98 protein-coding genes, 1 tRNA gene and 2 pseudogenes (2 of these 101 cut by a window edge) are annotated in these 113,771 nt (G+C 68.9%); 56 read left to right on the top strand and 45 right to left on the bottom strand.

Going from position 1 to position 113,771, the window contains the following annotated elements; translation table 11 throughout:
- On the bottom strand, positions 1–53 hold the start of the coding sequence (locus ACW5EG_RS05035; protein WP_457017654.1) for a hypothetical protein. It extends 292 nt beyond the left edge of the window; 53 of the gene's 345 nt are visible here — the first part of the coding sequence; it begins with the start codon at positions 51–53; its stop codon lies beyond the left edge, outside the window.
- Positions 54–143: 90 nt separating this feature from the next.
- Between ACW5EG_RS05035 and ACW5EG_RS05040 the strand changes: the two genes are divergently transcribed.
- From ACW5EG_RS05040 to ACW5EG_RS05090, 11 genes are all read left to right on the top strand, one after another.
- Positions 144–866, top strand: a complete 723-nt coding sequence (locus tag ACW5EG_RS05040; RefSeq protein ID WP_457017655.1) for a TorF family putative porin — start codon at positions 144–146, stop codon at positions 864–866.
- A gap of 10 nt (positions 867–876) precedes the next feature.
- The gene (locus ACW5EG_RS05045; RefSeq protein ID WP_457017656.1) at positions 877–969 is read left to right on the top strand and encodes a potassium-transporting ATPase subunit F; all 93 of its coding nucleotides are present in this window, start codon (positions 877–879) and stop codon (positions 967–969) included.
- Between the two features lie 47 nt (positions 970–1,016).
- Entirely contained in the window at positions 1,017–2,810 is a 1,794-nt protein-coding gene (kdpA, locus tag ACW5EG_RS05050) for a potassium-transporting ATPase subunit KdpA (RefSeq protein ID WP_457017657.1), read from the top strand.
- A gap of 11 nt (positions 2,811–2,821) precedes the next feature.
- Entirely contained in the window at positions 2,822–4,891 is a 2,070-nt protein-coding gene (gene kdpB, locus ACW5EG_RS05055) for a potassium-transporting ATPase subunit KdpB (protein ID WP_457017658.1), read from the top strand.
- Positions 4,892–4,971: 80 nt separating this feature from the next.
- Positions 4,972–5,559 (top strand): potassium-transporting ATPase subunit KdpC, encoded by a 588-nt coding sequence (gene kdpC / locus ACW5EG_RS05060; protein ID WP_457017659.1) that lies wholly within the window; start codon positions 4,972–4,974, stop codon positions 5,557–5,559.
- 42 nt (positions 5,560–5,601) lie between these two features.
- Complete coding sequence (locus tag ACW5EG_RS05065) at positions 5,602–8,271, top strand: ATP-binding protein (RefSeq protein WP_457017660.1); 2,670 nt, start codon at positions 5,602–5,604, stop codon at positions 8,269–8,271.
- Complete coding sequence (locus ACW5EG_RS05070; protein WP_457017661.1) at positions 8,268–9,002, top strand: response regulator; 735 nt, start codon at positions 8,268–8,270, stop codon at positions 9,000–9,002. Before ACW5EG_RS05065 ends, ACW5EG_RS05070 begins: the two co-directional genes overlap by 4 nt.
- A gap of 493 nt (positions 9,003–9,495) precedes the next feature.
- Entirely contained in the window at positions 9,496–11,634 is a 2,139-nt protein-coding gene (locus ACW5EG_RS05075) for a TonB-dependent siderophore receptor (RefSeq protein ID WP_457020985.1), read from the top strand.
- On the top strand, positions 11,622–11,957 hold the full coding sequence (locus tag ACW5EG_RS05080; protein WP_457020986.1) for an iron uptake protein: 336 nt from the start codon (positions 11,622–11,624) through the stop codon (positions 11,955–11,957). Before ACW5EG_RS05075 ends, ACW5EG_RS05080 begins: the two co-directional genes overlap by 13 nt.
- A gap of 14 nt (positions 11,958–11,971) precedes the next feature.
- The gene (locus tag ACW5EG_RS05085) at positions 11,972–13,639 is read left to right on the top strand and encodes a PepSY-associated TM helix domain-containing protein (RefSeq protein WP_457020987.1); all 1,668 of its coding nucleotides are present in this window, start codon (positions 11,972–11,974) and stop codon (positions 13,637–13,639) included.
- Complete coding sequence (locus tag ACW5EG_RS05090) at positions 13,632–13,976, top strand: DUF3325 domain-containing protein (protein ID WP_457020988.1); 345 nt, start codon at positions 13,632–13,634, stop codon at positions 13,974–13,976. The genes ACW5EG_RS05085 and ACW5EG_RS05090 overlap by 8 nt, the downstream gene beginning before the upstream one ends.
- 256 nt (positions 13,977–14,232) lie before the next feature.
- Here the strand turns inward: ACW5EG_RS05090 and ACW5EG_RS05095 are convergent, their stop codons facing one another.
- From ACW5EG_RS05095 to ACW5EG_RS05125, 7 genes are all read right to left on the bottom strand, one after another.
- Positions 14,233–14,793: a manganese efflux pump MntP gene (locus ACW5EG_RS05095; RefSeq protein WP_457020989.1), complete on the bottom strand. Its 561-nt coding sequence runs from the start codon at positions 14,791–14,793 to the stop codon at positions 14,233–14,235.
- Between the two features lie 271 nt (positions 14,794–15,064).
- Complete coding sequence (locus ACW5EG_RS05100; RefSeq protein WP_457020990.1) at positions 15,065–16,219, bottom strand: endo-1,4-beta-xylanase; 1,155 nt, start codon at positions 16,217–16,219, stop codon at positions 15,065–15,067.
- Between the two features lie 67 nt (positions 16,220–16,286).
- Complete coding sequence (locus ACW5EG_RS05105) at positions 16,287–17,171, bottom strand: ThuA domain-containing protein (protein WP_457020991.1); 885 nt, start codon at positions 17,169–17,171, stop codon at positions 16,287–16,289.
- Positions 17,172–17,193: 22 nt separating this feature from the next.
- Positions 17,194–19,866, bottom strand: a complete 2,673-nt coding sequence (galB, locus tag ACW5EG_RS05110; protein ID WP_457021403.1) for a beta-galactosidase GalB — start codon at positions 19,864–19,866, stop codon at positions 17,194–17,196.
- 80 nt (positions 19,867–19,946) lie between these two features.
- Positions 19,947–21,371 (bottom strand): glucuronate isomerase, encoded by a 1,425-nt coding sequence (uxaC, locus tag ACW5EG_RS05115; protein WP_457020992.1) that lies wholly within the window; start codon positions 21,369–21,371, stop codon positions 19,947–19,949.
- Between the two features lie 216 nt (positions 21,372–21,587).
- Complete coding sequence (locus ACW5EG_RS05120; protein WP_457020993.1) at positions 21,588–24,446, bottom strand: glycosyl hydrolase 115 family protein; 2,859 nt, start codon at positions 24,444–24,446, stop codon at positions 21,588–21,590.
- A 78-nt stretch (positions 24,447–24,524) separates the two neighbouring features.
- Positions 24,525–25,829, bottom strand: a complete 1,305-nt coding sequence (locus ACW5EG_RS05125; protein ID WP_457017672.1) for an MFS transporter — start codon at positions 25,827–25,829, stop codon at positions 24,525–24,527.
- 369 nt (positions 25,830–26,198) lie between these two features.
- Here ACW5EG_RS05125 and ACW5EG_RS05130 point away from each other — a divergent pair, with 369 nt between their 5' ends.
- The 4 genes from ACW5EG_RS05130 (at position 26,199) to ACW5EG_RS05145 (ending at position 32,668) form a co-directional block, all read left to right on the top strand.
- Positions 26,199–29,090, top strand: coding sequence for a TonB-dependent receptor (locus ACW5EG_RS05130; protein WP_457017673.1), 2,892 nt, complete (start codon positions 26,199–26,201; stop codon positions 29,088–29,090).
- 220 nt (positions 29,091–29,310) lie between these two features.
- On the top strand, positions 29,311–30,789 hold the full coding sequence (locus tag ACW5EG_RS05135; protein ID WP_457017674.1) for an MFS transporter: 1,479 nt from the start codon (positions 29,311–29,313) through the stop codon (positions 30,787–30,789).
- Positions 30,790–30,816: 27 nt separating this feature from the next.
- Positions 30,817–31,836, top strand: a complete 1,020-nt coding sequence (locus tag ACW5EG_RS05140; RefSeq protein WP_457017675.1) for a glycoside hydrolase family 43 protein — start codon at positions 30,817–30,819, stop codon at positions 31,834–31,836.
- Entirely contained in the window at positions 31,826–32,668 is an 843-nt protein-coding gene (locus tag ACW5EG_RS05145; protein WP_457017676.1) for an aldose epimerase family protein, read from the top strand. The genes ACW5EG_RS05140 and ACW5EG_RS05145 overlap by 11 nt, the downstream gene beginning before the upstream one ends.
- Positions 32,669–32,792: 124 nt before the next feature.
- On the opposite strand, the gene ACW5EG_RS05150 is transcribed toward ACW5EG_RS05145, so the two are convergent.
- Positions 32,793–33,290 (bottom strand): YciE/YciF ferroxidase family protein, encoded by a 498-nt coding sequence (locus ACW5EG_RS05150; protein ID WP_457017677.1) that lies wholly within the window; start codon positions 33,288–33,290, stop codon positions 32,793–32,795.
- Between the two features lie 302 nt (positions 33,291–33,592).
- On the opposite strand from ACW5EG_RS05150, the gene ACW5EG_RS05155 reads away from it, so the two are divergent.
- Positions 33,593–34,180 carry a GIY-YIG nuclease family protein gene (locus tag ACW5EG_RS05155; RefSeq protein ID WP_457017678.1) on the top strand — a complete coding sequence of 196 codons (588 nt, stop codon included), beginning with the start codon at positions 33,593–33,595 and terminating at the stop codon, positions 34,178–34,180.
- Positions 34,181–34,406: 226 nt separating this feature from the next.
- Here ACW5EG_RS05155 and ACW5EG_RS05160 read toward each other — a convergent pair.
- Positions 34,407–34,491, bottom strand: a tRNA-Leu gene (locus ACW5EG_RS05160).
- Between the two features lie 87 nt (positions 34,492–34,578).
- Between ACW5EG_RS05160 and rnr the strand changes: the two genes are divergently transcribed.
- The 4 genes from rnr (at position 34,579) to sugE (ending at position 38,552) form a co-directional block, all read left to right on the top strand.
- Positions 34,579–36,981: a ribonuclease R gene (rnr, locus tag ACW5EG_RS05165; RefSeq protein ID WP_457017679.1), complete on the top strand. Its 2,403-nt coding sequence runs from the start codon at positions 34,579–34,581 to the stop codon at positions 36,979–36,981.
- Positions 36,982–37,060: 79 nt separating this feature from the next.
- Entirely contained in the window at positions 37,061–37,822 is a 762-nt protein-coding gene (gene rlmB, locus ACW5EG_RS05170; protein ID WP_457017680.1) for a 23S rRNA (guanosine(2251)-2'-O)-methyltransferase RlmB, read from the top strand.
- Between the two features lie 37 nt (positions 37,823–37,859).
- The gene (locus ACW5EG_RS05175) at positions 37,860–38,111 is read left to right on the top strand and encodes a CBU_0592 family membrane protein (RefSeq protein WP_457017681.1); all 252 of its coding nucleotides are present in this window, start codon (positions 37,860–37,862) and stop codon (positions 38,109–38,111) included.
- 120 nt (positions 38,112–38,231) lie between these two features.
- Positions 38,232–38,552 (top strand): quaternary ammonium compound efflux SMR transporter SugE, encoded by a 321-nt coding sequence (gene sugE / locus ACW5EG_RS05180; protein WP_457017682.1) that lies wholly within the window; start codon positions 38,232–38,234, stop codon positions 38,550–38,552.
- Between the two features lie 22 nt (positions 38,553–38,574).
- On the opposite strand, the gene ACW5EG_RS05185 is transcribed toward sugE, so the two are convergent.
- The 11 genes from ACW5EG_RS05185 to pstS (ACW5EG_RS05235) all read right to left on the bottom strand — a co-directional run bounded on the left by ACW5EG_RS05185 (position 38,575) and on the right by pstS (ACW5EG_RS05235) (position 49,205).
- Positions 38,575–39,531, bottom strand: a complete 957-nt coding sequence (locus tag ACW5EG_RS05185) for a hypothetical protein (protein ID WP_457017683.1) — start codon at positions 39,529–39,531, stop codon at positions 38,575–38,577.
- A 97-nt stretch (positions 39,532–39,628) separates the two neighbouring features.
- On the bottom strand, positions 39,629–40,264 hold the full coding sequence (rnt, locus tag ACW5EG_RS05190; RefSeq protein ID WP_457017684.1) for a ribonuclease T: 636 nt from the start codon (positions 40,262–40,264) through the stop codon (positions 39,629–39,631).
- A 218-nt stretch (positions 40,265–40,482) separates the two neighbouring features.
- On the bottom strand, positions 40,483–41,268 hold the full coding sequence (locus ACW5EG_RS05195) for an HvfC family RiPP maturation protein (RefSeq protein ID WP_457020994.1): 786 nt from the start codon (positions 41,266–41,268) through the stop codon (positions 40,483–40,485).
- Entirely contained in the window at positions 41,261–42,133 is an 873-nt protein-coding gene (locus ACW5EG_RS05200) for an HvfB family MNIO-type RiPP peptide maturase (RefSeq protein WP_457017686.1), read from the bottom strand. Before ACW5EG_RS05200 ends, ACW5EG_RS05195 begins: the two co-directional genes overlap by 8 nt.
- 19 nt (positions 42,134–42,152) lie before the next feature.
- The gene (locus tag ACW5EG_RS05205; RefSeq protein WP_457017687.1) at positions 42,153–42,575 is read right to left on the bottom strand and encodes an HvfA family oxazolone/thioamide-modified RiPP metallophore; all 423 of its coding nucleotides are present in this window, start codon (positions 42,573–42,575) and stop codon (positions 42,153–42,155) included.
- Positions 42,576–42,851: 276 nt separating this feature from the next.
- Positions 42,852–43,556, bottom strand: a complete 705-nt coding sequence (gene phoU / locus ACW5EG_RS05210; protein ID WP_457017688.1) for a phosphate signaling complex protein PhoU — start codon at positions 43,554–43,556, stop codon at positions 42,852–42,854.
- Positions 43,557–43,682: 126 nt separating this feature from the next.
- Positions 43,683–44,513: a phosphate ABC transporter ATP-binding protein PstB gene (gene pstB, locus ACW5EG_RS05215; protein ID WP_457018408.1), complete on the bottom strand. Its 831-nt coding sequence runs from the start codon at positions 44,511–44,513 to the stop codon at positions 43,683–43,685.
- A gap of 19 nt (positions 44,514–44,532) precedes the next feature.
- Positions 44,533–45,417, bottom strand: a complete 885-nt coding sequence (gene pstA / locus ACW5EG_RS05220) for a phosphate ABC transporter permease PstA (protein WP_457020995.1) — start codon at positions 45,415–45,417, stop codon at positions 44,533–44,535.
- Positions 45,417–46,385: a phosphate ABC transporter permease subunit PstC gene (gene pstC, locus ACW5EG_RS05225; protein WP_457017690.1), complete on the bottom strand. Its 969-nt coding sequence runs from the start codon at positions 46,383–46,385 to the stop codon at positions 45,417–45,419. Before pstC ends, pstA begins: the two co-directional genes overlap by 1 nt.
- A 56-nt stretch (positions 46,386–46,441) precedes the next feature.
- Positions 46,442–47,530: a phosphate ABC transporter substrate-binding protein PstS gene (gene pstS, locus ACW5EG_RS05230; protein WP_457017691.1), complete on the bottom strand. Its 1,089-nt coding sequence runs from the start codon at positions 47,528–47,530 to the stop codon at positions 46,442–46,444.
- Positions 47,531–48,182: 652 nt separating this feature from the next.
- Positions 48,183–49,205, bottom strand: a complete 1,023-nt coding sequence (gene pstS, locus ACW5EG_RS05235) for a phosphate ABC transporter substrate-binding protein PstS (protein WP_457020996.1) — start codon at positions 49,203–49,205, stop codon at positions 48,183–48,185.
- A 288-nt stretch (positions 49,206–49,493) separates the two neighbouring features.
- Between pstS (ACW5EG_RS05235) and ACW5EG_RS05240 the strand changes: the two genes are divergently transcribed.
- Entirely contained in the window at positions 49,494–50,795 is a 1,302-nt protein-coding gene (locus ACW5EG_RS05240) for an OprO/OprP family phosphate-selective porin (RefSeq protein ID WP_457017693.1), read from the top strand.
- Positions 50,796–50,870: 75 nt separating this feature from the next.
- On the opposite strand, the gene ACW5EG_RS05245 is transcribed toward ACW5EG_RS05240, so the two are convergent.
- From ACW5EG_RS05245 to ACW5EG_RS05280, 8 genes are all read right to left on the bottom strand, one after another.
- Positions 50,871–51,902, bottom strand: coding sequence for a hypothetical protein (locus tag ACW5EG_RS05245; RefSeq protein ID WP_457017694.1), 1,032 nt, complete (start codon positions 51,900–51,902; stop codon positions 50,871–50,873).
- Positions 51,899–52,888, bottom strand: coding sequence for an NAD(+) synthase (gene nadE / locus ACW5EG_RS05250; protein ID WP_457017695.1), 990 nt, complete (start codon positions 52,886–52,888; stop codon positions 51,899–51,901). Before nadE ends, ACW5EG_RS05245 begins: the two co-directional genes overlap by 4 nt.
- On the bottom strand, positions 52,885–53,796 hold the full coding sequence (gene prmC / locus ACW5EG_RS05255) for a peptide chain release factor N(5)-glutamine methyltransferase (protein WP_457017696.1): 912 nt from the start codon (positions 53,794–53,796) through the stop codon (positions 52,885–52,887). The genes nadE and prmC overlap by 4 nt, the downstream gene beginning before the upstream one ends.
- Positions 53,793–54,050 (bottom strand): acyl carrier protein, encoded by a 258-nt coding sequence (locus tag ACW5EG_RS05260; protein WP_457017697.1) that lies wholly within the window; start codon positions 54,048–54,050, stop codon positions 53,793–53,795. The genes prmC and ACW5EG_RS05260 overlap by 4 nt, the downstream gene beginning before the upstream one ends.
- Before the next feature lie 3 nt (positions 54,051–54,053).
- Positions 54,054–56,024 carry an asparagine synthase (glutamine-hydrolyzing) gene (gene asnB / locus ACW5EG_RS05265; RefSeq protein ID WP_457020997.1) on the bottom strand — a complete coding sequence of 657 codons (1,971 nt, stop codon included), beginning with the start codon at positions 56,022–56,024 and terminating at the stop codon, positions 54,054–54,056.
- 247 nt (positions 56,025–56,271) lie between these two features.
- Positions 56,272–56,886: an endonuclease III gene (gene nth / locus ACW5EG_RS05270; RefSeq protein WP_457021404.1), complete on the bottom strand. Its 615-nt coding sequence runs from the start codon at positions 56,884–56,886 to the stop codon at positions 56,272–56,274.
- Between the two features lie 74 nt (positions 56,887–56,960).
- Entirely contained in the window at positions 56,961–57,332 is a 372-nt protein-coding gene (locus tag ACW5EG_RS05275) for a hypothetical protein (RefSeq protein ID WP_457020998.1), read from the bottom strand.
- Between the two features lie 9 nt (positions 57,333–57,341).
- A complete protein-coding gene (locus tag ACW5EG_RS05280; protein WP_457020999.1) occupies positions 57,342–58,124 on the bottom strand; it encodes an enoyl-CoA hydratase/isomerase family protein in 783 nt (260 codons plus the stop codon).
- A 198-nt stretch (positions 58,125–58,322) separates the two neighbouring features.
- Here ACW5EG_RS05280 and ACW5EG_RS05285 point away from each other — a divergent pair, with 198 nt between their 5' ends.
- The 3 genes and pseudogenes from ACW5EG_RS05285 to ACW5EG_RS05295 all read left to right on the top strand — a co-directional run bounded on the left by ACW5EG_RS05285 (position 58,323) and on the right by ACW5EG_RS05295 (position 60,891).
- Positions 58,323–59,036, top strand: a complete 714-nt coding sequence (locus ACW5EG_RS05285; protein WP_457021000.1) for an FKBP-type peptidyl-prolyl cis-trans isomerase N-terminal domain-containing protein — start codon at positions 58,323–58,325, stop codon at positions 59,034–59,036.
- A gap of 189 nt (positions 59,037–59,225) precedes the next feature.
- Positions 59,226–60,040 (top strand): annotated as a pseudogene (locus ACW5EG_RS05290) (NUDIX hydrolase).
- Positions 60,037–60,891, top strand: coding sequence for a sulfurtransferase (locus ACW5EG_RS05295; protein WP_457021001.1), 855 nt, complete (start codon positions 60,037–60,039; stop codon positions 60,889–60,891). Before ACW5EG_RS05290 ends, ACW5EG_RS05295 begins: the two are co-directional and overlap by 4 nt.
- Before the next feature lie 66 nt (positions 60,892–60,957).
- Here the strand turns inward: ACW5EG_RS05295 and ACW5EG_RS05300 are convergent, their stop codons facing one another.
- The gene (locus ACW5EG_RS05300) at positions 60,958–61,704 is read right to left on the bottom strand and encodes an enoyl-CoA hydratase/isomerase family protein (RefSeq protein ID WP_457021002.1); all 747 of its coding nucleotides are present in this window, start codon (positions 61,702–61,704) and stop codon (positions 60,958–60,960) included.
- Positions 61,705–61,746: 42 nt separating this feature from the next.
- Between ACW5EG_RS05300 and ACW5EG_RS05305 the strand changes: the two genes are divergently transcribed.
- From ACW5EG_RS05305 to ACW5EG_RS05335, 7 genes are all read left to right on the top strand, one after another.
- Positions 61,747–62,190: a copper chaperone PCu(A)C gene (locus ACW5EG_RS05305; protein WP_457017704.1), complete on the top strand. Its 444-nt coding sequence runs from the start codon at positions 61,747–61,749 to the stop codon at positions 62,188–62,190.
- A gap of 502 nt (positions 62,191–62,692) precedes the next feature.
- Positions 62,693–63,604 carry a hypothetical protein gene (locus ACW5EG_RS05310; protein WP_457017705.1) on the top strand — a complete coding sequence of 304 codons (912 nt, stop codon included), beginning with the start codon at positions 62,693–62,695 and terminating at the stop codon, positions 63,602–63,604.
- Positions 63,605–63,729: 125 nt separating this feature from the next.
- Positions 63,730–64,128 (top strand): hypothetical protein, encoded by a 399-nt coding sequence (locus tag ACW5EG_RS05315; protein ID WP_457017706.1) that lies wholly within the window; start codon positions 63,730–63,732, stop codon positions 64,126–64,128.
- Positions 64,129–64,130: 2 nt separating this feature from the next.
- On the top strand, positions 64,131–64,820 hold the full coding sequence (locus ACW5EG_RS05320) for a C39 family peptidase (RefSeq protein ID WP_457021003.1): 690 nt from the start codon (positions 64,131–64,133) through the stop codon (positions 64,818–64,820).
- Positions 64,820–65,311, top strand: a complete 492-nt coding sequence (locus ACW5EG_RS05325; protein ID WP_457021004.1) for a hypothetical protein — start codon at positions 64,820–64,822, stop codon at positions 65,309–65,311. The genes ACW5EG_RS05320 and ACW5EG_RS05325 overlap by 1 nt, the downstream gene beginning before the upstream one ends.
- Before the next feature lie 31 nt (positions 65,312–65,342).
- Positions 65,343–66,788 carry an acetate kinase gene (locus tag ACW5EG_RS05330; protein WP_457021005.1) on the top strand — a complete coding sequence of 482 codons (1,446 nt, stop codon included), beginning with the start codon at positions 65,343–65,345 and terminating at the stop codon, positions 66,786–66,788.
- Between the two features lie 183 nt (positions 66,789–66,971).
- On the top strand, positions 66,972–68,399 hold the full coding sequence (locus tag ACW5EG_RS05335) for a sigma 54-interacting transcriptional regulator (RefSeq protein WP_457021006.1): 1,428 nt from the start codon (positions 66,972–66,974) through the stop codon (positions 68,397–68,399).
- Between the two features lie 12 nt (positions 68,400–68,411).
- Here the strand turns inward: ACW5EG_RS05335 and ACW5EG_RS05340 are convergent, their stop codons facing one another.
- Positions 68,412–68,822, bottom strand: coding sequence for an acyl-CoA thioesterase (locus ACW5EG_RS05340; protein ID WP_457017711.1), 411 nt, complete (start codon positions 68,820–68,822; stop codon positions 68,412–68,414).
- A 46-nt stretch (positions 68,823–68,868) separates the two neighbouring features.
- Positions 68,869–71,748: pseudogene (uvrA, locus tag ACW5EG_RS05345) on the bottom strand (excinuclease ABC subunit UvrA); the annotation flags it as partial.
- Positions 71,749–72,157: 409 nt separating this feature from the next.
- Between uvrA and ACW5EG_RS05350 the strand changes: the two are divergent.
- From ACW5EG_RS05350 to ACW5EG_RS05360, 3 genes are all read left to right on the top strand, one after another.
- Positions 72,158–73,204, top strand: a complete 1,047-nt coding sequence (locus ACW5EG_RS05350; protein WP_457021007.1) for an OmpA family protein — start codon at positions 72,158–72,160, stop codon at positions 73,202–73,204.
- A 203-nt stretch (positions 73,205–73,407) separates the two neighbouring features.
- A complete protein-coding gene (locus tag ACW5EG_RS05355; protein WP_457021008.1) occupies positions 73,408–74,454 on the top strand; it encodes an OmpA family protein in 1,047 nt (348 codons plus the stop codon).
- A 38-nt stretch (positions 74,455–74,492) separates the two neighbouring features.
- Positions 74,493–75,080 (top strand): hypothetical protein, encoded by a 588-nt coding sequence (locus ACW5EG_RS05360; protein WP_457021009.1) that lies wholly within the window; start codon positions 74,493–74,495, stop codon positions 75,078–75,080.
- A gap of 93 nt (positions 75,081–75,173) precedes the next feature.
- Here the strand turns inward: ACW5EG_RS05360 and kbl are convergent, their stop codons facing one another.
- Both kbl and tdh read right to left on the bottom strand, forming a co-directional pair.
- A complete protein-coding gene (kbl, locus tag ACW5EG_RS05365) occupies positions 75,174–76,367 on the bottom strand; it encodes a glycine C-acetyltransferase (protein ID WP_457021010.1) in 1,194 nt (397 codons plus the stop codon).
- Positions 76,368–76,421: 54 nt separating this feature from the next.
- Positions 76,422–77,456 (bottom strand): L-threonine 3-dehydrogenase, encoded by a 1,035-nt coding sequence (gene tdh, locus ACW5EG_RS05370; RefSeq protein ID WP_457017716.1) that lies wholly within the window; start codon positions 77,454–77,456, stop codon positions 76,422–76,424.
- A gap of 126 nt (positions 77,457–77,582) precedes the next feature.
- Between tdh and ACW5EG_RS05375 the strand changes: the two genes are divergently transcribed.
- The 6 genes from ACW5EG_RS05375 (at position 77,583) to ACW5EG_RS05400 (ending at position 85,486) form a co-directional block, all read left to right on the top strand.
- Complete coding sequence (locus ACW5EG_RS05375) at positions 77,583–79,748, top strand: S46 family peptidase (RefSeq protein ID WP_457017717.1); 2,166 nt, start codon at positions 77,583–77,585, stop codon at positions 79,746–79,748.
- Positions 79,749–79,867: 119 nt separating this feature from the next.
- Positions 79,868–80,512: a histidine phosphatase family protein gene (locus ACW5EG_RS05380; protein WP_457017718.1), complete on the top strand. Its 645-nt coding sequence runs from the start codon at positions 79,868–79,870 to the stop codon at positions 80,510–80,512.
- Positions 80,513–80,730: 218 nt separating this feature from the next.
- Positions 80,731–82,026 carry a bifunctional tetrahydrofolate synthase/dihydrofolate synthase gene (gene folC / locus ACW5EG_RS05385; protein ID WP_457021011.1) on the top strand — a complete coding sequence of 432 codons (1,296 nt, stop codon included), beginning with the start codon at positions 80,731–80,733 and terminating at the stop codon, positions 82,024–82,026.
- 30 nt (positions 82,027–82,056) lie between these two features.
- Entirely contained in the window at positions 82,057–83,124 is a 1,068-nt protein-coding gene (locus tag ACW5EG_RS05390; protein ID WP_457017720.1) for an SPOR domain-containing protein, read from the top strand.
- A 57-nt stretch (positions 83,125–83,181) separates the two neighbouring features.
- Positions 83,182–84,654, top strand: coding sequence for an amidophosphoribosyltransferase (purF, locus tag ACW5EG_RS05395; protein WP_457017721.1), 1,473 nt, complete (start codon positions 83,182–83,184; stop codon positions 84,652–84,654).
- Positions 84,655–84,664: 10 nt separating this feature from the next.
- Complete coding sequence (locus tag ACW5EG_RS05400) at positions 84,665–85,486, top strand: ferritin-like domain-containing protein (RefSeq protein ID WP_457017722.1); 822 nt, start codon at positions 84,665–84,667, stop codon at positions 85,484–85,486.
- A 61-nt stretch (positions 85,487–85,547) separates the two neighbouring features.
- On the opposite strand, the gene lpxH is transcribed toward ACW5EG_RS05400, so the two are convergent.
- Genes lpxH through ACW5EG_RS05415 form a run of 3 tightly spaced genes read right to left on the bottom strand, consistent with a single transcriptional unit; the run spans position 85,548 to position 89,489 of the window.
- Positions 85,548–86,291, bottom strand: coding sequence for a UDP-2,3-diacylglucosamine diphosphatase (gene lpxH, locus ACW5EG_RS05405; RefSeq protein WP_457017723.1), 744 nt, complete (start codon positions 86,289–86,291; stop codon positions 85,548–85,550).
- Between the two features lie 25 nt (positions 86,292–86,316).
- Entirely contained in the window at positions 86,317–86,889 is a 573-nt protein-coding gene (locus ACW5EG_RS05410) for an ECF-type sigma factor (RefSeq protein WP_457017724.1), read from the bottom strand.
- Positions 86,886–89,489, bottom strand: a complete 2,604-nt coding sequence (locus ACW5EG_RS05415; protein WP_457021012.1) for a protein kinase domain-containing protein — start codon at positions 89,487–89,489, stop codon at positions 86,886–86,888. Before ACW5EG_RS05415 ends, ACW5EG_RS05410 begins: the two co-directional genes overlap by 4 nt.
- 180 nt (positions 89,490–89,669) lie before the next feature.
- Between ACW5EG_RS05415 and ACW5EG_RS05420 the strand changes: the two genes are divergently transcribed.
- The 10 genes from ACW5EG_RS05420 (at position 89,670) to ACW5EG_RS05465 (ending at position 100,949) form a co-directional block, all read left to right on the top strand.
- The gene (locus tag ACW5EG_RS05420; protein ID WP_457021013.1) at positions 89,670–91,547 is read left to right on the top strand and encodes an ATP-binding protein; all 1,878 of its coding nucleotides are present in this window, start codon (positions 89,670–89,672) and stop codon (positions 91,545–91,547) included.
- Complete coding sequence (locus ACW5EG_RS05425; protein WP_457017727.1) at positions 91,544–91,918, top strand: response regulator; 375 nt, start codon at positions 91,544–91,546, stop codon at positions 91,916–91,918. Before ACW5EG_RS05420 ends, ACW5EG_RS05425 begins: the two co-directional genes overlap by 4 nt.
- Complete coding sequence (locus tag ACW5EG_RS05430) at positions 91,915–92,385, top strand: ATP-binding protein (protein ID WP_457021014.1); 471 nt, start codon at positions 91,915–91,917, stop codon at positions 92,383–92,385. Before ACW5EG_RS05425 ends, ACW5EG_RS05430 begins: the two co-directional genes overlap by 4 nt.
- Entirely contained in the window at positions 92,382–92,720 is a 339-nt protein-coding gene (locus ACW5EG_RS05435; protein WP_457017730.1) for an STAS domain-containing protein, read from the top strand. The genes ACW5EG_RS05430 and ACW5EG_RS05435 overlap by 4 nt, the downstream gene beginning before the upstream one ends.
- Before the next feature lie 19 nt (positions 92,721–92,739).
- Positions 92,740–93,609, top strand: a complete 870-nt coding sequence (locus ACW5EG_RS05440; RefSeq protein ID WP_457021015.1) for a patatin-like phospholipase family protein — start codon at positions 92,740–92,742, stop codon at positions 93,607–93,609.
- A 10-nt stretch (positions 93,610–93,619) separates the two neighbouring features.
- On the top strand, positions 93,620–94,489 hold the full coding sequence (locus ACW5EG_RS05445) for a patatin-like phospholipase family protein (protein ID WP_457017732.1): 870 nt from the start codon (positions 93,620–93,622) through the stop codon (positions 94,487–94,489).
- Complete coding sequence (locus ACW5EG_RS05450) at positions 94,486–95,667, top strand: PP2C family protein-serine/threonine phosphatase (RefSeq protein WP_457017733.1); 1,182 nt, start codon at positions 94,486–94,488, stop codon at positions 95,665–95,667. Before ACW5EG_RS05445 ends, ACW5EG_RS05450 begins: the two co-directional genes overlap by 4 nt.
- Positions 95,668–95,871: 204 nt before the next feature.
- Positions 95,872–98,874, top strand: coding sequence for a hypothetical protein (locus ACW5EG_RS05455; RefSeq protein WP_457017734.1), 3,003 nt, complete (start codon positions 95,872–95,874; stop codon positions 98,872–98,874).
- 121 nt (positions 98,875–98,995) lie between these two features.
- Positions 98,996–100,405, top strand: coding sequence for a glutamate--tRNA ligase (gene gltX, locus ACW5EG_RS05460; RefSeq protein ID WP_457017735.1), 1,410 nt, complete (start codon positions 98,996–98,998; stop codon positions 100,403–100,405).
- 31 nt (positions 100,406–100,436) lie between these two features.
- Positions 100,437–100,949 (top strand): transcriptional repressor, encoded by a 513-nt coding sequence (locus ACW5EG_RS05465; protein ID WP_457017736.1) that lies wholly within the window; start codon positions 100,437–100,439, stop codon positions 100,947–100,949.
- Between the two features lie 99 nt (positions 100,950–101,048).
- Here ACW5EG_RS05465 and ACW5EG_RS05470 read toward each other — a convergent pair whose 3' ends face one another.
- On the bottom strand, positions 101,049–101,204 hold the full coding sequence (locus ACW5EG_RS05470) for a hypothetical protein (protein WP_457017737.1): 156 nt from the start codon (positions 101,202–101,204) through the stop codon (positions 101,049–101,051).
- Between the two features lie 149 nt (positions 101,205–101,353).
- Positions 101,354–103,540 carry a TonB-dependent receptor gene (locus ACW5EG_RS05475; RefSeq protein WP_457017739.1) on the bottom strand — a complete coding sequence of 729 codons (2,187 nt, stop codon included), beginning with the start codon at positions 103,538–103,540 and terminating at the stop codon, positions 101,354–101,356.
- A 79-nt stretch (positions 103,541–103,619) separates the two neighbouring features.
- On the opposite strand from ACW5EG_RS05475, the gene ACW5EG_RS05480 reads away from it, so the two are divergent.
- From ACW5EG_RS05480 to ACW5EG_RS05490, 3 genes are all read left to right on the top strand, one after another.
- On the top strand, positions 103,620–104,027 hold the full coding sequence (locus ACW5EG_RS05480) for a MerC domain-containing protein (protein ID WP_457017740.1): 408 nt from the start codon (positions 103,620–103,622) through the stop codon (positions 104,025–104,027).
- A gap of 110 nt (positions 104,028–104,137) precedes the next feature.
- Positions 104,138–104,323, top strand: coding sequence for a 30S ribosomal protein THX (locus ACW5EG_RS05485; RefSeq protein ID WP_457017741.1), 186 nt, complete (start codon positions 104,138–104,140; stop codon positions 104,321–104,323).
- A 344-nt stretch (positions 104,324–104,667) separates the two neighbouring features.
- Positions 104,668–105,651 (top strand): GNAT family N-acetyltransferase, encoded by a 984-nt coding sequence (locus tag ACW5EG_RS05490; RefSeq protein ID WP_457017742.1) that lies wholly within the window; start codon positions 104,668–104,670, stop codon positions 105,649–105,651.
- A gap of 27 nt (positions 105,652–105,678) precedes the next feature.
- On the opposite strand, the gene ACW5EG_RS05495 is transcribed toward ACW5EG_RS05490, so the two are convergent.
- The 3 genes from ACW5EG_RS05495 to ACW5EG_RS05505 all read right to left on the bottom strand — a co-directional run bounded on the left by ACW5EG_RS05495 (position 105,679) and on the right by ACW5EG_RS05505 (position 107,309).
- Positions 105,679–105,831 carry a membrane dipeptidase gene (locus tag ACW5EG_RS05495; protein WP_457018410.1) on the bottom strand — a complete coding sequence of 51 codons (153 nt, stop codon included), beginning with the start codon at positions 105,829–105,831 and terminating at the stop codon, positions 105,679–105,681.
- Between the two features lie 79 nt (positions 105,832–105,910).
- Positions 105,911–107,131, bottom strand: a complete 1,221-nt coding sequence (gene hutI, locus ACW5EG_RS05500; RefSeq protein ID WP_457017743.1) for an imidazolonepropionase — start codon at positions 107,129–107,131, stop codon at positions 105,911–105,913.
- Positions 107,124–107,309, bottom strand: coding sequence for a hypothetical protein (locus tag ACW5EG_RS05505; RefSeq protein WP_457017744.1), 186 nt, complete (start codon positions 107,307–107,309; stop codon positions 107,124–107,126). Before ACW5EG_RS05505 ends, hutI begins: the two co-directional genes overlap by 8 nt.
- A gap of 69 nt (positions 107,310–107,378) precedes the next feature.
- On the opposite strand from ACW5EG_RS05505, the gene ACW5EG_RS05510 reads away from it, so the two are divergent.
- Both ACW5EG_RS05510 and ubiM read left to right on the top strand, forming a co-directional pair.
- Positions 107,379–108,626 carry a formimidoylglutamate deiminase gene (locus ACW5EG_RS05510; RefSeq protein ID WP_457017745.1) on the top strand — a complete coding sequence of 416 codons (1,248 nt, stop codon included), beginning with the start codon at positions 107,379–107,381 and terminating at the stop codon, positions 108,624–108,626.
- 114 nt (positions 108,627–108,740) lie between these two features.
- Positions 108,741–109,910: a 5-demethoxyubiquinol-8 5-hydroxylase UbiM gene (gene ubiM / locus ACW5EG_RS05515; RefSeq protein WP_457017746.1), complete on the top strand. Its 1,170-nt coding sequence runs from the start codon at positions 108,741–108,743 to the stop codon at positions 109,908–109,910.
- Positions 109,911–109,932: 22 nt separating this feature from the next.
- On the opposite strand, the gene ACW5EG_RS05520 is transcribed toward ubiM, so the two are convergent.
- The 3 genes from ACW5EG_RS05520 to ACW5EG_RS05530 all read right to left on the bottom strand — a co-directional run bounded on the left by ACW5EG_RS05520 (position 109,933) and on the right by ACW5EG_RS05530 (position 113,412).
- On the bottom strand, positions 109,933–110,457 hold the full coding sequence (locus tag ACW5EG_RS05520) for a methylated-DNA--[protein]-cysteine S-methyltransferase (protein ID WP_457017747.1): 525 nt from the start codon (positions 110,455–110,457) through the stop codon (positions 109,933–109,935).
- A complete protein-coding gene (locus tag ACW5EG_RS05525) occupies positions 110,454–111,995 on the bottom strand; it encodes an AlkA N-terminal domain-containing protein (RefSeq protein ID WP_457021016.1) in 1,542 nt (513 codons plus the stop codon). The genes ACW5EG_RS05520 and ACW5EG_RS05525 overlap by 4 nt, the downstream gene beginning before the upstream one ends.
- Before the next feature lie 187 nt (positions 111,996–112,182).
- The gene (locus ACW5EG_RS05530) at positions 112,183–113,412 is read right to left on the bottom strand and encodes an alkaline phosphatase family protein (protein ID WP_457021017.1); all 1,230 of its coding nucleotides are present in this window, start codon (positions 113,410–113,412) and stop codon (positions 112,183–112,185) included.
- Between the two features lie 191 nt (positions 113,413–113,603).
- Here ACW5EG_RS05530 and ACW5EG_RS05535 point away from each other — a divergent pair, with 191 nt between their 5' ends.
- Positions 113,604–113,771, top strand: the 5' portion of a protein-coding gene (locus ACW5EG_RS05535; protein WP_457021018.1) for a hypothetical protein. Its footprint extends 144 nt past the window's final position; only the first 168 of its 312 coding nucleotides appear in the window; the start codon lies at positions 113,604–113,606; its stop codon lies beyond the right edge, outside the window.

Genomic DNA, 113,771 nt, shown 5'->3' on the forward strand with positions numbered 1-113,771 from the left:
GTCGGATCTTTGCCCGGCGGTAACAGTAGTGGCTTTACGCTGAATTTACGCATCAAAGCCTCCGCGGAATAGAGGCTTTACGCGGTGTCGTCCCAGACTGGCGCCGTGGCCAATTCGGCCTCGTCGCCAGTCCCGGAACCCGCATGTCCCTGCATCTGCTTCGCCAGCGTGAAGCGTCGCTTCCGCTGTTCCTCGCCGCGTGTGCCGGCATCTTCAGCGCCACCCAGGGTGCGTCTGCCCACGCCGCCGAGTTGACCGGCAGCGCGGCGCTCACCACCGACTACGTGTTCCGCGGCATCAGCCAGACGCAGGGCGATCCGGCGATGCAGGCGGGCGCCAGGCTCGCGGCCGCGTCCGGCCTGTACGGCGCGGTCTGGGGCTCCACGGTCGAGTTCGCCGGCGACACTGGCGCGTCCAGCGAGATCGACTACGTGCTCGGCTGGGGCGGCAGCCTCGCGGATGACTGGGCGCTCGACGTGAGCGTGACCTGGTTCGATTACCCGGGTTCGCGCGCCGAGCTCGACTATCCCGAGCTGGTCGGCACGCTCACGCTGCGCGATGCCTGGTGGCTGACGGTTGGGTTTTCGCCGGACGTGTTCGCCAGCGACGGTAACGGCGTCTATGCGCAGCTCGGCGGCAAGTTCCCGGTCAACGACGCGCTTCGCCTGGAGGCGGCAGTCGCGCACTACGACCTCGACGATGCCTACGGCGACAGCTATTCGCACGCCCAGCTCGGTGCGGTGTGGGCGTTCAAGGCGCCGTTGGAGCTGCGCGTGACCGCGCACGGTACCGACGCATCGGCAAAGACGTTGTTCCCCGGACTTGCAGGCACGCGCATCGAAGCGGCCCTGCAGGCCTCGTTCTAGGAGCAGGACGATGCACGGCTGGCTTGCCATGGTGTGCGGTGTCGCGGTGGTGCTTGCCGCCGCGTATCTGCTGTACGTGATCCTGCGCCCCGAAGACTTCTGAGCGGCTCGAACGACGAGCGCGCCTGACCGCCAAATGGATGTAACCCAATGATCGAGACACTGCTGGTCCTGGCACTGGCGATCGGCCTTGCCTGGCCGCTCGGACACTATCTTGCGCATGTGATGCGCGGCGCGCCGTCCAGGCTGGACGGCGTGTTCGTGCCGGTCGAGCGCGCCGTCTATCGCGCCCTGGGCACGCGACCGGAGCGCGCCATGTCATGGCGTGGCTATGCCAAGGCGTTCGGGTTGAGCAACCTGGTGCTCGGCCTGCTGGTGTGGGCGCTGTTCATGACCCAAGCCTGGCTGCCGTTCAACCCCGACGCCATCCCCAACATGCGTTGGGACACCGCGCTGCACACCATGGTGTCGTTCCTGACCAACACCAACCAGCAGCACTATTCGGGACAGGCGCAGCTGAGCTATCTGTCGCAGATGGTCGGCATCGTCGGCCTGCAGGTGGTGACGCCAATGATGGGGCTGGCGGTGGTGGTGGCGACGCTGCGCGGCCTGTTCGGCGGGCGCGAGGCGATGGCGGCGGCGTCGGCGACGCCTGCCGCGACGACGCAGGACGCATCGGCGCCGCTGCAGGGGACGGGCGTTTCGCCGGCCCCGATCGCCACCGCCAGCGCCGCATCGGCGACGGCCGAACGCGACCTCGGCAACTACTGGGTCGACGTCACCCGCGCCACCTTGCGCTTCATGCTGCCGCTCTGCCTGTTGTGGACCGTGTTGCTCGTGGCGCAGGGCGTGCCCGCGACCTTCGATGCCGGGCCCACCGCGACGCCGCTCGACCCGAGTGTCGAGATGAAGCAACAGAAGATCCCGCTCGGTCCGGTCGCACCGATGGTCGCAGCCAAGCAGCTGGGCTCCAACGGCGGCGGCTGGTACGGCCCCAACAGCACCGTCGCGTTGGAGAACCCGACCCCGTTCTCGAACCTGCTCGAGCTGCTCGCGATCCTGCTGATCCCGGTCTCGGTCGTTTTCATGGTCGGCGCGTTCACCGGCCGCAGGCGGCTCACCGGCATGGTGTTCGGCACGATGCTGCTGATGTCGGTGGTTTCGACCGGCGCGGCCCTCTGGTCCGAGGCGCACTCGGCGACGTCTGCGGACATCGCGCTGATGGAGGGCAAGGAGGTGCGCCTGGGCGCCCAGTCGTCCGCCCTGTGGTCCACCATCACCACGCAGGTCAACAACGGTTCGGTCAACGCCATGCATGACTCGCTGGCGCCGCTCACCGGCGGCGTTGCGATGGTCAACATGCTGGTCAACTCGATCTGGGGCGGTGTCGGCTGCGGCCTGCAGCAGTTCCTGGTGTACCTGCTGCTGGCGGTGTTCCTCGCCGGATTGATGACCGGGCGCTCGCCGGAACTGTTCGGTCGCAGGATCGAGGCGCCGGAGGTGCGGCTGCTGGCCCTGCTGATCCTGCTGCAGCCGCTGGTGGTGCTCGGCTTCACCGCGCTCACGCTGGCCTTGCCGCAGTTCACCGGCAACTCCAATCCAGGCTTCCACGGCATCAGCCAGGTGTTCTACGAGTACACCTCGGCATTCGCCAACAACGGCTCCGGCTTCGAGGGCCTGGGCGATGCCACGCATTGGTGGAACCTCACCTGCTCTGCCGCTCTCGCCCTTGGCCGGTTCCCCGCGCTGATCGTACCCCTCGCGGTGGCCGGCCTCATGGCCCGCAAGCGCGTCGCACCGCAAGGCAGCGGCACGCTGCAGGTCGAATCTCCGACCTTCGCATTGACCCTGGTGGCGGTGATCGTGGTGCTGACCATCCTGCAATTCATGCCCGCGCTGGTGCTCGGCCCGGTCGGCGACCACCTGACGCTCGTTGCGCGCTGAGGAAGACTGTAATGGACAAGACTGTGCCAATCCCCGCAACAACCCCGCGGCCCCGTCGCGATCGCGCCGCCGGTCTCGACGGCCCCGGCCTCCGCATCGCGATCCTCGAGGCCTTCCGCAAGCTCTCGCCGCGCCAGGCGATCCGCAGCCCGGTGATGGCCGTGGTGCTCCTCGGCACGGTGCTGGCCGCACTGATCACGGCAGCGGGGGCCGCACCGTTGGGCTTCGGTATCGCGGTGACCGCGATCCTGCTCACGACCGTGCTGTTCGGCAACTTCGCCGAGTCCGTGGCCGAGGCCCGTGGCCGCGGCCAGGCGGCATCGCTGCGGGCGGCACGCCGCGACCTGGTCGCGCGCAAGCTCGAGGACGGCACCGAGACCACGGTCACTGCCTCCGCGCTCCGGCGCGGCGACGAGGTCATCGTGTCGGCCGGCGAGCTCATCCCCGCCGATGGCGAGATCATCCGCGGCGTGGCCACCATCAACGAGTCGGCCGTCACCGGCGAATCCGCGCCGGTGCTGCGCGAGGCCGGTACCGACCGCTCGGGCGTGGTCGGTGGCACCACGGTGCTGTCCGACGAGATCGTGATCCGTGTCAGCGCCGAACCGGGCGGCAGCTTCCTCGACCGCATGATCGCCCTGGTCGAAGGCGCCAACCGGCAGAAGACGCCGAACGAGATCGCGCTGTCGATGCTGCTGGCGGCAATGACGCTGACGTTCCTGATCGTGGTCGCGACGCTGCCATTCCTGGCGGGCTTCGTCGGCGCCACGCTCGACCCGCTGCTGCTGATCGCGCTGCTGGTGTGCCTGATCCCGACCACGATCGGCGGCCTGCTGCCGGCGATCGGCATCGCCGGCATGAACCGCGCGCTGTCGGCGAACGTGCTGGCCAAGTCCGGCAAGGCGGTGGAGATCGCCGGCGACATCGACGTGCTCCTGCTCGACAAGACCGGCACGATCACCTTCGGCGACCGCCAGGCGACCGCATTCCACCCGATGGCCGGTGTCGACCGCGAGCGTTTGCGCGATGCCGCCATGCTCTCCTCGCTGGCCGACCCGACCCCCGAGGGCAAGTCGATCGTGCGCCTGGCCCTCGAGCAGCATGCGGTCCTCGTCGATCCGGAGCATGCCCGCTACCTGCAGTTCAGCGCACAGACGCGGATGTCCGGCGTCGACCTGCCCGGGGCGAACGGGCAACCGGACCGCGCGATCCGCAAGGGCGCCGGCGAGGCGATCGCCCGCCATGTCCGCGAACTCGGCGGCGACGTGCTGCCGGAGCTGACCGCGCGGGTCGACCAGGTGGCCCGCAGCGGCGCCACGCCGCTGGTGGTCGCCGACGGCCGCCACATCCTCGGCGTGGTCGAGCTGTCGGACGTGGTCAAGCGTGGCGTCAAGGAACGCTTCGCGAGGCTGCGCGCGATGGGCGTGCGCACGGTGATGATTACCGGCGACAACCCGCTCACCGCCGCGGCCATCGCCGCCGAAGCCGGCGTCGACGACTACATCGCCGAGGCCACGCCGGAGGACAAGCTCGCGCGCATCCGCGCCGAGCAGGCCGGCGGCAAGCTGGTGGCGATGGTCGGCGACGGCACCAACGACGCGCCCGCGCTGGCCCAGGCCGACGTCGGCCTGGCGATGAACTCCGGCACCCAGGCGGCGAAGGAAGCCGGCAACATGGTCGACCTGGATTCGGATCCTGCCAAACTGCTTGAAGTGGTCGAGGTCGGCAAGCAGCAGCTGATCACGCGCGGCGCGCTGACCACGTTCTCGCTGGCCAACGACGTCTCCAAGTACTTCGCGATCCTGCCTGCGCTGTTCGCCGCGGCGATCCCGTCGATGGCGGCGCTCGACGTGATGCAGCTGTCGAGCCCGCGCAACGCGGTGCTGGCGGCGCTCGTGTTCAACGCGCTGATCATCCCGGCACTGATCCCGTTGGCGCTGAAGGGCGTGCGCTTCAAGCCGGCCGGGGCGGCCGAGCTGCTGCGGCGGAACATGCTGGTCTACGGCCTCGGCGGCGTGCTGCTGCCGTTCGCGGCGATCAAGCTGATCGACCTGGCGCTGGCGGCGACGGTGGGCGTCTGACGGCCCGTCCGTCGCCCCGGTCACCCATCCCCATCAGCGTCTGCCGACGTTCGACCCCATCCTCTCGCGAGATCTGAACCATGAACTCCATCGCATCCATCGACGATCGCGTCTCCTTCCGTGCCGCATTCCTGTTTGCCGCCGTGGTGCTGCTCGGATTCGGCCTGCTCTACTCGCTGGCCGGCGCCGGCGCAGGCCGGATGCTGTTTCCGGCGCAGGCCACCGGCAGCCTGATCGAACGCGACGGCATCGTGGTCGGTTCGGTCTGGGTCGCCCAGCCGTTCGAGGGCGCAGGCTGGTTCCAGCCGCGCCCGTCGGCCGCCGGGTACGACCCGATGGCCGCGGCCGGCAGCAACCTGGCGCGCAGCAACCCCGACCTGCGCGTCCGCATCGACGCGACCATCGCGGCGGTGGCGCTGCGCGACGGCATCGCGCCGGCGGACGTGCCTGGAGATATGGCCACGCAGTCCGGCGGCGGCCTCGATCCGCACGTTTCGCCGCGCGGCGCGCAGGTACAGATCGCGCGGGTCGCGGCCGCGCGCGGACTCGATCCCGTCGAGGTGGGCGCACTGGTGGCCGCGCACACCGAAGCGGCGCAGTTCGGCGTCCTCGGCCAGCCACGCGTCAACGTATTGCGCCTGAACCTCGCGCTCGACGCGTTGCGATGATCGCGCTGGCGGCGTCGACGCTGTGAAGGCCACAATTGCTGCATGAGCGACAGCCGCCATACCCCAGACCGCGAGCACCAGGCCGATGCCCTGGTCGACGCGCTGCGCCGTGAGGGCGCGGGCCGGCTGACGGTCTTTCTCGGGGCGGCGCCTGGCGTCGGCAAGACCTACGCGATGCTCGCCCGTGGCCGCGAGCTGCAGCGGCGCGGCCTCGACATCGTGGTCGGACTGGTCGAGACCCATGGACGCAGCGAGACCCAGGCCCTGGTCGAGGGCCTCGAGTTGCTGCCACGCCGGCGTATCGCCCACCAGGGCCGCCACTTCGAGGAGCTCGACCTCGATGCCCTGATCGCGCGTCGGCCGGCGCTTGCGCTGGTCGACGAACTGGCTCACCGCAACGTGCCCGGCAGCCGCCACGAGCGCCGCTGGCAGGACGTGCTGGAACTCCTCGATGCCGGTATCGACGTCTATACCACGATCAACATCCAGCACCTGGAAAGCCTCAATGACGTCGTTCACCGCATCACCGGTGTGCGCGTCAGCGAGACAGTGCCAGACGTGGTGTTCGACCGCCTGCGCGACATCGTGCTGGTCGACTTGCCGTCGCGCGAACTGATCGAGCGCCTGCAGCAGGGCAAGGTCTACGTGCCAGAGCAGGCCGCACACGCGCTGCAGGCATTCTTCTCGCCGAGCAACCTGGCCGCGTTGCGCGAACTGGCGATGCAAACCGCCGCAGACCGCGTCGACAGTGACCTGCGCGAGACCCAGGCCGCGCGCGGCTTGCCGGGGGTGGCGCTGCGCCGCCGCGTGCTGGTAGCGATCGACGGCCGCGGGCAGTCCGAATACCTGGTGCGCGTTGCGCGCCGGCTGGCGGAGCGCCGCGACGCGCCATGGACGGTGGTGACGGTCCAGACGGGCGCGGTCGTCGACGAGGCACAGCAGCTCGAGCTCGATCGTGCGTTCGCCCTCACCCGGCGGCTCGGCGGCGAGGTGGAAGTCGTGCGCGGCGTGAACATCGTCGAATCGCTGCTCGACCACGCCAGTCGCAGCGGCGCGTCGGCGATCGTCGTCGGCCGCACCCGTGAGCGACCCTTCGCGCGGATCTTCAATCGCACGCTGACCCAACAGCTGATCCAGCGCGGCGCGCATTACGAACTCACCATCGTCAGCACGCCGGAGGCGCGCGCAAAGGCACGGCGATCCCTGCGTAGCATCACCGGACTGATGACCCGCAACGATGCCGGCCTCGCCTTCGCGGCGACGACCATGGCTGCGGCCCTGGGCTGGGTAGCCGAGCGTTGGATCGGGCTCGCCGATCTGTCACTGGTCTTCATCGTCGCCGTGGTGGTGGTCGCCTCACGCACGCGCATGGCCGCGGCGGTTCTGGCGGCGGGGCTGTGCTTTCTCGCCTACAACTTCTTCTTCATCGAGCCGCGCCTCACGTTTTTCATCGGCGCGCGCCAAGGTGTGGCGACGGTACTGCTGTTCCTCGTCGCGGCGCTGGTCGCCGGTCGCCTCGCGGCGAAGTTGCGCATGCAGGTCCTCGCATTGCGCGCATCCAATGCCCATGCGATGGCGTTGCAGACGCTCGGCCGGCAACTCGCCAGCGCGGCGGACCTGGGCCAGGTGGTGAAGGCCGGACGCGACGCGCTCAGGCGTTCGCTGGGAGCCGACGCCTTGGTCCACATTGGTGAAGAGGCGCTCGATCACGACAACAGCCTGGGTGTTGGCGACAAGGGCCGCGCCGCAGCCGACTGGGCGCGCAAGCACAGGCAACCGGCCGGGCGCTTCACGGACACGCTGTCGGGTTCGGCATGGTGGTTCTTGCCACTGGCAATCGACGGCGCGGGGGACGGCGTAGTCGGGTTGCGCTTTCCCCCTCACACCCCTCGTTTGGGTGCGGAGCAACTGCGCCTCGCCGAGGCGATGGCCGACGACATCGCCCAGGCCGTCGTGCGCACGCGACTGGTCGCAGACCTCGAGGACGCGCGTGTCAGCGGCGAGACCGAGCGGCTGCGGTCGGCACTGCTGTCGTCCGTCTCGCATGACCTGCGTTCGCCACTGGCCGCGATCATCGGTGCCGCCAGCAGCCTCGACCACTACGCAGAGGCGATGAGCCTCGACGATCGCCACGACCTGCTGGAGACGATCCGCCTGGAGGGCGAGCGGCTCGACCGCTATATCCAGAACCTGCTCGACATGACCCGCCTCGGCCACGGCAAGCTGGCCCTCAACCGCGACTGGATCGGCGTCGACGAGCTCATCGGCTCGGCGGTTGCGCGACTGCAACGCTACGAGCCCAGCGTGCGTTTCGAGGTCATGCTCGAACCCGGTCTGACGATCTGGGTGCACCCGGCGCTGCTCGAGCAGGCACTGTTCAATGTGATCGAGAACGCGGCCAGATTCTCGCCGCAAGGGGAGGCGATCGCGATCGATGCCCGTCGCATCGACGATGGCGCCTTGCAGATCGATGTGACCGACCGTGGTCCCGGTATTCCCGAGGAAGAGCGCAAGCGCATTTTCGACATGTTCTATAGCGTCGAGCGGGGCGATCGTGGTCGCCAGGGGGTTGGCCTGGGGCTGGCTATCTGCCAGGGCATGGTCGGCGCCCACGGCGGCAGCGTTGCGGCGTTGCCCGGCCCCGCTGCTCGCGGCACGACAATCCGCATTACCCTGCCGCGTATCGAGCCGCTGCCGAAACCCATTCCATGACCGACCCGGGAGTCGATGCAACCCCCTCCGCGCCGCCGCCGCGCGTGCTGGTCGTCGACGACGAACCACAGATCCGCAGGTTCCTCGACATCAGCCTGCGTGCGCAAGGCTACCGGGTTGAAACCGCGGCGACGGGGGCCGCCGGGCTCGAGGCTCTGGCCATGCACGGCGCCGATCTCGTGATCCTCGACCTCGGCCTGCCCGACCGCGACGGTCACGACGTGCTGCGCGAGCTGCGGGAGTGGTCGTCGGTGCCGGTCATCCTGTTGACCGTGCGCGCCGACGAGGCCGAGAAGGTGGCCGGGCTTGACGCCGGAGCCAACGATTACGTCACCAAGCCGTTCGGGGTGCAGGAGCTGATGGCGCGCGTGCGCGCATTGCTGCGTGCCCATGCGATGGCACCCGGTGAACTGGAGCCGGTGTTCGACGACGGCCGCCTGCATGTCGACCTCTCGCGGCGCGAGGTTTGGATCGAGGGTGAACCCGTCGCCTTGGCCCGAAAGGAGTACGCGCTGCTGGCACTGCTGGTCCAGCACGCCGGTCGCGTGGTCACCCAGCCGCAGCTGCTGCGTGAACTGTGGGGTCCAACCCATCAGCACGACACGCACTATCTGCGCATCCTGGTCGCGAAGCTGCGCCATAAGCTGGGCGACGATGCCGCTGCACCGCGCTATGTCGGCACCGAGCCGGGGGTGGGGCTGCGTTTCATCGGTCGGAGGGCAGACCCCTGAGTGTATGCATTGGCCGGAAGCAGACTCGGTAGGGAATCTGGCGAAGTTGCCGGGATAGGGAACGGCAGCTCCTGGACCAGGCCGGGTCTCGTCAGATTTTTGTCCAAGCCGTGCGCAAGCGCTCAGGTCAGCAGCCAGCCCGTCCACGCCGTGAATATCGCGTCGCAAGCGTCATCGTGCCGACGCCGCACTCCCATCGAGAAGTACAGCCAGGTGCGCGGCGGGTCGCGGCGCGTCATGTCCGCCTAGACATCGAGGGCGGGTCACCGGCGTCTCTTGTCAAATACGAATCATTCGTATTCAATACGCAGACCGGCGCATGTCCCGGTGCGCCCACCGGGAAACGGGCGCATCGCCCAGTTCCCTTGCAATGGCAATCCTGGTACTCCCGTCGACGAGACGGGCCTTCCTCCCATTGCCGTCTCCCCACATGCCCACTCTTTCGCCGTCTTCCTTCCGTGCGCGGCCTGCTGCCGCCCGTGATTCCCTGCTGGTGCCCGGCCGTCTTGCCGTGGCGCTGGCCCTTGCCTTCGCCTGGTTGCCGGGCGCCGCGCTGTCGGCACCGCAGGACGCGGAGGCAGGCGGGGACACCGCCACCGACCTCGATACGGTGCTGGTGGTCGCCCAGCGCGCCAGCCGCGTCAGCAATGGCGCCACCAACCTCGACCTGGCGATCAAGGACACGCCGCAGTCGATCAGCGTGGTGAGCAGCGAGCAGATGCGCCAGTTCGGCGCACGCAGCGTCAACGACGCGCTGCGCCTGGCCACCGGCGTGCAGGTGGACGAATGGGAGACCAACCGCACCAGCTACAGCGCCCGCGGCTTCGACATCCTCAACACCCAGATCGATGGCGTCGGCCTGCCCAACAGCTGGGGCGTCGCCACCGGGGCGAGCGATGCCTTCGGCTACGAGAAGGTCGAGGTGATCCGCGGCGCCAACGGCCTGCTCACCGGCGTGGGCAATGCCGCCGGCACCATCAACTACGTGCGCAAGCGGCCGACCAACGAGCGCGAGGGCGTGGCCGGCTTGAGCTACGGCTCGTGGAGCACGCTGCGTGCGGAGGTCGACTATTCGACCCCGTTCACCGCCGACGGCAGCTGGGCCGGACGCGTGGTCGCAGCGCACGAGGACGGCGATACCCACCTGCAGGCCAACCACAACCGTCGCGATTTCCTGTACGGCGTCGTGGACGGGCAGGTGGGCGAGAACGGCACGCTGACCTTCGGCTATTCCTGGCAGCGGGCCAAGTCCGACGGGATCATGTGGGGCGCGCTGACCTTCATGAACAGCGATGGCACGCAGCGCGAATGGGACGCCGACGCCTCGACCACGCAGGACTGGACCTACTGGAACACCACCAACCAGACCGCTTTTGCCGAATACGCGCATCGGCTGGGCGAGGACTGGCAGCTGAAGCTGGCCTACAACCATCGCCGCAGCAGCGGCGACGAGAAGATGTTCTATGCCTTCCTGCAGGACACCGATGGCGACGGCATTGCCGAGGGGCTGGATCCGGCCACCGGGCTGGGGCTGTACGGCTATCCCTGGGGTGGCATCGACGAGGCCACCAGCCATCTGGGATCGATCACGGTGAACGGCCACTTCCAGATGTTCGGCCGCGACCAGGAGGTGACGTTCGGTGCCAGCTTGGCGAAGAGCGAGACGGATGGCTGGGAGCAGGGCGTTCCCGACTTCTCGGACCCGGCCTGGGGCGCGCTGCCCGCGTTCCCGTATGCGACCGATGCGATTCCACAGCCCGACTGGAGCGATCCGTCGCTGTACTCGGTGCTTGACCAACGCCTCGGGCGCGCGTTCGGCGCGGCACGGATCGCGCTCAGCGACCGCCTCACCGTCATCGCCGGCGCCAACCATGCCCGCTACCGTCGCAGCGGCAGGTCCTACGACCTGGACTTCGACCAGACCACCAGCCACACCAGCCCCTACGGCGGCCTGACCTTCGATTTCAGCGAGCGCGTGCTCGGCTACGTGAGCTATTCGGACATCTACCAGCCGCAGGACCAGGTGGATGAAAACGACCGCTACCTCGACGCCAGCAAGGGCGAGAACTATGAGGCCGGTATCAAGGCCGATTGGCTGGACCAGCGCCTGCTGACCACGCTGGCGGTGTTCAAGGCCGACCAGGCCGGGCTGGCGACGCCGACGGGGCAGTACAACGAATTCGGATCGTCGATCTACGTGCCCATGGACGTGCGCTCCAAAGGCGTGGAGTTCGAGGCAGTGGGCAGGCTTGGCGAGGACGTGGACCTGGTGTTCGGCTACACGGCGCTGAAGCTGGACGGGTTGAATGGCGAGGACACGTATCCGTGGGTGCCGCGTCGCACGGCCAACCTGCTGCTGAGCGGGCGCCTGCCGGCGTTTCCGGCGCTGTCTCTGGGCGTTGGCGGGCGCTGGCAGAGCGCGATATCCAACATCGAGGCCAGCGGCTTCACGGTAAGGCAGGGCAGCTATGCTGTGCTCAATGCGTTCGCGGCCTGGGATTTCCTGCCCAACGCGAGCCTGCGGCTCAATGCGAACAACATCGGTGACGAGAAGTACATCAATACGCTGCGCTACAGCGGGTACTACGGGGCGCCGGCGAACTACACACTGAGCTTCGATTGGCGGTTCTGATGGGCATGTCTCGGCTTTCCACCACGTTCGTGCAACCCCGCGCAGCGCGACTGCAGGTCGTCGCGCGCATTGGCGCCGCCGTAATCGGCGGCTATGCCTTTGCCTGGGGCTTCGTCGCCGCGGGCGCGAGCTTGATGTTTGCGGCGGGGATGGGGTTCCACGACGCCGAGTTCCTGGCGAGCCTGCTGGGCGTGCTGGCGTTCCTGGTGGTATTCCTGTGGGCGATCGCCGCAAAGCGGCCGTGGCGGGCGTGGATGCTGCTGCTCGGTGCGGGTGGGCTGCTGTCGGTGGTCGCTTCGCTCGTGCAGCGGGCACTGGTCTGAAGGAGGACAAGATGATGTTCAGCAGCTTCCGCCAGGCCATGACCTGGCTGCATACCTGGTTCGGACTGGTGCTGGGCTTCGTGTTGATGGCGGCGTTCTTCTTCGGCGCGCTGTCGGTGTTCGACCGCGAGATCGACCGCTGGGCGATCCCGGCCACGCGTATCGAAGCGCAGCCGATGCCGTCGTTCGAGCAGGTGCTGCGCCCGGCCTTCGAGCGCATGCAGCCCACGCGCGCCGCGATCGAGGCGATGCGACCGCGCGTGGATGGGCCGATGCCGGAGCGCTTCGACACCCCGGTGAGCTGGAGTGCGTACACAACCCATCGCGACCCGGTGCTGGCGCTGTTCGCGGGCTTCGAGGTGGCCAGCGCCAAGGACCCGGAAGAGGCGATCTGGGCCGACGTGACCATCGACCCGCGCGACGGCAGGCTGCTGCCGGTCGACCAGTTGAAGATCGGCAGCGGATTCTTTTATCCGATGCACTACGGACTGACCCTGGACTGGAAGAACCTGGGTATCTGGATCGTGGGCTTCTCGGCGCTGGTGATGCTGGCCGCGCTGGTCAGCGGCGTGGTGATGCATCGCCGGATGTTCCGCGAGTTCTTCACCTTCCGGCCGGGCAAGGCGCGCCTGCGCAGCGTGCTCGACCTGCACAACCTCACCGGCGTGGTCGCGCTGCCGTTCCATTTCTTCTTCGCCTTCACCGGCCTGCTGATCTTCGCGGCCACGTACTACTTCCCGGTCGGGCATACCCAGCTGCATGAGCTGCACGACCTGCATGCGCAGGTTGAGGCGCGCGAGACCGGCTTGCCGCACGAGCGCGCAGGCGTGGCGGCGGGGCTGGCCAACGTCGACGCGATGGTGGCCGAAGCCCGGCGCCGCTGGGAGGCGAACGGCAAGGCCGGCGAAGTCGGCTTCCTGTGGCTGCAGCACGTGGGCGATGCCAACGGCTTCGTCAGCGTCTATCGCGCTGGCACCGACCGCATCGCCCTGGTCGGCGATGCCATCCACTTCAAGGCATCGAGCGGCGAGCTGATCCGCGAGGACCCGGCGGCGACGCCGGTCGCGCGTGTCGCCGAGTTCCTCACCGGCCTGCACCTGCAGCACTTCCGCCACTGGCTGCTGCGCTGGCTGTATGTGTTCGGCGGGCTGGCGGGCGCGGTGTGCATCGCCACCGGCTTCATCTTCTTCGTCGAGAAGCGCAAGCGCCAGCACGCGCAACAGGGTAGCCAGGGCGCGCGCGTGGTCGATGCGCTGGCGGTGGCGTCGGTCACCGGCATGGTGCTGGCGGCGCTGGGCATCCTGGTCGCCAACCGGCTGCTGCCCGAAGACATGGCCGGACGCGGCGACTGGCAGCGCTACGCGTTCTGGGGCACCTGGGTGCTGGCGCTGCTGCATGCGGCCTGGCGCAGCGCGCCGGTCGCACAGGGGCGATCCAACCCGGCGTGGCGCGAGCAGAGCGTTGCGATCGCGATGCTGGCCGTGACCGCCGTTCTGCTGAACTGGGCAACCACCGGCGACCACCTGCTGCGCACGCTCGCGGCGGGCTACTGGCCGGTGGCCGGCGTTGATCTGTCGCTGCTCGCATGTGCGACCGTGGCAGGGATTGCCGCGCGCCGGCTGCGGCTGCGCGCTGCCGCAGCGGTGCGCTGCCCGACGGGTACGGAGGCAAGGCATGCCTGAGCCCACGCACGCGGCAGCACTGCTGCTGGCCGCGATGCTTGCAGGCTTCGCCGGCATGGGCTGGCTGGCGCTGGCGATGCCGGCGCACGCGGCGCAGGTGTGGGGCCGTGCGCTTGACGTCCGCCATGCGCAGCTCCTGCGCGTGGCCGGCGCAATTGGCGCCGCATCGTCGCTGGCGCTCTGCCTCAAGGCCGACCACGCGTCGATGGCGGTGTTGGTCTGGCTGATGACCCTGTCCGGTTCGGCCCTGCTGGTGGCGATGTTGCTGTCCAGCCGTCCGCGGCTGCTGCGCCTGCTGGCACCGTGGGTGGATGCGCGCAGCAGCGCTGTTCGCTGAACGCTGTGGCGCGGCCGGTCAGGGCAGCCTCCAAGGAATCTCCGGACAACTGTCATTTCGAGCATAGCGAGAGGCGCTTTACAACAGCAAAGCTGGTCAATCCGCTCCCTTGATTCGACCCAGATTGACCGGCTTCGCCGTTATAGAGCTCTTCTCACTGCGTTCGGAATGACAAATCGGACTTGCCCGGAGGTTCCCCAACGCTCGGTTGTCATCCCGGACGCAATGAGGGATCCCGTGACGCGAGTCCGGCGCTTCAGGCAAACACGTGTTCGTACACGATCATCGCGCCGACCAGGATCAGGATGATCCCGCCCGCGATCTCCGCACGCCGGCCCAGCACCTGGCCGAGCGCGCGGCCCGCCATCACGCCCGCGGTGACCATCACGAAGGTGCACAGGCCGATCACCGCCGCGACGGCGAGGATGTCCACCTCCACGAACGCCAGGCCCACGCCGACCGCGAGCGCATCGATGCTGGTCGCCAGGCCCGCCAGCGCCAGCGCACCCAGTCCGCGCTGCGGCGGCGCATCGTCGTCCGTGCCGCCGCGCAGCGCCTTGTGGATCATGTGCAGTCCCAGCGCCGCCAGCAGGCCGAACGCGATCCAGTGGTCCCAGGCCTCGACCAGATCCGACGCGCTCGAGCCGAGCAGCCAGCCGACGATGGGCGTGGTGGCCTCGATCAGGCCGAACACCAGGCCGGCGCGCAGCGCATCGCGCCAGCGCGGGCTGCGCATGGCGGCGCCTTTGCCAATGGCCGCGGCGAAGGCATCGGTGGACATCGCCAGGCCGAGCAGCAGGATGGAAACGGGGTGCATCGAGGATCCGGGACGGCGAGGCTTGGGCACAACGGACCGCGCACGCGCCCGACCGCAATGGCGTGCGTGGCCCGCTGGTCTCGCCAAACGTCAGGTTGCGGCCGCCACGGCCGGTGCAGGCCGAGTGTGTTGACGGACGCGCTTCCGGGGTGGAAGCCGGCTACTCCCCAGGGGAGGTGCGGCTGCAGTTGCGGCCGCCTGCGCATTGTACGCGGCCGCCAGGACGCGGGGACCGGGGTGTCGCCTTGATCAATCGCGCTGCCGCCGCCGTTCAGCGCGTCCGGGGTACCGCGAGCACCGCCTCGAATGCGGGCTTGGGTTGGCCGCTGCGGTCGAACAACAGGGTGTAGTTGGTGCGGTCGGGGATCGGGTAGCCGTTCTTCCACGACATGCCGTCCTCGACGCCCCAGATCGACACGCGGTGGAGCTTGTCGCGGCGGCCGTGGAAGATGCGGAACAGCTCGGCGTAGCGGTCGGCGAGCTGCTGCTGCACTTCGGCCGGCAAGCCGTCGCGGTAGGGATCAAGGAAGGTCTTGAACTCGGGCAGCTGGAACTGCGGATGCGCCATGCCCTGGCCGATGATCTGGCCTTCCTTCGTCAGCGGCAGTACGTCGACGTCGAGTTCGGTGATCATCACCTTCACCCCGAGCGCGGCGTAGGCGTCGATCGCCGCCTCGATATGCGCGGTGGACGGGAAGTTCAGGCCCCAGTGGCCCTGGATGCCGATGCCGTCGATGCGGATGCCGTGCTGCTGCAGCATCTTCACCATGCGCACGATGCCGTCGCGCTTTTCCGGGCGCCAGGCGTTGAAGTCGTTGTAGTAGAGCTGGGTATCCGGCGCCGCCTCGCTCGCGAAGCGGAAGGCATCGCGCACCAGCGCGTCACCGTCGCCGCCGTAGCCGCGCGTCCACAGCGTGTCGCGGTACTGGCCGTCTTCGCCCATCACCTCGTTGACCACGTCCCAGGCCTGCACCTTGCCGGCGTAGCGGCCGGCGACGACCTTGATGTACTCGCGCATGCGTTCGCGCATGGTGTCGATGCCGGCGGGCTGTCCATCCGCGCCTTCGAAGAACCAGGCCGGGGTCTGGTTGTGCCAGACCAGGGTGTGGCCGATCAGATACATGTCGTGCTGCCGGCCGAAGGCGACGAAGGCGTCGGCGGCCGCAAAGTCCCACTTGCCGGGCTCGGGATGCAGCACCTCGGCCTTCATCACGTTCTCGGCGGTGATCGCGTTGAAGTGCAGCGCCACCAGCGCCTGGGCGCGCGCATCCTCGCCGCTGACAATCTCGTCGTTGACCGCAGTGCCGATCAGGAAGGCGTCGGCATAGGCCTGCTTGAGCGTGGTCGGCGGTGGCGCGGCATGGGTGGCGGCGGCACCGGCGAGCAGGATCGCGGCGGCGAGGAGCTTGGTGGAGTAGTGCTTCATGGGGAGACCTCGGATCGGGAGCGGTCGCGAGGCGTCGGCAGCCTCACCGGGAATGCGTGGATGCGGCTCAGCGGCAGGCGTCGCGCGGTGTTTCGGCGGCCCAGCCGATCGCGCCGTCGATCATGCGCAGGTGCAATGGCTCGGCGTAGGTTTCGGCCTTGTGCCCGAGCGCGCTGTAGAACACGCGGCCGCGCGCGATGCAGCGCGTCCAGACGATGGGATGGTCGCCCATGCGATGTTCGGGTGCGGGCTCGTAGCTGCCTTCGTCCAGGCGCGCGAGGATGCGGGTGCCGTGGCCGTTGGGCACGCGGTCGAACGCATACCACTCGTCCTGCCGGCGCCATTCGCCCGGAAGGCCGGCCATTGCAGGATGGTCGGGTTCGGCGACCAGCACGGTCGCGTCCTGGAACTGGTTCGGCGCATTGGTGTGGCCGATGAACTGCGCGCCGATCAGGGTGTCGACATACCAGTCCCAGTCGTAGCGCGGGTCGCCGCCGGAACCATGCAGGGCGACCACGCCGCCGCCGTCTTCGACCCATTGGCGGAAGGCGGCGCGCTGCGCGTCGGTGAAGACATTGCCGCTGATGCTGTTGAGCACCACCACGTTGAACTGCGCCAGCGCATCCGGGTTGAACAGCGCCGCGTTTTCGCTGACAAAGCTGTCCCATCCGCGCGCGTCCGCCATGTCGGCCAGGGCGTCGTTGGCCGCCTCGATCTGTTCGCTGTCGCGGAAGCCGTTGGTCTTGGAGAACACCAGCACCGCGCGCTCGCGTTCGAATGCGGGAAGCGGTGGCGGCGTCTGGTCCATCACCGGTTCGGGCCAGTAGCGGGGATCCTTCACCCAGGCGGTGGGCGCCTCCGGCGTGGACACTGGCGCCAGTGGCGCAGCGGCTGCGCTTGCGGCGGCCAGGAGCAGCGCGCACAGCAGCGTGGTCAGGCGGGTCAACGGCATGGGCATTCCTCGCGTGCGTTGTTCACTGTGGCGGACCCACCTGCAGATGCAGTTCTGCCGGTTCCAGACCTTCGCCATGTACGCGCACGATGGCGGTGCCGGATTGGTCTTGCAGGCCACGCACGATCGCCAGCGCCAGCCCGCTGAACGCCTTGCGTTCGGGCGAGGGGAAGGCGGTGAGGTCGCGCGGATCGCCGTTGTCGGTGGCGACCAGTTCGGCAGGGCCTTCGACCTCGAAGCGGACCCGGTTGTCGGCATTGCGGATTGCGCGACCGTCGGCATCCAGCACGCGCAGGGTGATGAAGGACAGGTCGCGGCCGTCGTTGCCGATGCGCGCGCGATCGGCCTCCAATGCAAGCCGCGCCGGCGCGCCGGTGGTCTGCACGCGCGCCTGCGTCCATTCGCGGCCATCGCGCCAGACGCGCACGTGCAGCTCGCCCGGCTGGTAGACCACCTCGTCCCAGCGCAGCCGGTACTCGTACTCCCCCTTCTTCCTGCGGCCCTGCGAGACGCCGTTGAGGAACAGCTCGGCCTCGTCGCCGCTGGTGAACACGTGCACCGGCGTCACCTGTCCCTCGCGTCCGGGCCAGTTCCAGTGCGGCAGGATATGCGCCATCGGCAGGTCCGGGCGCCAGCGCGCCTGGTAGAGGTAGTAGCGGTCCTTGGGGAAGCCGGCCAGGTCGATCATGCCGCTGTAGGAGCTGCGCGCGGTGTAGTAGGGCGTGGGCTCGCCGAGATAGTCGAAGCCGTTCCAGACGAACTCGCCGGCAACAAAGGGGTGGCGGTCGAGCGCGGCAAAGACCTTGTCGGCGCTCGAGCCGAAGTCCACGGCGTACAGTTCGTACGCGCTGACGTGGTGGTTCACCGAATCGCCGCCGCCGTTGTGGTCGCGCACCGGGGCACTCTGGTGCGGCGACACCGGGAACAGGTAGATGCCGCGGCTGCTCAGCGCGGACGCCGTCTCGCTGCCGAAGATCACCTTGTCCGGGAAGGCCTTGCGGAACGCCGGGTACGATGGTGGCGTGCGGATGCGCTCGGTGCCTTCGAACTCGGGTGCCTGGCGGATGCCTTCGCCCTGGTAGTTGAGGTTGATCACGTCGAACGCGGCGGGGAAGGGCATGTCGGCCTTGGCCCAGTTCATCGACGCGGTGGTGGGCCGGGTCGGATCCTCTTCGCGCACGATCTCGACCAGCCGCCGGCCGATGGCTGCGCCGGCCTCGCCGTCGTACTGCTCGCCGACCTCGTTGCCCACGCTCCACAGGATCACGGATGGGTGGTTGCGGTCGCGGCGCAGCATCGCGCGCAGGTCGGCCTCGTGCCAGTCGGGGAAGACCAGGTGGAAATCGAGCGGCGTCTTCTTCTTTTCCCAGGAATCGAAGACCTCGTCGACGACCAGAAAGCCCATGCGGTCGGTGAGTTCGAGCAACTGCGGATCGGGCGGGTTGTGCGCCATGCGGATGGCGTTGACGCCCATGTCGCGCAGGATCTCCAGCTGGCGCTCGGCCGCGCGCAGGTTGAAGGCCGCGCCCAGCGCGCCGAGGTCGTGGTGCTGGTTCACGCCGTTGAGCACGACGTGCTCGCCGTTGACGATCACGCCGCGGTCCGGATCCCATTGCACGTCGCGGATGCCGAAGCGCGTTTCATAGCGGTCGACGATGCGACCATCCTGGCGCAGCGTAGTCACCGCGACATGGCGATGCGGCTGCTGGCCCGGCGGCGGGCCCCACAGGCGCGGATTGGCGATGCGCGTGCCGGAGCTGACCCTGGTGCTGCCGCCTCCAACCACGTCGACGCCGATCGTGGGAATGCTTGCGACAGCTTCGCCGGTGGCGGCGCCATCATCGTCGAGCGCGAAGAAGCCGGTGTCCACCTGCACCCGCACCGGCGCGTCGGTGGCGTTGTCGATTTCCACGCGCAGGTTGACGGTCGCCGACTGCGCCGAGACGTCGGGCGTGGTGACATGCGTGCCCCACTGCGCTACGTGCACCGGCGCGGTCGTGGTCAGCCACACGTCGCGGTACAGCCCGCCGCCCGGATACCAGCGCGCGGATTCGGGTGGATTGTCGAGACGGATCGCAAGCTGGTTGTCGCCGCCGAACGCGATGTAGGGCGTGAGGTCCACGCGCCAGCTGTTGTAGCCGTAGGGCCAGCCGCCAACGAGCTCACCGTTGAGCCAGACGCTGGCGTGCGACATGGCGCCGCCCACGTCCAGGAACACCTGCCGGCCCTGCTGCGAGGCCGGGATGTCGAGGCTGCGGCGGTACCAGCCGATGCCCCAGCTGGGCAGCCGGCCCATGCCGCCATAGGGGCCTTCGGCGATGAACGGTCCGGCGATCGCCCAGTCGTGCGGCAGCGTCACCGATTGCCACTTGCTGTCGTCGAAGCCGGACTGCAGGAACGATACGTCGCCCACGGCCGGGTCGGCATCGGGGCGCGCGTGGCGGCGATCCGGATCGGCGATGAAGCGATTCGCGGTCGGCAGGATCCAGGGCTTGAGCACCGGACGGTCGGCCTGGATGCGTACCGCCTCGTCGGGGCGCGCGTCGGCGACCTTGCCGTCGGCACTCCGGATTACCTCGGGGCGTACGTCGTAGTCCAGGCGTCCGTCGACGCCGGGCGGGTCGCCGCGATGGAAACGCCAACCGCTGTCGAGGCGGACGCTCTCGCGCGGCGAGGCAAACGCCGGCGCCGCCATCGACACGAACACCGCAAGCAGGAGCAGCAGGGCGCTGCCGTGGAAGCGCGATTGCGCGCGGGCGGCCCGGACGTGTGGGTTCACAGGCGGTATGCCTCCTTGGGCAGGCGCCAGGCGAGATCGACCACGACCTCGGTGGCTTCGTCCTCGTCGATGCGGTGTTCGGACACAAGTTTGGACAGCACCGCGCAGTCGATGCGACGTGCGACGTCATGCCGCGCCGGGATCGACAGGAAGGCGCGGGTATCGTCGTTGAAACCGACCGTGTTGTAGAACCCGGCGGTGCCCAGGGTCTGCTCGCGGAAGCGCCACATGCCGTCGGGGGAATCGTGGAACCACCACGCCGGGCCGAGGAACAGGCAGGGCCAGTGCCCGGCCAGCGGCGCGAGTTCGCGTGCGTAGGTGCTCTCGTCCAGGGTGAACAGGATCAGGCGGAAGCCGGGCTCGTTGCCGAAACGGTCGAGCAGCGGCTTGAGCGCGTGCACGTATTCGGTGCGCAGCGGGATGTCGGCGCCCTTGTCGCGACCGTAACGCTCGAACAGGCCGCGGTTGTGGTTGCGGAAGCAGCCCGGATGGATCTGCATCACCAGCCCGTCGTCCAGGCTCATCGCCGCCATCTCGGTCAGCATCTGGGCGCGGAACAGCTCCGCATCGGCGGCGGTGAACTTGCCGGTGACGACACGGGTGAACAGCGCGCGCGCCTGCTCGGTGGGCAGGTCGGCGGTGGCGCAGCTGGGGTGCCCGTGGTCGGTCGAGGTCGCGCCCATCGAGGCGAAGAAGGCGCGGCGCTGGCGGTGCGCGCGCAGATAGCCGTCCCAGTCGTAGACGTTCTCGCCGGTGATCTCGCCGAAGCGCTCCAGCGCCGAGCGGAACTGCTCGTGTTCCGGGTCGATCACCGGATCGGGACGGTAGGCGGTGACCACGCGGCCGCCCCAGCCGCTGTCGCGGATCGCCTGGTGGTGTTCCAGCGGATCCAGCGGCGACTCGGTGGTGGCGATGACCTCGATGTTGAAGCGTTCGAACAGCGCGCGCGGCCGGAACTGCGGCGTCTGCAGCGCCTGGGTGATGGTGTCGTAGTAGCGGTCGGCGCTGCCGGCATCCAGCCGCTCGCGCAGGCCGAACACCTCGTGGAAGACATGGTTGAGCCACATCGACGAAGGCGTGCCGCGGAACAGGTGGAAGTTCTGCGCGAACAGCCGCCAGGCCGCGCGTGGATCGACCTCGGCACGCGAGCCGTCGGCGCGCGGGATGCCCAGCGCGTCAAGGCCAATGCCCTGGCTGTAGAGCATGCGGAACACGTAGTGGTCCGGGACCAGCAGCAGTTCGGTGGCATCGGCGAAGGGCGCGTCGCTGGCCCACCAGCCAGGGTCGGTGTGGCCATGCGGGCTGATGATCGGCAGCGTCGCGACCTCTGCGTACAGGCGGCGCGCGATCGCGCGCTGGGTCGCGTCGGCGGGAAACAGACGGTCTTCGTGGAGGTGGAGTGGTTTGGTCGCGATGTTCATGGGCTCGGGTCTGGATTACATGGTCTGCGTCCGCCGGGCGGGGCAGTGAAAGGCGCGGGCGTTTGCAGATGCGCGGCCCTGCTGGCCTGTGGGAGTCCGGTGCATCGATCCGCGCGCGAAACTGCGGTTCTTCCGACCGCAGGCCTGCTGCATCCCCGGGCGAACAAACTGTCAGTTCGGCCGAGAAGAATCCTCAGCGGCGCGCGAATGGGCCTCTTAGCGTCGCTGGCTCTCCTCCGGCCCGAGCGTACCGCGCGCGCGTGGCCGCGTGACCACCTCGATGCGCTGGAACACCACGCCCGGATCCACCTGCCACAGCTTGAGCGTATTGGCGCCGGCCGCCACGCGATGGCGCGAGCTGGCGACGTGCACGTTGTCGATAACCGCAAGCTCCCAGGCGCGGAAGTCGCGGTCGCCCGGCGTCGGATCCAGGCGCATGTTGACCAGCTGCGGCGCCTCGTCGCCGATCGACACGGCATAGCGCAGGCCGCCGCGATGGCGCAGGTCGAGCGTCGGCGCCAGCGCGACGCGTACTTCGACCTCGCCATCGGCGTCCACGACGATCGGATACTCCAGCCGCGCGCCATCGCCACCGGGCACCAGCGGCTCGCCGGTGGCGGGCCAGGCGGTCACGCCCGACAGGGTGCGGCCCAGATTCGGGATGACCTGCCATTCGCCACTGGCAGGCGCCACCGCGCGCGCATGATGCGCGGCCTCGATCGCGATCACGCCGTCGCCTTCGACGAAGCCGCGCGCGCCGCGATGCGCCGGGGGCTTGCGCACCGGTACCTGCACATACACCTCGGTGCGGTCGGCACCGCGGATGGCGATCACTGCTTCGTGCTCGCCCTCGGGCAGGTGAGCCCAGTCGACGGCAAGCTCAAGCGCCTGCGCGTCCTGCACCTCGCCGCTGGCGGGGGAGACCTTCAGCCACGGCTGCGAGGACTTCGCGGTGAATCCGATCGCCTGCGCGCCACGGTTGTAGACCACCACCTCGCGGCTGCGCGCAGCGACTGGATCGAGTTCCGGCAGCCGTGGCGATGCCGCAGGCTGCGGCCAGCCGCGTGCATCGCCTTCGACCGCGACTCCGGCGACACCGCGTTCTGGCACGTCCACGCGTGACAGCGCCGGCATCACGTTGCGCGGCGGCTGCTGCCAGTGGGTGTAGCCGATGCGCACCTGCGACATCATGTGCAACCACTTGCCGTCGGCGACGTCGTGTTCGTAGACACGCTGCAGTTCGGCGTCGCGCTCGAACAGGCGCTGCGTCTCGTCCGCCCAGTGGTTGGCCGACGCGCGACCCTGCGCCGCATACAGGCGGTTGCGCGCGGCAGCGACGTACATGCGGGTCAGGTTCGCGCTCGCCAGCACCGGGTATTCGACCAGCTGCACCCAGGCGTCGCGGTGGCTGGCCGGGATGCGCGCCGCGAGTGCGAGGGTGCGCTGCTCGAGCGCGTCCCATTCGGCGACCACGCGCTCGGCCTCGCCGTCGTGCAGCAGGCTCCAGGTATCGGCGTCGAGCAGTTCCGGCTTGCGCCGCGCGTTGAACTGCGTATAGCGGCTGAGGATGTCGCCGATCTCGCGCGCATGCGCCGGGCCGAACTGCTCGGCCGCCCAGGCTTCCGGATAGCCGGCGATCCAGTCCAGGTCGGCGGCATCGGGATCCCAGGCCTGGTCGAGGAAGGCGCTGATCGGCAGCTCCATCGGCTTGATGTCGCCAACGTTGACCACCCACACCCGCTCCACGCCGTGCGCCCAGGCCAGCCGCATCTGCTCCCAGGCCCGTTCGACCTGGGTGGTGTTGATCCACCTGTAGTTGCGCGGGCCGCCGACGTAGTCGAAATGGTAGTAGACGCCGTAACCGCCGGGGCGCTTGTGCGCTGGATCGGGGAGGCGCCGGATGTTGCCCCAGTTGTCGTCGGCAAACAGCAGGGTCACGTCGTCGGGAACGCGCATGCCCTTGTCGTAGTAGTCCTGCACCTCCTTGTACAGCGCCCAGACCTGGGGCGTCTGCTCCACGGGCTGGCCGGTGACCTCGGTGATGATGCGGCGCTGGTCGGCGACGATGCGCTCGAGCAGGGCGGTGGCGGTCTCCTCGGTCATCGGCTCGTCGCCGTCGCCGCGCATGCCCAGCGTGACGACCGCTTCGCGGCCCTGCAGGCGCTCGATGCCGCCGCGCCAGAATTCCTGCAGCGCATCGGCGTTGCGCGCGTAGTCCCAGGGGCCCTTGCCGTGGCGCGACCATTCGTCGTGCGCGCGCATCATCGGCTCGTGGTGGGTGGTGGCGATCACCACGCCGTATTCGTCGGCGAGCTCGGCATTGCGCGGATCGTCGTCGTAGAACGCGCGCGGCTGCCACATCGCCGGCCACAGGTAGTTGGCCTTGTGGCGCAGGATCAGCTGGTACACGCGCTCGTAGAAGCGGTGGTTGGTGCCGCCGAAGGTCGCCTTGCTCCAGTTGCCGAGCGCGGGATCCTCGTCGTTGATGAAGATGCCGCGGTATTTCACCTTGGGCGCGTCGACGAAACGCCCCGGCGCGACGTGGAGCGATGCGTGGCGCGGCGGAGGCACGTCGGCCCACCAGGTCCAGGGCGAGACGCCGATGCGGCGCGAGAGTTCGTACAGGCCGAACGCTGTACCGCGGCGGTCGGCGCCGACCACCAGCAGCGCGCGATCGATGCCGGGCTCGGGATTGTCGACCACCTGCAGCAGGTAGGCCTCCCAGGTGCCGGCAACGCCGCTGGTGTCGATCTGCTGCTCGCGCACGATCCGGTCGATGCGCGCGCTGTGGCCGAGCGTGCCGGCGATGATCGCGGTGTCATTCGAGCCCGCCGATGACGACGTCGCAGCGCCGGCCACGGCCGCCAGGTCTGCGCGCAGCGCATCCGCGGCGTGGCGCACGGCGGCAAAGTCATCCTCTCCGATGAGCACGCCAACCGGTGCGCCGCGTTCGATCAGCGCCAGGCTGCCGCTGGTCCGTGTCTCGCATACGGTCGCCGGGGCGCGGCAATCCTGGCTGGCGGCCGCTGCCCCCGGCAGGACAAGCAGGAAGGCCAGCAGCAGTGTCGGTTTCATGTCGGGATTCCTTGCGGGGACGCGACCTCGGCCGCTCCGGAGGTCATGTCATGCGTTGCGTGTGCGTAGTCGATCGGCTCAGGCGCGTGCGTCGCTGCCCGCATCCAGACGCGCCGGTTCCAGCCGCGGCGCCAGCAGGTGCACCACCAGCAGCGCCAGCAGATAGGCCGAGCCGGCCATCATGAACACCGGCACGTAGCTGCCGGTGGTCTGCAGCAGGAAACCGGTGAAGGTGGCGATCATCATGCCGCCCACCGCGCCGGCGAAGCCGCCGATGCCCACGACCGAGCCGACCGCGTGGCGCGGGAACATGTCGGAGGTCAGCGTGAACACGTTCGCCGACCAGCCCTGGTGGCCCGCCGTCGCAAGGCCAATCAGGCCCACCGCGACCCACAGGTTCTCGGCCTGCGCGGCGAACACGATCGGCACCACGCACAGCGCGCAGATCAGCATCGCGCCCTTGCGCGCGCGGTTGACGCTCCAGCCGAGCTTGATGAAGCGGCCCGCGATCCAGCCGCCGAAGATGCTGCCCACGTCGGCCAGCACGAAGATCACCACCAGCGGCAGGCCCAGGCCGAGCAGGGTCAAGCCGTATTCGGAGTGCAGGAACTTCGGCAGCCAGAACAGGAAGAACCACCAGATCGGATCGGTCATGAACTTCGCCGCGACGAAGGCCCAGGCCTGGCGATGCTTGAGGATGCGCGCCCATGGCACCTTGGCTGACACTTCCGGCGGGTCGCTGCGGATGTGGGCGAGTTCCGCGGACGTGAGTTTCGGTTGTTGCTCCGGCGCCCGGTACCACAGCAGCCAGACCACCAGCCAGATGGCGCTGAGCATCCCCGTGAACAGGAAGGCCGCCTGCCAGCCCAGCGACAATGCGATGAGCGGCACCATCAGCGGTGCGACGATCGCGCCGATGTTGGAACCCGAATTGAAGATGCCCGTGGCGAACGCGCGCTCGCGGCGCGGGAACCATTCGGCGACCGTCTTGATCGCGGCCGGGAAGTTGCCGGCTTCACCAAGCCCGAGGAAGAAGCGCGCGATCATGAAGCCGACCACGGTCGCGGCCAGCGCGTGCGACATCGCCGCGATGCTCCACACGACGATGGCGATTGCGTAGCCGATGCGCGTGCCGAGCCTGTCGATGATCGCGCCGGCGCAAAGCAGGCCGATCGCGTAGGCGGCCTGGAAGGCGGTGACGATGTAGCCGTACTCGATCTCGCTCCAGCCGATCTCGTCCTGCAGGAACGGCGCGAGCACGCCCAGCACCTGTCGATCGATGTAGTTGATCGTCGTCGCCGCGAGCAGCATCGCGCATACGCGCCAGCGGTACATGCCGAGTTTGGCGGCGGCCGGTGCGGCAGCGGAAGGGGGCGCTGTCATGCGGCGCCACCGGTGTCAGCGCCCAGGCGCGACGTGCGTCCGAAGACGTTTTGCAGCTGCGTCATGTCGCTCTCCCCGGCGCACGTGATAGCGCTATCAGTATCACATCCGGTGAGGGTCGCAATAGTCGGCCTGACGACAGTGCGCTTGATGGAACGTTGCAGCGGAATCGATGCCGCACCGCAGTAAACCGCGAGTTCGTGTCGCACTCAGAAGCATGCTGCGTCGCAGCGTGTATCCGTTGACTTGGTAGCGCTACCATCCGGCCGCGACTCAAACGCTCGAGCAAGGGAAATATCGAACCAACAATGTCCACCGGTGGTCATTTTTCAAGGCCAAGCCGGTCCACAGCAACGGGAGGGGAGTTCCGTGAAGATCAGACACACAAGAACCGCTTTGTCACATGCCCTGGGCCTGGCCCTGGTCGGCCTCACAGGCTCCGCGCTCGCGCAGCAGGCGCCTGTCGCGCAGGATGCGCCGGCGCCGACCACCACCACCGCCACCGACCTCGACTCGGTCGTGGTTACCGGCTACCGCCAGAGCCTGCAGTACTCGACCGACGCCAAGCGTGAATCGACCGGCTTCACCGACTCGATCTTCTCGGAGGACATCGGCAAGTTCCCCGACACCAACATCGCCGAGTCGCTGGCGCGCATCCCCGGCATCCAGATCGACCGCGACGTCAACGGCGAAGGCCTGAACGTCGGCATCCGCGGCCTGCCGCAGAGCTTCACCAAGACCATCATCAACGGCGGCGAAGCAGCCACGGCCTCGATCGGTCTCAACCGCGGCAACCAGAACCGCGAAGTCGACCTCAACCTGTTCCCGACCGAGTTCTTCAACAAGCTCACGGTCTACAAGTCGCCGCAGGCGAGCCTGCCCGAGGGCGGCATCTCCGGCGTGGTCGACATGCGCAGCATGCGCCCGTTCGACATCCCGGGTCGCCACCTCAACTACTCGGGCCAGATGGACTACAACACCATTGGCGAGAAGTTCAATCCGCGCGGCTCGGTCCTGTACAGCTGGACCAATGACGAAGGCACCTTCGGCGCCCTGATTGGCGCGTCCGTTGTGCGCAGCCGCATCGCGGTGCGCGGCTGGGAGTCGGTGGGCTGGATGAATCCGGGCCTCAACGAGCAGCAGTGCGGCATCGGTACTTCGGTGACCAATCGCCCGGCCGAGTGCAATCCCGGCGGCGGCGGCAGCCTGCAGATGCCCAACGTGGTGCCGGACAACGGTTCGACCCTCGGGGCCGGAATGACACCGGGGGACATTGTTGACGCCGAGTGGCTGCTTGCGCAGAACCCGGGGCTGACGATGGGCCAGATCACCGAGGCGCTGTTCCCGCGCCTGGCACGGCCGGTCGACATGTCCGGCGACCGCGAGCGCGACGCGGTGGTCGGTTCGCTGGAATGGCGTCCGAACGACAGGATGCATTTCTACGTCGACTCGATGTACTCGCGCGCCAACTACGAGAACGACCGCATCGACGCGAATCTGGTCGGGCGCACCTTTGGCCCGGTCGGCTTCCTCCCGACCAACATGCAGCTCGATGCCAACAACGTGGTCACCAGCGCCACCCTGGTGAACTCCCAGTTCCTGCTCGAGGCGCGGCCCTACCGCGATGAGGTGCAGTACTGGAACATCAATCCGGGTGCCACCTTCTGGTTCGGCGAAGACGACAGCATCAAGCTCGACCTGCAGGCCAACTGGAGCCGCAGCTGGTTCTTCCGCGAGTCGCCGACCATCATGCCGACCTCGCCGTTCACCACGGTCGACTACACCAACAATGGCACACCGGCTTTCACCAGCGGGCTTGATCTCAACAACCCCGACGCGGGCTGGGCCTGGGAAGGCGGGCGCCTCCAGATCAACAACGAGAAGCGCGTGACCGAGGCAGGGCGGCTGCGTGCCGACCTGCAGTTCGGCGATGATCGCCAGAACATCAAGGTGGGCGTTTCGCAGGACCGCTTCAGCCGTTCGATCGTGGCGTTCGGCGACAACGTCGACTGGCAGGCCTATGCCCAGCAGCAGGTTCCCAACGCCGACATTTCGCAGTTTCTGCGGCCTGGGCCCTACGGTTTCGTCACGGTCGATTTCGATGCGTTCTTCGACGCGACCAACTACCACGAGTTCAACGCCAACGCACCGGAAGTGAACACGTCGCAGTCGGTGGGCGCGGCTTCCGGCGGGGTTGACGAGACGAACGTCGCCGCCTACGTCGAGTTCAACGGCGAGACCGAGGTCTGGAACCGCAACCTGCGCTTCAACGGTGGCGTGCGCTATGTCGAGACCGACCAGGACATCAGCGGTCCGGTGACCCTGGGCGGCACGCGTGCTTGGCAGACGTTGAGCAGCAAGTACGACGAGTGGCTGCCCTCGTTCAACGTGGCGTGGGACGTGGCGGACAGCTGGGTGGTGCGCATGTCCAGTTCGCGCACGATGACGCGTCCCAACCCGCGCTCGATGCTTCCGGCGACGACCTTCTCCGATCCGTCCGCGGAGATCGCCGACCAGGGCAACCCGAACCTCGCGCCCTACCTGTCGACCAACTTCGACCTGGGACTGGAGTGGTACACGGGTGACGAAGGCCTGGTGGCGCTTACCCTGTTCAACAAGCGCGTGTCCGGCTACACCTACCAGGGCATCAACGTGCGTCCGTTCCGCACCCTCGGCATCCCGCTGGATGCGCTGACCGAGAACCAGCTGGCCGCGCTCAACGCCAATGGTGGGCTGGACGCGCCGGTCAACGTGCGCCAGCAGGTCAACGCCGACGCCACGCTCGATATCCAGGGCTGGGAGCTGATCTGGGTGCAGCCGCTGGACTTCGTGTTCCAGGGGCTTGGTTTCATGGCCAACTACACCGACATCGACCTGGAGCCGACCGGCCAGGAGGCCGCCCAGCTGGGAGGCAACCTGTTCGGCATCTCGCCGGTGATGTGGAACGCCACGGCGTACTGGGAGAACGACGTCACCTCGGTGCGCCTGTCGTACAACTGGGTCGAGGGTTCGGCCCAGCGTGCGCTCGGGAACAACGAGGGCGGCCTCACCTACGGCCAGTACTTCGGCGAAGACCGCGGCCAGTTCGACCTGTCGGCGAGCTACACGCTGGCGTCGCTTCCGTCCAAGCCGCAGATCACCTTCAACGTGCTGAACCTCACCAACGAAGAGACCCGCAACTACATCACCTACCCGAACGTGCCCGGCGAGATCTACCAGCCCGGTCGCACCTTCCTGATCGGCCTGCGCGGAACCTTCTGATCTGACTTGACCATTTACTCCCCACGACCCTCCCGGTGCGTTGCTGCGCCGGGCGGGTCGTGTTTTTTTTTGCCAGGCATTCCAGTCCTGAGCCGCGCCATGCCAAAGTTCGAATCGGTACGGTGAAAAATCGGCGGGGCTGGCCGTCGCAGCGTGGCTGCTGCGGGTACGATAGCTGCGCCCGGCGATCCTTCCAGCCAACGAACAGCAGGGGAGTTCCTTGAACACACGCACTGACCGGCTTTCGGTCACCGAGAAGGTCGGCTACAGCCTCGGTGATCTTGCGGCGAACCTCATCTTCCAGACGTTGATGACGTTCCTGGCTTTCTTCTACACCGACATCTACCGCATCCCAGCGGGGACTGCGGCCACCATCATCTTCGTCGTCGGACTGCTGGGCGCGTTCGTGTTCACGCCGCTGGTGGCGGTGCTGGCCGACCGCACCAACTCGCGCTGGGGCAAGTTCCGGCCGTGGATCCTGTGGACCGCGGTGCCGTTCGGCGTGCTCGCGCTGCTGGCCTTCAGCACGCCCGATTTCGGCATGCGCGGCAAGATCTTCTACGCAGCGGCGACCTACACCTTGCTGGTGCTGGTGTACGCGGCCAACAACCTGCCGTATTCGGCGCTGAGCGGCGTGCTCACCGGCAGCATGGCCGAGCGCAACAGCCTGTCGGCCTACCGCTTCGTCGCGGTGATGGTCGCGCAGCTGGTTGTGCAGTCGCTGCTGCTGCCACTGGTGCTGATCCTCGGCGACGGTGATCGTGTGCAGGGCTTCCAGAACACCATGCTGCTGTTCGCGGTGGTGGGCACGGTGTTCTTCCTGATCACCTTCTTCACCACGCGCGAGCGCGTGGTGCCGGCAGCGGGGCAGAAGTCGAGCATCGGCCAGGACGTGGCCGACCTCACGTCCAACCGGCCCTGGCTGGTGCTGCTGGTGGTGACCATTCTGGTGTTCACCACGCTCTCGCTGAAGGGCGGCACCTACGTCTACTACTTCCAGTACTACCTGGACGACGGCGCCATGGCCGCGTTCCTCGAAAACATCGGATTCAACGGCTTCATCGCCGGGCTCAACGCGACCCTGACCAGCATGGGCCTGGCCGGGTTCCAGTGGCCCGAGGATGCATCGACTTCGGCCTTCAGCCTGTTCAATGCGGGTGGCATCATCTTCATGGTCGTGGGCATCGGGTTTTCCAAGAAGCTCGCCGACCGCTTCGGCAAGCGCGATGTGTTTGGCATCTTCCTGTTCATCTCGACGATGTTCATGCTCGCGTTCTACCTGTTCCCGCCGGACCGCATCGCCCTGGTGTTCACAGCGCAGATCCTGCACGGGTTCTTCTACGGAATCACCATCCCGCTGCTGTGGGCGATGGTGGCCGACGTCGCCGACTACTCGGAGTGGAGGAACAACCGCCGCGCCACCGCCATCATCTTCTCGGCGATCCTGTGTGGGCTGAAGGTGGGCCTGGCCGTGGGCGGTTCGCTGGTCGCAGGCCTGCTGGCGCGCTACGGCTACAACGCCGACTTGGCGGTGCAGGCACCCGAGACCGTGGATGGCATCCGCCTGTCGGTCAGCCTGTACTGCTCGGTGCCGTTCCTGGCGGCCGTGGCAATGCTGTTTTTCTACCGAATCGACAAGCCGACGGAAGTGCGCATCGAGCGCGAACTGGCCGAACGCCGCGCCGCACAGCCGGCATGACCTGGCATTACTGAAGGAGACGCCGCCATGGCAGACCAGCAATACACCGACGCCGAACTCAAGGCACTGGCCGACCGGGCGCTCTCGCAGCCGCTGGTCAGCCACATCTACACCGCCGACCCGTCGGCGCACGTGTTCGAGGGCAAGATCTACATCTATCCCTCGCACGACATCGAGATGGGCGCCGCGTTCGATGACGACGGCGGCCACTTCCAGATGCGCGACTACCACGTGCTGCGCCAGGATTCGCCCGACGGCCCCGCCACCGACTGCGGCCTGGCGCTGGACGTGAAGGACGTGCCCTGGGCCGACCGTCAGATGTGGGCGCCGGATGCAGCGACGAAGGACGGCAAGTACTACCTCTACTTCCCGGCCAAGCGGCCGGACGGCATCTTCCAGATCGGTGTCGCGGTGGGCGATCGCCCCGAGGGACCGTTCCGCGCCGAACCCGAGCCCATCGCCGGCACCTATTCCATCGACCCTGCGGTGTACGCGGACGCGGACGGCGCGTATTACATGTACTTCGGCGGGATCTGGGGCGGCCAGCTGCAGAAGTACCGCGACAACGCCTACGACGCGGCGAACGAGGAGCCGGCCGCCGACGAGCCGGCCCTGGGCGCACGCATGGCGCGCCTGACCGCCGACATGAAGCAGCTCGCCGAAGCCCCGCGCGAGGTGCTGATCCTGGATGAAGACGGCAAGCCGCTGCTGGCCGGCGACACCGAGCGGCGCTTCTTCGAGGCCGCCTGGGTACACAAGCATCAGGGCCGCTACTACCTGACCTACTCCACCGGCGACACCCATCTGCTGTGCTGGTCGGTGGCCGACAACCCGTACGGGCCGTTCACCTACGGCGGCCGCATCCTGGAGCCGGTGGTCGGCTGGACCACGCACCACTCGATCCTGGAATTCGAGGGGCGCTGGTGGCTGTACTACCACGACTCGCTGCTCTCCGGAGGCGTCACCCACCTGCGCTCGGCCAAGGTCGCCGAGCTGGAGCACGATGCCGACGGACGCATCCGCACCCTGCAACCCTATGGCCGATGACGCGGCCGCGCCGGCCCACGCCGGCGCGCTCGCGCCGCTGCCGCCGGGGCCGTTGCTGACGATCGGCGATGGCGCGCTGTCGGTGGACATCGCGCCGCAGGCCGGCGGGCGTATCGCGCAGATCCGCTGCGACGGTGTTGAACAACTGGTCTCGCATGGCGAACACGGCAGCGATGCCGCCATCGCCTGGGGCTGCTATCCGATGGTGCCGTGGTGTGGGCGCGTGCGGCGTGGCCGCTTCGAGTTCGAAGGCCGGCGCCACGTGCTGCCGGCCAACCTCGGCGAGCACGCCATCCACGGGCTGGGCTTCGTCCTGCCCTGGCAGGTGACGACGCAGTCGAGCTCGCACGTGGAGATGGAACTGTCGCTGCCGTCCGATGCGCGCTGGCCATTCGGGGGCGTTGCCGGCCAGAGGGTCGCGATCGATGGGCGACAGCTGCTGCTGGCGCTGTCGGTCACCGCCGTCGACCAGTCGATGCCAGCGTCCCTGGGCTGGCACCCCTGGTTCCGCAAGCCCGAGCGGCTGGAGTTCCACCCCGAGGCGATGTATCCGCGTGACGGTGAGGGCGTCGCGGTACTGCCCACCGGTGCGGTGCAGCCCGGCCCCTGGGACGATTGCTTCGTCAACAGCCAGGATGTGGTCCTGCACCGCGGCGGGCAGCGTCTGGTGGTGTCCTCCGCGTGCCGGGACTGGGTGGTCTACGACGCCACCGCGCACGCCACCTGCGTCGAGCCGCAAACCGCGCCGCCGGATGCATTCAACCTCGTGCCTGACCACGTCCTGCAGCCAGGCGAGACCATGGCGATGCATTGCAGCCTGCGCTGGGACTGAGTCTTGACCCGATAGGCAGTTGCGCCTGGCACCTGCGTCGTGCCGCGCATATCCGCGCCAAAGAAAAACGCTCCGGGTGCGTACCCGGAGCGTCTTCGTGGAACGTTGGTTTTTCAGGCCAGGATCAGGCCGCCCTGGCCGCACGCTGGTTGCCGCCGCCCTCGGCCAGCATGGTGAGCTTGTCGTCGGTCGCCTTCTCTTCCTCAAGCGTCTGCTTGAGCAGGGGAAGCGCGTCGCGGTAGCCCAGCTGCTTGGCCAGCGCGCACAGCGTGCCGTACGCGGCGATCTCGTAGTGCTCGACCTTCTGCGCACCGCCGATGAGGGCCGCATCGCGCAGTGGACCGGCTTCGATCTCTTCGATGATTTCCTTGCTTTCCTCGACCAGGCCTTCCATCGCCGCGCACTTGATGCGCTTGAGCTTGATGCCCAGCAGCTCGACCACCTTGTCGATGCGTTCGATCTGGCCCTGCGTCTCTTCCAGGTGCAGCTCGAATGCAGCGGTCAGCTCAGCGGCGTCGGCCGCCTTGGCCAGGCGCGGAAGCGCCTTGCTCATCTGCTTCTCGGCGCTGTAGGTGTCCGAGAGGTCGTGGATGAAAAGTTCCTCGATGGTCTTGATTGCCATTGTTGCGTGCCTCGCGGGTGGTGTGGGGGGAACGCCGACTCTAAGAACGACGGGACGAAGGCGGAGTGAAAAAATGCGGGGCCCGACCTTCACGCCCCGCAGCTCATCCGCGCATGGGGCAGGGCGCCTCATTCCGGTCGGATCGGTCCCGATGCGGAGCCGCCGGGCGCGGGGCGCAACTGCGCAGGCCGGACCTCGACCGGCGTTCGATCCGGGTCCCCGTCTGCGTAGATTCGGCGCGCCTTCGCAACCGCTGCGACCGTCCGCGCGCATGCTGCGCGTTTCACGTGCCCCATCCAGCCATGCCGGCCTGCCACCTCTACATTCTCCCGCTGCTGAACGAGGACCTCGTCAAGCTCGGCATTTCGGTCGATCCGCTGGCGCGGGTGCGTGCGTTTGCGCCGCGCTATTACGAATGCTTTGACCTCGAGCGCAGCAGCCTGGTTGGTTTCGACAGCGTGGCCGAGGCGCAGCGCCGCGAAACCGGGCTGCATCGCCAGCTGCGTTCATGGAATGCTCCCCAGCCACTGACGGTGCCGCTGCGCGCCGGCGGGCACACCGAGTGGTACCGGGGTGCCTCCGCGCTCCTGCGCGAAGAGGCCGAGCGCGACCTGCAGCTCGGTCATCGCGTGCATCAGCCCGCCGGAGCCTGGTGGAGACGGCGGCTGCAGGAGGAGCGCCCGCTCCTGTTCGAGTGGGGCGAGCAGTGCTTGCGCGACCTGCCGTCCGATGCCCTGCCGCAGACCGCCCTGTGGCAGGGCATCGTCGATGTGCTGGACGCATGGCCGGCGCTGGGCCTGCGCGTGGACGATGCGCTGCCCGAGCCGCTTGCGCAGGCGTACCGCAGGTATCGCTCCGCCTGGGGAGCATCGCTTTCGGATCAAGGCTGATGTGCGCGAGCGCCGGATCTGGCCCGGTGACTGCGGGCAGCCCGCAACGCAGCGCATGAACACTCCACGCCGAGCTAACGGTTGCTGCGCGCGGCCTTCACTGTGCCGGTCTCAGGATGCGTCCACGAAGGCGTGCCGGGTGCGCGTCCGGATTCCGGGCACAAAAAACCCCGCACCTGGCGGGGTTTTCGTGCGGCTGGCGATGCTGCTTGCCGACCGACCATCTTGGTGCCCAGGAGAGGACTCGAACCTCCACGGTTTTACCCGCTAGTACCTGAAACTAGTGCGTCTACCAATTCCGCCACCTGGGCAGGTGGCCGCGTATGTTGCGGCGCGGCGGGGCCAAAGTCAACGGGTTTTGCTCGGGCAGACACGTCGGCCCGTGTACCATGCCGCCGATGACGAAGACTCCAGGCAAGGGCGGCGCCGGCCGCAGTACAGGACGGGGCGACGGCTCCGCATCGGGCCAGGGCCCGCAACCCAAGCGCGGTGGTCGCGGCAAGCCGAAGGCGCCGGGCTGGCTGCCTCCGGCTCCGCCTGCGCCCAGGGGCGAAGCGCGGCCAGCGGCCCGTCGGGGCGCGCGTTTCGTCGACCCGCACGCGGGCCGCGAAGCGGAACGCTATGCCGAACCCATCGCCAGCCGCGAGGCGATCCTGCAGCAGCTGGACGAGGCCGACGGCCCGCTGACCATGGAAATGCTGGCGGAACGGCTGGAGCTCACCGCGCCCGACCGCGCCAGTGCGCTGGGCAAGCGCCTGGGCGCCATGGTGCGCGACGGTCAGCTGCTGCAGAACCGGCGCGGCGGCTACGTGCCTGCGGGCACGCTGGACCTGATCGCCGGCACCATCATCGCCAACCCCGACGGCTTCGGCTTCCTGCGCCCGGACACAGGCGTCGGCGACGATCTGTTCCTGCCGCCGGCGGAAATGCGCAAGGTCATGCACGGAGACCGCGCGATGGCCAGCGTCACCGGCCTGGACCGCCGCGGTCGCCGCGAGGGCGTGATCGTCGAAGTGCTCGAGCGCCGGGTCAAGCGCCTGATCGGGCGCTTCACCGTCGATTCGGGCATCAGCTTCGTGGTGCCGGACGACCGCCGCATCCAGCGCAACATCCAGATCCCGTCCAGCGCGGGCCTGCTGGCGCAGCACGGGCAACTGGTGGTGTGCGAGATCACCGCGCCGGCCGAGGAGCGGCGTCCGCCGATCGGCAAGGTACTGGCGGTGCTGGGCGACGCGCTGACCCCGTCGCTGGTGGTCGAGACCGCGATCCACGGCCACGACCTGCCGCACGAGTTCCCGCCCGCAGTGCTGGACGAAGCTTCTGCGGTGCCGCTGGAAGTCGATGCCGCCGCCGCCGCCGGGCGCGTCGACCTGCGCTCCACGCCGCTGGTGACCATCGACGGTGAGGATGCCAAGGATTTCGACGACGCGGTCTACTGCGAACCCAATGCGCGTGGCTTCCGGCTGGTGGTCGCGATCGCCGACGTGTCGAGCTACGTGCGTCCGGGCCAGCCGCTGGACGACGAGGCGCAGCTGCGCGCGACCAGCGTGTACTTCCCCGGCTTCGTCGTGCCGATGCTGCCCGAGACGCTGTCCAACGGCATCTGCTCGCTTAAGCCGAATGTCGACCGCCTGTGCTTCGTCTGCGACATGCAGGTCGACCGCGACGGCGAGGTGTCGGAGTCGAAGTTCTACGAGGCCGTGATGCGCTCGCACGCGCGGCTGACCTACACCCAGGTCTGGAACGCGGTGGGCGAGGACGATGCCGACGCGCGCCAGCAGGTGGGCTCGCAGCTGCCGCAGGTCGAGCGGCTGCACCAGCTGTACAAGGTACTGGCCAAGGCGCGCGCGAAGCGCGGCGCGATCGAGTTCGAATCGTCCGAAGTGCGCTTCGTGCTCGACAATCGCGGCGAGGTGGTGCAGGCGGGGATGATCCAGCGCAACGACGCGCACAAGCTGATCGAGGAGTGCATGATCGCGGCCAACGTCGAGGCCGCGAAGTTCCTGCTCGAGGCGAAGATTCCCGCGCCGTACCGCATCCACGACAAGCCGCCGGAGTCCAAGTACACCGACCTGCTCGAATTCCTCAAGGAATTCGCCCTGCGCATGCCCGCCTGGGGCCGTCTGCAGCCGAAGGACTTCGCCAACCTGCTGACCAAGGTGCGCGAACGGGCGGACGCGACCCTGCTCGAGTCCGTGGTCCTGCGCAGCCAGAGCCAGGCGGTGTACTCGCCAGACAACCTCGGCCACTTCGGCCTGGCACTGCAGGCCTATGCGCATTTCACATCGCCGATCCGGCGCTATCCCGACCTGCTGGTGCACCGCGCGATCAAGCATGTGCTGGCAGGTGGTCGCCGCGAGGTCTTCCATAGCCCGAGCGAGATGGCGTCGCTGGCGCTGCAGTGCTCCGAGCGCGCGCGCCGGGCCGAGGAAGCCGAGCGCGAGGTGGACGAGCGCTACCGCGCCGCGTGGATGGAGCAGCATGTGGGCTCCGAGTTCGACGGCACCATCAGCGGCGTGACCAGCTTTGGCCTGTTCGTCGAACTCGACCAGTCCAAGGTCAACGGCCTGGTCCACGTGACCCAGCTGCCCAGCGATTTCTACCACTTCGACCCGGTGCGCAAGACCCTGACCGGCGAGCGCGCCGGCCGCGAGTTCCGGCTCGGCGACCGCGTGCGCATCATCGTGCTCAAGGCCAGCCTGGAGGAGCGCAAGATCGACTTCCGCCTCGCCGGGGAGCGCGGGGTGAAGCCGCCGGCGCCGCGCGGACAGCCGGCGAAGAAGAAGAAGCAGAAGTACTGAGAAGATCCGGGGCGGGTCCGTACAATCCTCGCCCCGGTTTCCGCTTTGCGGATCCATCCAGAATCCCACGTCTCCCCGCATGTCCAAACAGAACCAGTGGATCGTCGGCATCAACGCGGTCGCCTCGGCGGTCGAGCACGACGCCGAGCACGTGCGCGAGGTGCTGATCGAGGCCGGCGCCAAGAACCCGCGCCTGACCGAGATCGAATCGTCCGCGCGCCGCCGCGAGATCGACGTGCGCCGCGTGGCGCAGCAGGCGCTGGACGGCGTGGCCGGCGGCGTTCGCCACCAGGGCGTGGCTGCGCGCTACGCGGCAGCGAAGACCTGGGACGAGCATGACCTGACCGAGCTGGTCGAACAGGCGCAGGGGCGCGCGCTGCTGCTGGTGCTCGACGGCGTGCAGGACCCGCACAACCTGGGCGCTTGCCTGCGCAGCGCGGCCGCCGCGGGCGTGACCGCCGTGGTCATTCCCAAGGACAAGGCGGTGCAGGTCAACGCGACCGTGCGCAAGACCTCGGCCGGTGCCGCCGACAGCATCCCGGTGGTGCGCGTGACCAACCTGTCGCGCACGCTGGCCGAGCTGCAGAAGCAGGGCGTGTGGACCTACGGCCTGGTGGGCCAGACGCAGGCCTCGCTGTACGCGCTCGATTTGACCGGCAACGTCGCGCTGGTGCTGGGTGGCGAAGCAGATGGCCTGCGCCGGCTCACGCGCGAACACTGCGACCAGCTGGTGTCGATCCCGATGCCGGGCCTTGAAACTTCGCCGGGCGTGGAGAGTCTCAACGTCTCGGTGGCGGCCGGCGTGACCCTGTTCGAAGCGGTCCGCCAGCGCACCGGCTGAACAGCGCACCGGTTGAACGAAGGGAGGAATGGCGATGATGGCGGCGCTGCTGTGGCAGGACTGGCTTGGCTTCGTCGGTGCGGCGCTGATGCTGCTGGCGCTGTTCCTGCACCTGTTCTCGCCACTCGCCGACGGCCGCGGACGGCTTCGTGCCGCGCTCGGCCTTCTCGGTGCCGTCGCGCTGCTGCCCGTGGCGGTGGAGCGCTTCAACGCGCCGCTGTTCTTCCTGCTGGTGGCATGGGTGGGGCTGAACGCCTATCGCCTGCTGCGCGCGCCGGACCGGCACTGAGCCACCGGGGCGGGTCACCTGTCGCGCAGCGGTAGGCGTGCGACGATACCGCTGCGCGGGGACGACCCCGCGCGTTTGCCGGTTTCGGGGACGACCCCATCGATGATGGAGGTCTGCGAAATGCCCTGGATCATTCTTCTGCTGGCCAGTATTTTCGAGATCGGCTGGGCGATCGGACTCAAGTACACCGAGGGCTTCACCCGCCTGTGGCCAACGCTTGGCACCGTGACGGCCATGGTGGTCAGCATGGCGCTGCTGGGCGTGGCGATGAAGTCGCTGCCGGTCGGTACCGCGTATGCGGTGTGGGTGGGCGTGGGCGCCGTCGGCACGGCAATCCTCGGGATGGTGCTGCTGGGCGAGCCGGCGAACCCGGGGCGCCTGATCAGCCTGGGGCTGATCGTCCTCGGGATCATCGGCTTGAAGCTGGCAACGCCGGCCTAGGTTGCGGTTGTCGTGATGCGACTCAATCGTCGTTGCCGCGATTGTCCCGCTTGCCCTGATTGATGCGGTCGCGGGTGCTGACGCTGCCCTGGATCGCCGGCAGACGGACCTCGCCGGCATGCAGCCGCTTGGCCCGGCCTGCGGCGCTGTCCGACTGGTAGCCCGGCGTGCCGGAATCGACGCCGCCTTCGACGCCGTCGGCCCAGGGCTTGGGCTCCTGGTCGCGCGCCTGCTTGGCTTCCAGCAGCGCCTGGGTCTGCGCCAGCGCCTGCTCGGGCGTGATCCCGCGTTTGCGCGGACGGCTGCGGGACGCGCCCGCCTTGCCTGACGCGATACCTGGCGTCGTGCGGCTGCCCTTCGCGGCAGCGGTACTTGCGGCGCCGGTTGCGGTCTTGTTCGCAGCCCGCTTTTTCGGGGTAGTTGCCGCCGCCTTCATGGTCGCCGTCTTCTTCCCGATTCCCGTCGCAGCCTTCTTCGACGCGGTCTTCTTTCCGATTCCCGTCTCAGCCTTCTTCGTCGCGGTCTTTTTTGCGGCCTTGGTTGCAACCTTCTTCGGGGACTTGGCGACCTTCCCGGCGGCCTTCGCGCCGGTTGTCTTCGCAGCCTTCTTCGCAGGCGCGGCCGTCTTCTTCGTGGCCGTCGAGGTCGCGCGGCGGGACTTCGTGCCGGCCTCCCCATCCGCATCTCGCAGCCCCGCCTCGAAGCGCGCGAGGATGTCGGCCATCAGCTCGGCCTTGTCCTTGCTGCGCTGGTTGGCGGCGCCGCTGGCGCCGCGCTTGCTGCCGGTGTCGGCGCGGGAGGACAGTTTCTGTCGGCGCACCAGGTCCCGCGCCCGGTCGCGCGACGCGCGGGCGCGGGTGATGCGGGTCGAGATCGCCTTGCCGTCAAGCTGGCGCAGGCCGTTGACCCGGCTCTCGTCGTAAAGCGCCATTTCCTTCTGGTTGAGCAGCTGGCTGGCCTTGGCGCGGGTAATCTGCATCGTGCGGTCTCCTCTCGTGCGGATGTACACGAGTGGATCACAGGCGATGTGCAGCCCAGGTCGACGCTTGCGGCGTGGGTGCGCGAGCGTCAGCGGCTCAGCTGCGCTGCGGCGACGGCCAGGCGTTGACGATCTTGCAGAACAGCTTCGCGGTCTGCTCCGCGTCATACAGCGCCGAGTGCGCGTCCTCGCTGCTCCAGTCGAAACCCGCTGCCTGCACCGCGCGCGCGAGTACGGTCTGGCCGTACGCCAGGCCGGCAAGGGTGACCGTGTCGAACACGCTGAAGGGATGGAACGGATTGCGCTTGTGGCCCGTGCGCGCCACCGTGGCATTGAGGAAGTTCAGGTCGAAGTGGGCGTTGTGCCCGACCAGGATCGCGCGCTGGCAGCCGTGCTTCTTCACCGCCGCACGCACGGTCGCGAACACGTGGTCCAGCGCCTCGCGCTCGGGCTTGGCGAAGCGGAAAGGGTGGTCGAGGTCGATGCCGGTGACCTCCAGCGACTGCGGGTCGATGTCGGTTCCCGGTGCGGGCTCGACGTGGGTGCTGACCGATTCGCCGAGCACAAGCGCGCCGCTGTCGTCGACGTCGATCGGCACGGCGGCGATCTCGAGCAGAGCGTGGCGATTCCAATCGAAGCCGCCGGTTTCCACGTCCACGACCACGGGCAGGTAGCCGCGGAAGCGGCGGGTGAGCAGGCTGACGGGGGGCGCGGGCGTAGTGGCTTGATCCATGCACGAAGCCTAGCAGAGCGGCTGGTCAGGCCGGAATGCGACAAGGCTTGTGCATTGATGGATGGGCTGCAGGCTTTGGCGGCCCGCAGGCTGTCAGGCGGTGGCTATCCCGGGAGCTAGATCAAAATGGATCCCGGCTTTCGCCGGGATGACGGATCGGGCATGCGGCGGCGGCTGCCGGCACTGGTGGCGGCCGGCAAGTGCGGAAGGGATCCGGGTCAGGTCTCGCGGATGCCGCAGATCGTGCCTGCGGCCAGCATCTGCAGCAGCATGGCGCCGCCCTCGGCGAGGAACGTTTCCGGGTCGGCGCCGGCTTCGGTCGCGAGGGCCAGCAGGCAGTCGTGGCCGCAGCGGTCGCCTTGTGACAGCAGCTCCAGCAGGCGGAATGCCAGCGGCGACAGTTCGGCGAAGGACACTTCGCCTTCGGCATCGCGATGCACCAGCAGCAGGGTCGGCTGCTCGGGCGCAGCGGTCGGGCGCTGACCCGGGCTGATCCGGTGCACGGGCCAGCGATAGGCCAGTGCCCAGGCCTGCGGCGAACCCACGGGCACGCCGTCGAGCAGTGCCTGCATCGCGTCGGGTTGCCCGGCCTGGACCGCGACCACGTCGGCGCCGGGTTCGGCATCCGAAATCTGCAGCGCCAGCTCCACCCATTCGTAGTGCGCCAGCTCCGCAAGCCAGGGCGGCAGCGCAGGGGTATCGGACTCCCGGGCGTCGAGCCAGCGCACGAACTCGCGCCCGATCTCGGTGAACAGCGGTGTCTGACAGCGATGGCCGGCGTAGAAGGCGCGCACCAGGGCGTGCCAGTCCGGATCGGGCAGGGTCGCGCGGATCACCGGGAAGTTGCCTGCAAGCAGGGACTGCAGGTTGTTGTAGAGCAGGTCGCGATAGACCGCGAGTCGCCGCTCCTCGATGCCGGCGGGCGCGGGCGCTGTCTGCGGATCCCGCAAATGGCGCGACAGCGCGAACTGCTGCTCGCGCAGCGCGACCGGCGCCTCAGCCATGCGCAGGCACCGCTGCGAGCGTGGCAGCGCCGTACTGGAGCCTGCGGATGGCAGCGACCTCGTCCAGCAGTTCGCCGAACGGCGGGAAGTTGAAGTCGCGCTCGAGCAGAGTCGGGCGGACGCCGTGCACGCGATAGGCTTCGGCCAGCAGGGCCCACACGTCCGGGATGACCGCGGCCCCGTGGGTGTCGACCTTCAGGTCGGCGGCCTCGTCATGATGGCCGGCGACGTGGTAGCAGGCGATCCGCGCCGTCGGCATGCGCCGCAGGTAGCCGAGCGGGTCGTAGCCGTGGTTGACCGCGTTGACGTGGATGTTGTTGACGTCGAGCAGCAGGTCGCAGTCGGCGCGTTCGAGCACCGCCTCTATGAAGCCGGCTTCGTCCAGCGCCTGCGACTGCGCGGGCGGCAATGCCGCGTAGTAGCTCACGTTCTCGATGGCGATCCTGCGCCCGAGGATGTCCTGCACGCGGCGGATCCGGGCGGACACGTGCTCGACGGCCTCTTCGGTGAACGGCAGCGGCAGCAGGTCGTAGAGCTGGCCGTCGTCGCTGCACCAGCTCAGGTGTTCGCTGTAGAGCGGGACGCGATGACGCTCGAGGAAGCGCCCGACGCGGGCGACGAAGGTCTCGTCCAGAGGCGCCGGCCCGCCCAGCGACAGGGACAGGCCGTGGCAGGTGACGGGATGCCGTTCCGCCAGGGCTTCGAAAGCGGCGCCAAGCCGGCCACCGACGCCGATCCAGTTCTCCGGTGCGCACTCGAGGAAATCGAATGCGCCAGGCTCGGCAGCCTGCAGCGCGGACAGCAATCCGCGCCGCAGGCCCAGGCCCGCGCTGGCGTCGGCCAGCGGTGGCGGCAGCGCGTGCATGGCTACGCGGATCAGGTGATCAGGCCATGCCGCCGCACTTGCCCTCGCCGCACTTGCCTTCCATGCCGGCCTTGCTGCCGGCCTTGTGGGCCTCGTGTTCGGCCTGGTCGACGAAGCCGTCGGCGTTGGCGTCCATGGCGGCGAACTTCGCGGCCTCGTCCGGATGGACGGCAGCGAATTCGGCGCGCGAGACCTTGCCGTCCTTGTCGGTGTCGACCTTGTCGATGCCGCACTTGCCTTCGCCGCACTTGCCCTCGGCCTTCGCCTTGTCGCCGCTGCGGGCGGCCTGCTGTTCACTGGTGGCGGTGGCCGCTTCCTGCGCGCCCACCATGTAGCCCTGCGCGAGGGGGGTGATCGCAAAGCTTGAGCCCGACAGCAACAGGCCGCCGGCGAGGGCGGTGCCGAGGCTGACCAGGGTCGGTTTCTTGCTGGACTGCGTCATGGTGGAGCTCCTCTTTGGACGGATGCACCCGCCATGCGGATGGCGGGAGTCGGGAGGGGCGGATCCGTCGCATCGGCTCGATCTGAAGCCCGTGCCGCATGGCGGCACGGGTCACCCGGTTGCCAGGTCCCGCCATCTCCGGTCCGGGAGTGTGTGCGCAGCCGCATTAAGCGCGGGTTAGCCCGACGCCTCCCCAGGCTCGCGTTCCCGCCTGCGGCAGGGAGCTGCCGCAGCGATGTGCACGGCGTGTCCAGCGCCCTTGACGCAGCGCAGCACTCAGGTCGCGATGCTGGTGTCGTCGCGCTTCTCGCGCGGCGGCAGCGCGTCGTCGCCATGCACCAGGAACCAGATGTTCTCGGCGATGTTGGTGGCGTGGTCGCCCACGCGCTCGAGGTTCTTGGCCATGAACAGCAGATGGGTGCAGGGCGTGATGGCGCGCGCGTCCTCCATCATGTAGGTCAGCAGTTCGCGGAACAGGCCGGTATGCAGGAGGTCGACCTCGGCATCCTGCGCGCGCACGCGCTGCGCGGCCTCGGCATCGTTGGCGACGAAGGCGGCCAGCACGTCGCGCATCTGGCGCACCACGCGCTGGCCCAGCACGTTCAGGCCGCGCGTATGCGGCAGCGGCGGCGCGGCGTTGAGGGCGGTGGAACGCTTGGCCACGTTGGCCGCGTAATCGCCAATGCGCTCGATGTCCGAAGCGATGCGCAGCGCAGCCAGGATTTCCCGCAGGTCACGTGCCATCGGGCCGCGCAGCGCCAACCGCATGACGTCCTGGCTGATCTCCTGCTCGAGCAGGTCGATCGCCTCGTCGTTGGCGACGATGCGCGCGGCGGCCTTGTCGTCGCGACGCTCGACGACATCGAGCGCCGCCTCCAGTTGTGCGACGGACATTTCGCCCATGCGCAGGATCTCGCCGAGCAGGCGCTGGCGTTCTTCGTCGTAGCTCTTGACGATGTGGTCGTGGGGTTGGGTGCTCATGACGGTCACGGTTCCAATGGTGGGCGGTGTGGACGCAGCCGTACGTGGTACGGCAACGTGGGCTTCGGATCGTCCTTCCCGGCCATCATGGCCGGGCGTCCGGCAGTGCCGCGCAAGCGGGCTGTGTCACCCGAAGCGCCCGGTGATGTAGTCCTCGGTCTGCCGCTTGGAGGGGTTGGAGAAAATCGTCTCGGTGGCGTCGTGCTCGATCAGGTCGCCCAGGTACATGAAGGCGGTGAAGTCGGACACGCGCGCGGCCTGCTGCATGTTGTGGGTGACGATGACGATGGTGTAGTCCAGCTTGAGCTCTTCGATCAACTGCTCGATGCGGCTGGTCGAGATCGGGTCCAGCGCCGAGGTCGGCTCGTCGAGCAGCAGCACGTCCGGGCGCAGCGCCACCGCGCGCGCGATGCACAGGCGCTGCTGCTGGCCGCCGGACAGGCCCAGCGCCGACTGCCCGAGCTTGTCCTTGACCTCGCCCCACAGCGCACCCTGGTGCAGCGCGTGCTCGACGCGTTCGTCGAGCTGCGTCTTCGACAGCTTCTCGTGGTGGCGGATGGCGTAAGCGACGTTCTCATAGATCGTCATCGGGAACGGCACCGGCTTCTGGAACACCATGCCGACCTTCGAGCGCAGCCGGTTCATCGGGTACTTCGGCGAGAGGATGTTCTCGCCGTCCAGCAGGATCTGGCCGCTGGCGACCTGCTTGGGATACAGCGAGTAGATGCGGTTGAAGATGCGCAGCAGGGTCGACTTGCCGCAGCCCGACGGGCCGATCAGCGCGGTCACGCGTTTCTCGGGAATGTCGAGGCTCACGTCCTTCAGCGCGTGGAACTTGTCGTAGTGGAAATCCAGGCCCTTGACCGAGACCTTGGTCGGCATCGGCGCCAGCGCGCCGCGCTGGTGCGCCGCGAGCTTGATGCGTTGCGGGGACGCGGCGGTGGCGAGATCGTTCATGGACGGGTCCAGGGAAAGGTCAGTCATGGGAAATCCTGTTGCGCAGCAGCAGGGCGCGCGCAGACAGGCTGATCAGCAGGACGAATGCGGTCAGCACGAAGGCGCCGGACCAGGCAAGCTGCTGCCAGGATTCATACGGGCTGCCGGCGTACTGGTACATCACCACCGGCACGCTCGCCATCGGCTGCAGCACGTTGGAGTTCCAGTACTGGTTGCCGAAGGCGGTGAACAGCAGCGGCGCGGTTTCGCCCGAGATACGGGCCAGCGACAGCAGGATGCCGGTGATGATGCCGGCCGAGGCGCTGCGGTACAGCACCTGCACGATCACCTTCCACTGCGGAACGCCCAGCGACAGCGCCGCCTCGCGCATCTGCACGGGTACCAGTTGCAGCATCTCGTCGGTGGTGCGCACCACCACCGGCAGGACGATGAAGGCCAGCGCGATCGCACCGGCCAGCGCAGAGAAACGGCCGCCGGTCTGCATCACGATCAGGGTGTACACGAACAGCCCGAGCACGATGGACGGCGCGGACAGCAGGATGTCGTTGACGAAACGCACGACGGTCCCGATCTTGCGCGCCTTGCCGTACTCGGCGAGCCAGGTGCCGGCGGCGACGCCCAGCGGCGTGCCGATGCCGATCGCCATGGCGCACATCACCGCGCTGCCGAAGAAGGCGTTGAGCAGTCCGCCCTCCTGCATCGGCGGCGGGGTCATCTGGGTGAACAGCGCCCAGTTGAGGCCGCCGACCGCCTTGCTGAACAGGGTCCACAGGATCCAGCCCAGGAAGAACAGGCCGAATGCCGCGGCCAGCACGGCAAGCACGATGGCGAGCAGATTGCCAAGGCGGCGGCGTGCATAGAGGCGGTCGGCGACCGCGAGTTCGCGGGCGGTGGCGGTGGACATCAGTTGCCCTCCTTGCGCGAGAGCTGCATCAGCATGAAGCGGGCGATCGCCAGCACCACGAAGGTCACGACGAACAGCACGAAGCCCAGCAGCAGCAGCGCCGAGCGATAGGTCTCGGTGGCCTCGCCGAAGTCGTTGGCGATCAGCGCCGCGATGGTGGTGCCCGGATCGAGCAGCGAGGCCGACAGCCGCACCGAGTTGCCGACCACGAAGGCCACCGCCATGGTCTCGCCCAGTGCGCGACCCAGACCCAGGAAGATGCCGCCGATCACCGCCGAGCGGGTATAGGGCAGGACGATGTCCCAGCTCACTTCCCACTTGGTGGAGCCCAGCGCGTAGGCCGATTCCTTCAGCCGCGTCGGCACGGTGAGGAACACCTCGCGCATCACCGAGGAGATGAACGGAATCACCATGATCGCCAGCACGAAGCCGGCGGTAAGCATGCCGATGCCCAGCGGCGGGCCGCGGAACAGCACGCCCACGCCCGGGATCGTGCCGAGGTGGTCATTGAGCCACGGGGTGACGTACTCGGTCATCACCGGCACCAGCACGAACAGGCCCCACATGCCGTAGATGATCGAGGGGATGCCCGCGAGCAGCTCGATGGCGGTTCCGACCGGCCCGCGCAGCCAGCGCGGCGCCACTTCGGTGAGGAAGAAGGCGATGCCGAAACTCACCGGCACCGCGATGATCATGGCGATGATGGCGGTGACGATGGTGCCGTAGATCGGCACCAGCGCGCCGTAGCGGTTCTCGACCGGATTCCATTCGGCCGAGTAGAAGAAACTCCAGCCCTGCGTAGCGAGCGCGTCGCGGCCGCCCCAGAGCATCGCCAGCGCGGCGCCGGCGAGCGCGAGCAGGACGAACACCACGGTGGCGGTGAGCACCCATCGGAACATGCGGTCGTTGCGCGCGTCGCGAACGTCGCGGGTGCTGCCGGTCGAAGCGGGGAGTGGGATGGCGCTCATTGGGTTTCCGGATTGGAGGAGGCGTCATCCCCGCGCGTTGCGCGCGGGGCCGATCGTCATTTGAACTCCGCAGCCCAGTAGGTCTCGATCTGCTGCACCAGCTCCGCCGGCAGCGGTACGTAGTGCAGTTCGCTGGCCTGCGCCTGGCCGTTCTCGAACGCCCACTTGAAGAACTCCAGCGCCGCCCTGCTGCGCGACGCATCCTTCGGCTGCTTGTGCATCAGCATGAAGTTGGTCGCGGTGATCGGCCAGGCGTCCGCGCCCGGTGCGTTGGTGATGACCAGGTTGAAGTCGCTGGCGCTGGCCCAGTCTGCGGTCGCCGCCGCAGCGGCGAAGCTCTCCTCGCTGGGCTGCACGAAGTTGCCGGCCGCGTTCTGCAGCGACGCATACGGCATGCCGTTCTGCAGCGCGTAGGCCAGTTCGACGTAGCCGATCGAGCCCTTGATCTGCTGCACGTAGGAGGCCACGCCCTCGTTGCCCTTGCCGCCCACGCCGGTCGGCCATTGCAGCGAAGTGCCTTCGCCGACCTTCGCCTTCCAGTCGGGGCTGAGCTTGGACAGGTAGTTGGAGAAATTGAACGTGGTGCCCGAGCCGTCAGAGCGATGGACGATGCTGATCTTGCCGTCCGGCAGCGTGGTGCCGGCGTTGAGCGCGGCGATCGCCGGGTCGTTCCAGGTGGTGATCTTGCCGAGGAAGATGTCGGCGAGCACGGCGCCGGTCAGCTTCAGCTGTCCGGGCTGCAGGCCTTCGAGGTTGACGACGGGCACGACGCCACCGATCGCGGACGGGAACTGGCCGAGGCCGGCCTGCGCCAGTTCCTCGCTCGACAGCGGCTTGTCGCTGGAGCCGAAATCGACGGTTCCGGCCTTGATCTGGGCGATGCCACCGCCCGATCCGATCGACTGGTAGTTGACCTTGGCGCCGGTGGCGGCGTTGTAGTCGGCCGACCACTTCGACACCAGCGGAAAGATAAACGATGCGCCGGCGCCGGAGATCTCGGTGCTCACGCGCTCGCCGGAGGCCGCCGCGGCCGAGGCTTCGGCGGAAGGTGCCTGGCCGGGAGCGGGGCTGTCGGACGAGCAGGCGGTGGCGAACAGGGCGGTCGACAGCGCCAGCAGGCTCAGGCGCGCGATGGGGGATTTCATGGGCGACTCCGTTGTGTCCGGTGCTGCGCGGACGGGATGCCACTATGAAATGATGTTTTTGTTACAGGCGTATGACGCCGCGACAGGGGAGCGTGGAAACGGCTGTATTTCGCGGTTCGCAGAATTTGTAGGAAGCCGCTCCTGCACGGGGCGGACGCGGGAGCGGGCAAAAAAAGACTCTTCTCCAAGCCAAGGGAGAAGCTGGACACGGTTGCTGGGAGTCCGCGCGGCTTCGATTGGACGCCGCGCCCTGTCGACCGGGAATCGCTTTCCGCTCGGTCAGGACATCCTGTCCTGACTCGCGCGCAAAACATCCATGTTTTGCTTTTCGCGATCCCCGGTCGCCAGGGCACGGCTCACTGGGACTGGTGCTGCGATGCTTCGATGGCCAGCTTTCTCGAAGCCACATCAGTGACTCGGCAGTGGTCGCTCCGGGGCGGGGGTTGTGGAAAGCAGCGCATGGATGCGCTGCGGCGGCGAGTCAGCCATGGATGGCTGACCGAGCCGAGGAGCAACCCCCGACCCGGGGCGACTCCGGGCCGCAGGCCTGATCCCGCCCACCCGGCCGACTACCCTTGAATGGGAGAAGGAACAAAAAAAAGCGGGCCCGAAGGCCCGCAAAGAAGATCGCCGAGGGAGAGAGGAGGGCGGATCAGTAAGGGAGCGCGGTGGTCCAGTAGGTTTCGACCTGGCGCACCAGCGAGTCGGGCAGCGGCACGTAGCCGAGCGCACGCGCCTGGTCGTCGCCGTTGGCGTAGACCCAGCGGAAGAACTCGCGCGCGTTCTTCGCGCTTTCCGCATTCTTGGGCTGCTTGCGCATCAGGATGAAGTTGGTGGCGGTGATCGGCCAGGCGTTCTCGCCGGGCGCGTTGGTCATCACCAGATGGAAGTCGCGAGCCGAAGCCCAGTCGGCGCTGGCGGCGGCCGCCGAGAAGGTCTCTTCGCTGGGGTTCACGAAATTTCCGGCGGCGTTCTGGAGGCGCGAGAACGCCAGCTTGTTCTGCAGCGCGTAGGACAGCTCGACATAGCCGATGCCGCCCTTGATCTGCTTGACGTAGGCGGCGACGCCCTCGTTGCCCTTGCCGCCGATGCCGACCGGCCACTTCACAGCGGTGCCTTCACCCACTGCATCCTTCCAGCCGGAGCTGACCTTGGACAGGTAGTTGGTGAAGTTGAAGCTGGTGCCCGAACCGTCGGAGCGGTGGACGACGGTGATCTTGGCTTCCGGCAGCGGAACGCCGCCATTGAGCGCGACGATGGCCGGATCGTTCCACATGGTGATCTTGCCGAGGAAGATGTCGGCGAGCGTCTTGCCGTCGAGCTTCATCGCGCCGGCCTGCACGCCCTGCAGGTTGACGATCGGCACCACACCGCCGATCACCGACGGGAACTGCGCCAGGCCGGACTTGGCCAGGTCGTCGGGCTTGAGCGGCGCGTCGGACGAACCGAAGTCCACCGTCGCCGCCTTGATCTGGGCGATACCGCCGCCCGAGCCGATCGACTGGTAGTTGATCTGCTTGCCGGTGGCCTGCTGGTAGTCGGCCGACCAGCGCGAGATGGCCGGATACACGAAGGAGGCGCCGGCGCCGGTGGCGTCGTTGGCGTATGCGGAGGAAGCGGCAAGGGCCGCCGACAGGCCGAGCGCGGCGATCGAGGTCTTGAGGATGGCGTGCATGGAGTCCCTGGAGTCAATGCGGGAGGAGTCCCGCTGCGGACGCCATTGCACGACTGCGAGATGACAGCCCGATGCCGTTGCGATGACGGTTGCATGACAGCGCTACGGAACCGCGCTCTTGCAGTGGTTGCCGGCCACATCCGTCCTGTCATTTTCCCGTAATCAAACCGCCCCATTCTGTGCACGCCAGGGCGGCCATGCATCGCCGCCCAAGTGCTTCCGGACGCAGTGTCGCGCCCTTCTTGTCGCCTGCACCCTCCTTCCTACTCACCATCGGGAATCCATCACATGCGTCACACGATCCTCGCTGCCGCGCTTGCCACCGCGCTCGGCTCGACCAGCTTCACCGCCGCCGCGCAGTCGGCGCAGGACCGCGAAGTATCCGAGCTCAAGGCCCAGATCATGGCGCTCGCAGCCAAGGTCGAAGAGCTGGAGACGCGCACCGACGCGCAGTCGGACATCAACGTCGCCACCCAGGAAAACCTGGACAAGATGTCGACGACCAATCCGGTCGTCTCCACCAAGGGCGGGATCAAGATCACCTCGCCGGACAAGAAGTTCGAAGCCTCGATCGGCGGCCGCATCCATTTCGATGCCTATGCCTTCGATCGCGACCAGGCCGATACCACCGGCACCACCGAGTTCCGCCGCGCGCGCCTGACCCTGCAGGGCAAGGCCTACGGCTGGGACTACAAGATGGAGAACGACTTCGGCGCCGGCGGTGGCCTGGAAGGCTTCCGCGACGTCTACATCGCCAAGTCCGCGCTGGGCGGCAAGGTCACCATCGGCCACTTCAAGCCGTACCGCTCGATGGAGGAGCTGACCAGCTCCAACGAGATCCTGATGATGGAGCGTCCGTTCGCGTCGGCCACCGGCCTGTTCAACGGCCGTCAGTTCCAGCAGGGCGTGGGCTACCTGCGCGCGGGCGACAGCTACACCGCCGGCTTCAGCGCCTTCAACCTGCGTGGCGCCAGCGGCACGCGCAACGAGGGTGTGGGCTACGCGGGCCGCGCGACGTTCGCGCCGATCAACACCGCGGAAAGCACCCTGCACTTCGGCGGCTGGGTGAGCCAGGAGAACGCCAACAAAGGCTCGGCCGACCTGCGCGCCTCGGTCAACTATGCCGGCCGCCGTGGCCCGTCGCAGACCATCGCAACGGTCAGTGGTGCCAGCGGCGATGAAGTGACGGCCTACGGCCTCGAGGCCGCCGGTTCGTTCGGCCCGATGTTCTTCCAGGGCGAATACGCCAACGCCAGCTTCGGCCAGCCGATCGGCCCCGACCAGGACGTTGCCAGCTGGTACCTGCAGGGCAGCTGGCACCTCAACGGCGGCCACAAGCCTTACAAGGGCGGCACCGGCGTGTTCGGCTCGGCGGCTGTCGACGACCGCGGCCTGTGGGAGCTGACCGCGCGCTACGACTCGATCGAGAACAAGGACATCCAGGCGCTGGACGTCAGCAGCTGGATCCTCGGCGTGAACTACTACGTCAATCCCAACCTGCGCTTCATGTTCAACTACACGCAGGGCGACAACGGCTTCACCGGCGACGAGACCGGGCAGTACGCGCTGCGCACGCAGTTCTCCTGGTAACACGCCACCTGCTGATGCGATGCCGGCGAACCGGGCGCGAGCGAAAGCCGCGCCCGGTTCGTCTTTGTGCCTGGCCTACTCGTCTTCGTCGAACGCGGTGAACCGGACCGCGGGCGTGGCCTGCGTTGCATCCTTCCAGCGCGCGTAGATGGGACGCCGCTGCCGCGCCCGGAAACCGCTGCGCAGGAGCGCGGAGAGTTCCTGCTCCGGCAGGCAGCATTCGACGGCCAGCGACCTGCAGCCCTCGGCGACCGCGGCCTGGGCGAGCCGCGCGATGCAGTGCGGCACGGACGCCCCGGGCTCGAAGCCGAAATCCGCGATGCGCAACACATCACCGTCGCGATGGCATGCAAACCATGCGATGGGCGGCGCCTCGGCGCTGCGGCGAAGATAGAGGAACCGGAACACCGCCAGCGGGCTGTGGGCAAAACGCCATTCGAGCACCGCCCGGTCGCGCACGCCTTCGAGCATGCCTGGATGTGACCAGCGCGGATGCGGCAGGTCGTGCGGCGTCCGGCTCCAGTCCGCATGCAGTCGGCCGCGATGCGCGTTGCGCAGCAGGTCGCGGATCGCAAACGCGCCGTCGACGGCGCTGCCCAGCATGCGTGCGAGCGGCCTGGGCAGCTTGCGCTCGAGGTAGGGCGCGTGTCGCAGGGCGCGGACATAGAGCACCATGTCGCCGATGTGGACGTAGCCAAGCCGCCTCACCACCGGCACGGCGTTGGCATTGGGAAACCCGTAGACCAGATCGCCCGTCGCCAGTGCGCGTTCGCTGGCCGCGCGCTGCAGCTGCATGGCCGGGCCGAGCGTGCGGTGACCCGCGAGCACCGCCATGTCCGCAAGCAGGCCGCCGCGCAGGGCGCGCTCGCCGGCGCGCATGCGGCGCCAGCCGACGCCCGCGGTTCCCACGATCTCCTGGCCCGGCCCGGGGCGCAGGACCTGCAGCTGGGCGCCCTCGGGAGCGGCACGGTAGAACCATTCGAACTTGGCCGCACGCCCCTCGCTGCCGCCCAGGCTGGCGCGCCACACCGCGATGGCCGCGTCGCCTTCGCGCGCGATGTCGCCATCTTCGACCCGGTAACCGTTGCCTTCGGCGGCGGCGCTCATGCGATGTCTGTCCCGACCGCGACCTCGCCCAGCAGCACAGGACGCATGTGCAGCGGGCGTGTGGTGCGCCGCTTGCGGACGATGTCCTCGTAGACTGCCGCCGCCTGCGCCGGGGTGACGCCGATGGCCTGCGCCAACACTTCAGCATCGAGGCCTTGTTCGAGCGCCCACAGCGCGAGGTCCATGGACCGGTAGGGCAGGGCGAAGTAGAACTCGTCCTGGCCCTGCTCGAGGCTGTAGGTGTCGGTGGTCGGCTGCGCGCTGCACAGCCGTTCTGGCAGCCCGAGGTGGCGCGCCATGCCGTAGACCTGGGTCTTGTACAGGTGCGCGATCGGCTTGATGTCGGCCGACCCGTCGCCATTCTTGACGAAGAAACCCTGGTCGTACTCCAGCCGGTTGGGCGTGCCGACCACGGCGTAGTGCAGGCGGTCGGCGTGGAAGTACTCGATGGTCTTGCGCAGGCGCTGCTTGTAGCTGGTCGCCGCCACGATCGTCAGGTACTCGTGCAGGCGCAGCTCGCGTTCGTGCAGGGCGCCGTCCGGCGAGCGCGCGACCAGGCGGAAGCGGTTGATCGCGCCCTCGCTGCCGCCGGCGATCGCCAGCTTCATTTTCCAGTCGTCGCCGTACTCCGGAAGCACGGTGCGCACCGCGGCATCGCGCGCCGCGTAGGCGCCGATGGCTTCGAGCGCCGGCGCGATGTCGAAGGTCTCGGCGTGCACGCTCAAGGAGTCGGCCAGCAGCGCCGCACGCGCGGCGCTGTCGGGGTCGGAATCGCGCTCGGGCAGGATCAGGCAATGCACCTTGGTCGCGCCCAGGGCACGCACCGCCAGCGCCGCGCACACCGAACTGTCGATGCCGCCGGAGATCGCCACCACCAGGCCGCGCCGGCGCAGCTGCGTTGCCACCGCTTCGCGCAGCCCTGCGCAGATGCGGTCGGCCTCACTTTCGTAGTCGATGTCCAGAACGTTCCAGTCCAGTCCACTCACGCCACCACCTCCTCGAGCTTGCCGCGACGTGCCAGCACCGCGCGCACCACGCCGCCGGCATCCCTGTGTTCGCGCACCTCATCCCAGGCGGCATCGTTGCGCAGCCTGCGCGCCATGGCAGCTCCCTGTCCGGCGCCCACCTCGAACGCCAGCCAGCCGCCGCTGCGCAGGAACCGTGGCGCTTCGTGCATGAGCCGGGTGAGGATGGACACGCCCAGCGTCCCGCCGTCGAAGGCCAGCCGCGGCTCGTGCGCTGAAATCTCCGGCGCCATCGCCGCGACCTTGCCGCTGCTGATGTATGGCGGATTGCACACGATGAGATCGACGCTGCCCGCAAATTCCCGTGCGTCGAAAGGCGCGAGCAGGTCGCCGCTGCGGAACCCGGTGCGTCCCTCCAGGCCCAGCATCGCGGCGTTGCGGCGCGCGAGTTCGATCGATTGCACGCTGAGGTCGGCGCCGTGCACCTGGACGCCGTCGACATGGTGGGCCAACGCGAGGGCAAGATTGCCGCAGCCGGTGCACACATCGACCGCAAGCGTGGCGGCGATCTCCTGCGCCAGGCCGATCACGGCGCGCCCCAGCAGCTCGGTTTCCGCGCGCGGAATCAGCGCATCCGGCCCCGCCATCAGTTCCAGTCCGAGGAAGTGCTGGCGGCCGGTGAGGTGGGCGAGCGGTACCCCGGCCATGCGGCTGTCGATCAGATGATCCAGCCGGCGCTGCGCGTCCGCATCCAACGATGGCAGCATCGCGGATGCGTCGGCAGCGACGGCGGAGCGCGGCGAGCCGGCCGCGGTCCAGCACAGCGCAAGCAGAGTGTTTTCCGCGGTTTCCTCGGGCTTGTCCGGGATCGGCTGCCAGTCCTGCCGCAGCCGCTGCAGCCGGGCTGCGTACGCGTCTGGCAGGGTCATGCCGGTTTCGAGCGGAGCACGAACGAGACCATGCGGTCCACCGAATCGAAGTTGTCCGGCACGATCGCGGCGTCCTGCACCTGCAGCGAGAAGTTCTCCTCCATCAGCAGCACCAGCTCCAGCACGCCGGTGGAGTCGATGACGCCCATGTCCAGCAGCGACGCGTCATCCGGCAGGCGCGCGGGGTCGTCGGTGAACATCAGGTTTTCCATGATGTGGCCGCGGATCTTTTCGCGGACGGCGGTTTCAGTCATGTCTCACTCCGTTCCAGTGGCACGCAAGCTTGGCGCCGCCGTGTCGCGACGGCGGATGAAGGTGTCGTGCAGCAGCATCGTCGACAGGATGCCGACGAAGGCCTGGTTGTCGCCGAAGCCGACGGCGCGTCCGCGCCTGCACTTTTCGAACAACATTCCGACCTTGCCGGCATCGAAGCAGCCCGCGTCGCGGATGCGCGCGGGAGAGAGCAGTTCGTCGACATAGTCGGCCGGCCGGCCGTTGTCGAAGAAGCTGCTTGCATCCGGCGCCCGGTAGGGTTGCTTGGTGCGGTTGGCGATCTCGCGCGGCAGCAATGGAGCCAGCGCCTTGCGCAGGATGTGCTTCTCGGTCAGGCCGCGCAGCTTCCAGTGCGGCGGCAGGCGATTGCCGAACTCGATGACGCGATGGTCGAGGAACGGAAACCGGCCCTCGACCGAATTGGCCATCGCGACCCGGTCGCCCTGCGAGGAAAGCAGGTAGCCCGCCATCAGCGACTTGGCCTCGACGTACTGGTCACGCGACAGCGGTGCCCATCGCGACACATCCTCCGGCAGCCGGCTCTCCTGGAACGCGAGCGGGTCGAATGCCATCGCGCGCGCCTGCAGTTCCGGCGCCAGGAAGGCGAGCGCCCGCCGCGAGGTGGCCCAGCGTGGCGCATGCGCGAATGTCGGCCGGTCGATGTGCTCCATGCCCTGCGCGAAGAAGGCGCGGGCGAAGCCGGGCGTACCGACCGGCGAGTGCCCGAGGTAGCCGTAGAGACGGCCGAGCAGCAGGTGGCGCCAGGCCGAGTCCGGGCGACGAGCCCAGAACCGTCGGACCTTCGCCTCCTTGAACAGGTCGTAGCCGGCGAACACCTCGTCGGCGCCTTCGCCGGTCAGCACCACCTTGTAGCCGGACCGGCGCACCTCGCCCGCCAGCAGCATCAATGGCACCGGGGCGGTGCGCAGCACCGGCGCTTCCGCGTGGCGGACCAGCGTGGGGAATGCGTCGGCAATGTCGCGGCGGGTGCAGTGCAGCGTGGTGTGCTCGGTGCCCAGATGCCGCACCATGGTCTGCTGCTGTTCGCGCTCGTCGAACTCGGCATCGTCGAAGGTGACCGAGAACGTGCGAACCGAAGCGATGCCGGCCTGCTTGGCGAGGGCCACGATCCCCGAAGAATCCAGCCCACCGCTGAGGTAGGCGCCCACCGGGACGTCGGCGCGCAGCTGCAGGCGCACCGCGTCGAGCAGAAGTTCGCGCAGCTCGACCACGGCATCGTCGAACGACGCGAAGGGCGAAGCCGCGCCGGCGTCGGGGAATTGCCAGTCCCAGTAGCGCGTGAGCGTTTCGCGGCCGTCGGCCTCGATCGCCAGCAGGTGTCCGGGCGGCAGGCTGCTCACCCCGGAGAACAGCGTGTCCGGATCGCTGGGCCCCCACAGCGTCAGCGCCTGCACCAGCCCGTCCGGATCCAGCTGCGCGCATTCCGGCAGCACCGCCAGCAGCGCCTTGACCTCGGAGGCGAACCAGCGCCTGCCGCGCGCCGTGGCGTGGTAGAGCGGGCGGATGCCGGCGCGGTCCCGCGCCAGCAGCAGGCGTCGCCGCCGCGCATCCCACAGCGCGATCGCGAACTGCCCGTTCAAGCGCTCCACGAACCGGTCGCCGTCGCGGTGGTAGAGGTGGACGATGACCTCGGTGTCGGAGCTGGTGCGGAAGCGATACCCCTGCCTGCGCAGTTCCTCGCGCAGTTCGACGAAGTTGAAGATCTCGCCGTTGAATACGGTCCAGGTCGATTCGCTGCCGTCATGCAGGGGCTGCTGCCCGGTGGCGTGGTCGATGATCGACAGCCGTGCGTGGGCCAGGCCGACGCCCGGCGCGAGATGGAAGCCGGTGGCGTCGGGGCCGCGATGGTGCAGCGTTGCGATCATGCGCTGCAGGTCGAGGCGGTCCTGCGGCGTCGCCGCCACCTCGCCCGCGAAACCCGCCAGCCCGCACATGCTCAGCGGACTCCGGTCGATGCGGGCGCAACACGGCGCCGGGATGGAGTGGCGTCGCGGCGCTGGCGTTTGGCGGAGTCTGGCTTGGGCATGGTCGGCATGGCGGCTCTGAGGGCGGCGGATGCCGGCCAGATGCATGCCGGAGCCGGTGCGATGGATGCCCGGCGTCCCCCCTTGTGTAGATGAACGGATTCAGCAAGCCGCCGAGGACATCCCCGGCCACAGCGATGACGCGGCCGCCGGCGCCTTACGCGGGAGGCGTCTTGTCCGGGTAGCGGCACAGGTCGCGGATCACGCAGTGCGGGCAGTCGGGTTTGCGCGCCTTGCAGACGTAGCGGCCGTGCAGGATCAGCCAGTGATGCGCGCCCAGCAGAAATTCCCCCGGCACCACCTTCATCAGCCCATCCTCGACCGCGCGCACATCCTTGCCTGGCGCCAGGCCGGTGCGGTTGGCCACGCGGAAGATGTGGGTGTCGACCGCGATCGTGCCCTCGCCGAACACCGTGTTGAGCACCACGTTGGCGGTCTTGCGTCCGACCCCCGGCAGCGCCTCCAGCGCCTCGCGCGCGTGCGGCACCGCGCCGCCATGCTGCTCGACCAGGATCCGGCACAGCGCGATCACGTTCCTGGCCTTGGCGTTGAACAGGCCGATGGTCGAAATGTGCCGCTTCAGTTCCTCTTCGCCGAGGTCGAGGATGGCCTGCGGCGTATTGGCGACCGGATACAGGCGACGCGTGGCCTTGTTGACGCCCACGTCGGTGGCCTGCGCGGACAGCACCACCGCCACCAGCAGTTCGAATGGCGTGGTGTACTCGAGTTCGGTGGTCGGCGAGGGGTCGATCCCGGCGAGCCGCGCGAACATCTCGTGCACCTCGGCGGCGGACAGGCGGCTGCGCTGCAGCCGGCGCGCCGGCTTGCGCCGCGCAGGCGGCCGGGTCACGACGATCCCGCCCGCGCCTTTGCCCGGGCCAGCGCAGCGGCGGCGGCCGGCGGCAGCGCAGGCGTGCCGGCGAGGGCAGCGGTCGCGGGACCGCGGCGCGTGTCCCGCGCCGCCTTGCGCCTGGCCAGGCGCGTTTCGCGTGCCCGGTAGCGCTCCCGCGCGTCCCAGGCCTCGCGCAGGCGACGCTGCGTGGCGAGGATCAGCGCGCGCGCGGCCGGCGCGAGCGCCGGGTCGTCGACGAACTCCATCAGTCCCGCTTCCAGGGCCGCGTCGAGGTTGTCGGCCAGGATCAGCGCGGCGAGGTGTCGGGCGTCCAGGGCGGCCGTGGCGGGCGAGGGCGCGGCAGGGCCGGGAATCGGGCGCGTCACGTCGGCAGCTCAGCGCCCGCGGAATTCCGGCTTGCGCTTGTCGAGGAAGGCGGAGGTGCCTTCGCGCATGTCGTCGGTGGAAAACACCAGTCCGAACTGCGCCGCTTCATGGGCAAGGCCTTCCTCGATGCCGCATTCGCCGCCGGTGTTGATGCAATCGAGGATCCCGCGCAGCGCCAGCGGTGCCGCCGCCGCCAGCTGCGTGGCCAGCGCCATCGTCGCTGCCTCCAGCTCCGCGGCCGGCACCACCCGGTTGACGATACCCAGCTGCAGCGCGCGCGCGGCATCGATCGGCGTGCCGGTCAGGCACAGCTCCAGCGCGGCGGCACGCCCGGCCAGGCGCAGCAGGCGTTGGGTCCCACCGAAGCCTGGAACCAGGCCGAGGTTGATCTCGGGCTGGCCGAGCTTCGCGGTGTCGGCCGCGATGCGCAGATGGCAGCACATCGCCAGCTCCAGCCCGCCGCCCAGGGCAAAGCCGTTGACCATCGCGATCACCGGCTTGGGCAGGGTCTCGAACCGGCGCATCATGCGCTGGCCGCGCAAGGCGAAGTCGCGGCCCTCGCTCGGCGTCAGGCCCGACATCTCGGAGATGTCGGCGCCCGCCACGAAGGCCTTGGGGCCGGCACCGGTCAGCACCACCACGCGCACCGACGGATCGGCCGCGGCGGCATCGGCCGCGGCCAGCAGGGCTTCGATGGTGGCGGAGTCCAGCGCGTTCAGGCGCTCGGGGCGATTGAGGGCGATGACGCGCACGGCGCCGCGGTCGTCGATCAGCAGGGGAGAGTTGGTCATGGTCAGGGACGTGAAGACGGGTGCCCGGCGCCCGGCGTTGAACTTGTCGATCCGGGACGGGTCGGATGGGTGGCGTCAGTGGCGGTTAAGCCCGCCGGCCGTTATCCTAGCGCGTCCACTGGGGGGCGGTTCGACCGCCCCCAGTCGTGTCCGGGCCGGTCCACTGGCCGACCGTAAATCCCCCTGGAGAGTGACCGAATGAAATTGCGTCTGCTTGCCGCCTCCCTCGCGGCAGTCACCCTGGTCTCCGCGGCGGCTTCCGCCCAGGACACCACATCCGAGAAAGGCAAGCTGAGCTATGCCATCGGCTTCAACACCGGCGTCGAGCTGGCGGAACTGACCGCGCGCGGTGAGGCGGTCGACGTCAACACCGTGATCAAGGCGATCCAGGACGCGTACGCCAAGAAGCAGCCGACGGTGCCCGTCGACCAGCTCAAGGCCGCGGTCGAGAACATGCAGAAGCGGCAGCAGGCCAAGATGGAGGCCGAGTTCGCCAAGCTGTCGACCGACAACAAGGCCCAGAGCGATGCCTTCCTTGCGCAGAACCGCGCCAAGGCCGGCGTGCAGACTGTGCCGGGTAGCACCGTGCAGTACCGCGTGGTCGAGAACGGCAGCGGTGCCAAGCCGACCCAGGCCAGCGACGTGCAGCTCAACTACAAGGGCTCGCTGCCCGACGGCACCGTGTTTGTCGACACCGCGCAGGCGCAGGAAGGCCAGCAGGCTGGTCCGGTGACGATGAAGATCAGCCAGATCCCGCTGGTGGGCCTGCGCGAGGCACTGCTGCAGATGCCGGCCGGCGCCCGCTGGGAAGTGGTGTTGCCGGGCGACAAGGCCTACGGCACCGACATGCGCGCCGGGCGCATGGCCAACCAGGCGGTCGTGTTCGACGTCAAGCTCGTCAGCGTCAAGTGATTGAAAGCCGCGCGCAGCGCGGCTTTCAATCATCCCGAGCCGCAGGGCGAGGGATCTCCGCGCAGCGCGGGGTTCACTGACGCGCATGCCACGTCAGCTCGCCCACCGGCCAGCCGCTTCCGTAATCACCCAACGCCGGCTTCCCGCCGGCGTTGTGCTTTCCGGCCCAAGGCCACCTGCGGTATCGAGATGAGTGCATTCGTTCGCGCAATTCCCAGCCCCTGTACCGGCGTGTGCACGCTCGACGCGGATGGTCTATGCATGGGTTGCCACCGCAACGTTGCCGAGATCACGCACTGGGCGCGGATGGATGACGATGAGCGCACGCGGCTGATGGACGACGAACTTCCACGGCGCGAAGCGCAGCGGAGGGGGTGATCGTGGCGATGGCGCATCTGGACGAGATCGTGCGGGCGGCGCATCCGCTGGGTGCCGACCCGGTCGGACCGGAATGGAACCTGGCCGAACTTGATGGCCTGCTCGAGCCGCGTCCGCCGCTGGTTGCGGCCGTGCTGCTCGGGCTGGTGGAGCGTCACGACGGCCTCAACGTATTGCTCACGCGGCGCAACGACGGGCTGCGGCTGCACGCGGGGCAGGTCAGCCTGCCGGGCGGACGAGTTGATCCGGAGGACGCCGGGGTGGTCGGTGCCGCGCTGCGCGAGGCCAGCGAGGAGATCGGCCTGTCGCCGGCGCAGGCCCGCCCGCTTGGCTATCTGGACCCGGTGCGCACGATCACCGGCTATCGCGTGGTGCCGCTGATCGCGCAGCTCGATCCGGGCTTCGTCGCGCGGCCTGACCCGGCCGAGGTCGCAGCGGTGTTCGAGGTACCGCTGTCGTTCCTGCTCGCGCGACAGCATCTGCGCGAACTGCGGATCGAGTTTGGCGGCCGGCCGCGTCCGGTACTCGAATATGCGCCATATCCGGGCGCGCCGGAGCAGCGGATATGGGGCGTGACCGCATCGATCCTGTACAACCTGCGGCAACGTCTGGAGGCCCTGCGATGAACGCTCGCGGATGGACCACGCTGGTGCAGCCCGAAGCGGTGGCCGCGGCGCTGGACGAGGCCGACATGGTGCTCCTCGACTGCCGCTTCTCCCTTGCCGACCCGGGCGCGGGCGAGCGCGCATACCGCGACTCGCATGTGCCCGGTGCACGCTACGCGCACCTGGACCGCGACCTGTCCGGCGCCGCCTCGGTGTCCCGCGGTCGCCATCCCTGGCCGGATGCGGATGCGTTCACCCGCCGGCTCTCGGCCTGGGGTATCTCGCCGCGCAGCCGCGTTGTCGCCTATGACGCCGGCGATGGCGCGTTCGCCGCGCGCCTGTGGTGCCTGCTGCGGATGCTGGGTCACGAATCGGTGGCCGTGCTCGACGGCGGCTGGGCGCGCTGGATCGCGCTCGGCCTGCCGGTCGATGCCGACCTGCCGTCGCCTGCGCATGCGCCTTATGAAGCGGTGTTCGACGCGGCCAGGCTGCTCGATGCCGACGCGACGGGCCGACATCTCGACCACAGCGGCTTGCTGGTCGACGCACGCGCGCCGGAGCGTTTCCGCGGCCAGGTCGAACCGCTCGATGCGGTGGCAGGCCATGTGCCAGGTGCGGTCAACCGTCCCTACGCGGCCAACCTGGAAGACGGTCGCTTCAAGTCCGCGGCGCAGCTGCGGTCCGAATTCGAAGCGCTGCTGGACGGGCGTGAGGCGCAGGAGTTCGTGGCCATGTGCGGGTCGGGCGTCACCGCCTGCCACCATCTGCTGGCGCTCGAGCACGCAGGCCTGCACGGGGCTCGGCTGTTCACCGGGTCATGGAGCGGATGGATCAGCGATCCCTCACGGCCGGTCGCCACGGGCGAGGATTGAGCCGCGGCGGGCGGGACCAGGGACCAGACCCGCAAAGCGCGCGGCAGCTTGGGCCGACCGGACGATCTATTTGCCGAGCTTCGCCAGCAGGGCGCGCAGCGCCGACTGCGTGTCCGGGTCGTTCCAGGAGGCGACGAAGCGGTCGAGGTCGAGCAGCTCCGGTCGCAGTGCGTCGATGACGTCGGCGCGCGCGATCGCGCGCGTCGCCAGCATCGGCTTGCGCGGCAGCGCCAGCAGTTGCGCCAGCCAGGCGTGGGCGCGCTGCGGCACGTCCCCGATCGCGGCGAGTTCATCGACCAGTCCGATCCGGAGGGCGCGTTGCGCATCGGCCATCTCGCCCGCCACCAGCAGGCGCTCGGCGCGGTGCGGCCCGACCACGCGACGCATCAGCCGCTGGATGCCCTCGGGCGCGACCAGGCCGACCTGGGTCTCGTTGAGTCCGATGCGGTAGTCACCTTCCGCCATCACCCGGTAGTCGCAGCACAGCGCCAGCACGCAGCCGCCCGCGGGCGCGTGTCCATTGAGTGCCGCCACGACCGGCACCGGGGATTGCGCCAGCGCCCGCGCCGCATCGATGAAGCCCTGCCAGGCTGCGCGCAGGCCCGCCGCATCCAGGGTCAGCAGGTGTGGCACGTCCAGGCCGGCGGAGAAGGCGCCGGGCCCGCCGCTGAGGACGATGCCGCGGGCACCATCGGCGACGGCCGCGGCGACCGATTCGACCAGCAGCCCGCACAGCTCAGGGTTGAGTGCGTTCACCGGCGGACGCGCGAGGCGGAGTTCGTGGATGCCGTCGTGCTGGCTGCGTTCGATCATGGCGCAAGGCCCGGTGCATGGAAGGCCGCTATCATAGTGGTCATGCAAAGTCCTATCGTTCTGCTCCTGTCGGCGCTGCTGCTTGCGCTTCCGGCGACGGTGCGCGCCGATGACTGCGTCCCGCTGCTGGAATCGGGCTGGATCCGCCAGCCGCCGATGGCGATGCCGATGATGGCGGGCTTCGCGCAGATCCGGAACCCGTGCGCGGCGCCGGTCACGGTCGTGTCCGCCAGCAGCCCGGCGTTCGGCTCGGTGGAACTGCACGAGACCACGCGCGTGGACGGCGTGAGCCGCATGCGCCACGTCGACACGCTCGACGTGCCGGCCGGCGCGACCGCGACGCTTGCCCCCGGCGGCCTGCACCTGATGCTGATGCAGCCCCGCGCGACGACGGCGCTGGGCGAATCGCTCGAGATCGAACTGGAGCTGGCCGATGGCCGCAGGCTTCGCGCCGGTTTCGAAGTGCGCGCCGCCAACGCGCTCTAGGAACATCGGACCGCTTTCGCGATCGCTGCCTAGGCGGGTCCGGGGCGGCCACGTTGTGAGTGCCATGCATCCCGGCGCCAGCCAATGGGTTGCACGCGGACGCGCGCAATACCGTCGTGATGGTGGGTCGCAAGTCTCCCCGTCCTTGCACGTGACCCGGTAACGCCACTGCGCCCGATTTGCGCGTTCGCATGTTGCATCCATGAATCAGCCGCGCCCGCCGTCGCGATGGTGGTGATTCCGCGCCCGGCGCGGCTTTTTCGATGGCAAACAACGCCTGCACGCGCAGCGCCGCTCCGTGGATGTTGCGTGGATGCAACATCTTGCAGCGAAAAACGTGCGCGTCGACGCATGCTGCTGCATCCGGCAGTCCGGAAATCCAGGGCATTCAATCGCTTGCGCGCGGTGCGAGCGATTGGCATCGCACTTGCGGGGAGAGTGCAGCGCAAGCGTCCGTCATGACGACTGGCCTTTGGCGCGAAGAACCTGAAGGAGTCACACAATGCGCATTCGACACAGCATCCTCACTGCGGCCGTCCTGGTCGTGCTGGGCGCCTCCGGCCAGCTCATGGCCCAGGAGCAGAGCGAAGCCGGCGCCGGCGACAACAACTCCACCCGTGGCAACAACCGCGACAACACCAGCCAGGCATTGGCCTCTGGAACGGGCAGCGCCGCGGCCGACAACCACAGCACCGCCACGTCCACCACCAGCGATTCGTTCAACACCAGCTCCAACACCGTGGTCGCGACCACCCAGCTCAGCGGGACGGTCACCGGCAACGGCGTATCCGGCCTGGGCAACGTCGCCAGCAACTCCGGCAACGCGGTAGGCGGTGCGGGCGGCACAGGCGGTGCGGGCGTCGGCGGCTCGGCCGGCGGCGGTTCGGGCACGGCCGGCGACGGCGGCGATGGCGGCGATTCGGGCGCCTGGAGCGACCGCGCCGGCGATTCGGGCAGCGCAACGCAGACCGCGGCGGCCGGCGAGTCCGCGTCCGACGCCTACGCCGAAGCGCGCAGCCGGACCCGCGAACGCGGTGCCGGTGCGGCCAGTGCGGACAGCCAGTCGCAGGCCGACGCCACGTCCACCGCCGATACCTCGGCCACCGGCGGCGCCAGCACCGCCAGCAACAGCGGCAGCAGCGGCGATGCCTCGTCCTGGGCCGGCAACGGCGGTACCGGCGGCAACGGTCGCGGTGGCGACGCCACCGGTGGCGACGGCAGCGGCGGCAACGGCGGCCGCGGCGGTGACGGCGGCGTGGCCTATGCCGACACCGGCAACTTCAACATGTCCAACGCCATGAACGGCTCCGGCAACGCGGCCGCCGGCATCATGGTCATGGCGCAGAACAGCGGCGCCGCGGCGCTGATCCAGCAGGGCGTGACCGTCCAGGCCAACCTCACCGTCGGTCCGTGATGCAGTGATTCGTCCCCGCAACGGGGCGAGGCTCGACCGGTCGCGATGCGCAGCCGCGCACCGCGACCGGTTGATCATCCAGGGCATGCCGCGGGCCGTGATGGTCGAGGCGAGGAGGTGAATCCATGGACGCATGCAGGACATGGCGTCGCGTGCTGGTCGCGGGCCTGCTGCTGGCACCGCTGCCCACGCTGGCGGGGCAGCCGGCTGCGGCCGGAATGCGCACGACGGGGGCAGGCGATGCGGCGACAGCGGTCGCGGACGCGGACGTGTTTGGCCGCGCAGTCGCCGACGAAGCACTGTCTGCGCTGCGGGGCGGTGATGGCCAGGCCACGGTCGAGGTCGACAACCAGGGCACGGTGGACGGCAACACAGCCAGCCACGTGGTGGCGGGCGACAACCGGATCGACGGCGGTGCATTCGCCAACGCCGCCGGCCTGACCACGGTGATCCAGAACAGCGGCTCGAACGTGCTCATCCAGAACGGTACGGCGGTCAACGTGCGCTTCGGCAGCGGGCCCTGACGATGCGGCTCACGCCCCTGCTTGCGGCGCTGCTGGCGCTGGCCGTGCCGGCGGTGCCGGCGCTGGCCGGGTCGATGGACCTGCGCGTGCCGTATGGGGGCGGTTACTCGGTGCCGGTGACCAGCCTGAAGGAGGCGCGGTTCCGCTCCACGGTTCGCCAGCAGTACGACTTCAGCTGCGGCTCGGCCGCGGTCGCGACCCTGCTGACCTACCAGTACGGGATGCCGGTGGACGAGGCCGAGGTGTTCGAGCACATGTACGCCACCGGCGACCAGGCGCGGATCCGCGCCGAGGGTTTCTCGCTGCTGGACATGCGCCGCTACCTCGCCTCGCGCGGCTTCAGCGCCGACGGTTTCCAGGTGCCGCTGGACAGGCTGCTCGACCAGGGGCTGCCTGCAATCGTGCTGGTCAACGACCGCGGATACCGCCATTTCGTCGTGGTCCGCGGACTGCGCCAGGGCCGTGTGCTGGTGGCCGACCCGGCGCGCGGCGCGCGCGCGATCCCGCGCCGCGATTTCGAACGCATCTGGGACAACCGCGTGCTGTTCGTCGTCCACAACCGTCGCGAGCTGGCCAGCTTCAACCAGGCGCGCGACTGGAACATGACGCCATCCGCGCCGCTGCACACGGGCATCCAGCGCCAGGGACTGCAGAACATCGTGATCCCGCGGCGCGGCCCGGGAGACATCTGATGGCTGCCCGAGGCGCATGGTGGCTGGTGGCCTGTCTCTGGCTGTTGCCGGGCCTGTCGGCGCTCGGGGGTGAACCGGCCGAGTCGGTGCAGGCATGGCAGCGCGTCGATCCGGCCCTGCTCGAAGACCAGCGCGGCGGCCTGGTGATGCCCTCGGGCCTGCAGGTTTCGTTTGGATTCGAGCGCACGGTGCACGTCAACGGCGCACTGGTCTTGGCGCTGCGCGTAGACGTGGCCGACGTGGGCCGGATCAGCGCCGATGAGGCGAGTCAGCTGGCGACGCTGGGGCGGACGCAGCTTGTGCAGATCGGCAGCGGCAACGCGGCGCAGGCACAGGCTGGTGGACTGGTGATCCAGAACTCGCTGGACGGCCAGCGCATCCAGGTGCAGAGCACGCTCGACGCCAGCAGCAACGCGCTCGGCATGCTGCAGGCGCTGAACGTGGCGCAGATGCTGCAGGCCGCTTCGACCGGCTCGCTGGGCGGGCTGTAGTGACCACCCCCGTGCGACAGGGACGTGCGCGATGAACAGGCAACCTCCAGCACCACGTCACCGCGATGATTCCGGCGCGCCATCGCGCACGACAGCCGGCCATGCGCGGCTGGCCTGGCCATTGCTGGCCAGCTGCTCGCTGCTGCTGGCAGGGAACGTTTGCGCGCAGGAGGGCGCGCAGGACGAGCGGCTGCAGCAGCTGGAAGCGCGACTGGCCGAGCAGGATCGCCAGATCGGCGCCCTGCAGCAGTTGGTGGATCGACAGCAGCACACACTCGACGGCCTGGCGCGCGAGGTCGGAGCGTCGCGGCTGGACGACCTGCGCGCGCGCGGCGGCACTCCGGCGCTGGCGCAGCTTCCTCTTGCCGCCGGACAGGCCGCGGTCGCCATGGCCCCCGCGCAGGTACCGGACGCACCCGATGCCGGTCCAGCCGGACACGCCGACACGATGGCGGTCGCTGACACCCAGGTCGGCCGCCCACCCGAATCGGCCGGACGGCCGCCCGAAGTCGCGCAGATATTCGACCAGCCTGGCGTCCTCACGCCGCGCGGGCAGCTTGTGCTCGAACCGTCGATGCAGTTCGACTATTCCAGCAACGATCGCGTCGCACTTGTCGGCTACACGGTGATCCCGGCGATCCTGATTGGCCTGATCGACGTGCGCCAGGTCAAGACCACCAGTCTGACCGCGGCCCTTGCCGCGCGCTACGGAGTGGGGCGGCGCTTCGAGCTGGAAGTGAAGGTGCCTTACTCCTACATCAGCAGCGATACCGTCAGCCGCGAGATCTTCACCGGGTCTGCGCTGGACAGCGTCTTCCAGGCGGACGGCAGGGGGGTGGGGGATGTCGAACTCACCGCGCGCTACCAGCTCAACCAGGGCGGCGTCGACACGCCGTTCTACGTGCTGTGGCTGCGCTACAAGACGCGCACCGGACGCGACCTGTTCGAGGTCGTCACCGACTGCGTGACCCGCTGCGTGGCCAATGCCACCGGCACCGGCCTGCCGCTGGACCTGCCGACGGGAAGCGGGTTCGCGGCACTGCAGCCCGGCATCACCTGGCTGTACGCCTCCGATCCGGTGGTGTTCTTCGGCAGCCTGAGCTACCTGCACAACTTCGAACGCGACGACGTCTCCAGGACCGTGCTCACCGGCGCCCCCGAAGGTTTTCCGCAGATCACCACCGAGCCGCTGGGGACGGTGGAGGCCGGCGACATCATCGGCTTCAACTTCGGAATGGGCCTGGCATTGAACGAACGTGCGGCGGTCAGTTTCGGCTACGACCAGAGCATCGTCGACCGCACCAGGCAGAACGGCGAGGACGCGCCCGGCGCGGTGCGCGTGGTCCTGGGCACCCTCGTGATCGGAGGCTCCTACCGGCTGGGCGACCGCACCAGCCTGAACGTGGCGCTGGGCGTCGGGGTTACCCGCGACACCCCGGACGTCTCGCTGGCCGTGCGCCTGCCGATCAGCTTCTGACGCGCCTGCCTCGCCGCCGCGCCGTGCGATGACGCGCGTCGGCTCGGCGCGCCTTCGGTCATCACTCCACTGTCCGGTAGATGTGCCCGACACTATGGCCGCTGCGCGCGGCCGGCTGCGTTGAGCTTGCAACAACAACAAGAACTGGCATCCCGGGGGGAGGGTGCGGGGAGATGTCCCGCAATGTCTCATCCCGGACCGCAGGCACTGATCCACTTTCGGGTGCAATCCTTCCTCGACGATGGCGAACTCGAGCGCGGACTGCTCGCGGCGGGCTGGAAGATCCGGACTGCCGACGATGCCGGGGCGATCGCAAGGCTGTCGCCGCACGAGGTGCCGGGTGTCGGATTGCTGGACCTGCGCGGTGTCGACGACGCCGGCGCGCAGGAACTGTTCGCGCAGCCGGAGCTGGTGGCGATGCTGGCGGGCCAGCGGCTGGAGTGGGTGGCCGTGCTGCGCCCGGAACAGCGGGCCTGGCCGGCGCTGGGGCGGCTGGTGCATGTGTGCTGCCGCGACTACGTCACCCATCCCTGCGACCCGGAGACGCTCTCGATCGTGCTGGGGCATGCGCTGGGCATGGCGCAGCTGGCGGCCGGCGACGGGGCCGTGGATGCTGGCGGGCCGCGGATCGACGGCATGGTCGGTGACAGCGAGGTGATGCGTCGCCTGGCCTGCCGGGTGGTCAAGGCCGCAGGCAGCGAGGCACCGGTGTTCCTCGCCGGCGAGACCGGCACCGGCAAGGAGCTGGCCGCGGCGGCGATCCATCGCCAATCCCGGCGCAGCGGCATGCCCTTCGTCGGGATCAACTGCGGTGCGATCCCGTCCAGCCTGATGCAGTCCGAGCTGTTCGGCTACGAGCGCGGCGCGTTCACCGGCGCGGTCCAGCGCAAGTTCGGGCGGGTCGAACTTGCGCACGGCGGCACCTTGTTCCTGGACGAGGTGGCGGACCTGCCGATGGAGTCGCAGGCCTCGCTGCTGCGCTTCCTGGAGGAGGGGCGGATGCAGCGCCTCGGCGGCCGCGAATCGATCCGGGTCGATGCCAGGATCGTGTCGGCCACCCACGTCGACCTGTGCCGGGCGGTGGCCGAAGGGACGTTCCGCGCCGACCTCTACCACCGCCTGCGGGTGATCGAACTGCGGATGCCGCCGCTGCGCGAGCGCGGCAGCGACATCGTGCTGATCGCGCAGCACGCGTTGCAGCGACACGCCAGCGAGGTGCAGTGCCGCCTGAGGGGCTTCAAGGCCTGCGCGCTGCGCGCGATGCAGGCCTACTCCTGGCCGGGCAACGTGCGGGAACTGATCAACCGGGTGCGCGAGGCGATGGTGATGGCGGAGGGCTGCTACATCTCCGCAAGCGACCTGCAGCTGCAGGACACGGACCCGGAACTGCACGTGATCACCATCGACCTGGCCCGGCGCGAGGGCGAGCGCGCCGCGATCGATCGCGCGCTGGCGCGCAACGGCCAGCGCGTGGGCCAGGCCGCCGACGAGCTCGGCATCTCGCGCGTCACGCTGTACCGGCTGATGCTGCGACACGGCCTGCACGAAGCCCGGCCGGAGGCGCAGTGGAGCCGACTGGCGCTGGTCAAGGGCGGCAGCGAGGACGCCTGAGCGGTCCGCGCCTCAGCCGGTGGCGACCCGCTTGACCGCCTCCGGCAGCGGTGTCGGGCGGCCGCTGGCGCGGTCGATCCAGACCATCACCACGTGTCCGTCGGCGTACAGCACGGTGCCGTCCTCGCCGGCGATGCGGTGGCCGATGGTGACGCTGGTGGTACCGACCCGGTCGGCGAACAGTTCCACCACCACGCGCGCCGGGTACGGGATCGGTACCCGGTAGTTCATCTGCACCGCGGCCAGCAGCGGCGCGAAGGCGTCGGTCAGCCAGGGCTCGCCCAGCGATTCGAACCAGCGGATCCGCGCCTCCTCCAGGTAGGTCATGAAGTTGGAGTTGTTGACGTGGTTGAACGCGTCAAGGTCGCGCCAGCGCAGCTCGATCGGCAGGCGGAACAGGGCGGTGCGGTTGTCCAGGCTCATGGTGGGGAACTCGGCTGATCGGCGTTGCGCGCCAGCGGCATGCTCAAGCCGCCGACCTGCGCCTGGCGGGCTTCGCGTCCAGGCCCAGGGTGCGGGCCAGGAAGCGGCCGGTGTGCGATGCGGGAAGCCGGGCGATCTCTTCGGGCGTGCCCTGGCCGATGATCGTGCCGCCGCGATGGCCGCCCTCCGGGCCGAGGTCCACCACCCAGTCGGCGGTCTTGATCACGTCCAGGTTGTGCTCGATCACCACCACGGTGTTGCCGTCGTCGCGCAGCTTGTGCAGCACCGCGAGCAGATGCTCGATGTCGTGGAAGTGCAGGCCGGTGGTGGGCTCGTCGAGGATGTAGAGGGTCCGGCCGGTGTCGCGCCGCGACAGCTCCTTCGACAGCTTGACCCGCTGCGCCTCGCCGCCCGAGAGCGTGGTGGCCGGCTGGCCGAGCTTGATGTAGGCCAGGCCCACGTCGAGCAGTGTCTCGAGCTTGCGCGAAATCGACGGCACCGGCTCGAACAGCGCCAGCGCGTCCTCGACTGTCATCTCGAGTACGTCGCGGATGCTGTAGCCCTTGTAGAGGATCTCCAGCGTCTCGCGGTTGTAGCGCTTGCCCTGGCAGATGTCGCAGGGCACGTACACGTCCGGCAGGAAGTGCATCTCGACCTTGAGCAGGCCGTCGCCCTGGCAGGCCTCGCAGCGGCCGCCGCGGACGTTGAAGCTGAAGCGGCCCGGCGAATAGCCGCGCGCGCGCGCCTCGGGCACCTGCGCGAACAGCTCGCGCAGCGGTGTGAACAGGCCGGTGTAGGTCGCAGGATTGGAACGCGGGGTGCGGCCGATCGGCGACTGGTCGATGTCCACGACCTTGTCGAACAGGTCCAGTCCGTGCACTTCGCGGTACGGCGCGGCGCTGTGCGAGGCGCCGTTGATCTCGTTGGCGGCCAGTGCGTACAGGGTGTCGTTGATCAGGGTCGACTTGCCCGAGCCCGACACGCCGGTAACCGCGGTGAACAGCCCGGACGGGATGGTGAGATCGACGTCCTTGAGGTTGTTGCCCGTGGCCCCGAGCAGGCGCAGCTGCATCTTCGGATTGGGCTTGTGGCGCTGCGCCGGAATCGCGATCTGGCGCTTGCCCGACAGGTACTGCCCGGTCAGCGAGCGCGGCGCCTTGAGGATGTCGGCCAGCTTGCCCTGGGCCACTATTTCACCGCCGTGCACGCCGGCGCCGGGGCCGATGTCGACCACGTGATCGGCCAGGCGGATGGCCTCCTCGTCATGCTCGACCACGATCACGGTGTTGCCCAGATCGCGCAGGCGGGTGAGGGTGCCGAGCAGGCGCTCGTTGTCGCGCTGGTGCAGGCCGATGCTGGGCTCGTCGAGCACGTACATCACCCCGACCAGGCCAGCGCCGATCTGCGAGGCCAGGCGGATGCGCTGGGCCTCGCCACCCGACAGGGTGTCGGCCTTGCGCTCCAGCGTCAGGTAGTCGAGGCCGACGTCGACCAGGAAGCCCAGCCGCTCGTTGATCTCCTTGACGATCTTCGAGGCGATCTCGCCTCGCCAGCCCGGCAGGTGCAGGCCGGCGAAGAACGCGCGCGCCTCGTCGATCGGCAGCACGACCAGGTCGGGCAATGGCCGCTCGGCCACGAAGATGTTGCGCGCGGCGCGGTTCAGTCGCGCGCCGCCGCAGTCCTGGCAGGCGCGTTCGCTGATGTACTTGGCCAGCTCCTCGCGCACCGCGGCCGATTCGGTCTCGCGGTAGCGGCGCTCCAGGTTGGGCACGATGCCTTCGAACCGGTGCTTGCGCTGGGTGCGTCCGCCGGCATCGGTGATGTAGCTGAAGCTGAGGGTGGTGGTGCCGCTGCCGAACAGCACCGCCTGGCGCGAGGCCTCCGGCAGTTCCTGCCAGGGGGTGTCGACGCTGAAGTCATAGTGCTTGGCCAGCGACTGGATCAGCTGGAAGTAATAGGCGTTGCGCCGGTCCCAGCCACGGATCGCGCCGGCGGCCATCGACAGCTCGGGATGCACGACCACGCGCGCCGGATCGAAGAACTGGGCGACGCCCAGGCCGTCGCAGGTCGGACATGCGCCCTGCGGTGAATTGAACGAGAACAGCCGCGGCTCCAGCGCCGGGAGCGCGTATTCGCAGACCGGGCAGGAGTACTTGGACGAGAACAGCAGCGGCGTCGCGGCGTCGTCGATGGCCTGCACCGACGCCATGCCGTCGCCGAGCTTGAGTGCGGTTTCAAACGATTCGGTCAGGCGCTGCCTGAACCCGGTCGCGGATTCCTCGTCCGCGCTGCGCACCTTGAAGCGGTCGATCACCGCTTCGATGGTGTGCTTGACCCGCAGCGCCAGCGGCGGCACAGCGTCGATCTCGTGCAGCACGCCGTCCACGCGCACGCGCACGTAGCCCTGTGCGCGCAGCTGCTCGAACACCTGCGCGTGCTCGCCCTTGCGCTCGCGCACCACCGGCGCGAGCAGCATCCAGCGCTGCTCGGGATCGAGGTTGAGCACCTGGTCGACCATCTGGCTGACGGTCTGGGCCTCCAGCGGATAGCCGTGGTCCGGGCAGCGCGGCAGGCCGACGCGGGCATACAGCAGGCGCAGGTAGTCGTAGATCTCGGTGATCGTGCCGACGGTCGAACGGGGGTTGTGGGACGTCGACTTCTGCTCGATCGAGATCGCCGGGCTCAGGCCTTCGATATGGTCGACGTCGGGCTTCTCCATCACGCTGAGAAACTGCCGCGCGTAGGACGACAGAGACTCGACGTAGCGGCGCTGGCCCTCGGCATAGATGGTGTCGAAGGCCAGCGACGACTTGCCGGAGCCGGACAGGCCGGTGAAGACGATCAGCCGGTCGCGGGGCAAGTCGAGGTCGACGTTCTTGAGGTTGTGGGTTCGGGCACCGCGAATGCGGATGGTGTCCATCGCCATCGGGCGGGGTTCCAGTAGGGGGCTGCGGGAGAGGGCAGCCGGGGAGAACCGGTCAGCCTAACGAGCCGCGGATATGGGGGCAAATGCGGTGGATGCCAGTTTCCCGGGTGGCGGTCTCATGCTGTGCGACGGGGCGGACATGGGCGCGCCGGGGAGAACCCCCTCGCCTGCGCAAGATGCTGTCGCCGAAAAGGTCTAGGACGGTATGGCTGGCCTCAGGCGGAATCCCAGATTCGCGTGACGCCGAAAGTTATGCGGTTGTTAACGCGCCCTTCACGGCTCTGAACCTAAGCTGCCGCCGTGCGTTCAGCCTGCGTCTGCCGGCTGCGCCAGGCACATGGCACCGACGTCGCATCAGCGGTACACGGGGTCGAAATCCGATTGAACAAGTCCTTTCAAGGAACCGGAAATGACGAAGACCAAACTCCTCACCCTCGCGCTTCTCAGCGGCCTCGGCGTGACCCATGTGGCGTCCGCGCAGGAATTCGATGACCGCTGGTATCTGACCGGTTCGGTCGGTTTCAACCTCCAGGACGAGGACCGCCGTACCGACGATGCGTACGCGCTCGGCCTTGGCCTGGGCAAGTTCATCAGCCCGGAGTGGTCGGTCGAAGGTGAGCTGAACTACCAGAATCCGCAGTTCAGCCACAACTCCGACCTGCTGTGGAGCCAGTATGGCGTGTCGTTGGACTTCCGCCGCCACTTCCTTGCCGAAGGCCGCAACTGGTCGCCGTACGTCCTGCTCGGCCTGGGCTACCAGCGCTCTGAGGAAGAGTATGTGCTGGCGACCTCGAGCGAGCTGTTCCAGCGTGAAGAGGGCAACCTGGCCGCGAAGCTCGGTGTCGGCTTGCAGGGCGACTTCAGCAGCCGAGTTGCAGTGCGTGCCGAGCTGGCCACCCGCTTCGATTTCGACGATCAGAGCATTGCAGCTGAAACTGGCCCGGCCCAGGGTTCCGGCTATCCGCATCAGCAGGAAGAGAGCTACTTCACCGACGTGATCGCTTCGGTGGGCGTGATCATTCCGCTGGGTCCGGAGCCGACCGCGCCGGTTGCCCCGCCGCCGCCGCCGCCGGCCCAGCCTGCGCCGCCGCCGGCCCCGGCTCCGATCACGATCGATCTGAACGGCGTGAACTTCGACTTCGACCGCTCGACGCTGCGTCCTGACGCGGTGCAGATCCTCAACGAGGCCGTCGAAATCCTGAAGCGTTACCCGGAGCTGCGCGTTGAAGTGGCCGGCCACACCGACCTGTGCGGTGCGGACGCGTACAACCAGAGCCTGTCGGAGCGTCGCGCTGGCGCGGTGTACGACTACATGACCAGCAATGGCGTCGATGCCGGCCGCCTGATGGGTCCGGTGGGTTACGGCGAGAGCCGTCCGCTTGAGCCGACCGCGCAGACGCTGCCGGGCTGCAAGAGCGAGGTCAACCGCCGCACCGAGCTCAACGTCCAGAACTGATCTGGATCGGCTGGCGATGGCCTTGGTTGCCATCGCCGGCCGCCCGAATATCGGACAGTCGTTAAGAATCCGTTCGCCCTATGTTATTCTGCCGCCGGCCCATGAAACAACGGTTTGGGCCGGCCTCTTGGCATGGCGCCCGAGCAGTATTCAGAAGTGCGAATCCGTTTCATTTTCCCCGGACAACCCCCTAGGAGTTTTCAATGAAAATCCGCTTGCTTAGCGCCGCCCTGTTGGCCGGCCTGGCCGTGACCACCGTCGCGTCCGCGCAGGAATTCGATGACCGCTGGTACGTGGCCGGTTCGGTAGGTTTCAACCTACAGGACGAGGACCGTCGCACCGATGATGCGTATGCGCTCGGCCTTGGCCTGGGCAAGTTCATCAGCCCGGAGTGGTCGGTCGAAGGTGAGCTGAACTACCAGAATCCGCAGTTCAGCCACAACTCGGACCTGCTGTGGAGCCAGTACGGCGTGTCGCTGGATTTCCGCCGCCACTTCCTTGCCGAAGGCCGCAACTGGTCGCCGTACCTGCTGATGGGCCTGGGCTACCAGCGCTCTGAGGAAGAGTATGTGCTGGCGTCCTCGAGCGAGCTGTTCCAGCGTGAGGAAGGCAACCTCGCCGCGAAGCTTGGCGTGGGCCTGCAGGGCGACTTCAGCAGCCGCGTTGCAGTGCGTGCCGAACTGGCCACCCGTTTCGATTTCGACGATCAGAGCATTGCAGCTGAAACCGGCCCGGCCCAGGGTTCCGGCTATCCGCATCAGCAGGAAGAGAGCTACTTCACCGACGTGATCGCTTCGGTGGGCGTGATCATTCCGCTGGGTCCGGAGCCGACCGCGCCGGTTGCCCCGCCGCCGCCGCCGCCGCCGGCCCAGCCTGCGCCGCCGCCGGCCCCGGCTCCGATCACGATCGATCTGAACGGCGTGAACTTCGACTTCGACCGCTCGACGCTGCGTCCTGACGCGGTGCAGATCCTCAACGAGGCCGTCGAAATCCTGAAGCGTTACCCGGAGCTGCGCGTTGAAGTGGCCGGCCACACCGACCTGTGCGGTGCGGACGCTTACAACCAGAGCCTGTCGGAGCGTCGCGCTGGCGCGGTGTACGACTACATGACCAGCAATGGCGTCGATGCCGGCCGCCTGATGGGTCCGGTGGGTTACGGCGAGAGCCGTCCGCTTGAGCCGACCGCGCAGACGCTGCCGGGCTGCAAGAGCGAGGTCAACCGCCGCACCGAGCTCAACGTCCAGAACTGATCTGACGTCGAGTAGCTGTATCCAGGAAGCCCGGCCAAGTGCCGGGCTTTCTGCTTTTTCGGGCACGCTCGAGCGCGCTTGTTCGCTTGCCTGCAGCCAACGCGCTGCTACACTTCGCGCAGATTTCGAGGTGGAGCTGGAACATGCGCGGATGGACGTTGTTGCTGTTGTCGCTGGGCGCGGTGTCGGCCCATGCCTCCACCCAGTGCCCGGGCGCGACCGCGCAGCCGCTTGCCGTGCGTCCCACGGTGCTGCTTCCTGTCGCGACAGGTTTTGCAAGCGTGAATCCCCAACTCGGCTCGCAGCGTGGCGTGCTCGCGCCCGACTTCGACGAGTCGCAATCGGTCGACAATGTGCTGTGGCGCCTGCGCGTGGAAGGTTGTCAGCCGCTGGCTGCAGCGACCCCGGCGTCGGCCCTGGCCACGCCCGGCACGGCGGGCTACGTCAAGCGCACCGAGCACGACAATACGCCGTACCGGTTCAATATGACCCAGAACGGCAAGCGCATGACTGCCGATGATTTCGACGCCTGGCTGCAGGCCAATGGCTACAGCGCCGGGCGGCGGGCCGATCCGGCGGTGGCTCCGGCCGCCGAGGCGCCGCAGGCCGCGGATCCGTCCCAGTAACTACAACTACCGCGGTGCCGCTGCAAGCCGCCCAGGCGACGTGCCGGGCAGCCTGCGGCTCGTCAAGCACCCGCATGCCTGCGCGGGCGCGGCTCAGTTTTTCAAGACACCGAGTTCGTGCCCGATGCGCGTGAAGGCGTCGATGGCGCGGTCGATATGTTCACGCGTGTGCGCGGCCGAAATCTGCGTGCGGATGCGCGCCTGTTCCTTTGGAACGACGGGGAAGAAGAAACCGATCGCGTAGATGCCTTCCTCGAGCAGGCGTTCGGCGAACCGCTGCGCGAGCGAGGCGTCGTACAGCATCACCGGACAGATCGGATGCGTGCCCGCACGCAGGTCGAAGCCCGCGGCCGTCATGCGCTCGCGGAAGTACGCGGTGTTGACGACGAGCTGTTCACGCAGCGCACCCGCGGCGTCGAGCATTTCGAATGCCTTGGTGCCCGCGGCCACGACGTGCGGCGGCAGTGAGTTCGAGAACAGGTAGGGGCGCGAGCGCTGCCGCAGCAGTTCGATCACTTCCGACTTCGCCGTCGTGAACCCGCCCAGCGCGCCGCCCATCGCCTTGCCGAGTGTGCCGGTGATGATGTCGATGCGGTCCAGCACTCCCTTCACCTCGGCCGATCCGCGGCCGGTGGCGCCGAGGAATCCGGTGGCGTGGCATTCGTCGATGTGCACCAGCGCGCCGTACCTGGACGCGAGCGCGGTGATCTCGTCGAGCGGCGCAATGAAGCCGTCCATCGAGAACACGCCGTCGGTGGTGATCAGTTTCGTGCGGCAACCGGCGGCCTCGGCGGCCTGCAGCTGCTTCTCCAGGTCGGCCATGTCGCAGTTGGCGTAGCGGAACCGCTGCGCCTTGCACAGGCGCACCCCGTCGATGATCGAGGCGTGGTTGAGGGAGTCGGAGATGACTGCGTCGTTCTCGTCGAGCAGCGGCTCGAACAGGCCGCCGTTGGCGTCGAAGCAGGCGGCGTACAGGATCGTGTCCTGCTTGCCGAAGAACGCCGAAATCGTGCGCTCGAGCTGCTTGTGCAGGTCCTGGGTGCCGCAGATGAAGCGCACCGAGGCCATGCCGAAGCCATGCGTGTCCAGCGCGTCCCGGGCCGCGGCGATGATGTCTGGATGGTCGGCCAGGCCCAGGTAGTTGTTGGCGCAGAAGTTGAGCACCGTGCGGCCGTCGGCGAGCGTGATCTCGGCCGACTGTGGGCTGGTGATGATCCGCTCGGCCTTGAACAGCCCGGCATCGCGGATCTCGTCGAGGGTGGCGGCGTAACGCTGGGTCAGGGACATGGCGATTCCGTGCAGATGTTGTGCTGCAGGAGCGGAGCTCCTACGGGAGCAGGCTCAGTTCCAGTTGAGTACGACCTTGCCCGACTTGCCCGACTCCATCAGGTCGAAGCCTTGCTGGAAGTCGTCGGCGGCCAACTGGTGGCTGAGCACCTTGCCCAGCGGAAAGCCCGACAGCACCAGCTGGGTCATCTTGTACCAGGTCTCGTACATGCGGCGCCCATAGATGCCCTGCACGGTCAGGCCCTTGAAGATGATGCGGTCCCAGTCGATGCCCGCGCCCTTGGGCAGCAGGCCGAGCAGAGCAACCTTGCCGCCGTGGTACATGCAGTCGAGCATGTCGTTGAAGGCGCGCGGGTTGCCGCTCATTTCCAGGCCCACGTCGAAGCCTTCCAGGTGCAGGTCGGCCATCACCTCGCGCAGCGAGCCATTGGCGACGTTGACCACGCGCGTGGCGCCCATGTCCGCGGCGAGCTTGAGCCGGTAGTCGTTGACGTCGGTCACCACCACGTTGCGCGCGCCGATGTGCTTGCAGATGCCGGCGGCCATCACCCCGATCGGGCCGGCGCCGGTGATCAGCACGTCCTCGCCGACCACGTCGAACTCCAGCGCGCAGTGCGCGGCATTGCCGTAAGGGTCGAAGAAGGCGGCAAGTTCGGACGGGACCTGGTCGGGGATCGGCCACAGGTTGGAGGCGGGCATCGCGATGTATTCGGCGAAGGCGCCGTCGCGGTTCACGCCGATGCCCACCGTGTTCGGGCACAGGTGTTGCTTGCCTGCGCGACAGTTGCGGCAGTGGCCGCAGACGATATGGCCCTCGGCCGACACGCGCTGGCCGATGGCGTAGCCGGTCACGCCCGGGCCGAGCTCCGCCACGCGGCCGACGAATTCGTGGCCGATCACCAGGCCCTGGCGGATCGTGCGCTGCGCCCACTCGTCCCAGAGGTAGATGTGCAGGTCGGTGCCGCAGATGGCGGTCTTCTCGACCTTGATCAGCACCTCGTTCGGCCCGGGCACCGGCACCGGGACCTCCTCCATCCACAGGCCCTTGGTGGTCTCGCGCTTGACCAGCGCCTTCATGGTTGCGGACATCGGGGGGCGGCCTGCGGGAACGGGTGGCCATTATAGGTTGCACCGGAAACCGCGGGCACGCCGGCAGGGGCGGCGACCGGGGGAGGGCGGCTACAATCGGCCGGTCATTTCAGGTGGAACCGTTCCATGCGCCTATCCCTGCCGTGCCTGTCCGCCGTGATCGCCCTGTCCATTGTCCCCGCCGCAGGCGCGGTGGAGGGGATGTGGGTGCCGCAGCAACTGCCGGAGATCTCCGCACCGCTCAAGCAGGCCGGCCTGAAGCTGGACCCGGCGCAGCTCGCCGACCTGACCGGCGACCCGCTCGGGGCGGTGGTCTCGCTGGGCGGCTGCACGGCGAGCTTCGTCTCGCCGCAGGGCCTGGTGGTGACCAACCACCACTGCGCCTACGGCGCGATCCAGCTCAACTCCACGCCGGACAACAACCTGATGCGCGACGGCTTCAACGCCGCCGCACCGGCCGACGAGATCACCGCCGGGCCGAATGCGCGCATCTACGTGCTCGATGCCATCACCGACGTCACCACCGAGGTCCGCGCTGCGATCGATGCGGCGTCCGACCCGCTGGCGCGTACCCAGGCGCTGGACGCGATCGAGAAGCGGCTGGTCGCCGCGTGCGAAGCCAACGACGGCTACCGCTGCAGCATGTACAGCTTCCTCGGTGGCAACGACTACCGCCTGTTCCGCAACCTCGAGATCCGCGACGTGCGCCTGGCCTACGCGCCGCCGGGCAGCATCGGCAACTACGGTGGCGAGGTCGACAACTGGATGTGGCCGCGCCATACCGGCGATTTCGCGTTCTATCGCGCGTACGTGGGTCCGGACGGCAGGCCGGCGGCGCATTCGCCCGACAACGTGCCCTACCAGCCGAAGCACTGGCTGCAGATCGCCGACAAGCCGCTGCGCGAGGGCGACTTCGTGATGGTGGCCGGCTATCCGGGCCGCACCAGCCGCTACGCGCTGGCAGGCGAATTCGAGGACACCGAGCAGTGGTCGTATCCGACCATCGGTCGCCATTACCGCGCGCTTGTCGACCTTGTCGACGCGCACGCCAAGACCGATCCCGAGGTCGAGGTGAAATACGCCAGCACGGTGCGCGGCTGGGAAAACGTGATGAAGAACTACGAGGGCCAGCTTGCCGGCTTCTCGCGCACCGGGGCGGCGGCGACCAAGCGCGCCGAGGAGGCCGCGGTGCTGGAGTGGCTGCGCGCACGTGGCGAGGAGGGCGCCGATGCGCTGACCGCACACGAGCGCCTGGTTGCGCTGGACGAGGCCGACCGGGCCACGCGCGAGCGCGACCTGGTGCTGCGCATGTTCAACGGCACCGGTGCGATTTCCGCGGCTACGACGCTTTACCGCCTCGCGATCGAGCGCGGCAAGCCCGACGCCGAGCGCGAGCAGGGCTACCAGGACCGCGACCTGCCCACCATCGAGGGCAGCCTGCGGCAGATGGACCGGCGCTACGTCCCGGCCATGGACCGCGAACTGCAGGCCTACTGGCTGGCCGAATACGTCAAGCTGCCGCCGGCGCAGCGGCTGAAGACCGTCGACACCTGGCTCGGGGGTAATGATGCGAAGGCGATCGAGCGTGCCCTGGACAGGCTTGCCGACACCAAGCTTGCCGACACCGAAAGGCGCATGGCCTGGCTGAAGGCCGATCGCAAGGCCTTCGAATCCAGCAAGGACCCGGTGATCCGGTACGCGGTGGCGGTGATGCCGACCCTGCTCGAGCTCGAGCAGGCGGGCAAGACACGCGCCGGTGAGCGCCTGCCGGCGCGGGCGAGCTACCTGCAGGCCGTCGCCGAACACCGCCGCAGCCAGGGCGGGCAGGTCTATCCGGATGCAAACTCGTCGCTGCGCATCACCTTCGGCAACGTCAAGCCCTATACGAAGCTCGACGGTAGCCGGCAGCAGGCGTTCACGCGGCTCGAGGAGGTGGCGGCCAAGGCCACCGGCGAGGAGCCATTCGACGCGCCGCAGACCCTGCTGGATGCGGTCGCGGCCAAGCGTCATGGCGGGCTGGCCGATCGCCGGATGCGCACGGTTCCGGTCAACTTCCTGTCCGACCTGGACGTGACCGGCGGCAACTCCGGCTCGCCCGTGCTCGACGCACGCGGGCAGTTGGTCGGCCTGCTGTTCGACATGAACTGGGAGGCGGTGGTGTCGAACTGGGTGTTCGACGCCGAGATGACCCGCACCATCTCCGTCGACCAGCGCTACCTGCGCTGGATCATGCAGGAGGTCTACCCGGCGCCGCAGCTGCTGCAGGAGATGGGCGTCGCGCCGAAGCGGTAGCGGCGGCCTGTTGTGCGGCGCCGGCACGGGACCATGGACGTCGCATCGCTTAGACTAGGCGCTGCGCCCGGGGGAGTCGCGGGCGTGCCTCCCGAACCGTATCCGGAACCCCCAGCCGCATGAGAATCCTGCTTGCCCGTCACGGCGAGACGCCGTGGAATGCCGAAGGCCGCTACCAGGGACAGGAAGACATCCCCCTGTCGCCGGTGGGTGAACGACAGGCGCGCCTGCTTGGCGAACGCCTGCGCGACGTGCGCATCGACAAGGCGGTCAGCTCGCCGCTGACGCGCGCCTACCACACCGCGCAGTTGGCGCTTGGCGAGGCACGCGCGCCGATGCTCACCACCGAGATGGGCTTCATGGAAATCGCCCACGGCACCTGGGAAGGGCTGCTGGCGAGCGAGATCGCAGAGCGCGATCCGGAGTTGCTGCGCGCATGGCGCGAGGAGCCTGACTCCGTGCTGATGCCGGGCGGCGAGTCGCTCAAGCAGGTCTTCCGCCGCTCGTGGGAGGCGCTGCAGTGGTCGGTCGAGGGTCTTGGCGGCAACGACACCCTGCTGGTGGTGGCGCACGATGCGGTCAACCGCGTGCTGCTGTGCCATGTGCTGGGCATCCCGCTGTCGCGCCTGTGGACCTTCCGCCAGGCGCCGACCACGCTCAACCTGCTCGAAGGCGACGACCTGGACAACCTCGAGGTGGTGCGCCTGAACGACTGCTCGCACCACACGGCGTTCTTCGGCGAGGCGGTGCATCGGGCGCTGTAGTCGCGGGCGGCTGTCTCCACAAGCGACGGGGTTCGGTGCCGCAGCGCTTCGGGGTGGGGTCAACCGGGCCGGATGTTTTCCGTCCTATTCGTCTGTCATCTCGAGCGTAGCGAGAGATCTTCTCCGGGACGCCGGATGCGGCCGACAGAAGATCCCTCACTGCGTTCGGGATGACATCCTTGAGTTCGTCCGGGATGACATCCCTTTCGTCCAACCTCATGCACAAGACCCTTACCGATTGGCTCACCTACATCGAGCGCCAGCATCCGCAGGCCATCCAGATGGGGCTGGAGCGTGTGCGCGAGGTCGCCAACCGATTGGCGTTGGGACGACCCGCCGCACGCGTCATCACCGTCGCCGGCACCAACGGCAAGGGCTCGACGGTCGCCTTCATCGAGGCGATCGCGCGCGAGGCCGGCCTGCGCGTGGGTGCTTACACCTCGCCGCACCTGCTGGCCTATGGCGAGCGGGTGCGCATCGATGGCGACCAGGCCGGCGAGGACGCACTGGTCGATGCCTTTGCCGCGGTGGAAACGGCGCGCGGTGACACCGCGCTGACCTACTTCGAGTTCGGCACGCTGGCCGCGCTGTGGCTGTTCGAACGCGCGGCGCTGGACCTGGTGGTCCTGGAAGTCGGCCTGGGCGGACGGCTGGACGCGACCAATCTCGTCGATGCCGATGTCGCGGTCATCACCACCGTGGACCTCGACCACCAGGACTGGCTGGGCGATGACCGCGAGGCCATCGGTGCCGAGAAAGCCGGGGTTGCCCGCGCCTGGAAGCCGCTGGTGCTGGGGGACGACGACCCGCCGGCCAGCGTGCTGCGCCACGCGTACGCGATCGGCGCGTCGGCGGTGCGCATTGGCTGCGATTTCTTCTTCGAGCCGCTGGATGCGGTGCGCTGGCGCTGGCGCGAGGTCGGTTTCGACATCGAACTGCCCATGCCTGCGCTGTCCGCGCCGGTGCAGCTGCGCAACGCGGCGGTCGCGATCGCGGCGCTGCGCGCGCTGGATATCGAGCTGGCGGACGCGGCAATCGAACGTGGGGTGGCGGGGGCGCGACTCGCGGGACGGCTGCAGCTGTTCGACCGCGCGGGCGTCGCAGTGTCGGTCGACGTCGGCCACAACCCGCAGGCCGCGCGCGAGCTGGCCGCGTGGCTGCGCGCCAGCCACGTCGCGGGTCGGACCCACGCGGTGTACGCGGCGCTGGCCGACAAGGATGCGGCTGCGGTAGTGCAGGCGCTCGATGGCCTGGTCGATGCCTGGTGGCTGGGGGGGGCGCTGGGGGCCGGCGCGCGCGGCATCGACGTCGAGACGCTTGCAGCGCGGCTGCGTGGTTCCGCTGCGCAGGCCGGACAGCAACTGCCCGATCCCGCCGCGGCCCTGGTCGCGGCGCTGCAGGCAGCCGCGCCGGGCGATCGCATCCTGGTGTTCGGTTCGTTCCATGCGGCCGAAGAGGCGCTGCACGTGCTGCGTGGTCCGGGTTCAGAAGCCGGCCTGCTGCGCGGCGTATAATTCGCGCGCCCGCCGCTCTTGCCGAACCCGATGGATGCCGGATTGAAACAGCGCCTGATCGGTGCCGCCGTGCTGGTCGCGCTGGCCGTGATCTTCCTGCCGATGCTGGTCAAGGGACCCGCGCCTGACAGCGGCGTGTCTGACCTGTCGATGCGCGTGCCCGATGCCCCCGAAGGTGGCTACAGGACGGTCGACCTGCCCCTGGTCGTGCCTGCCGATGCGCCGCAGGGTGGCGTGCTGGGTGTCCCCGATCCACTCGACGACGACCAGCTTGCGACGGTGGACACCGCCACCGCGCCGCCCGCGCAGGAGCGGCCTTCCGTCGTCGACGAGTCCGCGCAGGACGCGGTCCCCGATCCGGATGCTGCCGAGCTGGCGCAGGACGCGCCCACCCCGCCGCCGGCCGCGCCGCCTGCGCGCCCGACGCCTGCACCGGCCGAAAAGGAACCGCAGGCCGCACCGCTGCCGCCGACCGCGGCCGCTGGCGACTATGCGGTGCACTTCGGTGCGTTCGGCAGCGAGCGGGATGCGCAGGTCATCGTGCGCCAGTTGTCGCAGGCCGGGCTCCGCGCCTACAGCGAAGCCTTCACCCTCAACGGTCGGCCGGCCCAGCGCGTGCGCCTGGGGCCGTTCGCCTCGCGCGAGGCCGCCGAAGCGATGCGCGTGCGCGCTGCACAGGTGCGCAGCGACGTCAGCCCGCGCGTGGTTGCGCTGGATGCCGACGCGCCACCGCCGCGGTCAGCTGCCGCGGCTGCGCCGACGCAGTCGACTGCGGGCGCCAGGCCAGCCACCGCCGCGCCCACGCCAGTAGCCACTCCCGCATCCACTCCGGCTGCAGCGCCTGCCGCGCCAGCCGCCAGCGGCGTGGGCTTTGCAGTGCAGGTCGGCGCCTTCGGCAATGCCGACGAGGCCACGCGCCTGCGCGACCGCCTGCGCGGCATGGGCATCAACGCCTTCACCGAAACCGTCGCCACCGACCGCGGCCGCCTGACCCGGGTCAAGGCCGGGCCGGTGCCGGGCCGCGACGACGCCGAGCGGCTCAAGACGCAGGTGAAGTCGAAGCTCGGCATCGACGGCATGGTCCGCGCGCATCCCTGACGGGCGCGCGACAAGCCACCCGCTCCAGTCTCGCAACACCAACGGGAAAACACTGCCATGTGCGGCATCATCGGCATCGTCGCCACCACCGAGGTCGCGACCGCGCTGTACGACGGCCTGACCGTCCTCCAGCACCGCGGCCAGGACGCGGCCGGCATCGCCACCGCCAACGGCACCCAGCTGCGCGTGCACAAGGGCAACGGCCTGGTGCGCGACGTGTTCAACGACAAGGCGATGGCGCTGCTGGAAGGGCGGGTGGGCATCGCCCATTGCCGCTATCCCACCGCCGGCAGCGAGGGCAGCGACGAGGCGCAGCCGTTCTACGTCAACTCGCCCTACGGCATCGCGCTGGCGCACAACGGCAACCTGACCAACACCGACACGCTGCGTCGCGAGGTGTTCGAGGAAGACCGCCGCAACATCAACACCCAGTCCGACTCCGAAGTGCTGCTCAACGTGTTCGCGCACGAACTCGACCGCAGCCGCATGCTGACCCCGGAGGCGGCGTTCCTTGCCATCGAGGGCGTCAACCGTCGTGCGCGTGGCGGCTACGCCGCCGTGGCCACGGTGCTGGGCCTGGGCCTGGTGGCGTTCCGCGACCGGCACGGCATCCGGCCGCTGGTGCTGGGCAAGCGCGAGTCCGAGGCAGGCAACGAGTATGCGATCGCGTCCGAGTCGGTTGCGCTCGACATCCTCGGCTTCGAGCTGGTGCGCGACATCGCGCCCGGCGAAGGCGTGGTGGTGACGCCGCGCGGCGAGCTGCACGTGCGCCAGTGCGCGGAACCGGCCGCGAGCGCGCCGTGCATCTTCGAGTACGTGTACTTCGCGCGGCCCGATTCGATGATCGAGAACATCTCGGTGCACAAGGCGCGCATGCGCATGGGCGTGACCCTGGGCGAGAAGATCCTGCGCCTGCGCCCGGACCACGACATCGACACGGTGATCCCGATCCCCGACACCTCGCGTGATGCGGCGTTGGAAATCGCCAACGTGCTGGGCGTGAAGTACCGCGAGGGTTTCGTCAAGAACCGCTATGTCGGCCGCACCTTCATCATGCCGGGGCAGGGCGAGCGGGTGAAGTCGGTCAAGCGCAAGCTCAATCCGATCAAGCTCGAGTTCCGCAACCGGGTGGTGCTGCTGGTCGACGATTCGATCGTGCGCGGCACCACCTCGCAGCAGATCGTGCAGATGGCGCGCGACGCCGGTGCGCGCAAGGTCTACCTGGCTTCGGCCGCGCCCCCGGTGCGGCATCCGAACATCTATGGCATCGATATGCCGACGCCCGAAGAGCTGATCGCGCACGGACGCACCGAGGATGAGATCGAGCGCATGATCGGCTGCGACTGGCTCGTCTACCAGGACCTCGCGGACCTAGAGAAGGCGGTCGCCGGGCCGAAGTTCGAGGGCATGAAGTTCGACAGTTCCTGCTTCAGCGGCGAGTACGCCACCGGCGTGGATGCCGGCTACTTCGAAGGGCTGCGCCAGCTGCGTTCGGACGACGCCAAGCGCCAGCGGCGCCTCGCGCTCTGATCGCGCGCTGATGCCGACGCTGTTCGACGCCGCGCGCGAATGCCTGGACGCGGCCGGCATCGACGACAAGATCGCGCTGACCCGGCGCCATGCCGCGGCCTTCGCCGCTGGCGCGCTGGCCGTGGCGGAAGATGCGCCCGCGCCCGAGCCGATCCGGATGCCGGGGCGGCCGTCGCGACCGGCGATGGTGCATCCGCGCGACCTGCCGCGCCGCGGCCTGGGCAGAATCGAAGGGCGCGCCGCCTTCATCCATTCGATCGCGCACATCGAGCTCAACGCCGTCGACCTGGCCTGGGATGCCGCCTACCGCTTCCGCGGCATGCCGGCCGACTACTACGCCGACTGGGTGCGCATCGCCGACGACGAGGCCCGGCATTTCCTGATGCTGCGCGAACGCCTGCAGGCGCTGGGCCACGACTACGGCGATTTCGACGCGCACAACGGACTGTGGGAGATGTGCGAGAAGACCGCGCATGACGGCCTGGCGCGCATGGCGCTGGTACCGCGAGTGCTCGAAGCGCGCGGGCTGGACGTGACGCCCGGAATGATCGTGAAGCTGCGCGCGCTTGGCGACGACGGCACCGCCGACGTGCTCGAGGTGATCCTGCGCGAGGAGATCTCGCACGTCGCCGCCGGCAGCCACTGGTTTCGCTGGTTCTGCGAGCGTCGCGGCATCGACCCCGAACCGAAGTTCCGCGAACTGCTGGCCGAGTACGCGCGTGCGGTGCTGCATGGTCCGTTCAATATCGAGGCGCGCAGCGCTGCCGGCTTCAGCGAAGATGAGCTGGCCGCGCTGCAGCAGGTGGCCCAGGCTTCGGCCCGGCCCCTGTAGGAGCGGCTTCAGCCGCGACCGCAGGCTACCGTCGCAGCGTCGATCCCGGCTGAAGCCGCTCCTACAGCCGCTCCTGCAGCGCGTGCAGGTCGAAACGGCCATCTTCCACGCGCAGCACCGAGCCCTGCGTGTACCAGTCGCCGAGCACGATGCGCCGGCATTCGCGATTGCCGGCGACGAGTCCATGGACCGCGGGCCGGTGCGTGTGGCCGTGGATCATCGTGTCCACGCCGTAGCGCACGAACATCCCGGCGACCGTGGCGGGTGCCACGTCGGTGATGGTTTCCATCGTGCCGGCCTGCTTCAGCTCGCCCTGTCGCGCCTGGCTCGCCGCGCGTGCCTGCGCTGCGAACGCAAGCCGCGCCTGCAGCGGTTGCGACAGGAAACGCGCCTGCCAGGCCGGGTCGCGCGTCTGCGCACGGAACGCCTGGTAGGCCGCATCGTCGGTGCAGAGCAGGTCGCCGTGGGTCAGCAGGACGGGCCTGCCGTCGAGCAGGACCACCGCCGGGTCCGGCAGGATCGAGAAGCCGGCGCGGGCCGCATAGCCGCTGCCAAGCAGGAAATCGCGATTGCCGCGCTGGAAATGCACGGGCACGCCGGCGTCGGCCACGGCGTGCAGGCGTTCGGCAACGAACGTGCCGGCCTCGGAGGGATCGTCGTCGCCCACCCAGGCCTCGAACAGGTCACCGAGGATGTAGAGGGCGTCGGCGCTGCGCGCTTCGCCGTCCAGGAAGCGGCCGAACAGTTCGGTGATCGCCGGCCGTTCCGGGTCGAGATGCAGGTCGGAAATGCACAACGTGGTCATGCGGGGATTGTAGAACGCCCAAGCCTCAGTCGACCTCGAGCTCGCGCCGCAGCCAGGCGCGCGCCATCCGCCACTCGCGTTGCACGGTGGCGGTGGAGAGCCCGGTCGCTGCCGCGATCTGCTCGCCGGTCAGGCCGGCGAAAAAGCGCATGTCGACGATCCGAGCCTGGCGTTCATCGAGGGTGGCAAGCCGGTCGAGCGCGGCTTCCAGTGCATCGGGCTCGACTTCCTCGCCCAGGCTTTCGGCTACTTCGGTCAGCTGCAGGCGATCCTGGTCCTGCGGGCGCTTGGCCGACATGCGTCGGCGCGCATGGTCGATCAGCACCTGGCGCATCGCGTGCGCGGCCAGGCCCAGCAGATGGCCGCGGTTCTCCATCGGCGGCAGGGCTGCACCCGCGAACAGCTTCAGCCAGGCTTCGTTGATCAGCACGGTGGCGCTGAGCATCGGGTCGTGGCGCTCGCGCCCCAGCTGCGCCGCCGCCAGCTGGTGCAACGCCTGGTACAGCCCGTGCACCACCTGGTCCATCGCCGCGGGCTCGCCGTCGGCGGCGGCCTGCAGCAGGCGCGTGATCTCGGGCGGGGCCGGCTTCGCATTCATGACGGCAGGTCTGCGAGCAGCTTGTCCAGGCTTCGCCGCCAGTGGGCGTCGTCGGTCAGCTTGAGTTCGTCCAGCAGCCCGCCGTAGCCCGCGGCGACGGCGCGCATCGCGGCGGTATCACCCTGCTTGGCCCGCGCCTTGATCAGGCCGCTGATGGCGTTGTAGTACACCACCATCACATCGGCCGCATGCGGCAGGGCGATGCGTTCGGCGCTGGTGAACGCCTCCAGCGCGGCCGGCAGCTGGTCGTTGTCCATCAACATGTGGCCCAGCGCCGCAAGCGCATAGGCATGGTTGATCGCATCCACGCCCGGTGCGCTGCGCGCTTCCAGCAGCGGCAGCACCTCGCGCAGCAGCGCGATGCCCCCGGCGCGGCGGTCGGCACGGCCGAGTGTCATCGCATGGGCCACGGCCAGCTGCAGGTACAGGCGGTTGTCGCCCTGGGTGGTGTCGCGGGCGATGTCGACGGCGCGTTGGCTGGTCTCCAGGCCGTTGACGATATCGCCGAGATGGATGTAGCTGACGCTGAGCTGGTTCAACAGCACCGCCCGCTGCACCGTGCTGGGGCCGATCAGGCGCACGTAGTCGCGATCGAGTTCGCGCAGCAGGTCGATGCCGGCCTTTGCATCCTTGCGCGTCACCAGTGTGGCCAGGTTGAGCCGCATGGTCAGCATCACGTGTGGGCTGTCGCTGTGCAGGCGTTCGGCCAGCGCCACCGCCTCGCGCTCGGTGGCGATGGCGCCGTCCAGGTCGCCGCCGCGCTGCTGCGCGTTGGCCAGGGCTTCCAGCGCGTTCAGATGGTACCCGTGCTGCTCATGGTTGCTGTCGCTGTCGCCCAGTTCCGGGAGCAGCGCGTGCAGGTCGGCGACGATGTCCACGGCAGGACGCGCGCCCATCAGGTCCTCGGCACGCAGTTCCTGCACGCGCAGGCCCAGCCAGAGGTCGCGCTGCGCCGGGTCGTCGGGATCCAGCAGCGCCTGGCCGCGCCGGCATGTCGCGATGGCAATGGCGTTGTCGCCCTGCTTCTCCTGCTGCTCGCAGATCCTGGACAGCAGTGCCGCGATCTCCGTCGAGGGCGCGCCGGACGCTTCGCGCAGGGCGAGGGCTTCCTGCAGCAGCGGCAGCGCCGATGTCCCCAGCTGCAGGCCGATATTGGCATCGGCCACGCTTTCCAGCAGGTCGCTGCGGGTCGCAGCCGGAAGGTCGTTGCGTGCGAGCAGGTTGGCGGCCCCGCGGTCCAGCACCTCGCGCACGGTGATCTGCTCGCCGCGCGAACGCGAGGGATCGGCATTGGCGAACAGCTCGGTCATGAAGCCGGCCAGCGCCTGCGCCTTGCCGCGCTCGGCGATCACCTGCTGCAGCTGGCGCTCGCGTTCGAACAGGAAGCCGCCAGCCAGCAGCAGCAACACCGACGCCGCCGCCAGCGGCCAGCGCTGGCGCCAGGCGAAGCGGCGCAGCCGGTACAGCGCATGGCCGCGCCGTGCCGACACCGGACGCGAATCCAGGAATCGGCGCAGGTCCTCCGACAGTGCGGCCACCGAGGGATAGCGGTCCTCGGGCGCGTGCCGCAGTGCCTTGAGCACGATCGCATCGATGTCGGCGGGAATCCGGCCGACCGCGTGGCTGATCGTGCGTGCGCTGCGGTCCGTATCGGCATTGCCGGTGTGCGGTGCGCTGCTGGGTGGGCGGATCTCGCCCGAGACGATGGCATCGGGCAGCAGGTGGCCGGACTCCATCGCCTGGTGCGGGCGCGCGCCGGCCAGCAGTTCGTACAGCACGATGCCCAGCGACCAGACGTCGGTCGCGGTGGTCAGCGGCTTGCCGGCCACGTGCTCCGGGCTGGCATAGGCCAGGGTGAGGGCGCGGTGCGCGGTGCCGGTCGGCTCGGCCGGGGCATGTGCCTCGATGAGCCGGGCGATGCCGAAATCCAGCAGCTTGGGTTCGCCCTGCGGGGTGACCAGGATGTTGGCCGGCTTCAGGTCGCGATGGACCACCAGCCGCTGGTGTGCGTGTTCGACGGCCGCGCAGACCTTGAGGAACAGTTCCACGCGCTCGCGCAGCGGCAGCTCCCGCGACTGGCACCAGCGGTCGATGCGCTCGCCTTCCACGTATTCCAGCGCGATGAAGGGCTGGCCGTCGCCGGTGATGCCGCCGTCCAGCAGGTGGGCGATGTTGGGGTGCTGCAGCGTGGCAAGGATGCGGCGCTCCTCGGCCATGCGCTGCGCCAGGCGCGCGCCGTGCGGGCCGGCGCTGGCCAGCAGCTTGAGTGCGACCAACTGGCGGGCATCGCCATCGTCGCGCTCGGCCAGATAGACCACGCCCATGCCGCCTTCGCCCAGCAGGCGGAGGATGCGGTACTGGCCCGGCTGCGCCGCGTCGACGCGGCTGCCTTCCTGCAGCGACGCGGTCCCGGCCTGTGGCCAGCCTGGGGCCAGCGGATCGTCGGGCCCGGTGCGGGCGGCGGCGATCAGCCAGTCCACTTCGGCGCGCAGCCCGGCATCGCCTGCGCAGCGCTCCACCAGCCAGGCCTCGCGGGCGCCCGGTGCAAGCTCCAGCGCCTCCATGGCAAGCGCCTTGGCCTGCAGATAGCGGTCTTGCATCGGGTTCCCCTGCCGCGCCGGGACAGCACGGCGCCACTGCGGCGGCGCACGTCCGGACTTCGAGTGAAACGTCCTGGCCGGCGGAAACCGGACGTTTCGATCTCGATGATCAAATCCGCCGCCGTCCTGCGCAGTCATGGGAAAGGGGCGCGAAACGCCCGCCACTCGACGACAGCCCGCATGGACATCCCGTATTCAATGGCCTCAAGCCCGCAGTGGGTACCGGCCGCCGCGTCGACCGGCAGCGTGGCGCCGCTGTTGCCCGAGTTCGCACCTGTTCGCAGGGAGCAGGCGACAAGCGCACGGCCCTCACTGCATCCGATCGTCAGGCTCGACTACGTCTCGCGCATGTCGTGCATGCCGCTGCTGTCGGTGGTCATCTACTCGGTCTTCCATGCCAGCGGGCGCGCCGGCCCGCTGCTGGTCGCGCTGCTGCTGTGCTGGGGAACGCTGTGGCCGCAGCTGGCCTACCTGCATGCACGCAGCAGCCGCGATTCCAGGCGCGCCGAACACCTCAACCTGCTGGTGGACGCGGTGATGGTGGGGGGACTGGTCGCCGCCATGCACTTCAGCCCCTGGCCAAGCGTGATGATGTTGATGGGCATGAACCTGGGCAACGTGGGCGTGGGTGGCCCGCGCCTCGCCGGGCGCGGCCTGCAGGGAATCGCGGTGGGGATCATCGCCTGCGGTTGGTTCACCGGCTATCGGCTGGACTTCGACGCCACGCTGCTGACCACGCTGGCGAGCATCGTCGGCATCTTCCTGATCGCCGCGGTCTTCGCCCTGTTCTCGCACCTGCAGAGCAAGCGCTTCGTGCGCAACCGCAGGCTGCTGCAGGAGCAGAACCTCAAGGTCGAGGAAAAGAGCGCGCAGCTGGTGCAGGCCAAGGAGGAGGCGGATGCGGCCAACCGCTCCAAGAGCCTGTTCCTGGCCAACATGAGCCACGAACTGCGCACGCCCCTGAACGCGATCATCGGCTACAGCGAACTGCTGGTCGAAGAGGCGCACGAGTCCGGCGAGGAGCACCTGGTCCCGGACCTGCGCAAGATCCACAAGGCCGGCAAGCACCTGCTGCGGCTGATCAACGACGTGCTGGACCTGTCCAAGATCGAGGCGGGCAAGATGCAGCTCGACCTGGAGGAGGTCGCGGTGCGCACGCTGCTCGACGACGTGGTCGCCACGATGCGCCCGCTGGTGGACAAGAGAGGCAACCGGCTCACGATCGAGGCGGACGGGCTGGGGACGATGCACACCGATGTCACCAAGCTGCGCCAGCTGCTGTTCAACCTGATCGGCAACGCCGCCAAGTTCACCGAAAACGGCGAGATCCGCGTGCGCGTGCGCCGCGCGAGGGGGACTTCAGGCGACTGGCTGACGTTCGAGATCGAGGACACCGGCATCGGCATCTCGCCCGAGCAGCAGCGCAGCCTGTTCCAGCCGTTTTCGCAGGCCGACGTGTCGACCACGCGCAAGTACGGCGGCAGTGGACTGGGCCTGGTGCTGACGCGGCGGTTCGCGGAGATGCTGGGCGGCGAAGTCGCGATGCGCAGCGCCCCTGGCGTCGGTACCACCTTCACCATCCGCCTGCCGGCCGAATCGGGCGACTCCGAACAGCTGCATCCGGCGGCCGCGCCGGGAGAGCAGGCCAGCGAACAGGCCGCGGCCGAAGCGCGCACGGTGCTGGTCATCGATGACGACGCAGCCGGTGCCGATGTCATCGGCCGGATGCTGGTGCGCCAGGGCCTGCGCGTGGAATTCGCGAGCAATGGCGCCGACGGACTGCGCATTGCGCGCAAACGCCGCCCCGGGCTGATCCTGCTCGACGTGCTGATGCCGGGCGCCGACGGCTGGAGCGTGCTGACCGAACTGAAGACCGATCCCCGGCTCGCGTCGATCCCGGTGGTCATGATCTCGGTGACCGAGCAGCAGGCGCTGGGCATGTCGATCGGTGCGGCCGACTACCTGGTCAAGCCGGTGCAGCAGGACAGCCTGGTGCAGGCGGTTGCCCGCTACCTGCCTTCGGGCACCCCGCGGCCGATCCCGGTGGACGCGTCATGAAGATCCTGCTGGTCGAAGACAACGAGATGAATCGCGACATGCTGTCGCGGCGGCTGTCCCGGCGCGGCCATCAGGTCACGATCGCCGGGGACGGACGCATCGCGCTCGAGCTGGCGTCGCGCGAACTCCCCGACCTGATCCTGATGGACATGGGCCTGCCGGTGATGGACGGATGGGACACCACCCGCCAGCTCAAGGCGGACGCACGGACAGCGGCCATCCCGGTCATCGCGTTGACCGCGCACGCGATGGCCGACGACCGCATGCGGGCGCTGGAGGCCGGCTGCGACGATTTCGACACCAAGCCCGTCGACCTTGATCGGCTGCTGGGCAAGGTGGGCGCGCTCGCGCGGCGTGGCGCGGGGCAATGAGTGATCCGGACGCCGATGCAGGCATGACGGTCCGCGCCGCACGGCTGCAGGACCTTACGCGGCTGACAGCCTTCCTCGACGCGGCCTGTGCCGGCGTCGATGCCAACGCGTACGCCGATCTGCGGCTGGCGTCGGAGGAGGTCTTCGTCAACATCGTCAGGCACGGCTATCGCGCCGGACCCGGTCCGGTCGAGATCCGCGTGAGCCGTGGGCCGGATCGGATCACCGTGTTGATTGCCGACCAGGCGCCGCGGTTCGATCCGGCTTCGATCCCGGCGCCGGGCCTCGACGCAGGCTGGGCCGATCGCGAAGTCGGCGGGCTGGGCTGGCACCTGGTGCGCCGGGTCATGGACGAAGTCGGATGGGCGCCGGGCGCGGAGCGCGGCAATGCGTACCGGCTGGTCAGGCATGTCGGCAAAAGCGAAACGAGATTCCAGACACACATAGAGCAGGAGACACGCACATGAACATCGAACTGCAGTCCGGCGAGCATGCCTCGGTCGTCGTCATCTCGGGCAGCGTGGATGGCCTGACTGCCGAACACCTGCTGGGCACGCTGAAGGAACTGGTGGAGACGGGACAGACGCGGCTGGTGGCCGATTTGGCCGGCGTGCTCTACACCAGCAGCGCCGGATTGCGCGCCCTGCTCGCCACGGTGAAGCAGGCCCGCCAGGGTGGCGGCGACCTGCGCCTGGCGAGCATCAATCCGCCGGTCTTGAAGGTGCTGGAGATGAGCGGCTTCACCACGATCATGAAGTGCTACGACGACGTCGCGGCCGCCATGGACAGCTACGCGGGCTGAGGCCCGCAGGAGAGAGGTGATGGACGCAGTGACCAGGCCGGAAAGGCGCAAGCGCGTGGCGGTCGTGATCGGCGCGGGCAGCGTGCAGTGCGCGGCTGCACTGGGCATGTGGAAGGTGTTGCAGCGCGAAGGCATCGACATCGACCTGCTGGTCGGCTGCAGCGGCGGCAGCCTGTACGCATCGGTGATGGCGCTGGGCTACGACCTGGACACCTGCGAGCGCCTCACCCGTGGCCTGTGGACGCCGTCGTTGACCCGGCGCCGCGACCTGCGCTCGATGCTGAGCGCGTTCATGCCACGTCTGTTCAAGTTCGATGGTGCCTTCGGCATGGTCGACGACCGGCCGATGATGGCGGCGCTGGAGAGGATCTTCGGTGACCGGCGCTTCGAGGATGCGAAAACGCCGCTGCATGTGGTCGCCACCGACCTGGAGAACGGGCAGAAGGTGGTGCTGGGCAAGGGCCGGGTGCGCGACGCGATCCGCGCCAGCATCGCCATCCCCTATGTCTGGAAGCCGTGGAAGATCGATGGCCGCATGCTGATGGACGGTTGCGCGTCCGATCCGCTGCCGATCGATGTCGCGATCCGCGAGGGCGCCGACGTGATCCTGGCGATGGGCTTCGAGAGTCCGTATCCGAGCCGGATCCGCTCGGCGACGCGGTTCGCGTTCCAGGTCAACAGCGTCTACACCAACAACCTGCTGCGCGCGAACTACGCCTTCCACAACCTGGCGCACCACGCCGAGATCATCCCGGTGCTGCCTGATTTCGGTCGCCCGATCCGCCTGTTCGACACCGCCGAGATCCCGCACGTCATCGAACAGGGCGAGCGGGCCACCGAAGCGCAGCTGCCGCATATCTTGCAGGCGCTGCAGGCCGCCGGTGTCTGAAGCAGGACCCATGGCGGCGGCGCGCGGTCGCCCGCGGGTCGCGCTGGTGGTGGGCTCCGGTGGCGTCAAGTGCGCCGCCGCAGTGGGCATGTGGAAGGTGCTCGAACGCGAGGGCATCAGCCCCGACATGGTGGTCGGCTGCAGCGGCGGCAGCATCTACATGGCGGGCATGGCGCTGGGCCGCAGCGCGGACGAAGCCGACGCGTTCAGCCGCGGCATGTGGCAGGGCCTGTTTGGCCGCATCCACTACCGCTCGGTGTTGCGCAGCCTGCTGCCGCGTCGCTTCGGCTTCAGCGAGCGCATCGGCCTGATAGATGACGCGGCGGTGGGCGCCAATCTCGCCAGGCTGTTCGGCGACAGAACCTTCGCCGACACCTGCATCCCCCTGCATATCGCCGCCACCGACCTGCACTCGGGCGACAAGGTGGCCTTGAGCAGCGGATCGATCGCCGATGCGGTGCGCGCCAGCATCGCGATGCCGCTGCTGCTGCGCCCCTGGCCGGTGGACGGGCGACTGCTGATCGATGGCGGGGTGTCCGACCCGCTGCCGATCAGCCTGGCGATCCGCGAAGGGGCGGAAATCATCCTCGCCATGGGCTTCGCCAGGCCGCCGATGGCGCGCATCGATTCGCTGCTGGGCATCGGCAACCAGGCCATGGCGGTGGCCATCAACAACCTGCTGCATTCGACCTACGCCTTCTACAGCGCCGTCCACCACGCCGAGATCATCCCGATCATGCCGAGCTTCGATCGTCCCATCGAGTTCGGCGATGCCCACCTGATTCCGTACATCATCGAACAGGGCGAGCGCGCCACGCTGGCGGCCCTGCCCTATCTGCGGCAGCTTGGACTCGGCGAAGCCGCGGGCGCGGTGGCATGAGCAGCCTGCGCCCGATGACCGAACCGGCGCGCATCCTCGTGGTTGACGACACCGAGGCCAATCGCGACCTGCTGGTGCGTCGGCTGCAGCGCGAGGGCCACGTCACCGCGACCGCGGCCAATGGCCGCGAGGCGCTGGAATGCCTGCGCGCCAGAGACTTCGACCTGGTGCTGCTCGACATCATGATGCCGGAGATGAACGGCTACGAGCTGCTGGCTCACCTGCGCGCCGATGCCGGGCTGTGCCACGTGCCGGTGATCCTGATCTCGGCGCTGGACGACACCGACAGCGTGATCAAGGGCATCGAGCTGGGTGCGGACGACCACCTTCCCAAGCCCTTCAATCCACACATCCTGCGCGCACGCGTCGAGGCCAGCCTAGCGCGCAAGCGCCTGCGCGACCGCGAGCACCTGTACGCACGCAGCTTGCAGCGCGAAATGGACATCGCGCGCACGATCCAGGCGGGCTTCCTGCCGCACGTCCTGCCACAGCCGTCAGGTTGGGACCTCGCGGCCTGGTTCCAGCCGGCACGTCATGTCGGCGGTGATTTCTACGACGCGTATGCCCTGCGCGAAGGGCAGCGCATCGTGCTGGTCGTGGCCGACGTCTGTGACAAGGGCGTCGGCGCGGCGCTGTTCATGGCGCTGTTCCGCAGCCTGCTGCGTGCGCAGGCAGAGCGGATTTTCGAAGCCAAGGGCGATCTCGCCAGCCAGGCCTGCGAACTGGTGTCCGGCGTCAACGACTACATCGCGCGGGTCCACGAGCGCGACAACATGTTCGCCACGATCTTCCTTGCGGTCCTCGATCCGCGATCCGGTGCACTGGTCTATGTCAACGGTGGCCATGAGGCGCCGGTGGTCTGCGGCCCGGGCGGCGCGCGTACACGCCTGGCCTCGACCGGACCTGCGGTGGGCCTGATGCCCGGCGCGGTGTTCACCGCGGCGAGCATCGTCATCGACACGGGCGAAACCCTGGTGGCCTTCACCGATGGCGTGACCGACGCGGTCGATGCCGGGGGCGTGGCCTATTCGGAACAGCGTCTGCTGTCGCGGATCGGGGCTGGTGATCGCAGCGCGCGCGATACCGTTGCCGACGTGCGGGAGGATCTGCAGGCGGTCATGGCGGACGCCGCGCAATTCGACGACATCACCCTGCTGGTCGTGCATCGCCGGAGCTGAGCGCGACCAGCGTCATGTGCGCCCCACCGTGCACGCGGCGGCGTGGACTGGCGACGGCCTGCGCGCGCATTCCAGGCCCGGCAGCCTCGTCGTGGGAACCAGCCGCCAAGCTCTTTGCGCTGCCGATGATCAAATCCATCGCTGTTCTGCGCACTCATGGGGAACGGGCACAAAAACGCCCGTCCACGCCATCAGGAGCCAGGAATGACCATTTCGCATCGCATCGCCGTCCGTCGACAGCCGTTGGCAAGCTCGCTCGCCCTGATCCTGCTTGCCATCGCCTCGCCGGTCTGGGCGGACGAACCATGCCAGCATGCGAATGGCGCGCCGGTCGACCCGGCCCCCGGCACCGACCAGGGCAACGAGGACCCGGCCAAGGGGGATAACACCACTTGCCATCCAACAACGTCGGCCTATGGGAGTGGGAACAATGCCAGCGGCTACGCAGCCAGCGCCTTCGGGTCCTCGAATGTCGCCAGCGGCAGTTCCAGCGCCGCGTTCGGCACGAGCAATCGTGCCAGTGGCGATTACAGCAGCGCGCTCGGTGGTTTGAACGTCGCCAGCGGCTGGGGCAGTGTGGCCGTGGGCCACGATAGTGTTGCCACCGAGGCGCGCAGCGTGGCCTTCGGTTGGGGCAGCCGGGCCGAAGGTCAGTTCAGCCTGGCCATGGGGAACTGGTTCGACCTGAACAGCAATGGCGTGGTCGACTACACCATTGACGACGATGGTGACGGGTTCCCCGACAGGACTGAGGTCGCTGCCGCACTGGGCCAGTGGAGCGTGGCGCTCGGCAATGGAGTGCTGGCGCTCGGCGCAGCCAGCGTCGCGCTTGGCCATGACAACGAGGCCATGGGGAACCACAGCATCGCGATCGGCGGCCGCAACACGTCCGGTGCCCAGTACAGCAACGCGATAGGTCTCGACAACTGGTCCAAAGCGATCATGTCCAGTGCCCTTGGCTACTTCAACTCGACCGAAGGCACCATGTCCAGTGCCGTGGGCGCCGGCAATCAGGCGCGGGGGTACCTGAGCAACGCGTTTGGCTTCGACAACAGCGCCAATGGCAGGGAAAGCAGCGCTTTCGGTGTGCAGAACAGTGCGGTAGCTGAATACAGTACGGCATTCGGTCGCGATAACGTCGCCAGTGGCGAGGCCAGCAATGCATTCGGCGACGGGAATGTCGCCTCAGGGCAATACGCAAGCGCATTCGGCCGCTTCAATGAGGCCGATGGCATCAGCAGCACCGCCCTGGGCCACTCGAATATCGCCAGTGCGGACTACAGCGTCGCCCTTGGCCTGCTGAACGTCGCCAGTGCATATTCCAGCCGGGCGTTCGGCGAAGGAAACGAGGCTTCCGGGGAAGAGAGCAATGCCTTCGGCGGCTACAACCATGCGAACAACGAGTACAGCAACGCGTTCGGTGGAGGCAACACTGCTGGCGGCGAGTACAGCAGCGCGTTCGGCAGCTACAACGCCGCGCATGGTGCCGGGAGCAGCGCGTTCGGCGACAACAATACCGCCGACGGCGGGTACAGCAGTGCGTTCGGTCATGGCAATACCGCCACGGGCGACTACAGCAGCGCATTTGGTGCAGGCAATGCTGCGGACGGTGTCGATGCCGTTGCATTCGGCCGCGTGAATGAAGCCGTGGGCGACAACAGCGCAGCGATCGGAACCTCGAATTCAGCCAGTTCCGGTTACAGCATCGCGTTCGGTCTTTCCAATGCCGCCAGCGGAAGTGGCAGCAGTGCCTTGGGTGCCGACAATATCGCCAGCGGCGCAGACAGCATTGGCTTTGGCAAGGCAAACAACGCGTCAGGCGCCCACGCCAGCGCCTTCGGACAGCAGAACACGGCCAGCGGCGACCACAGCAGTGCGTTCGGAAACAACAGCGCGGCCAGCGGCTGGAACAGTTCGGCATTCGGCGCTGACAATCTGGCCAGCGGCATCAACAGCAGTGCATTCGGCACCCGCAGTGCGGCGTTCGCCCAGGGCGGCAATGCGATCGGTCTTGAGAACACTGCCAATGGCGTCTACAGCAATGCGTTTGGAACCCAGAACATCGCCGGCGGAATGTTCTCCAGTGCGTTCGGCGTCCAGTCGCAAACGTTGGCAAATTCCAGTACTGCCGTCGGCTTCCAGGCGGTCGCGCGCGAGTCCGGCGTAGTGTCGTTTGGCCACGTGGCGGGCGATGTCGACGTGTTCGGGGTGGCCTTCGCCAGCGACAGGTTCGCGCGGCTGGTGAACATCGCCGACGGTCGCATGGCCAACGATGCGGTCAACGTCGGCCAGTTGCGCACCCTGGTGGGCTGGATGGGCGGTGGCGCCAGCCTTGTCGATGGCGTGTTCACCCCTCCGACGTTCAGCATTCAGGGGGCCGATTACAGCAATGTGGCGGCGGCCTTTGCGGCGGTCGATACACGGCTGACTGCACTGGCCGGGGGTGTGGGCGCTGGGCCTGCAGGTCCGCAGGGTCCAGCGGGCCCCGCAGGTCCGCAGGGTCCAGCCGGGCCACAGGGCGATCCCGGGGCGGCCGGCCACGCCGGTCCACAGGGTCCAGCGGGGCCCCAGGGGCCCGTGGGTCCAGAAGGTCCAGGGGACGCGGACATGGCGGCGGTGGCGCAGATGGTGGAAGCCGGCGATGCGCAGACGCTGACCGAGGCCACGACTTACGCCGATGCCGGCGACGCGGCCACGCTGGAGTCGGCCAATACCCATACCGACGTGCGTGAATCCGTGATCCGCAGCGACATGAGTGTGGCGGACGCCGAGACCCTGGCATCGGCCAGGGCCCATGCCGACAGCGGTGATGCGATCACCCTGCAATCGGCGCGCAGCCATGCCGACGGCGCGGCGACGCAGGCGGTCGCCAATGCCAAGGCCTATACCGACAGCGTGTTTGCCGCGTTCAATGACGACTTCAACGCTTTCCGCAATGAGGTCAATGATCGCTTCATCCGGCAGGACCGTCGCATTGACCGCCAGGGAGCGATGGGCAGTGCGATGATCGGCATGGCGGCCAGTGCCGCTGCGGTGCAGGGCGAGCACCGTACCCGGATCGGCGCGGGCGTGGGCCATTCCAACGGCGAAAACGCGTTGTCGGTAGGCGTGCAGCATCGGATCACGTCGCGTGCTGCGGTTACGCTGGGCGGAGCCTTCAGCGGCTCCGAGCGCTCGGGGATGATCGGCGTCGGTATCGGCCTGTAACCTGCGCTGGCCCACGGACCGGCGCGAGGCTGGTTCGTGGGCACCGTGGCAGTTCCTCGTCCGGCCGGCCCGGCAGGGGTGCGCAGGGTAAAATGGCGGATCCCCACGGTCTGGTCTCGCCATGTCCTGTCGCACCCGCTTCGCCCCCAGTCCCACCGGCTATCTGCACATCGGCGGAGCGCGCACCGCGCTGTACTGCTGGCTGGAATCGCGCCATCGCGGCGGCGAGTTCGTGCTGCGCATCGAGGACACCGATCGCGAGCGCAGCAACCAGGCGGCGATCGACGCCATCCTCGACGCCATGGCCTGGCTGGGCCTGGACTACGACGAGGGCCCGATCTACCAGACCCATCGCTTGGACCGCTACCGCGAGGTGGCCGAGCAACTGGTTGCCGAAGGCAAGGCCTATTACGCCTATGAGAGCAGGGAGGAGCTCGACGCGATGCGCGAGGCGGCGATGGCCGCGGGCGGCAAGCCGCGCTACAACGGCGCGTACCGCGAGCGCAATGAAGCCAGGCGCGAGGATCCGAATCGCGTGATCCGCTTCAAGAATCCCGTGGATGGCGTGGTCGCCTGGGATGACAAGGTGAAGGGCCGGATCGAGATCGCCAACAGCGAACTCGACGACCTGGTGATCTTCCGCCCTGACGGCTACGCCACCTACAACTTCGCGGTGGTGGTCGACGATATCGACATGCGCATCACCGACGTGGTGCGCGGCGACGACCACGTCAACAACACCCCGCGCCAGATCAACCTCTATCTGGCGCTGGGCGCAGCGGTGCCGGCGTTCTCGCACCTGCCGATGATCCTCGACGAGCAGGGCGCGAAGCTGAGCAAGCGCACCGGCGCGGCCGACGTCATGCAGTACCGCGACGCGGGCTACCTGCCGCATGCCCTGCTGAACTACCTGGTGCGGCTGGGCTGGTCGCATGGGGACCAGGAGATTTTCTCGATTGCCGAGATGCGGCAGCTGTTCGAGCTCGCCAACGTCAACGCCAAGGCCGCGCGGCTGGATCCGGCCAAGCTCGGCTGGCTCAACCAGCAATACCTCAAGAACGACGATCCGGCGGACGTGGCCGGGCACCTGCAGTGGCACCTGCAGCAGTGCGGCTACGATCTGTCGAAGGGCCCGGCGCCCGCCGACATCGTGGTCGCATTGCGCGATCGCGTGCAGACGCTGAAGGACATGGCCGAGCGCGCGGCGGTCTGGTTCGGGCCGCTGCAGCAGTACGACGAGGCAGCGGTCGCCAAGCACCTCAAGGCCGGCGCGGACGCGCCGCTGCACGATGCCCGTGACCGGCTGGCGGCGCTGCCGCAGTGGTCGGTCGACGCCATCGGCGCGGCGCTGCATGCGACCGCCGAGGCCCTGGGCCTGGGCATGGGCAAGGTGGCGCAGCCGCTGCGCGTGGCGATCACCGGTACCCAGGTCAGCCCGGACATCGCGCACACGGTGTATCTGGCCGGTCGCGACGAGGCGCTGCGCCGCATCGAGGCCGCGATCGCGCGGGTGCCCGCCGCCAGCGGTTGAGAAGCCGGCGCGTCGGCGCCATCATCGGTACATGGCAAAGCACACGCACGATCACGACTGCATCGATCCCGAAGCGCACGTACACGATGCAAAATCGTTCGTGCGCGCGGTGGAGCTTGCCTGCCAGGAGCGCGGGCTGCGGTTGACGCCGATCCGCGCGCGCGTGCTGCGCCTGGTGGCCCAGGCCGGCAAGCCGGTCAAGGCCTACGACCTGCTCGACATGGTGCGTTCGGAGGAAGGCGTTGGCGCCGATGCGCCGCCGACGGTGTATCGCGCGCTGGATTTCCTGCTCGCCAACGGCTTCATCCACAAGCTGCAGTCGGTCAACGCCTTCGTCGCCTGCCACCATCCAGACAGCGCGCAGCATTCGGTGCCGTTCCTGATCTGCGACCGCTGCCACAACGCGGTGGAGCTGGAGGACGCGGACGTGGTCGCTTCGCTGGATGAGCGCGCGCGCGCGCTGGGCTTCGTGCCGCAGGCGCAGACGCTGGAAGTGCATGGACTGTGCGCGCAGTGCGTGCAGCGGGATCTCGCACCGGCCTGATCGCAAGGGCGCGCCGGGAACGCATCATCTCCCGCAGGCTGGAACGTGGATCGGCTGTCGCGTCCAGTCCTGGCGCTCAGGAACCCCTGCAGCCGTCAGTTACTCGCCTTCGCGACTGCGGCCTTCCGCTTCCTCGCGCATGCGCCGCCGAATGAACAGCGCGGTCGCCACCGGCATCGCCAGCATGATCAGCGCGCCGGCGATGGTCAGCCAGCCGACCGGCTGTGTAAGGACTTCCCGCAATATCGGATGCATTTCCCGGCTCCTCGTTGTCTGGTGTCGGGGCCAGTCTGTGCGGTCGGCCGGGGCCCGGCATTGCGCCGGATCAAGGCGGTGCTGCGCGGCGCGGTGGACACTCGAAGGGTTCCGCCGCGCGCGCAGGGCGGGTCAGGGGCGCGATGCGCTCAGAAGAACACACGTACTCCCGCAGCGACGCTGCGTCCGGGCAGTGGCGCGAGGTCCTTCAGCACCGAGGTGTGCGGCCGCGCCTCTTCGTCCAGCAGGTTGGTGCCGTCGAGGAACAGCTCCAGCGCATTGCCGCCAGCGGTGTCGTGGTGCCAGGCCAGGTTGGCGTTGACCAGGGTGTAGCCGAGCGATTCGTCCTCGTGTGCGGCCACGCGGTCCTGGCGCGCGTGGCGGATCGCGCCGATGCCGGCGCGCCAGGCACCGCCTTCCCAGCGCATTTCCGCGCCGACGCGCCACGGCGCGATCCGGGGCAGGTCGCCGGCAAGCGCGAGCTCGGCGGTGTAGTGGTGGGCATGGTCGCCGTGGGGCACCGCGAAAGACACCTCGCGCGTGCCTTCGCCGGCCAGGCGCCCGCGCACCGCATCGGCGAAGCCGCGCATGGTCCAGCGGGCGTCGCCGTTGTCGAGCAGGGTCCAGCGCAGGTCGATCTCGCCGCCGGTGAAGCGAGCGTCGGCGTGGTTCCACACGCGCGCCGTCGCGCCGTCGTCCTCGATGCCGGTGTCGGCCAGGTAGATGAAATCGCGGTAGTCCAGCGCGTACAGCGAGAGGCCGAACGTCAGCGGGCCACGGTGCCAGTGCAGGCCGAGCTCGGCGCGGTTGGCGGTCTCGTTGCCGAGCTGCGGGTTGCCGAATTCGTGGCTGCGCGTGGCCACGTGCAGGCCGTTGGAGTACAGCTCTTCGGCGGTCGGCGAACGCTGTGCGCGGTCCAGGCCGAACGACAGGTGCAGGTCGTCTCCGAAATGCCAGCGTGCCGCGGCCGACAGGCTGCTTGCGTCGAAGTCGCGCGAGGGGCCGATGGCCGCGTCGCCTACCTCGATGCGGTTGCGGTCGTGGCGTGCGCCGACCTCCAGGTCGATGTTGCCGAATGCGTGGCGGCCGATCCAGAACAGGCCGATGTCGCGTGTTTCCGAATCCGGCACGAACGCCTCGTCGCCGACCGCACGGAAATCGCGCCGCGACGCCTGCAGGCCGAAGGCGCCGTCCCAGCCTGACCAGTCGCGATGTACCAGTTCGGCGCGCAGCTCGGCGCTGTCGTTGTCGAACACGGTGCCGACCGCACGGCCCTCGTACTCGGTGTGCGTGTAGGCGTTGTGCGCCAGCTTCACGCGCAGGGTGTCGAACGCACCGAGGCGGTCCAGGCCGCCGCGCAGTTCGTGGCGGCGCTGGTCCATGACGATGTGGACGGTCTCCTCGTGGCCATCCGCGTCGTCGTTATCATGATCGTGGCCATCGTCGTCGTGGCCGTGCGCGTGGGCGTGCCCGGGCACGCCGTAGCGGCTGTTGAACATGCTCGCACCGGCGCCGAGGAAGCCGCGGTCGCCCACCCAGGACAGGCCGAGCGCGGCGCTGTCGGTGCGCACGGCGCTGTTGGGCAGCGTGCCGTACGGATCTTCGGCGTGGTCGGGTTCTTCGTGCCCGCCCTCATGCAGCGCCGCGCGCTCGGCAAACCCGGGGATGTCGTAATCGCCGGTCTCGCGATGCAGGGCGTCGACGTGGAAAACGAGGTTGCCCGAGGACGAGGTGCCGTCCAGGCGCAGCATGCCCGTTCGCTCGTCGTTGCCGCTGCCCGCGCGCAGCTCGGCGCGACCCTGCAGGGGCGTGTCGGTGGCCTGTTCGGGGATGCGCCCCTCGACCACGTTGACCGCACCGCCGATCGCGCCGCTGCCGTACAGCAGGGTGGACGGGCCCTTGAGCACCTCGACCTGGTCGGCGAGGAAGGGCTCGATCGACACGGCGTGGTCGACGCTGACGGTGGAAACATCGCCCGAGGCCAGGCCGTCACTCAGCACCTGCACGCGCGCGCCCTCCAGGCCGCGGATGATCGGCCGGCCAACGCCCGGGCCGAAGTACGAGGACTGCACGCCCGGCAGGCGGCTGACGGTTTCGCCCAGGGTGGCGGCGCGCACTTCGTCGAGGCGGCTGCCGGCCAACACTTCGACCGGGCGGGTCAGGGTCTCGGCGGTGTGCGGAAGCAGGGTGGCACGGACCACGACCTCGTCCAGATCCTTGACCTCGACGTGGCGCGGATCGTCCTGCGCGGCGAGCGCGGGCACGGCGCACAGGGCGAGCGCCAGGGCTGAGGCGAGGCGGTGGGGGAGCAGGGTGAAGGGGACGGGCACGAGCATGGGGTAGATTGATTCCGGAACAGGTGATGTTATAGTATTACGTATCGCGCACGGCGCAGCTGTCAACCTCCCGAACGTCATGACCCCACGACAACGCCATTGGCTGGACCGTTTCGGCGCCGCAGGCTCGCTTGCGTGCGCGGCACACTGCGCGCTGCTGCCGTTGCTGATCGCGGCGCTGCCCTCGTTCGGACTCGCGCTCTGGCTCAGCGATGGCCTGGAGCTGGGCTTCGTGGTGTTCGCGACCCTGCTCGGCGCCTTCAGCCTGCTCTGGGGCTATCGCCGCCATCGCGCGCTGCGGGCGCTTGGACTGCTGCTCTCGGGCCTGGCGGTGCTTTGGCTTGCGGTGCTTTATGCGCCGCTGCACGAATCGGTGGTGCCGCACGCGGTGGCGATGACGCTGGGTGGCACCCTGGTGGCGGTCGGGCACCTGGTGAACCTGCGCCTCAACCATGGCCACGTGCACGACGCCAGCTGCGCCCACTGAGCCGCGGCGGATTGCGCCGCCGGCCTGCGTGATAGAATGCGCCCCCTCGCGCGACCGCGCGGCGGCCGGACACCCCGAGCCGATTTCCAGAGATTCCAGGAGCAAGACTGATGGGCAAGGGCGACCGCAAGACCGCCAAGGGCAAGCGCTATTCCTCCAGCTACGGCAACGCGCGCCCCAAGGCCGTGGCCAAGGCGACGGGCAGCGCTGGTGCGCCGGTGGCGAAGACCGCGAAGACCGCGACCAAGGCGCCCGTCCGCAAGGCGGTGAAGAAGGTGGTTGCAAGGGGCGAGTAAGCCCGCGCTTTGCGTCTGACCGAAAAGCCCCGCTGACGCGGGGCTTTTTCGTTGCTGGCCGCTCGCCTTCCCGAGGTGTATGGACTCGGGGTGCCGTAGCGCCCCGATGGGCGGAAAGATCGCGCTCCGGGTGTCCGCGCTCAACCCGAATCCGCGTTAAGCCTCACGCAGCCAGCAGGGGGTGGTCCATCGATCGTTGTCGTGTTGAATTCGTGGACGCGGACGCCTGTTCCGATCTGTCCGCGGAGTGGTCCGGGCTGGAGGCCAGCGCCGATGGTTCCCCCTTCACCTCATGGGCATGGGTCTCGACCTGGCTGAAGCATTTGCCGGCGTCGGTCCGGCCTGTGCTGTGCCGCATCCGCGACGGGCAGGGGCTGGTCGCGCTTGGCATGCTGGTGCGGGTGCCGGAACGCGGCCTGCGCAAGGCCTTCGGCAGCCATTCGATCCGTCTTCAGGAAACCGGCGACGAGATGATCGACGAGATCACGCCCGAATACGTGGGGCTGCTGGTCAGGCGCGGTCGTGAGATCGCTGCCTACGCGGCGTTCTTCGAGGCGATATCGCAGCGCTGCCGCGGCTGGCGGCGGATCCAGGTACCGGCCACCGGTCACGGCAACGAGATCCAGGCGGCGCTGCCCGATGGACTGCGTGCGTACTCGGTATGCGCGCGTCCGGCGTACACCGTCGACATGGCGGCGGTCCGTGCGTCGGGGCGGCGCTATGTCGACCACCTGCCCAAGAAGACCCGGGCCAACCTGTCGCAGGTGCGCCGCGCGTACGCAGCGCAAGGCTCATTGCGCGTGGACATCGCCGACACCCCGCAGCTTGCCCTGGAGTGGCTGGGCGCCTTGCGGCAACTGCATGAGCGGCGCTGGGAGGGTAGAGGCGCTGCCGGTTCCTTCGCCAGCCCCTATTTCCGCGCCTTCCATGGCGAGCTGGTGGCCAGTGGCGTCGCCAGCGGCCTGGTCGAGCTGATCCGGGTAACCGCCGGGGACCTGGTCGTGGGCTACCTGTTTGCCCTGCAATGGCGCGGGCGCCGCTACTACTACAGCTCCGGGTTCAACTACGGCGCGCTGCCGCGCTACGACAGCCCCGGTGTCGCGGCCCTGCATGCGGTCATCGAGCACGGCATCGACGCGGGCTGGGAACTGTTCGACTTCCTCGGCGGCACCCAGGACTACAAGCGTCGGCTGAGCACCGGCAGCCAGAGCCTGCACTGGATCGACGTGCGCCGCGCCGGCCCGCTGCTGGCGACCGAGGCGCTGGTCTGGCGGATGCTGGCTGGAAAGACGCTGGGCAGCCCGCTGGAGCAGGCGCAGGCCGCCTGATCCTGGCCATGAAGCGCCAATAGGCGATCAGCGCGGCGTCGCGCCGGCTTCCACGTCCCGCCAGACCCGCAACAGGTTCCCGCCGAGGATCTTGCGGATGTCCGCGTCGGAATAGCCGCGCGCCTGCAGGCCGGCGACCAGGTTAGGGAAGTCGGCCACCGAGCGCAGGCCATCGGCCAGCTCGTCGCCGGCACTGGGTCAGGGCGAGGAGCAGGGCAGGGCGCAGGAACATGCGTGGTGGTCTCCGGAGGGTCGGGTTTCAGCAGAGCTGGTGGCCGTCGGCGTAGACCGCGCGCACCAGCGTGCCACCCAGCCAGTAGCACAGCTCCGCCGGGTGGGCGATGTTCCAGTGGACGAAGTCCGCCCGCAGGCCGGCGCGCAGCACGCCGCGGTCGTGCAGGCCCAGCGCGCGCGCGCCGTTGACCGTGGCACCGCGCAGCGCTTCCTCAGGCGTCAGGCGGAAATGCGTGCACGCCAGCTGCATCGCGAGGCGCAGCGACAGCAGCGGGGAGGTGCCCGGATTGCAGTCGGTGGCCACGGCCATCGGCACGCCCTGTGCGCGGAACCCGGCCAGCGGCGGCAGCTGCGTGTCACGCAGCACGTGGAATGCGCCAGGCAGCAGCACTGCGACCGTGCCGGCGCGTGCCATCGCGGCCACTCCGGCCGGCGACGTGTGTTCGACATGGTCCGCCGACAGGCCGCCGAACTCCGCCACCAGTGCGGCGCCGCCGCCATCGCTGAGCTGGTCGGCGTGCAGCTTCACCGGCAGGCCAAGCCCGTGCGCGAGCTCGAACACGCGCCGCGTCTGCGCGGCGCTGAAGCCGATCCGTTCGGCGAAGGCATCGACCGCGTCGACCAGCCCTTCGTCGTGCAGCCGCGGCAGCCAGTCGCAGACCGCTTCGATGTAATCGTCGGCGCGCCCGGCGTACTCGGGGGGCAGCGCGTGCGCGCCGAGGAAGGTGGTGCGTACGTCGACGCCCAGCGACTGGCCGATGCGGCGCGCGACGCGCAGCATCCTGCGCTCGCCGTCGAAATCCAGCCCGTAGCCGGACTTGATCTCCAGCGTGGTCACGCCGTCGCCCAGCAGCGCACGTGCGCGCGGCAGCGACTGCGCCAGCAGCGCATCCTCGTCGGCGGCGCGGGTGGCACGCACGGTCGACACGATGCCGCCGCCGCTGCGCGCGATCTCCTCGTAGCCGGCGCCATGCAGGCGCTGCTCGAACTCGGCCGCGCGGTCGCCTGCGAATACCAGGTGGGTGTGGCAATCCACCAGCCCCGGCGTGATCCAGCCGCCGTCGGCCTCGACCACGCAATCGGCCAGTCGCTCCGGAGCGCCAGGCAGTTCATCGCGGCGGCCTGCAAAGACGATGCGGCCCTCGCGCCAGCCCAGGGCGCCGTCCTCGATCGCGGCGTAGCCCGCATCGCCGTCCAGCGTCGCCAGGCTGGCGCCGAGGAGCACACCGTCCCAGGCTTCAGTCACCGCCGCCTCCATCGCCACCATCGCCGTCGCCATCGCGGCGCACGTCGCCGGAGGCAGCGCCGGCATCTTCGCCGCGGCTTCGCCGCGCGCCCGGCGTGCGCAGGCGATCGCGCGCCTTGGCCAGCACCAGCACCACCGCCAGCAGCACGAGGACGAGGATCGCGAGACTTTCGAGCATGCACACCGCCCGTGAAAGGGGAACGCCAGCGCGGTAGCCTAACCCACTCCCGCCGCCGTCCATCCGCCCATGTCCACCTTGCCAGCGCCACCGATCGAAGCCGTCGCCGCAGGCTGGCGCCTGCCCGGGATCGCCAACCTGCATTCGCATGCCTTCCAGCGCGCGATGGCCGGGCTGGCCGAACGGCAGACGCATCCCTCTGATTCGTTCTGGACCTGGCGCGAAACCATGTACCGCATGGCCGCGCGCTTCGATCCCGATTCGCTGCATGCCGTTGCCGCGCAGCTGTACGTCGAGATGCTCGAGGCCGGCTACACCACGGTCTGCGAGTTCCACTACCTGCACCACGCGCCCGACGGCAGCGCCTACGCCACGCCGACGGCGATGTCCGATGCGCTGGCCGCGGCCGCGCGCGAGGCCGGTATCCGCCTGGTCCTGCTGCCGGTGCTGTACATGACCGGTGGCTTCGATGGCCGCGAACTTGGCGAACGGCAGCGGCGCTTCGGCCATGACGTGGATTCCTACCTGCGCCTGTTCCAGGCGCTGCATGCGCGCCAGGACGACATGTTCCGCGTCGGCTGCGCCCTGCACAGCCTGCGCGCGGTGCCACCGGCAGCGATGCGCACGGTGCTCGATGCGTTGCCCGACGATACCCGCATCCACATCCACATCGCCGAGCAGGTGGGCGAAGTGCAGGATTGCCTGGCGATGCGCGACCTGCGGCCGGTCGAATGGCTGCTGCGCAATGCCGAGGTCGACGCGCGCTGGACGCTGGTGCATGCGACCCATCTCAACGACGGCGAAGTACAGGGCATCGCGCGCTCCGGCGCCACGGTCGCGATCTGCCCGACCACCGAGGCCAACCTCGGCGACGGCCTGTTCCGCCTGCGCGACTACCTCGACGCCGGTGGCGCCTGGGGCATCGGCTCGGATTCGCACATCTCGGTCTCGCCGGTCGAAGAGCTGCGCTGGCTGGAGTACGGCCAGCGGCTGACCACGCGTCGCCGCAACATCGCCGCTTCGCCCGGCTCGCCAGGCGTCGGTGCGACCCTGCTGCGCGGCGTGCTGGACAGCGCCGCGCAGGCCACCGGCTTCAGCGACGTGGACGATGCGCTTGTGCTCGATGCGGATGCGCCCGCCCTGGTCGCCGCCCATGCCGACGATGCGGCCGAACGCTGGATCTTCGGCGGCAACCGGCCACTGGTGCGCGAGGTGCGCGTGGGCGGGCGGCGCGTGGTCGCCGACGGCCAGCATCCGCAACGCGACGCCGTCGCCGCGCGCTACGCGACCGCGCTGCATGACCTGTTGCGTGGTTGATCGGGCCCGCGTTACCTGCCTGGGCGGCATAGTCCGGCGTCCTGACCTGGATCAATGCACGGCCCTGCGCTGCCGCGGCAGGCTTGCCGATCCACCCAGCCGGAAACGGACAGCATGAATGTCGATATCGCCATCGTCGGTGCAGGGCCTGCCGGCCTGTGTTTTGCACGCGCGCTTGCAGGCAGCGGGCTGTCGATCGCGCTCATCGAGAAGCAGCCGCTGGCGGCGATCGCCGAGCCTGCCTTCGACGGCCGCGAGATCGCGCTGACCCATGCCTCGCGTGACATCCTGGTGCGGCTGGGCCTGTGGGAGCGCTTCGATGCCGGCGAGGTGTCCGAGCTGCGCGATGCCAAGGTGATCAACGGCAATGCGGACAGCGGACTGCACGTGAGTGCGGCCGATGGTCGCAGCCGGCAGCTGGGGTGGCTGGTACCCAATCACCTGATCCGCCGTGCCGCGTACGAGCTGGTCGCGCCGCAGGCAGGCGTGCAGCTGCTGGCCGGGCAGGGCGTGACCGGCGTGGTCCGCGAGGGCGGGCAGGTTGCGCTGACGCTGGAAGGCGGCGACGTCGTGCGTGCGCGGCTGCTGGTGGCCGCCGACAGCCGTTTCTCGCAGCTGCGGCGGATGCTCGGCATCGGTGCGCGCTCGTATGATCACGGCAAACGCATGCTGGTGTGTCGCGTCGCGATCGAACAGCCGCATGAGCACGTGGCCTGGGAGTGGTTCGGCTACGGGCAGACGTTCGCGCTGCTGCCACTGACCGGCGATCGCGCCTCGGTGGTGCTGACGCTGGCGCCGGCGCAGATGGCCAAGGTCGAGGCGATGGACGATGCCGCGTTTGCGGCGGATATCGAACGTCGCTTCGGCGGTCGTCTGGGCGCGATGCGTCCCATCGGGACGCGCCATGTATATCCACTGGTGTCGGTGTTCGCCGACCGCTTCACTGCGGCTCGTGCGGCGCTGGTGGGCGATGCCGCGGTCGGCATGCACCCGGTCACCGCGCACGGCTTCAACCTGGGGCTGCAGGGCGCGGCGACACTGGCCGACGTGGTGCTGCAGGCGCATCGCCGCGGCGAGGACATCGGCTCGGACGCGGTGCTGGCACGCTACGGCCGACGCCACAAGCTCGCGGCCTGGCCGATGTATGCGGCGACGCGGCTGGTGGTGCGCGTGTTCACCGACGACCGCGCACCGGCACGCGGCCTGCGCGCTGCGATCCTGCGCATCTCCAACCGGCTGCCGCCGCTGCGCCGCGCGATCGCGGCGCGGCTGACGCAGGCCTAGGCTCAGGTTCGGCGGACGTGCGCTAGCGCAGGGCCGGCGTGGCCTGCGGAAACAGGTCGAACTCCGCCGGCAGCGCACCTTCCAGCTTGAGCAGGAACTGCTTGGTCGGCAGTCCGCCGCCGAAGCCGGTGAGCGAACCATCGGCGCCGATCACGCGGTGGCAGGGCAGCACGATCGGCAGCGGATTGCGGCCGTTGGCGGCGCCGACCGCGCGCATCGCCGTCGGGCGACCCACGCGCGAGGCGAGCTGCGCGTAGCTGACGGTCTGGCCATAGGGGATCGAGGCCAGGCGCATCCAGACCTCGCGCTGGAATCCGGTGCCCTGCGGCGACAGCGGCAGCTCGAAGCTGCGGCGGCGCCCGCGGAAATATTCGTCGAGCTGCGTGCGCGCCTGCTGCAGCAGCGGACTGTCGCCTTCGCGCCAGTCGTCGCCGCGGCGGACGGGATGGCGGCTGTCGCGGAACTCGATCGCGCGCAGGCCCTGCGTATCGGCGGCGAGCAGCAGCGGGCCGACCGGGCTGTCGACGATGGTGGTCAGGACGTTCATGCCGTTTTCCTCCTTGCGATGGTTGTGCGGGCGGCAGCCGCCGCCTGTGCCAGCGCGGCCTCGCGCCAGACGTGGATCACGGCGTAGGCGCGCCACGGGCGCCACGCCTCTGCCTGGCGGGTGAGGGCTGCGGTACGCAGGCGCGGCGTGGTGGTGGCCGTGTCGTCCGCCGCCAGCAGGTGCTTGTGCAGGACCAGGTCACCGGCCGGGAACGCGTCCGGATGCCCGAGCGCGCGCATTGCGATGTAGTGCGCGGTCCACGGTCCGATCCCGGGCAGGTCGGTCCAGCGCTCGACGAACTCCTCAAGCGTGCCCCCTGCACGAAAATCGACGCGGCCATCGAGCAGCCCCCGCGCGATCGCGCGGATCGTCGCCGCGCGCGCCGTGGGCAGGCCGATCCCGGACAGATCCGCCTCCACCAGTTGCTCGGGCGTGGGAAACCGCAGCAGCAGGCCGGATGTCGCCAGCGCAGCTGGCAGCGGCGTGCCGTGGCGCTGCGCCAGGCGCGCGGTGATGGTGCGCGCGGCGGTCACGCTGACCTGCTGCCCGACCACCGCGCGCACTGCGATCTCGAACCCGTCCCAGCCGCTGGGCATGCGCAGCCCGGGGCGTTTGCGCAGCAGCGGACGCAGCTGCGGGTCGCGCGACAGCACCTCGCCGATCGCCTGCGGATCGGCGTCGAGGTCGAACATCCGGCGCACGCGCTCCACCAGCGCCAGCAGCTGCGACGGCGGACAAGCGTGCAGCTCGAGCTTCAGCGCATGGCCATCGCCGCCGCCGCGCGGCCATGGGCTGACGCGGAGCCAGCCCGGTGCGGCGGCGTCGCCGACCACGCGCAGGTAGGCCGAGGCATCGACCTGTTCGACCCCGGGCAGTGCGCGCCCGCGCAGGAAGTCGAGCATGGCCGCGAAATCATGGGGTGGCCGATAGTTCAGGCGCAGCGCCAGCACCTCGCCGTCGCCGGCGCCGGGCCGTCGACGCAGGTCGCGTGGGGCAAGGCCGTAGGCGTCGCGGAAGCAGGTGTTGAAGCGGCGCAGGCTGCCGAAGCCGGCGGCCAGCGCCACTTCGGTCACCGGCAGCGTGGTTTCGGTCAGCAGCTGCTTTGCGAACAGCAGGCGGCGCGTGCCGTGCACGCCGATCGGCGGCGCGCCCAGGCGCGCGGTGAACAGGCGTCGCAGCTGGCGTTCGCCGACGTGCACCCGCTCGGCCAGCGCGGCCAGCGGCGCATCGGCCAGGAAACCCTCATCGATCAGCTTGAGCGCGCGCGCCAGCGTGCCGTCGCCGCGCCGCCAGCTGCCGTCGGCGGGGGACAGCTCCGGGCGGCAGCGCAGGCAGGGCCGGAAGCCCGCCGCTTCGGCCGCCGCCGCATTGGCGTAGTAGCGCACGTTGCGCGCCTTCGCCGGCGGCGCCGGACAGGTCGGCCGGCAGTAGATGCCGGTGCTGGCGACGGCGGTGAAAAACAGCCCGTCGAACCGCGCGTCGCGGCTCAGGCGTGCCTGTTCGCAGATGGCGGGATCGGGCAGTCGGACGGCGGGCATGCAGGGGAGTCTAGCGCCGCCCGCCGGCGCGGACTGGCCGTTTCCGGACATGAATGCAGTGCCTCGCACGCGGCCGGCTGGCGGCCTCGCGCGCGCCGCGACGGATCCGGCCGCCACGGCCGCCGCCCCGACGAACATGTGCCAGCCCGTTGGACGGCCGCGGATGCGTGCGGCCGGACCGCGGTGGCTACTCGCTGCTGTGCAGGGCCGGCAGCAGCGTATCGATACTGCCGTCATGTTCGGCGGGTTCGATGCCCAGCAGGTGCGCGAGCAGCGGATACACGTCGACGTTGTCGAACGCCGGCAGCACCGCGCCGCTGCGGAACGACGGTCCGCTGGCGACGAACACCGCGCGCATCTCCGGCGCAGCCGGGTCGAAGCCATGCGAACCCCGCGTACCGGCCGGACGACGCGCCAGGCGCGCGCGCGGAAGCGCATCCCAGCCGGTGTCCATCTGGCAGACGATAGGCGGGATGCGCGGATGGCTGCCGTAATGCCAGCGCGCCGGCAGCGCATCGCGGCGCCAGCATTCGTGGTGGGCGTGGCGGCCAAGCAACTGGCGTTCGGCGGCCTCGCTGCGGCCCGGCAGCGGCCGGAAGCCGACCACCTGCCCGTCCATCACCAGCGCGGCGTCGCCCGGGTCGGCCATGTCCTCGGTGACGACCACCTGGCCCTCGGGTACCTCGGCCATGCCGTGGTCGGACACGATGACGATGTCGGTCCGCGCGCGCGCGCCGGAGCGCTCGAGCCTGTCGAGCAGCGTCCCGATCGCGGCATCGACCTCGCGCATTGCCGCGCGCAGCTGCGGCGAGCGCGGACCGTGCGCGTGCGCGGCGGCATCGGGATGCTCGAAATACAACGTGGCCAGGCGCGGCCGGGTGGCGTCCGGCTCGGTCAGCCAGCCGGCAACGGTGTCGACGCGCTGCGCGATCGGTCGTGTTTCGTCATACGCGTGCCAGCGCGCCGGCCGCACGCCCCGCACCGCGGCCTCGCTGCCCGGCCACGACAGCGTCGCGGTCGGCAGGCCCGCCTTCTCGGCCGACACCCAGAGCGGCTTGCCGCCCCACCAGCGGCCATCGCCCACGGCCTCGCTGTTCTTCAGCGCAAAGCCGCCAAGCGCCTCGTCGCGCATGGTGTTGTGGACGATGCCATGGCGATCCGGGCGCAGGCCGGTGACGATGGTGTAGTGGTTGGGAAACGTCAGGGTCGGGTAGGACGGCTGCATCCATTCGGCGCGCACGCCTTCGGCGGCCAGGCGATCCAGGTGCGGCGTATCGCCGCGACCGAGGAAGTCCGGGTGCACCCCGTCCAGGGAAACCAGCAGCAGCGTCGGGCGGATGGGATCGGGCGGCTGCGGCACGCTTGCGCAGGCGCTCAGGAGCAGCAGGAGGGGAAGCAGGAGTCTTTGGAAGGTCATCCGAGCATCATAGGAAGGAATGTGACAGCACGTGGGTGGCTGCGGCGCGGCGCGGATGCTGCGAAGGGCGTGCGGGTGCATCACTACGCTGACGGCGGTCTGAATCCGGGCCCGTCGAAGCGTTGAATGCAGCGCAGGCTGCCGTATGTTGCAAGGTGGCCGTCCGGCCGGAATCCGCTTGGAGGTGCGCCATGACCCATCGCCTGCTGACTGCGCTGCTTGCTGCGGCTGCATTCGCCGTTGCCGTTCCCGCCACGGCGCTCGCGCAGGAACATGAGCCGGAGGAGGCCGCAGCCTCGTCGAAGAAGAAGGCCGACCCTGACGACCGCTTCTGCATCCGCGAAACCGGCTCGCGCGTG

The sequence above is a fragment of the Luteimonas sp. A611 genome (assembly GCF_054072715.1).

Bases quoted from the DNA above. Each gene is read 5' to 3' on its own strand.
- ACW5EG_RS05065 (WP_457017660.1), top strand. From the start codon at position 5,602: ATGAGCGACAGCCGCCATACCCCAGACCGCGAGCACCAGGCCGATGCC.
- ACW5EG_RS05375 (WP_457017717.1), top strand. From the start codon at position 77,583: ATGCGCCTATCCCTGCCGTGCCTGTCCGCCGTGATCGCCCTGTCCATT.
- ACW5EG_RS05085 (WP_457020987.1), top strand. From the start codon at position 11,972: ATGTTCAGCAGCTTCCGCCAGGCCATGACCTGGCTGCATACCTGGTTC.
- ACW5EG_RS05475 (WP_457017739.1), bottom strand. From the start codon at position 103,540: ATGCTCGTGCCCGTCCCCTTCACCCTGCTCCCCCACCGCCTCGCCTCA.
- ACW5EG_RS05485 (WP_457017741.1), top strand. From the start codon at position 104,138: ATGGGCAAGGGCGACCGCAAGACCGCCAAGGGCAAGCGCTATTCCTCC.
- ACW5EG_RS05175 (WP_457017681.1), top strand. From the start codon at position 37,860: ATGGCGGCGCTGCTGTGGCAGGACTGGCTTGGCTTCGTCGGTGCGGCG.
- purF (WP_457017721.1), top strand. From the start codon at position 83,182: ATGTGCGGCATCATCGGCATCGTCGCCACCACCGAGGTCGCGACCGCG.
- sugE (WP_457017682.1), top strand. From the start codon at position 38,232: ATGCCCTGGATCATTCTTCTGCTGGCCAGTATTTTCGAGATCGGCTGG.
- ACW5EG_RS05320 (WP_457021003.1), top strand. From the start codon at position 64,131: ATGCGGCTCACGCCCCTGCTTGCGGCGCTGCTGGCGCTGGCCGTGCCG.
- pstS (WP_457017691.1), bottom strand. From the start codon at position 47,530: ATGAAATCCCCCATCGCGCGCCTGAGCCTGCTGGCGCTGTCGACCGCC.
- ACW5EG_RS05260 (WP_457017697.1), bottom strand. From the start codon at position 54,050: ATGACTGAAACCGCCGTCCGCGAAAAGATCCGCGGCCACATCATGGAA.
- ACW5EG_RS05185 (WP_457017683.1), bottom strand. From the start codon at position 39,531: ATGCAGATTACCCGCGCCAAGGCCAGCCAGCTGCTCAACCAGAAGGAA.
- ACW5EG_RS05150 (WP_457017677.1), bottom strand. From the start codon at position 33,290: ATGGCAATCAAGACCATCGAGGAACTTTTCATCCACGACCTCTCGGAC.
- nth (WP_457021404.1), bottom strand. From the start codon at position 56,886: ATGTTCGCGCGGCTCGCCGGGATCGACCCCTCGCCGACCACCGAACTC.
- ACW5EG_RS05335 (WP_457021006.1), top strand. From the start codon at position 66,972: ATGTCTCATCCCGGACCGCAGGCACTGATCCACTTTCGGGTGCAATCC.
- ACW5EG_RS05100 (WP_457020990.1), bottom strand. From the start codon at position 16,219: ATGAAGCACTACTCCACCAAGCTCCTCGCCGCCGCGATCCTGCTCGCC.
- ACW5EG_RS05125 (WP_457017672.1), bottom strand. From the start codon at position 25,829: ATGACAGCGCCCCCTTCCGCTGCCGCACCGGCCGCCGCCAAACTCGGC.
- tdh (WP_457017716.1), bottom strand. From the start codon at position 77,456: ATGTCCGCAACCATGAAGGCGCTGGTCAAGCGCGAGACCACCAAGGGC.
- ACW5EG_RS05380 (WP_457017718.1), top strand. From the start codon at position 79,868: ATGAGAATCCTGCTTGCCCGTCACGGCGAGACGCCGTGGAATGCCGAA.
- ACW5EG_RS05205 (WP_457017687.1), bottom strand. From the start codon at position 42,575: ATGACGCAGTCCAGCAAGAAACCGACCCTGGTCAGCCTCGGCACCGCC.
- ACW5EG_RS05440 (WP_457021015.1), top strand. From the start codon at position 92,740: ATGGACGCAGTGACCAGGCCGGAAAGGCGCAAGCGCGTGGCGGTCGTG.
- folC (WP_457021011.1), top strand. From the start codon at position 80,731: ATGCACAAGACCCTTACCGATTGGCTCACCTACATCGAGCGCCAGCAT.
- ACW5EG_RS05425 (WP_457017727.1), top strand. From the start codon at position 91,544: ATGAAGATCCTGCTGGTCGAAGACAACGAGATGAATCGCGACATGCTG.
- gltX (WP_457017735.1), top strand. From the start codon at position 98,996: ATGTCCTGTCGCACCCGCTTCGCCCCCAGTCCCACCGGCTATCTGCAC.
- ACW5EG_RS05145 (WP_457017676.1), top strand. From the start codon at position 31,826: ATGGCCGATGACGCGGCCGCGCCGGCCCACGCCGGCGCGCTCGCGCCG.
- pstA (WP_457020995.1), bottom strand. From the start codon at position 45,417: ATGTCCACCGCCACCGCCCGCGAACTCGCGGTCGCCGACCGCCTCTAT.
- rnt (WP_457017684.1), bottom strand. From the start codon at position 40,264: ATGGATCAAGCCACTACGCCCGCGCCCCCCGTCAGCCTGCTCACCCGC.
- ACW5EG_RS05390 (WP_457017720.1), top strand. From the start codon at position 82,057: ATGGATGCCGGATTGAAACAGCGCCTGATCGGTGCCGCCGTGCTGGTC.
- pstS (WP_457020996.1), bottom strand. From the start codon at position 49,205: ATGCACGCCATCCTCAAGACCTCGATCGCCGCGCTCGGCCTGTCGGCG.
- ACW5EG_RS05140 (WP_457017675.1), top strand. From the start codon at position 30,817: ATGGCAGACCAGCAATACACCGACGCCGAACTCAAGGCACTGGCCGAC.
- ACW5EG_RS05090 (WP_457020988.1), top strand. From the start codon at position 13,632: ATGCCTGAGCCCACGCACGCGGCAGCACTGCTGCTGGCCGCGATGCTT.
- ACW5EG_RS05155 (WP_457017678.1), top strand. From the start codon at position 33,593: ATGCCGGCCTGCCACCTCTACATTCTCCCGCTGCTGAACGAGGACCTC.
- ACW5EG_RS05120 (WP_457020993.1), bottom strand. From the start codon at position 24,446: ATGAAACCGACACTGCTGCTGGCCTTCCTGCTTGTCCTGCCGGGGGCA.
- kdpC (WP_457017659.1), top strand. From the start codon at position 4,972: ATGAACTCCATCGCATCCATCGACGATCGCGTCTCCTTCCGTGCCGCA.
- asnB (WP_457020997.1), bottom strand. From the start codon at position 56,024: ATGTGCGGGCTGGCGGGTTTCGCGGGCGAGGTGGCGGCGACGCCGCAG.
- ACW5EG_RS05305 (WP_457017704.1), top strand. From the start codon at position 61,747: ATGCAAAGTCCTATCGTTCTGCTCCTGTCGGCGCTGCTGCTTGCGCTT.
- ACW5EG_RS05355 (WP_457021008.1), top strand. From the start codon at position 73,408: ATGAAAATCCGCTTGCTTAGCGCCGCCCTGTTGGCCGGCCTGGCCGTG.
- ACW5EG_RS05470 (WP_457017737.1), bottom strand. From the start codon at position 101,204: ATGCATCCGATATTGCGGGAAGTCCTTACACAGCCGGTCGGCTGGCTG.
- ACW5EG_RS05280 (WP_457020999.1), bottom strand. From the start codon at position 58,124: ATGACCAACTCTCCCCTGCTGATCGACGACCGCGGCGCCGTGCGCGTC.
- rlmB (WP_457017680.1), top strand. From the start codon at position 37,061: ATGTCCAAACAGAACCAGTGGATCGTCGGCATCAACGCGGTCGCCTCG.
- ubiM (WP_457017746.1), top strand. From the start codon at position 108,741: ATGAATGTCGATATCGCCATCGTCGGTGCAGGGCCTGCCGGCCTGTGT.
- prmC (WP_457017696.1), bottom strand. From the start codon at position 53,796: ATGACCCTGCCAGACGCGTACGCAGCCCGGCTGCAGCGGCTGCGGCAG.
- phoU (WP_457017688.1), bottom strand. From the start codon at position 43,556: ATGAGCACCCAACCCCACGACCACATCGTCAAGAGCTACGACGAAGAA.
- ACW5EG_RS05435 (WP_457017730.1), top strand. From the start codon at position 92,382: ATGAACATCGAACTGCAGTCCGGCGAGCATGCCTCGGTCGTCGTCATC.
- ACW5EG_RS05095 (WP_457020989.1), bottom strand. From the start codon at position 14,793: ATGCACCCCGTTTCCATCCTGCTGCTCGGCCTGGCGATGTCCACCGAT.
- ACW5EG_RS05285 (WP_457021000.1), top strand. From the start codon at position 58,323: ATGAAATTGCGTCTGCTTGCCGCCTCCCTCGCGGCAGTCACCCTGGTC.
- kdpA (WP_457017657.1), top strand. From the start codon at position 1,017: ATGATCGAGACACTGCTGGTCCTGGCACTGGCGATCGGCCTTGCCTGG.
- ACW5EG_RS05200 (WP_457017686.1), bottom strand. From the start codon at position 42,133: ATGCACGCGCTGCCGCCACCGCTGGCCGACGCCAGCGCGGGCCTGGGC.
- ACW5EG_RS05325 (WP_457021004.1), top strand. From the start codon at position 64,820: ATGGCTGCCCGAGGCGCATGGTGGCTGGTGGCCTGTCTCTGGCTGTTG.
- ACW5EG_RS05295 (WP_457021001.1), top strand. From the start codon at position 60,037: ATGAACGCTCGCGGATGGACCACGCTGGTGCAGCCCGAAGCGGTGGCC.
- ACW5EG_RS05455 (WP_457017734.1), top strand. From the start codon at position 95,872: ATGACCATTTCGCATCGCATCGCCGTCCGTCGACAGCCGTTGGCAAGC.
- ACW5EG_RS05505 (WP_457017744.1), bottom strand. From the start codon at position 107,309: ATGCTCGAAAGTCTCGCGATCCTCGTCCTCGTGCTGCTGGCGGTGGTG.
- ACW5EG_RS05310 (WP_457017705.1), top strand. From the start codon at position 62,693: ATGCGCATTCGACACAGCATCCTCACTGCGGCCGTCCTGGTCGTGCTG.
- ACW5EG_RS05415 (WP_457021012.1), bottom strand. From the start codon at position 89,489: ATGCAAGACCGCTATCTGCAGGCCAAGGCGCTTGCCATGGAGGCGCTG.
- lpxH (WP_457017723.1), bottom strand. From the start codon at position 86,291: ATGACCACGTTGTGCATTTCCGACCTGCATCTCGACCCGGAACGGCCG.
- ACW5EG_RS05410 (WP_457017724.1), bottom strand. From the start codon at position 86,889: ATGAATGCGAAGCCGGCCCCGCCCGAGATCACGCGCCTGCTGCAGGCC.
- ACW5EG_RS05400 (WP_457017722.1), top strand. From the start codon at position 84,665: ATGCCGACGCTGTTCGACGCCGCGCGCGAATGCCTGGACGCGGCCGGC.
- ACW5EG_RS05340 (WP_457017711.1), bottom strand. From the start codon at position 68,822: ATGAGCCTGGACAACCGCACCGCCCTGTTCCGCCTGCCGATCGAGCTG.
- ACW5EG_RS05330 (WP_457021005.1), top strand. From the start codon at position 65,343: ATGAACAGGCAACCTCCAGCACCACGTCACCGCGATGATTCCGGCGCG.
- kdpB (WP_457017658.1), top strand. From the start codon at position 2,822: ATGGACAAGACTGTGCCAATCCCCGCAACAACCCCGCGGCCCCGTCGC.
- galB (WP_457021403.1), bottom strand. From the start codon at position 19,866: ATGGCGGCGCCGGCGTTTGCCTCGCCGCGCGAGAGCGTCCGCCTCGAC.
- ACW5EG_RS05045 (WP_457017656.1), top strand. From the start codon at position 877: ATGCACGGCTGGCTTGCCATGGTGTGCGGTGTCGCGGTGGTGCTTGCC.
- ACW5EG_RS05530 (WP_457021017.1), bottom strand. From the start codon at position 113,412: ATGACCTTCCAAAGACTCCTGCTTCCCCTCCTGCTGCTCCTGAGCGCC.
- ACW5EG_RS05480 (WP_457017740.1), top strand. From the start codon at position 103,620: ATGACCCCACGACAACGCCATTGGCTGGACCGTTTCGGCGCCGCAGGC.
- ACW5EG_RS05430 (WP_457021014.1), top strand. From the start codon at position 91,915: ATGAGTGATCCGGACGCCGATGCAGGCATGACGGTCCGCGCCGCACGG.
- rnr (WP_457017679.1), top strand. From the start codon at position 34,579: ATGACGAAGACTCCAGGCAAGGGCGGCGCCGGCCGCAGTACAGGACGG.
- ACW5EG_RS05450 (WP_457017733.1), top strand. From the start codon at position 94,486: ATGAGCAGCCTGCGCCCGATGACCGAACCGGCGCGCATCCTCGTGGTT.
- ACW5EG_RS05510 (WP_457017745.1), top strand. From the start codon at position 107,379: ATGTCCACCTTGCCAGCGCCACCGATCGAAGCCGTCGCCGCAGGCTGG.
- pstC (WP_457017690.1), bottom strand. From the start codon at position 46,385: ATGAGCGCCATCCCACTCCCCGCTTCGACCGGCAGCACCCGCGACGTT.
- uxaC (WP_457020992.1), bottom strand. From the start codon at position 21,371: ATGAACATCGCGACCAAACCACTCCACCTCCACGAAGACCGTCTGTTT.
- kbl (WP_457021010.1), bottom strand. From the start codon at position 76,367: ATGTCCCTGACCCAGCGTTACGCCGCCACCCTCGACGAGATCCGCGAT.
- ACW5EG_RS05240 (WP_457017693.1), top strand. From the start codon at position 49,494: ATGCGTCACACGATCCTCGCTGCCGCGCTTGCCACCGCGCTCGGCTCG.
- ACW5EG_RS05105 (WP_457020991.1), bottom strand. From the start codon at position 17,171: ATGCCGTTGACCCGCCTGACCACGCTGCTGTGCGCGCTGCTCCTGGCC.
- ACW5EG_RS05245 (WP_457017694.1), bottom strand. From the start codon at position 51,902: ATGAGCGCCGCCGCCGAAGGCAACGGTTACCGGGTCGAAGATGGCGAC.
- ACW5EG_RS05350 (WP_457021007.1), top strand. From the start codon at position 72,158: ATGACGAAGACCAAACTCCTCACCCTCGCGCTTCTCAGCGGCCTCGGC.
- ACW5EG_RS05445 (WP_457017732.1), top strand. From the start codon at position 93,620: ATGGCGGCGGCGCGCGGTCGCCCGCGGGTCGCGCTGGTGGTGGGCTCC.
- ACW5EG_RS05525 (WP_457021016.1), bottom strand. From the start codon at position 111,995: ATGCCCGCCGTCCGACTGCCCGATCCCGCCATCTGCGAACAGGCACGC.
- pstB (WP_457018408.1), bottom strand. From the start codon at position 44,513: ATGAACGATCTCGCCACCGCCGCGTCCCCGCAACGCATCAAGCTCGCG.
- ACW5EG_RS05520 (WP_457017747.1), bottom strand. From the start codon at position 110,457: ATGAACGTCCTGACCACCATCGTCGACAGCCCGGTCGGCCCGCTGCTG.
- ACW5EG_RS05315 (WP_457017706.1), top strand. From the start codon at position 63,730: ATGGACGCATGCAGGACATGGCGTCGCGTGCTGGTCGCGGGCCTGCTG.
- ACW5EG_RS05040 (WP_457017655.1), top strand. From the start codon at position 144: ATGTCCCTGCATCTGCTTCGCCAGCGTGAAGCGTCGCTTCCGCTGTTC.
- ACW5EG_RS05195 (WP_457020994.1), bottom strand. From the start codon at position 41,268: ATGGCTGAGGCGCCGGTCGCGCTGCGCGAGCAGCAGTTCGCGCTGTCG.
- ACW5EG_RS05070 (WP_457017661.1), top strand. From the start codon at position 8,268: ATGACCGACCCGGGAGTCGATGCAACCCCCTCCGCGCCGCCGCCGCGC.
- ACW5EG_RS05300 (WP_457021002.1), bottom strand. From the start codon at position 61,704: ATGATCGAACGCAGCCAGCACGACGGCATCCACGAACTCCGCCTCGCG.
- ACW5EG_RS05465 (WP_457017736.1), top strand. From the start codon at position 100,437: ATGGCAAAGCACACGCACGATCACGACTGCATCGATCCCGAAGCGCAC.
- ACW5EG_RS05420 (WP_457021013.1), top strand. From the start codon at position 89,670: ATGGACATCCCGTATTCAATGGCCTCAAGCCCGCAGTGGGTACCGGCC.